At 70.7% G+C, this 107,665-nt stretch carries 115 protein-coding genes, 1 other RNA gene and 2 pseudogenes (1 of these 118 cut by a window edge); 50 read left to right on the top strand and 68 right to left on the bottom strand.

From position 1 onward, the window contains the following. The 3 genes from H7965_RS07650 to H7965_RS07640 all read right to left on the bottom strand — a co-directional run. A protein-coding gene (locus H7965_RS07650) for a SulP family inorganic anion transporter (RefSeq protein WP_186769973.1) crosses the window boundary here: on the bottom strand, positions 1 to 1,062 show its 5' portion. Its footprint begins 420 nt before the window's first position; 1,062 of the gene's 1,482 nt are visible here — the first part of the coding sequence; it begins with the start codon at positions 1,060 to 1,062; its stop codon lies beyond the left edge, outside the window. Positions 1,063 to 1,352: 290 nt separating this feature from the next. Continuing rightward, the gene (locus H7965_RS07645) at positions 1,353 to 1,685 is read right to left on the bottom strand and encodes a YdhR family protein (RefSeq protein ID WP_186769972.1); all 333 of its coding nucleotides are present in this window, start codon (positions 1,683 to 1,685) and stop codon (positions 1,353 to 1,355) included. Positions 1,686 to 1,701: 16 nt separating this feature from the next. Continuing rightward, positions 1,702 to 2,085 (bottom strand): VOC family protein, encoded by a 384-nt coding sequence (locus H7965_RS07640; RefSeq protein WP_186769971.1) that lies wholly within the window; start codon positions 2,083 to 2,085, stop codon positions 1,702 to 1,704. A 110-nt stretch (positions 2,086 to 2,195) separates the two neighbouring features. On the opposite strand from H7965_RS07640, the gene H7965_RS07635 reads away from it, so the two are divergent. From H7965_RS07635 to H7965_RS07620, 4 genes are all read left to right on the top strand, one after another. Further along, positions 2,196 to 3,158, top strand: coding sequence for a Bug family tripartite tricarboxylate transporter substrate binding protein (locus H7965_RS07635; protein ID WP_186769970.1), 963 nt, complete (start codon positions 2,196 to 2,198; stop codon positions 3,156 to 3,158). A 40-nt stretch (positions 3,159 to 3,198) separates the two neighbouring features. After that, on the top strand, positions 3,199 to 3,951 hold the full coding sequence (locus H7965_RS07630) for a DUF7168 domain-containing protein (protein ID WP_186769969.1): 753 nt from the start codon (positions 3,199 to 3,201) through the stop codon (positions 3,949 to 3,951). Next, a complete protein-coding gene (locus H7965_RS07625) occupies positions 3,948 to 4,412 on the top strand; it encodes a SprT family zinc-dependent metalloprotease (RefSeq protein WP_186769968.1) in 465 nt (154 codons plus the stop codon). Before H7965_RS07630 ends, H7965_RS07625 begins: the two co-directional genes overlap by 4 nt. A gap of 66 nt (positions 4,413 to 4,478) precedes the next feature. After that, positions 4,479 to 5,543 (top strand): ketopantoate reductase family protein, encoded by a 1,065-nt coding sequence (locus H7965_RS07620; RefSeq protein ID WP_186769967.1) that lies wholly within the window; start codon positions 4,479 to 4,481, stop codon positions 5,541 to 5,543. Between the two features lie 69 nt (positions 5,544 to 5,612). Here H7965_RS07620 and H7965_RS07615 read toward each other — a convergent pair whose 3' ends face one another. Both H7965_RS07615 and htpX read right to left on the bottom strand, forming a co-directional pair. Next, a complete protein-coding gene (locus tag H7965_RS07615; protein WP_186769966.1) occupies positions 5,613 to 5,996 on the bottom strand; it encodes a c-type cytochrome in 384 nt (127 codons plus the stop codon). Positions 5,997 to 6,124: 128 nt separating this feature from the next. Beyond that, positions 6,125 to 7,063 (bottom strand): zinc metalloprotease HtpX, encoded by a 939-nt coding sequence (htpX, locus tag H7965_RS07610; protein ID WP_186769965.1) that lies wholly within the window; start codon positions 7,061 to 7,063, stop codon positions 6,125 to 6,127. A 68-nt stretch (positions 7,064 to 7,131) separates the two neighbouring features. On the opposite strand from htpX, the gene H7965_RS31920 reads away from it, so the two are divergent. Beyond that, a complete protein-coding gene (locus tag H7965_RS31920) occupies positions 7,132 to 7,449 on the top strand; it encodes a succinate dehydrogenase assembly factor 4 (protein ID WP_390624555.1) in 318 nt (105 codons plus the stop codon). Between the two features lie 365 nt (positions 7,450 to 7,814). On the opposite strand, the gene H7965_RS07600 is transcribed toward H7965_RS31920, so the two are convergent. Together H7965_RS07600 and H7965_RS07595 are read right to left on the bottom strand one after the other, a co-directional pair. Further along, positions 7,815 to 8,480 (bottom strand): Crp/Fnr family transcriptional regulator, encoded by a 666-nt coding sequence (locus H7965_RS07600; protein ID WP_186769964.1) that lies wholly within the window; start codon positions 8,478 to 8,480, stop codon positions 7,815 to 7,817. Between the two features lie 287 nt (positions 8,481 to 8,767). Beyond that, entirely contained in the window at positions 8,768 to 10,405 is a 1,638-nt protein-coding gene (locus tag H7965_RS07595) for an acyl-CoA dehydrogenase family protein (RefSeq protein WP_186769963.1), read from the bottom strand. 46 nt (positions 10,406 to 10,451) lie between these two features. Here H7965_RS07595 and H7965_RS07590 point away from each other — a divergent pair, with 46 nt between their 5' ends. Beyond that, positions 10,452 to 11,546, top strand: a complete 1,095-nt coding sequence (locus tag H7965_RS07590; protein WP_186769962.1) for an AI-2E family transporter — start codon at positions 10,452 to 10,454, stop codon at positions 11,544 to 11,546. Positions 11,547 to 11,567: 21 nt separating this feature from the next. On the opposite strand, the gene H7965_RS07585 is transcribed toward H7965_RS07590, so the two are convergent. The 17 genes from H7965_RS07585 to H7965_RS07505 all read right to left on the bottom strand — a co-directional run bounded on the left by H7965_RS07585 (position 11,568) and on the right by H7965_RS07505 (position 28,403). Further along, positions 11,568 to 12,452, bottom strand: coding sequence for a PhzF family phenazine biosynthesis protein (locus tag H7965_RS07585; RefSeq protein WP_186769961.1), 885 nt, complete (start codon positions 12,450 to 12,452; stop codon positions 11,568 to 11,570). After that, entirely contained in the window at positions 12,449 to 13,279 is an 831-nt protein-coding gene (thiD, locus tag H7965_RS07580) for a bifunctional hydroxymethylpyrimidine kinase/phosphomethylpyrimidine kinase (RefSeq protein ID WP_186769960.1), read from the bottom strand. The genes H7965_RS07585 and thiD overlap by 4 nt, the downstream gene beginning before the upstream one ends. Continuing rightward, positions 13,276 to 14,646: a phosphoglucosamine mutase gene (gene glmM, locus H7965_RS07575; protein WP_261394106.1), complete on the bottom strand. Its 1,371-nt coding sequence runs from the start codon at positions 14,644 to 14,646 to the stop codon at positions 13,276 to 13,278. Before glmM ends, thiD begins: the two co-directional genes overlap by 4 nt. 136 nt (positions 14,647 to 14,782) lie before the next feature. Continuing rightward, positions 14,783 to 15,829 (bottom strand): dihydropteroate synthase, encoded by a 1,047-nt coding sequence (folP, locus tag H7965_RS07570; protein WP_186769958.1) that lies wholly within the window; start codon positions 15,827 to 15,829, stop codon positions 14,783 to 14,785. A gap of 13 nt (positions 15,830 to 15,842) precedes the next feature. Further along, positions 15,843 to 17,768, bottom strand: a complete 1,926-nt coding sequence (gene ftsH / locus H7965_RS07565) for an ATP-dependent zinc metalloprotease FtsH (RefSeq protein ID WP_315898681.1) — start codon at positions 17,766 to 17,768, stop codon at positions 15,843 to 15,845. 86 nt (positions 17,769 to 17,854) lie between these two features. After that, positions 17,855 to 19,156 carry a tRNA lysidine(34) synthetase TilS gene (gene tilS / locus H7965_RS07560; RefSeq protein WP_186769956.1) on the bottom strand — a complete coding sequence of 434 codons (1,302 nt, stop codon included), beginning with the start codon at positions 19,154 to 19,156 and terminating at the stop codon, positions 17,855 to 17,857. A 2-nt stretch (positions 19,157 to 19,158) separates the two neighbouring features. After that, positions 19,159 to 19,995, bottom strand: a complete 837-nt coding sequence (locus H7965_RS07555) for a tol-pal system YbgF family protein (RefSeq protein ID WP_229682509.1) — start codon at positions 19,993 to 19,995, stop codon at positions 19,159 to 19,161. A gap of 232 nt (positions 19,996 to 20,227) precedes the next feature. Then, positions 20,228 to 20,710, bottom strand: coding sequence for a peptidoglycan-associated lipoprotein Pal (gene pal / locus H7965_RS07550; RefSeq protein WP_390624557.1), 483 nt, complete (start codon positions 20,708 to 20,710; stop codon positions 20,228 to 20,230). Between the two features lie 212 nt (positions 20,711 to 20,922). Beyond that, positions 20,923 to 22,296: a Tol-Pal system beta propeller repeat protein TolB gene (tolB, locus tag H7965_RS07545; RefSeq protein WP_186769953.1), complete on the bottom strand. Its 1,374-nt coding sequence runs from the start codon at positions 22,294 to 22,296 to the stop codon at positions 20,923 to 20,925. A 41-nt stretch (positions 22,297 to 22,337) separates the two neighbouring features. Beyond that, positions 22,338 to 23,324 (bottom strand): hypothetical protein, encoded by a 987-nt coding sequence (locus tag H7965_RS07540; protein ID WP_186769952.1) that lies wholly within the window; start codon positions 23,322 to 23,324, stop codon positions 22,338 to 22,340. A gap of 42 nt (positions 23,325 to 23,366) precedes the next feature. Next, complete coding sequence (gene tolR, locus H7965_RS07535; RefSeq protein ID WP_186769951.1) at positions 23,367 to 23,903, bottom strand: protein TolR; 537 nt, start codon at positions 23,901 to 23,903, stop codon at positions 23,367 to 23,369. A 4-nt stretch (positions 23,904 to 23,907) separates the two neighbouring features. Continuing rightward, positions 23,908 to 24,663 carry a protein TolQ gene (gene tolQ / locus H7965_RS07530; RefSeq protein WP_186769950.1) on the bottom strand — a complete coding sequence of 252 codons (756 nt, stop codon included), beginning with the start codon at positions 24,661 to 24,663 and terminating at the stop codon, positions 23,908 to 23,910. 80 nt (positions 24,664 to 24,743) lie between these two features. Further along, on the bottom strand, positions 24,744 to 25,256 hold the full coding sequence (locus H7965_RS07525) for a YbgC/FadM family acyl-CoA thioesterase (RefSeq protein ID WP_186769949.1): 513 nt from the start codon (positions 25,254 to 25,256) through the stop codon (positions 24,744 to 24,746). Further along, entirely contained in the window at positions 25,253 to 26,296 is a 1,044-nt protein-coding gene (ruvB, locus tag H7965_RS07520) for a Holliday junction branch migration DNA helicase RuvB (RefSeq protein ID WP_390624554.1), read from the bottom strand. The genes H7965_RS07525 and ruvB overlap by 4 nt, the downstream gene beginning before the upstream one ends. 166 nt (positions 26,297 to 26,462) lie before the next feature. Next, complete coding sequence (gene ruvA, locus H7965_RS07515; RefSeq protein ID WP_186769947.1) at positions 26,463 to 27,074, bottom strand: Holliday junction branch migration protein RuvA; 612 nt, start codon at positions 27,072 to 27,074, stop codon at positions 26,463 to 26,465. 58 nt (positions 27,075 to 27,132) lie between these two features. Continuing rightward, positions 27,133 to 27,648: a crossover junction endodeoxyribonuclease RuvC gene (gene ruvC / locus H7965_RS07510; protein WP_268239698.1), complete on the bottom strand. Its 516-nt coding sequence runs from the start codon at positions 27,646 to 27,648 to the stop codon at positions 27,133 to 27,135. Between the two features lie 5 nt (positions 27,649 to 27,653). Continuing rightward, complete coding sequence (locus tag H7965_RS07505; RefSeq protein ID WP_186769946.1) at positions 27,654 to 28,403, bottom strand: YebC/PmpR family DNA-binding transcriptional regulator; 750 nt, start codon at positions 28,401 to 28,403, stop codon at positions 27,654 to 27,656. A gap of 118 nt (positions 28,404 to 28,521) precedes the next feature. Between H7965_RS07505 and H7965_RS07500 the strand changes: the two genes are divergently transcribed. Next, positions 28,522 to 29,151, top strand: a complete 630-nt coding sequence (locus tag H7965_RS07500) for a pyridoxamine 5'-phosphate oxidase family protein (protein ID WP_186769945.1) — start codon at positions 28,522 to 28,524, stop codon at positions 29,149 to 29,151. Positions 29,152 to 29,173: 22 nt separating this feature from the next. Here H7965_RS07500 and H7965_RS07495 read toward each other — a convergent pair whose 3' ends face one another. The 6 genes from H7965_RS07495 to H7965_RS07470 form a co-directional block, all read right to left on the bottom strand. After that, the gene (locus H7965_RS07495) at positions 29,174 to 29,398 is read right to left on the bottom strand and encodes a hypothetical protein (RefSeq protein ID WP_186769944.1); all 225 of its coding nucleotides are present in this window, start codon (positions 29,396 to 29,398) and stop codon (positions 29,174 to 29,176) included. 123 nt (positions 29,399 to 29,521) lie between these two features. Further along, the gene (locus H7965_RS07490) at positions 29,522 to 30,343 is read right to left on the bottom strand and encodes a TIGR00282 family metallophosphoesterase (protein WP_186769943.1); all 822 of its coding nucleotides are present in this window, start codon (positions 30,341 to 30,343) and stop codon (positions 29,522 to 29,524) included. A 4-nt stretch (positions 30,344 to 30,347) separates the two neighbouring features. Then, positions 30,348 to 30,962, bottom strand: a complete 615-nt coding sequence (locus tag H7965_RS07485; RefSeq protein ID WP_229682510.1) for a 5-formyltetrahydrofolate cyclo-ligase — start codon at positions 30,960 to 30,962, stop codon at positions 30,348 to 30,350. Continuing rightward, positions 30,952 to 31,106, bottom strand: a non-coding RNA gene (gene ssrS / locus H7965_RS07480) — 6S RNA. Before ssrS ends, H7965_RS07485 begins: the two co-directional genes overlap by 11 nt. Positions 31,107 to 31,276: 170 nt before the next feature. After that, positions 31,277 to 31,615 (bottom strand): cell division protein ZapA, encoded by a 339-nt coding sequence (locus H7965_RS07475; RefSeq protein ID WP_186769942.1) that lies wholly within the window; start codon positions 31,613 to 31,615, stop codon positions 31,277 to 31,279. A 3-nt stretch (positions 31,616 to 31,618) separates the two neighbouring features. Further along, on the bottom strand, positions 31,619 to 31,864 hold the full coding sequence (locus H7965_RS07470; RefSeq protein WP_186769941.1) for a hypothetical protein: 246 nt from the start codon (positions 31,862 to 31,864) through the stop codon (positions 31,619 to 31,621). Between the two features lie 139 nt (positions 31,865 to 32,003). On the opposite strand from H7965_RS07470, the gene H7965_RS07465 reads away from it, so the two are divergent. The 6 genes from H7965_RS07465 (at position 32,004) to H7965_RS07440 (ending at position 36,228) form a co-directional block, all read left to right on the top strand. Then, positions 32,004 to 32,405, top strand: a complete 402-nt coding sequence (locus tag H7965_RS07465) for a hypothetical protein (RefSeq protein WP_186769940.1) — start codon at positions 32,004 to 32,006, stop codon at positions 32,403 to 32,405. A 64-nt stretch (positions 32,406 to 32,469) separates the two neighbouring features. Continuing rightward, complete coding sequence (locus H7965_RS07460) at positions 32,470 to 33,387, top strand: class I fructose-bisphosphate aldolase (RefSeq protein ID WP_186769939.1); 918 nt, start codon at positions 32,470 to 32,472, stop codon at positions 33,385 to 33,387. Positions 33,388 to 33,496: 109 nt separating this feature from the next. Next, positions 33,497 to 34,132 carry a thiamine phosphate synthase gene (thiE, locus tag H7965_RS07455; RefSeq protein WP_186769938.1) on the top strand — a complete coding sequence of 212 codons (636 nt, stop codon included), beginning with the start codon at positions 33,497 to 33,499 and terminating at the stop codon, positions 34,130 to 34,132. A gap of 99 nt (positions 34,133 to 34,231) precedes the next feature. Beyond that, the gene (locus H7965_RS07450) at positions 34,232 to 35,029 is read left to right on the top strand and encodes a metallophosphoesterase (RefSeq protein ID WP_186769937.1); all 798 of its coding nucleotides are present in this window, start codon (positions 34,232 to 34,234) and stop codon (positions 35,027 to 35,029) included. Between the two features lie 6 nt (positions 35,030 to 35,035). Then, positions 35,036 to 35,761, top strand: a complete 726-nt coding sequence (locus H7965_RS07445) for an FkbM family methyltransferase (protein WP_186769936.1) — start codon at positions 35,036 to 35,038, stop codon at positions 35,759 to 35,761. 50 nt (positions 35,762 to 35,811) lie between these two features. Further along, positions 35,812 to 36,228, top strand: a complete 417-nt coding sequence (locus tag H7965_RS07440; protein WP_186769935.1) for a DUF2171 domain-containing protein — start codon at positions 35,812 to 35,814, stop codon at positions 36,226 to 36,228. Positions 36,229 to 36,499: 271 nt separating this feature from the next. Here H7965_RS07440 and epmA read toward each other — a convergent pair whose 3' ends face one another. Further along, positions 36,500 to 37,576 carry an EF-P lysine aminoacylase EpmA gene (epmA, locus tag H7965_RS07435; RefSeq protein WP_186769934.1) on the bottom strand — a complete coding sequence of 359 codons (1,077 nt, stop codon included), beginning with the start codon at positions 37,574 to 37,576 and terminating at the stop codon, positions 36,500 to 36,502. 37 nt (positions 37,577 to 37,613) lie between these two features. Here epmA and H7965_RS07430 point away from each other — a divergent pair, with 37 nt between their 5' ends. After that, a complete protein-coding gene (locus H7965_RS07430) occupies positions 37,614 to 38,612 on the top strand; it encodes a lysine-2,3-aminomutase-like protein (RefSeq protein ID WP_186769933.1) in 999 nt (332 codons plus the stop codon). An 89-nt stretch (positions 38,613 to 38,701) separates the two neighbouring features. On the opposite strand, the gene H7965_RS07425 is transcribed toward H7965_RS07430, so the two are convergent. After that, complete coding sequence (locus tag H7965_RS07425) at positions 38,702 to 39,289, bottom strand: Uma2 family endonuclease (protein ID WP_186769932.1); 588 nt, start codon at positions 39,287 to 39,289, stop codon at positions 38,702 to 38,704. 187 nt (positions 39,290 to 39,476) lie between these two features. Between H7965_RS07425 and efp the strand changes: the two genes are divergently transcribed. The 5 genes from efp to H7965_RS07400 all read left to right on the top strand — a co-directional run bounded on the left by efp (position 39,477) and on the right by H7965_RS07400 (position 44,582). Next, positions 39,477 to 40,043, top strand: coding sequence for an elongation factor P (gene efp, locus H7965_RS07420; RefSeq protein ID WP_186769931.1), 567 nt, complete (start codon positions 39,477 to 39,479; stop codon positions 40,041 to 40,043). A gap of 201 nt (positions 40,044 to 40,244) precedes the next feature. Beyond that, positions 40,245 to 41,096, top strand: a complete 852-nt coding sequence (locus tag H7965_RS07415; protein ID WP_186769930.1) for an inositol monophosphatase family protein — start codon at positions 40,245 to 40,247, stop codon at positions 41,094 to 41,096. Positions 41,097 to 41,204: 108 nt separating this feature from the next. Further along, the gene (locus tag H7965_RS07410) at positions 41,205 to 41,729 is read left to right on the top strand and encodes an OmpA family protein (RefSeq protein ID WP_186769929.1); all 525 of its coding nucleotides are present in this window, start codon (positions 41,205 to 41,207) and stop codon (positions 41,727 to 41,729) included. A 10-nt stretch (positions 41,730 to 41,739) separates the two neighbouring features. After that, positions 41,740 to 42,885 carry a flagellar motor protein MotA gene (locus H7965_RS07405; RefSeq protein WP_186769928.1) on the top strand — a complete coding sequence of 382 codons (1,146 nt, stop codon included), beginning with the start codon at positions 41,740 to 41,742 and terminating at the stop codon, positions 42,883 to 42,885. A 98-nt stretch (positions 42,886 to 42,983) separates the two neighbouring features. Next, positions 42,984 to 44,582: a peptidoglycan -binding protein gene (locus H7965_RS07400; protein ID WP_186769927.1), complete on the top strand. Its 1,599-nt coding sequence runs from the start codon at positions 42,984 to 42,986 to the stop codon at positions 44,580 to 44,582. Positions 44,583 to 45,097: 515 nt separating this feature from the next. Here H7965_RS07400 and H7965_RS07395 read toward each other — a convergent pair. Further along, the gene (locus tag H7965_RS07395) at positions 45,098 to 45,811 is read right to left on the bottom strand and encodes a response regulator transcription factor (protein WP_186769926.1); all 714 of its coding nucleotides are present in this window, start codon (positions 45,809 to 45,811) and stop codon (positions 45,098 to 45,100) included. Between the two features lie 180 nt (positions 45,812 to 45,991). After that, positions 45,992 to 46,324, bottom strand: coding sequence for a DUF1491 family protein (locus H7965_RS07390; RefSeq protein ID WP_186770056.1), 333 nt, complete (start codon positions 46,322 to 46,324; stop codon positions 45,992 to 45,994). 94 nt (positions 46,325 to 46,418) lie between these two features. Between H7965_RS07390 and H7965_RS07385 the strand changes: the two genes are divergently transcribed. Then, entirely contained in the window at positions 46,419 to 46,637 is a 219-nt protein-coding gene (locus tag H7965_RS07385) for a hypothetical protein (RefSeq protein WP_186769925.1), read from the top strand. Between the two features lie 67 nt (positions 46,638 to 46,704). Here the strand turns inward: H7965_RS07385 and H7965_RS07380 are convergent, their stop codons facing one another. Further along, entirely contained in the window at positions 46,705 to 47,244 is a 540-nt protein-coding gene (locus H7965_RS07380) for a cytochrome b (RefSeq protein ID WP_186769924.1), read from the bottom strand. A 55-nt stretch (positions 47,245 to 47,299) separates the two neighbouring features. Between H7965_RS07380 and H7965_RS07375 the strand changes: the two genes are divergently transcribed. Continuing rightward, the gene (locus H7965_RS07375) at positions 47,300 to 48,229 is read left to right on the top strand and encodes a hypothetical protein (RefSeq protein ID WP_186769923.1); all 930 of its coding nucleotides are present in this window, start codon (positions 47,300 to 47,302) and stop codon (positions 48,227 to 48,229) included. 151 nt (positions 48,230 to 48,380) lie between these two features. Here the strand turns inward: H7965_RS07375 and H7965_RS07370 are convergent, their stop codons facing one another. The 5 genes from H7965_RS07370 to H7965_RS07350 are packed head-to-tail and all read right to left on the bottom strand — an operon-like array spanning position 48,381 to position 53,213. Beyond that, positions 48,381 to 49,223, bottom strand: a complete 843-nt coding sequence (locus tag H7965_RS07370) for a VOC family protein (RefSeq protein ID WP_186769922.1) — start codon at positions 49,221 to 49,223, stop codon at positions 48,381 to 48,383. Next, positions 49,216 to 50,211, bottom strand: coding sequence for a ketopantoate reductase family protein (locus tag H7965_RS07365; RefSeq protein ID WP_186769921.1), 996 nt, complete (start codon positions 50,209 to 50,211; stop codon positions 49,216 to 49,218). Before H7965_RS07365 ends, H7965_RS07370 begins: the two co-directional genes overlap by 8 nt. After that, a complete protein-coding gene (locus H7965_RS07360; protein WP_186769920.1) occupies positions 50,208 to 51,200 on the bottom strand; it encodes a ketopantoate reductase family protein in 993 nt (330 codons plus the stop codon). The genes H7965_RS07365 and H7965_RS07360 overlap by 4 nt, the downstream gene beginning before the upstream one ends. A 43-nt stretch (positions 51,201 to 51,243) precedes the next feature. Next, positions 51,244 to 52,032: a creatininase family protein gene (locus H7965_RS07355; RefSeq protein WP_186769919.1), complete on the bottom strand. Its 789-nt coding sequence runs from the start codon at positions 52,030 to 52,032 to the stop codon at positions 51,244 to 51,246. Then, positions 52,029 to 53,213, bottom strand: coding sequence for a M20 metallopeptidase family protein (locus H7965_RS07350; protein ID WP_186769918.1), 1,185 nt, complete (start codon positions 53,211 to 53,213; stop codon positions 52,029 to 52,031). Before H7965_RS07350 ends, H7965_RS07355 begins: the two co-directional genes overlap by 4 nt. A 205-nt stretch (positions 53,214 to 53,418) precedes the next feature. Here H7965_RS07350 and H7965_RS07345 point away from each other — a divergent pair, with 205 nt between their 5' ends. The 8 genes from H7965_RS07345 to H7965_RS07310 all read left to right on the top strand — a co-directional run bounded on the left by H7965_RS07345 (position 53,419) and on the right by H7965_RS07310 (position 61,465). Then, positions 53,419 to 54,420, top strand: coding sequence for a Bug family tripartite tricarboxylate transporter substrate binding protein (locus H7965_RS07345; protein WP_186769917.1), 1,002 nt, complete (start codon positions 53,419 to 53,421; stop codon positions 54,418 to 54,420). A gap of 124 nt (positions 54,421 to 54,544) precedes the next feature. After that, positions 54,545 to 55,147, top strand: a complete 603-nt coding sequence (locus H7965_RS07340) for a hypothetical protein (RefSeq protein WP_186769916.1) — start codon at positions 54,545 to 54,547, stop codon at positions 55,145 to 55,147. Between the two features lie 30 nt (positions 55,148 to 55,177). Beyond that, positions 55,178 to 56,677 (top strand): tripartite tricarboxylate transporter permease, encoded by a 1,500-nt coding sequence (locus H7965_RS07335; RefSeq protein ID WP_186769915.1) that lies wholly within the window; start codon positions 55,178 to 55,180, stop codon positions 56,675 to 56,677. A gap of 104 nt (positions 56,678 to 56,781) precedes the next feature. Next, positions 56,782 to 57,540: an SDR family NAD(P)-dependent oxidoreductase gene (locus H7965_RS07330; protein WP_186769914.1), complete on the top strand. Its 759-nt coding sequence runs from the start codon at positions 56,782 to 56,784 to the stop codon at positions 57,538 to 57,540. 122 nt (positions 57,541 to 57,662) lie between these two features. Continuing rightward, positions 57,663 to 59,342, top strand: coding sequence for a hypothetical protein (locus H7965_RS07325; RefSeq protein WP_186769913.1), 1,680 nt, complete (start codon positions 57,663 to 57,665; stop codon positions 59,340 to 59,342). Beyond that, a complete protein-coding gene (locus H7965_RS07320) occupies positions 59,327 to 59,653 on the top strand; it encodes an antibiotic biosynthesis monooxygenase family protein (protein WP_186769912.1) in 327 nt (108 codons plus the stop codon). Before H7965_RS07325 ends, H7965_RS07320 begins: the two co-directional genes overlap by 16 nt. 97 nt (positions 59,654 to 59,750) lie before the next feature. Then, positions 59,751 to 61,241, top strand: coding sequence for a hypothetical protein (locus tag H7965_RS07315; RefSeq protein WP_186769911.1), 1,491 nt, complete (start codon positions 59,751 to 59,753; stop codon positions 61,239 to 61,241). Between the two features lie 71 nt (positions 61,242 to 61,312). Beyond that, a complete protein-coding gene (locus H7965_RS07310; RefSeq protein WP_186769910.1) occupies positions 61,313 to 61,465 on the top strand; it encodes a hypothetical protein in 153 nt (50 codons plus the stop codon). 38 nt (positions 61,466 to 61,503) lie between these two features. Here the strand turns inward: H7965_RS07310 and H7965_RS07305 are convergent, their stop codons facing one another. Continuing rightward, entirely contained in the window at positions 61,504 to 61,692 is a 189-nt protein-coding gene (locus H7965_RS07305; RefSeq protein ID WP_186769909.1) for a hypothetical protein, read from the bottom strand. 246 nt (positions 61,693 to 61,938) lie between these two features. On the opposite strand from H7965_RS07305, the gene H7965_RS07300 reads away from it, so the two are divergent. Continuing rightward, a complete protein-coding gene (locus tag H7965_RS07300) occupies positions 61,939 to 63,582 on the top strand; it encodes a Na+/H+ antiporter (protein ID WP_186769908.1) in 1,644 nt (547 codons plus the stop codon). Between the two features lie 200 nt (positions 63,583 to 63,782). On the opposite strand, the gene mscL is transcribed toward H7965_RS07300, so the two are convergent. Continuing rightward, on the bottom strand, positions 63,783 to 64,235 hold the full coding sequence (mscL, locus tag H7965_RS07295) for a large conductance mechanosensitive channel protein MscL (protein ID WP_186769907.1): 453 nt from the start codon (positions 64,233 to 64,235) through the stop codon (positions 63,783 to 63,785). Positions 64,236 to 64,350: 115 nt separating this feature from the next. On the opposite strand from mscL, the gene H7965_RS07290 reads away from it, so the two are divergent. Together H7965_RS07290 and H7965_RS07285 are read left to right on the top strand one after the other, a co-directional pair. Next, a complete protein-coding gene (locus H7965_RS07290) occupies positions 64,351 to 64,752 on the top strand; it encodes a VOC family protein (RefSeq protein ID WP_186769906.1) in 402 nt (133 codons plus the stop codon). Between the two features lie 228 nt (positions 64,753 to 64,980). Continuing rightward, positions 64,981 to 65,571 (top strand): hypothetical protein, encoded by a 591-nt coding sequence (locus H7965_RS07285; protein WP_186769905.1) that lies wholly within the window; start codon positions 64,981 to 64,983, stop codon positions 65,569 to 65,571. A 4-nt stretch (positions 65,572 to 65,575) separates the two neighbouring features. On the opposite strand, the gene H7965_RS07280 is transcribed toward H7965_RS07285, so the two are convergent. The 3 genes from H7965_RS07280 to H7965_RS07270 form a co-directional block, all read right to left on the bottom strand. Next, entirely contained in the window at positions 65,576 to 66,880 is a 1,305-nt protein-coding gene (locus H7965_RS07280; protein ID WP_186769904.1) for a TRAP transporter large permease, read from the bottom strand. A gap of 3 nt (positions 66,881 to 66,883) precedes the next feature. Further along, positions 66,884 to 67,417: a TRAP transporter small permease gene (locus tag H7965_RS07275; protein WP_186769903.1), complete on the bottom strand. Its 534-nt coding sequence runs from the start codon at positions 67,415 to 67,417 to the stop codon at positions 66,884 to 66,886. 96 nt (positions 67,418 to 67,513) lie between these two features. Then, the gene (locus H7965_RS07270; RefSeq protein ID WP_186769902.1) at positions 67,514 to 68,485 is read right to left on the bottom strand and encodes a TRAP transporter substrate-binding protein; all 972 of its coding nucleotides are present in this window, start codon (positions 68,483 to 68,485) and stop codon (positions 67,514 to 67,516) included. A gap of 233 nt (positions 68,486 to 68,718) precedes the next feature. On the opposite strand from H7965_RS07270, the gene H7965_RS07265 reads away from it, so the two are divergent. After that, entirely contained in the window at positions 68,719 to 70,431 is a 1,713-nt protein-coding gene (locus H7965_RS07265) for a sensor histidine kinase (protein WP_186769901.1), read from the top strand. Here the strand turns inward: H7965_RS07265 and H7965_RS07260 are convergent, their stop codons facing one another. The 4 genes from H7965_RS07260 to H7965_RS07250 form a co-directional block, all read right to left on the bottom strand. Next, a complete protein-coding gene (locus H7965_RS07260) occupies positions 70,432 to 71,409 on the bottom strand; it encodes a TRAP transporter substrate-binding protein (protein WP_186769900.1) in 978 nt (325 codons plus the stop codon). A gap of 83 nt (positions 71,410 to 71,492) precedes the next feature. Next, the gene (locus H7965_RS30785; protein ID WP_261394101.1) at positions 71,493 to 71,624 is read right to left on the bottom strand and encodes a hypothetical protein; all 132 of its coding nucleotides are present in this window, start codon (positions 71,622 to 71,624) and stop codon (positions 71,493 to 71,495) included. Positions 71,625 to 72,086: 462 nt separating this feature from the next. Further along, the gene (locus H7965_RS07255; RefSeq protein ID WP_186769899.1) at positions 72,087 to 72,524 is read right to left on the bottom strand and encodes a CBS domain-containing protein; all 438 of its coding nucleotides are present in this window, start codon (positions 72,522 to 72,524) and stop codon (positions 72,087 to 72,089) included. Between the two features lie 141 nt (positions 72,525 to 72,665). After that, the gene (locus H7965_RS07250) at positions 72,666 to 74,456 is read right to left on the bottom strand and encodes a glucan ABC transporter ATP-binding protein/ permease (RefSeq protein WP_186769898.1); all 1,791 of its coding nucleotides are present in this window, start codon (positions 74,454 to 74,456) and stop codon (positions 72,666 to 72,668) included. A 282-nt stretch (positions 74,457 to 74,738) separates the two neighbouring features. On the opposite strand from H7965_RS07250, the gene H7965_RS07245 reads away from it, so the two are divergent. The 4 genes from H7965_RS07245 (at position 74,739) to H7965_RS07230 (ending at position 78,788) form a co-directional block, all read left to right on the top strand. Further along, positions 74,739 to 75,758 (top strand): Bug family tripartite tricarboxylate transporter substrate binding protein, encoded by a 1,020-nt coding sequence (locus H7965_RS07245; protein WP_186769897.1) that lies wholly within the window; start codon positions 74,739 to 74,741, stop codon positions 75,756 to 75,758. A gap of 63 nt (positions 75,759 to 75,821) precedes the next feature. Next, positions 75,822 to 76,811 carry a Bug family tripartite tricarboxylate transporter substrate binding protein gene (locus H7965_RS07240; RefSeq protein WP_186769896.1) on the top strand — a complete coding sequence of 330 codons (990 nt, stop codon included), beginning with the start codon at positions 75,822 to 75,824 and terminating at the stop codon, positions 76,809 to 76,811. A gap of 4 nt (positions 76,812 to 76,815) precedes the next feature. Beyond that, complete coding sequence (locus tag H7965_RS07235; protein WP_186769895.1) at positions 76,816 to 77,796, top strand: Bug family tripartite tricarboxylate transporter substrate binding protein; 981 nt, start codon at positions 76,816 to 76,818, stop codon at positions 77,794 to 77,796. A 5-nt stretch (positions 77,797 to 77,801) separates the two neighbouring features. Further along, positions 77,802 to 78,788: a Bug family tripartite tricarboxylate transporter substrate binding protein gene (locus H7965_RS07230; RefSeq protein WP_186769894.1), complete on the top strand. Its 987-nt coding sequence runs from the start codon at positions 77,802 to 77,804 to the stop codon at positions 78,786 to 78,788. Positions 78,789 to 78,800: 12 nt separating this feature from the next. On the opposite strand, the gene H7965_RS07225 is transcribed toward H7965_RS07230, so the two are convergent. After that, on the bottom strand, positions 78,801 to 79,532 hold the full coding sequence (locus H7965_RS07225) for an aspartate/glutamate racemase family protein (protein WP_186769893.1): 732 nt from the start codon (positions 79,530 to 79,532) through the stop codon (positions 78,801 to 78,803). 111 nt (positions 79,533 to 79,643) lie between these two features. Continuing rightward, positions 79,644 to 80,567, bottom strand: coding sequence for a TauD/TfdA family dioxygenase (locus H7965_RS07220; RefSeq protein WP_186769892.1), 924 nt, complete (start codon positions 80,565 to 80,567; stop codon positions 79,644 to 79,646). 117 nt (positions 80,568 to 80,684) lie between these two features. Between H7965_RS07220 and H7965_RS07215 the strand changes: the two genes are divergently transcribed. Further along, positions 80,685 to 81,818 (top strand): M20/M25/M40 family metallo-hydrolase, encoded by a 1,134-nt coding sequence (locus H7965_RS07215; RefSeq protein ID WP_186769891.1) that lies wholly within the window; start codon positions 80,685 to 80,687, stop codon positions 81,816 to 81,818. A gap of 39 nt (positions 81,819 to 81,857) precedes the next feature. Here H7965_RS07215 and H7965_RS07210 read toward each other — a convergent pair whose 3' ends face one another. From H7965_RS07210 to H7965_RS07165, 10 genes are read right to left on the bottom strand one after another with little or no spacing between them, the layout of a single operon-like run. Then, positions 81,858 to 82,259 (bottom strand): hypothetical protein, encoded by a 402-nt coding sequence (locus tag H7965_RS07210; protein WP_186769890.1) that lies wholly within the window; start codon positions 82,257 to 82,259, stop codon positions 81,858 to 81,860. A 5-nt stretch (positions 82,260 to 82,264) separates the two neighbouring features. After that, the gene (locus H7965_RS07205; RefSeq protein WP_186769889.1) at positions 82,265 to 82,630 is read right to left on the bottom strand and encodes a nuclear transport factor 2 family protein; all 366 of its coding nucleotides are present in this window, start codon (positions 82,628 to 82,630) and stop codon (positions 82,265 to 82,267) included. Positions 82,631 to 82,681: 51 nt separating this feature from the next. Then, complete coding sequence (locus tag H7965_RS07200) at positions 82,682 to 83,854, bottom strand: CaiB/BaiF CoA transferase family protein (RefSeq protein ID WP_222440507.1); 1,173 nt, start codon at positions 83,852 to 83,854, stop codon at positions 82,682 to 82,684. Further along, positions 83,824 to 85,101: a fumarylacetoacetase gene (gene fahA / locus H7965_RS07195; protein WP_186769888.1), complete on the bottom strand. Its 1,278-nt coding sequence runs from the start codon at positions 85,099 to 85,101 to the stop codon at positions 83,824 to 83,826. The genes H7965_RS07200 and fahA overlap by 31 nt, the downstream gene beginning before the upstream one ends. Beyond that, on the bottom strand, positions 85,101 to 86,414 hold the full coding sequence (gene hmgA, locus H7965_RS07190) for a homogentisate 1,2-dioxygenase (protein ID WP_186769887.1): 1,314 nt from the start codon (positions 86,412 to 86,414) through the stop codon (positions 85,101 to 85,103). Before hmgA ends, fahA begins: the two co-directional genes overlap by 1 nt. 56 nt (positions 86,415 to 86,470) lie before the next feature. Then, a complete protein-coding gene (locus H7965_RS07185) occupies positions 86,471 to 87,331 on the bottom strand; it encodes an HpcH/HpaI aldolase/citrate lyase family protein (RefSeq protein WP_186769886.1) in 861 nt (286 codons plus the stop codon). Between the two features lie 11 nt (positions 87,332 to 87,342). Next, positions 87,343 to 88,554 (bottom strand): CaiB/BaiF CoA transferase family protein, encoded by a 1,212-nt coding sequence (locus tag H7965_RS07180; protein ID WP_229682511.1) that lies wholly within the window; start codon positions 88,552 to 88,554, stop codon positions 87,343 to 87,345. Positions 88,555 to 88,589: 35 nt separating this feature from the next. Then, entirely contained in the window at positions 88,590 to 89,447 is an 858-nt protein-coding gene (locus tag H7965_RS07175) for an FAS1-like dehydratase domain-containing protein (protein ID WP_229682512.1), read from the bottom strand. An 8-nt stretch (positions 89,448 to 89,455) separates the two neighbouring features. Further along, a complete protein-coding gene (locus H7965_RS07170) occupies positions 89,456 to 90,427 on the bottom strand; it encodes a Bug family tripartite tricarboxylate transporter substrate binding protein (RefSeq protein WP_186769883.1) in 972 nt (323 codons plus the stop codon). Between the two features lie 24 nt (positions 90,428 to 90,451). Beyond that, positions 90,452 to 91,585 (bottom strand): aminotransferase class V-fold PLP-dependent enzyme, encoded by a 1,134-nt coding sequence (locus H7965_RS07165; RefSeq protein WP_186769882.1) that lies wholly within the window; start codon positions 91,583 to 91,585, stop codon positions 90,452 to 90,454. A 53-nt stretch (positions 91,586 to 91,638) separates the two neighbouring features. On the opposite strand from H7965_RS07165, the gene H7965_RS07160 reads away from it, so the two are divergent. The 5 genes and pseudogenes from H7965_RS07160 (at position 91,639) to H7965_RS07145 (ending at position 93,561) form a co-directional block, all read left to right on the top strand. Further along, the gene (locus H7965_RS07160; protein WP_186769881.1) at positions 91,639 to 92,472 is read left to right on the top strand and encodes an NAD(P)-dependent oxidoreductase; all 834 of its coding nucleotides are present in this window, start codon (positions 91,639 to 91,641) and stop codon (positions 92,470 to 92,472) included. 87 nt (positions 92,473 to 92,559) lie between these two features. Then, positions 92,560 to 92,745 carry a hypothetical protein gene (locus H7965_RS07155; RefSeq protein ID WP_186769880.1) on the top strand — a complete coding sequence of 62 codons (186 nt, stop codon included), beginning with the start codon at positions 92,560 to 92,562 and terminating at the stop codon, positions 92,743 to 92,745. Continuing rightward, positions 92,742 to 92,834: pseudogene (locus H7965_RS31915) on the top strand (FAD-dependent monooxygenase); the annotation flags it as partial. The gene H7965_RS07155 and the pseudogene H7965_RS31915, both read left to right, overlap by 4 nt. Before the next feature lie 109 nt (positions 92,835 to 92,943). After that, positions 92,944 to 93,381, top strand: coding sequence for an aromatic-ring hydroxylase C-terminal domain-containing protein (locus tag H7965_RS07150; RefSeq protein WP_229682513.1), 438 nt, complete (start codon positions 92,944 to 92,946; stop codon positions 93,379 to 93,381). A gap of 3 nt (positions 93,382 to 93,384) precedes the next feature. After that, positions 93,385 to 93,561: a hypothetical protein gene (locus H7965_RS07145; protein WP_222440506.1), complete on the top strand. Its 177-nt coding sequence runs from the start codon at positions 93,385 to 93,387 to the stop codon at positions 93,559 to 93,561. A gap of 556 nt (positions 93,562 to 94,117) precedes the next feature. On the opposite strand, the gene rpmB is transcribed toward H7965_RS07145, so the two are convergent. The 3 genes from rpmB to H7965_RS07130 all read right to left on the bottom strand — a co-directional run bounded on the left by rpmB (position 94,118) and on the right by H7965_RS07130 (position 96,838). Beyond that, positions 94,118 to 94,420 (bottom strand): 50S ribosomal protein L28, encoded by a 303-nt coding sequence (rpmB, locus tag H7965_RS07140; RefSeq protein WP_186769877.1) that lies wholly within the window; start codon positions 94,418 to 94,420, stop codon positions 94,118 to 94,120. Positions 94,421 to 94,556: 136 nt separating this feature from the next. Then, on the bottom strand, positions 94,557 to 94,826 hold the full coding sequence (locus tag H7965_RS07135) for a hypothetical protein (RefSeq protein ID WP_186769876.1): 270 nt from the start codon (positions 94,824 to 94,826) through the stop codon (positions 94,557 to 94,559). A gap of 110 nt (positions 94,827 to 94,936) precedes the next feature. Further along, entirely contained in the window at positions 94,937 to 96,838 is a 1,902-nt protein-coding gene (locus H7965_RS07130) for an ABCB family ABC transporter ATP-binding protein/permease (RefSeq protein ID WP_186769875.1), read from the bottom strand. A gap of 83 nt (positions 96,839 to 96,921) precedes the next feature. Here H7965_RS07130 and H7965_RS07125 point away from each other — a divergent pair, with 83 nt between their 5' ends. Next, complete coding sequence (locus H7965_RS07125; RefSeq protein WP_186769874.1) at positions 96,922 to 97,770, top strand: NUDIX hydrolase; 849 nt, start codon at positions 96,922 to 96,924, stop codon at positions 97,768 to 97,770. Between the two features lie 15 nt (positions 97,771 to 97,785). Here the strand turns inward: H7965_RS07125 and H7965_RS07120 are convergent, their stop codons facing one another. The 3 genes from H7965_RS07120 to H7965_RS07110 form a co-directional block, all read right to left on the bottom strand. Beyond that, positions 97,786 to 98,154, bottom strand: coding sequence for a hypothetical protein (locus H7965_RS07120; protein WP_186769873.1), 369 nt, complete (start codon positions 98,152 to 98,154; stop codon positions 97,786 to 97,788). A gap of 739 nt (positions 98,155 to 98,893) precedes the next feature. Then, positions 98,894 to 99,682, bottom strand: coding sequence for an aldolase (locus H7965_RS07115; protein WP_186769872.1), 789 nt, complete (start codon positions 99,680 to 99,682; stop codon positions 98,894 to 98,896). An 83-nt stretch (positions 99,683 to 99,765) separates the two neighbouring features. Continuing rightward, positions 99,766 to 100,014: a hypothetical protein gene (locus H7965_RS07110; RefSeq protein WP_186769871.1), complete on the bottom strand. Its 249-nt coding sequence runs from the start codon at positions 100,012 to 100,014 to the stop codon at positions 99,766 to 99,768. Positions 100,015 to 100,058: 44 nt separating this feature from the next. On the opposite strand from H7965_RS07110, the gene H7965_RS07105 reads away from it, so the two are divergent. Together H7965_RS07105 and H7965_RS07100 are read left to right on the top strand one after the other, a co-directional pair. After that, entirely contained in the window at positions 100,059 to 100,496 is a 438-nt protein-coding gene (locus tag H7965_RS07105) for a VOC family protein (RefSeq protein WP_186769870.1), read from the top strand. A gap of 51 nt (positions 100,497 to 100,547) precedes the next feature. Beyond that, complete coding sequence (locus H7965_RS07100) at positions 100,548 to 101,510, top strand: Bug family tripartite tricarboxylate transporter substrate binding protein (protein ID WP_186769869.1); 963 nt, start codon at positions 100,548 to 100,550, stop codon at positions 101,508 to 101,510. Between the two features lie 259 nt (positions 101,511 to 101,769). On the opposite strand, the gene H7965_RS07095 is transcribed toward H7965_RS07100, so the two are convergent. Continuing rightward, a complete protein-coding gene (locus H7965_RS07095) occupies positions 101,770 to 102,417 on the bottom strand; it encodes a nitroreductase family protein (RefSeq protein WP_186769868.1) in 648 nt (215 codons plus the stop codon). 224 nt (positions 102,418 to 102,641) lie between these two features. On the opposite strand from H7965_RS07095, the gene H7965_RS07090 reads away from it, so the two are divergent. The 4 genes and pseudogenes from H7965_RS07090 (at position 102,642) to H7965_RS07075 (ending at position 107,233) form a co-directional block, all read left to right on the top strand. Continuing rightward, positions 102,642 to 103,139 (top strand): cupredoxin domain-containing protein, encoded by a 498-nt coding sequence (locus H7965_RS07090; protein ID WP_186769867.1) that lies wholly within the window; start codon positions 102,642 to 102,644, stop codon positions 103,137 to 103,139. Between the two features lie 100 nt (positions 103,140 to 103,239). Beyond that, entirely contained in the window at positions 103,240 to 104,484 is a 1,245-nt protein-coding gene (locus H7965_RS07085) for a Zn-dependent hydrolase (protein ID WP_186769866.1), read from the top strand. A gap of 233 nt (positions 104,485 to 104,717) precedes the next feature. After that, a pseudogene (locus H7965_RS30780) lies at positions 104,718 to 105,063 on the top strand (transposase); the annotation flags it as partial. 478 nt (positions 105,064 to 105,541) lie between these two features. After that, on the top strand, positions 105,542 to 107,233 hold the full coding sequence (locus H7965_RS07075; protein WP_186769864.1) for a capsular polysaccharide biosynthesis protein: 1,692 nt from the start codon (positions 105,542 to 105,544) through the stop codon (positions 107,231 to 107,233). Positions 107,234 to 107,665: the final 432 nt, after the last annotated feature.

The following is a 107,665-nucleotide window of genomic DNA, read 5'->3' as shown; positions in this document are numbered from 1 at the left end:
CGCCAGCATGACGATGCTGGAGCTTCTCGGGATCCGGCGCAGATCGGCAATTGACTTCCAGGAGAAGGTGCCGATCGAAACCATGATCATCACCGCCACCAGCGCGGGCATCGGGATCTGCCGCACCAGATCATCCAGCACCAGGATCAGGAACAGCAGGAAGCCGCCGGCGAAGAGGGTGGAGAGCCGGCCGCGCCCGCCGGATTTCACGTTGATGACGGATTGGCCGATCATCGCGCAGCCCGCCATGCCACCGAAGCAGCCGGCGACGATGTTGGCAATGCCCTGGCCGAGGCATTCGCGATTCTTGTCCGAGGTGGTGTCGGTCATCTCATCGACGATGGAGGCGGTCATCAGCGATTCGAGCAGGCCGACCACCGCAAGCGTCGCCGAGACCGGGAGAATGATGCCGAGGGTCTCCAAGGTCCAGGGGATCTGCGGCAGCAGGAAGGCCGGCAGGTCGGAGGGCAACTCGCCCATGTCGCCGACGGTGCGGACCTCAAGCCCGAAGCCGATGGAGAGGGCGGTCAGCACGACAATGGCGACCAGCGGCGAGGGCACCACCCGGGTCAGCCGCGGCAGCAGGTAGATGGTCGCAAGCCCCGCGGCGACCATCGCATAGGTCACCCAGGTGACGCCGATCAGCTCCGGCAGTTGCGCCAGGAAGATCAGGATCGCCAGGGCGTTGACGAAGCCGGTCATGACCGAGCGCGAGACGAAGCGCATCAGCACGCCCAGCCGCAACGCCCCGGCCCCCATCTGCAGCAACCCGGCCAGGATCGTCGCCGCCAGCAGGTACTGCAGCCCATGGTCGCGCACGAGGCCGACCATCACCAGCGCCATGGCACCGGTGGCGGCGGAGATCATCGCTGGCCGGCCGCCGGCGAAGGCGATGACGACGGCGATGCAGAAGGACGCGTAGAGGCCGACCTTCGGATCGACACCGGCGATGATGGAGAAGGCGATCGCCTCCGGGATCAGGGCCAGGGCGACCACCGTGCCGGCGAGAATATCGGCGCGGACGTTAGGAAACCATTCGGCGCGGAGCCGTGCGAGGGACATGCGGGATGGACTCCGGGCTCGGCGCCTGATCCGGTGCGGCGCACCCAGGCGGTTCGCGGGATTTATGGAATGCGTTCGGCCAGCCCGCCATGGGCGGGGCGCGCCTGCTCCGGCGCCGGCAGGCGGCGCAACGGGGCGTCGGAGCGGAGGGTTACGGCGGCGCGAACAGCATCGGGATGAAGGAGTAGCAGAGTTTTGCTGCGGCGCACAATGTAGATTCCGCCATGGAAGCAATTAACAGCAGCAAGGACCCGGCGCCTGACGTCACGCAGGCGCCGGGCCAGTGGCCGCTACTCCGCGACCAGACGGGTGACGTCGATCGGCGCGCGGGTGATCTCGCTCATCCGCTGCCGCACTTCGAAGACCCGCACCAGCACTTCGGAGTACTCCGGGTTGGCCTTCATGCGAGCGACGATCGGGCCATTGGCATAGGCCTCCGCACTGGCCCGATCGGCGAAGAGGTAGATGCCGCCGGCCAGCCGCTCGGCATCGCCGTCCAGCCAGATCTTCCACAGCAGGCCGGGCACTTGCAGGAAGGGCTTGGCGCGCTCATCGGTGTAGCGTGCCTCCCATTCGGCCTTCGCCATCTCTGGCCGGCGGTAGTTGATCTGAACGATATGCATGACGCGGGTCTCCCCGTCAGGCGGCGGTACGCTCCAGCAATTCGATGGAGATGTTCTCCGGCCCGCGGATGAAGGCGATGCGGACGCCGGGGCGGGCCTGCGTCGGCTCCATGGTGAACTCCACGCCCTTGGCCTTCAGCTCCGCCGCCGCCGCATCCAGCCCCTGCACGATCAGCCCGAAATGGTCGAGCCCCTGGTAAGGCGAGGAGGGCGCCGCCGCGACCGAGGCATCGGTCTGGGCGATGAAGATGTCCTGCCCGCCGAGCTTCAGGTCGATGCGCGGCTTGCCCTGCGGCGTGCTGCGGATGACTTCGGCACCGAGCTTGTCCTCGAACCACCGGGCGGTCGCCTCGGGGTCTGGGCTGCGCAGGTGGATGTGGTCGAAGCCGAATTTCGCCATGGAATTCTTCCTCTCCTGGACTCTCCGCCCGAGCCTAGGCCCGGAGCGGGTCGGCTGGACAGAGGGTCCTTGCCGGTCGAGAATCGCCGCCATCACCAGGGGGAAACATCATGCTCAAGATCCGCCGCCGGTTGGCCCTGGCCGGGGCCGCCGGGTTCGTCGCGACGCCGCTACGGGCGCAGACGGCACCGCTGCGCGTCATCGTCCCCTTCGCCCCGGGCGGCGCCACCGATGTCGCCGCCCGGCTGATCGCCCCCACCCTGGCGGAGGTGCTGTCCCGCCCCGTGGTGATCGAGAATCGCGGCGGCGCCGGCTCGGTCATCGGCACCGAGGCGACGGTGAACGCCGCGCCGGACGGCAGCACCATCGGCTTCTTCACCGTCACCTCCTCGGTGCTGAATGCGCTGCTCCGCCAGACTCTGCGCTTCGACACGCGGCGCGCCCTGGCGCCGGTCTCCCTGGTCGGGACCATGCCGATGCTGCTGGTGGTCGGGCCGCATGTGCCGGCGCGAACCCTGGCGGAGCTGATGGGCCTGCTGCGCAGCAGCCCGAAGCCGTTGACCTATGGCTCGGCCGGGCCAGGCTCGATCAACCATCTGGCGGGGCATCTGCTGGCGATGCGCGCCAGTGGCCAGGCGGTGCACGTGCCCTATCGCGGCGCCGGGGCGGTGATTCCCGACCTCATTGCCGGCAATGTCGATTTCCTGATCGAGGGCTTCGCCTCGCTGCATCCGCATGTCAGCAGCGGCGCGCTGCGCGGCCTTGCGGTGACCGGCGAGCAGCGCGTCGCGCAGCTGCCGGAGGTGCCGACCGCGACCGAAGCCGGCCTGCCTGATTTCCGCATCCTCAACTGGTTCGGCACCTATGCCCCGGTGGCGACCCCGGCGCCGCTGCTGGCCCGGCTGGAAGCCGGAATGAGCGCGGCGGTGCGGGCCGTACCGGTGGCGACGAAGCTGAAAGAGAACGGCATCACGCCGGTGGGCTCCTCGGCGGCGGAGCTGGAGCGCTTCTGGGACGCCGAATTCGCCCTCTGGGAGCCGGTGGTCAGGGCGGCGGCGGTGTCGCTCGACTGAGGCTTGACCAGCGGCGGCGGCGCCAGCCACCTATCGCATCATGGATCAGCAGACCGAACTCTCGAAGGTGAAGGCGCGCATCCGTGCCCTCACGGCCAAGACCGTGGAACGCGGCTGCTCCGAAGCCGAGGCACTGGCTGCCGCCGCCAAGGTCGGCGAGCTGCTGGAAGTCTATGGCCTGTCGATGTCCGAGGTGGAGCTGCGCGAGGAAGCCTGCGTGCAGCGCCGCCTTGGCGTGCCTGGCCCGCAGCGCCTCGCCTTGCGCTGGATGTTCCCGGCCCTGCTGCGCTTCTGCGAATGCCGCGGCTGGACCGACGGCCGCGCCGATTTCGTGCTCTACGGGCTGGAGCCGGATGTGCTGATGGCGGAATACCTGCTGCGCGTCATCGAAGGCGCGCTGCTGTGGGAGGAGGCGCAGTACCGCCGCAGCGCCGAATACCTCCGCAGCCGCGCCACGCCGCAGACCCGGCTGCGCAGCTTCCGCTACGGCTTCGCCGACCGGCTCGGCAAGCGTCTGGAGGCGATGGTCGAGGAGCGCCAGGCCGCCGCCGAGGCTCGCCGCGCCACCGTGGCGCCGGCCACGGCCAGCGCCTCCACCGCGCTGGTGCTGGCCAAGGAGAAGAAGGTCGAGGAAGGGCTGCGCAGCCTCGGCGTGCGGCTGCGCACGGTCTACAGCACGGCGACGGTGCGCGACCGCGGCGCCTATGGCCGCGGCGCAGCGGCTGGCGGGCGGGTCGGGCTGGACCGGCCGGTCGGCGGCGCCGCCGGGGCAAGGGCGCTACCGCGCAAATGAGCCGCGGCGACCGCGCGGCCCGCCGGCTCTACGCCTGGGAGGATGCCGAGGTGGCGCCGCGCGATGCCTCCCGCGTGCCCTTCGCCCGATTGCAGGCGCTGGTAGACCATGTCTGGGCGGCCGAGGGGCTGCGCTTCCCGCCCCGGGTCCGGCCGCTGCCGCGCCAGGCTCGCGGCACGGTGGCGCGCGCCACCCGCCTTGCCATCGAGGCGCCGGCGGAGCTGCCGAGCTGGGTGCTGCTGCATGAGCTGGCGCATGCGATGAGCAGCACCGCCGATGGCGGCAATGACGGCCACGGCCCGGGTTTCGTGGGCCTCTATCTGCAACTCCTGGTTCGCCATGCGCGAATGCCACGGGCGGCGCTCGAAGCCTCGCTGACCGCGGCGGCCATCGGCTTCGACCCGGCCGCCCGGCCGGCCTTCCTCGACCGGCCGGCGCGGGAGCCCGCCATCGGGGATTGATCCGTCCCGCGCTTCGGCCGAATCTACGCCGACGGGGCGCGTACCCCGGCCAAGGGAGAGACGGTGATGCGGCCCAGGATAGCCTTCGTCGGAGCCGGCGCGGTTGGCGGCTATGTCGGCGGGCATCTCGCCCGGCTCGGCCATGACGTGACCCTGATCGACCCCTGGCCGGAGCATGTCGAGGCGATCCGCGCCAAGGGCCTGGCGCTCTCGGGCCTGGAGCCGGAGGAGAACGTCACGGTGAAGGTGCCGGCGCTGCACCTGACCGAGGTGCAGGGGCTCTCCAAGGCGCGGCCGGTCGACATCGCCTTCGTCTCGGTGAAATCCTACGACACCGTCTGGGCGACGCATTTCATCGCGCCCTATCTCAGCGAGGGGGGCTTCGTCGTCTCGCTGCAGAATTGCATCAACGAGGAACGCATCGCCGGCGTCGTCGGCTGGGGCCGCACCGTCGGCATGATCGCCGCGACCATCTCCGTCGATCTTTACGAGCCTGGGAAGATCCGCCGCACCGTGGGCCGCGGCGGGCCGAACCGCATGGTCTTCGCGGTGGGCGAGGTGCATGGCCGCATCACCCCACGCATCGAGATGCTGCGCGACATGGTCGCCGGCATCGACAGCGTGAAGGCGACCAGCAACCTCTGGGGCGAGCGCTGGTCGAAGCTCTGCGTCAATGGCATGCGCAACGGCACCAGCGCGGCGACCGGGCTCTCGGGCAATGACTGCGACCAGAACCCGCACATCCGCCGCTTCGCGCTGCGGGTCGGGGCGGAGGCGGTGCGGGTGGGCCAGGCGCTCGGCTACAGCCTGGAAAAGATCCAGAACATGGCGCCGGAGTTGCTGGCGCTGGCCGGCGAGGGCGACCCGGCGGCGCTGGAGACCGCCGAGGCGACGTTGCTGGAGAATGGCCGCAAGGCCCAACGCAGCGACCTGCAACGTCCATCGATGGCGCAGGACATGGCCAAGGGCCGCAAGACCGAGATCGACTTCATCAACGGCTTCATCGCCGCCGAGGGCGCAAAGGCCGGCATTGCCGCGCCGGCCAATGCGGCGCTGGCTGCGGTGGTCAAGCGGGTCGAGCGCGGCGAGATCCCGGCCCGGCCGGAGAACATCATCGGCATCAACATCTGACGGCGGCGGGCTGGTGAACCAGCCCGCCGACCCATCTCGTCCAGGCAGTTCCGCTTGAAAGAAGCGGCGTCAGCCGTTGGCCTTGAGGTAGGCGATCAGGTCGTTGAGCTGCTGCTCGTTGCGCAGGCCCGGGTAGGACATGGAGCCGGTGGGCAGCACCGACTTCGGGTTGGTGATGTAGGCGCGCAGCGTCGGCTCATCCCAGGTGAGGTCCTGGCCGGCACGTTCCCGCAGATTCGCCGAATAGCGGAAGCCTTCGACGACGCCCGCCTTGCGGCCGACGACACCGTGCAGGTTGGGACCGACGCCATTGCGCCCACCGGCGTTGATGCTGTGGCAGGCGCGGCACTGATTGAATACCCGCTGCCCGGCGGCGGCATCCTGCGCCGCGGCGGGCAGGGCGAGGCCGCCGACCATGGCGACAGCAAGGGCGAGGGGTGCGACACGGGCCATGCGTTGTGCTCCGATTGCGACGCCTTGCGGCATGCGCGTCATGCCCCGGCTCGTCAAGCGCAAGCATCGGTCGTCGGTCGCGCAACGCCGCCAACCCCAAGCCCCCGCCCCCAACCCTGGGCCTGGGCTCACCCCCAAGGGTTGCGCCGCCCCGGCGCCCCCCAGTGCGAGCCAGGTGCCGCCGGCGCCCGCCACGGCCGGCCCTGGCCACCACCCGACCCCGGGGCCATCGCCAGCAGCCGCGCGACCCGTTCCTCGGTCGGCGGGTGGGTGGTGAACAGGCTGTCCAGCCGCAGCCCCGACAGCGGGTTGACGATGAACATATGGGCGCTGGCCGGATGCGCCTCGGCAGTCGGGTTCACGATGCCCTGCTTGTAGTGCTCCAGCTTCTGCAGCGCGCTTGCCAGCCAGCGCGGGTCGCCGCAGATCTCGGCGCCCATCCGGTCGGCCTCGTATTCGCGCGAGCGGCTGATCGCCATCTGCACCAGCATGGCGGCGAGGGGCCCGACGATCATCAGCAGGATGGCGCCGATCGGGCCGAAGGGACTGCGCCGCCCCTCAGCATCGCGGCCGCCGAACAGGAAGCCGAATTGCGCCAGCATGCCGATCGCCCCGGCCAGGGTGGCGGTGATGGTCATGATCAGCGTGTCGCGATGGCGGATATGCGCCAGCTCATGCGCGACGACGCCGGCGACTTCCTGCTCGGACATCAGGTTGAGCAAGCCGGTGTTGACCGCGACCGCGGCATTCTGCGGGTTGCGGCCGGTGGCGAAGGCGTTCGGCTGGTCCTCGTGAATGACGTAGAGCGCCGGCATCGGCAGCCCGGCGCGCTGCGCCAGCCCCTGCACCAGCTGGAACAGCCGCGGTGCGCTCTCGGGCGCGATGGGCTCGGCGTTGTGCATGGAGAGCACGACGCGGTCGCTGTTCCACCAGGCCCATAGATTGGTGCCGCAGGCGAAGAGGAAGGCGAGGACCATGCCCTGCTGGCCGCCCAGCGCATAGCCAATGCCGACGAACAGCGCGGTCAGCCCCGCCAGGAGCACCGCCGTGCGCAGATAACCGCCCATGCTTCCCTTCCCCGGGTTCCGCGTTGCAGGGGTAGCGCAACCCTATCCCGAGGCCCCAGATGATGCTCATGACCAAGACCCGACAAGGGGCGACCTCATTCGCCCCGGAAAACGCCCTGGCGATGTCCGATCCGCTGTCGCCGAACGACCCGCCGCCGCCGGTGCCGCCGACGCCAGTGCCGCCGCCCGGCCCTGATCTGCCGGAAGTGCCGATCGATGACCCGCCCGGCCCCGAGGCGCCGCTGCCCGGCGACCCCGGCCTGCCCCCCGCCGGCGACCCGCCCTCGGAAGCGCCGGTACGAATGAAGGAGATCGGCGGGCCGAGCGGCCCGGAGCCGACGCGCTACGGCGATTGGGAACGGAAGGGCCGGGTTTCCGATTTCTGAGGTCGCCTCGCATCGGCTGATCGCGGAGGGGCGTGAACCCCGCGGAGCGGGAATCCTCTCTGTGACCAGCAAGCTGCAGCAGCGTGGCGTTCAGACATGATCGCAACCTGCTGCAGCCGGCCGGACCGGACGCCGCGACTCGGGCAGCGGCCGATTACGCCGCTGGACCGGAGCGGGAACGGCTTTGTGCCCGGGCTGGCCGGATGGCACAAAACCTTGCGGTCCAGGGCTTTCGCCCTCGCCCGAGTCGTGTGGCGCCGATTCGTTCCAGCGACTCGGGCGAGGGGCCTGATTCCGCTGCGACTCTCCGCTGGCTTCGACGGCCCGTGTTCATACCTTGTTCAATCAAACCACCGGGGCGGCGCTCAACCGGTGATCACGGGCGGGAACAGGCCGGGTGCCAGCCGGCCGAACTCTGCCCGGACCGCGGCATGGCAGTCGCAGCTCGCCGCCTCCAGCCCGGCGCGGTCATGCAGCAGGATCCGCCCGCGACGGTGCTGGATCAGCTCGCGCTCCGCCAGCCCGGCCATGATCCGCGTAACGGTGGTGCGCCGCACGCCGAGGGATTCGGCCAACACCGCCTGGGTCAGCGGCAGCTCGGGCCGGCCGGTGCGGTCGTGCAGGGAGAGCAGCCGGCGGCAAATCCGCGCCTCCACCGGATGCAGTGCGGCGCAGGCCACCGCCTGCAGGGCCTGGCCAAGCAGCGCGGAGTGGTAGCCGTCCAGGCGTGACTTCAGCCCGGGGGCGATGCTGGCGGCCGATACCAGGCGGTTGACCTCCAGCCGCAGCGCCGGGCCGCCGACCTGAACCAGGCTGCGGAAGCTGGCGAGCGCAGCGATGTCGCCGTTCCAGCCGATCATGCCCTCGGAGCCGATCGGCACCGCTTCCACCGCGCCGCCGTCCTGGCCGGCCATCTGGATCGAAAGCACGGTCGAGGCGCAGGGGAAGACCGCCTGGGTTGCCGCCTCGCCATCCGCGTGCAGCACCGCGCCCGGCATGAGCATGACCGGCGTCAGATGAGGCTGCAGCAATGCCGCATCCGCCATGGCCAGGGTGTCGAGCAGACGATTCCCGAAGCACCGGGAAGCCGATGCCGCGCTTCCCGATTCCAGACACAATGGTGCCACGCGCCGTCCCCTGCTTGGCATCCTGCCAACGGACAAGGAAAACGCCAACAGCGTTCCCGTGTCAAAATCAATGGGCCTTAGGGCGACAAAATTCGCCCCCTGCGCGGAAATGGAACCGAAAACCCTTACCGCTGCGTGAGGCCGCGCCGCAGGACCACGCCCGTCCGGGCGAGATCCGCAGCCGGCCTGCGTCAGGCGGCCGGCAGCAGCGCCAGCAGGGCGTCGGCCGCCTCGATCTCCGCCACCCGCGCCGCCGCCCGCGGCAGCAGCCGCGCCAGGTAGAAGCCGGCAATCGGCGCGTAGCGAGCATCGGCCGCCGCGGCACGGGCCAGCATCCAGCCGCCGAGGGTCCAGCCGGCGGCATCCAAATAGGCCGCGGCGGAGGCCTCCGCCGCAGCCGGATCGCGCTGGCCGCGGTCGAGCAGCCAGGCGGTGACACGTTCCAGCGCCTCGGCGGCGGGCAGCAGGCGGGAATCGGCGGCACGGACCTCGGCCAGCAGCGCCCGCATCTCCGCCCCGCCATCACGCAGCAGCTTGCGGCTGACCAGGTCCATGGCCTGGATGCCGTTGGTGCCCTCGTAGATCGGCGCGATGCGGGCGTCGCGCAGCACCTGGGCGGCGCCGGTTTCCTCGATGAAGCCCGCGCCGCCATGCACCTGCAGACCAAGGTTGGCGCAATCCACGCCACGGTCGGTGCACCACGCCTTGACGATCGGCGTCAGCAGCGCGACCCGCGCCTCCGTCGCTCCCTGCCGCCGGGCGCGGTCCAGCGCCGCCCCCGCCTCCAGCGCCAGCAGCCGCCCGGCCAGGGTGATGCCGCGGATCTCCGCCAGCATGCGCGCCACATCCGGGTGGCGGTCGATCGGCCTTCCGCCCTGGATGCGCTGCGCGGCATAGGCCTCGGCCAGCGCCAGCGCCCGGGCGCCCTGCGCCACCCCCTCCACACCCACGCCGAGGCGAGCGGCGTTCATCATCGCGAACATGGCGTTGAGGCCGCGGTTCGGCTCGCCCACCATTTGCGCCGCGGCGCCCTCGAACAGCATGACGCAGGTCGGCGCGGCGTGGATGCCGAGCTTCTTCTCGATGCCGCCGCAGCGCAGCGCATTGCGGCTGCCGTCCAGCAGCAGCTTCGGCGCGGCGAAAAGCGAGATGCCGCGGGTACCGGGCGGCGCATCCGGCAACCGCGCCAGGATCAGGTGCAGGGTGTTCGGCGTCAGGTCATGGTCGCCGAAGGTGATGAAGATCTTCTGGCCGGTGATCCGATATCCCCCCTGCCCGTCCGGCTCCGCCTTGCTGCGCACCTGCGACAGGTCGCTGCCGGCCTGCGGCTCGGTCAGGCACATGGTGCCGGTCCATGCGCCGGAGACCAGTGGCGGCAGCCATTCCGCCTGCTGCGCCGGGGTGGCGAAGCGGGCCAGCGCCTCGATGGCGCCGGCGGTCAGCAGCGGGCAGAGGCTGAAGGCCATGTCGCCGGTGGTGACGAGTTCGGAGACCGCCATCCACAGCGCCTGCGGCAGCTCCTGCCCGCCGACGTCGATGCCATTCAGCTCAGCCGGCGCGGCGAGGCCCTGCCAGCCGCCCTCGATCCAGGCCTTGTAGGCCGCTTGGTAATGCGGCGGGGTGCGGACGACGCCATTCTCATAAACTGCGCCATGGTGGTCGGCGGCCTGGGCTTGCGGCCACAGCATTTCGCGGGAATAGCGGTCGGCCTCGCCGATGATGGCGGCGATATCCTCCGGGCCGAGGGCACCGCCGGTCAGGCCAGGCAGGTCGATGATGCGGGTCAGGCCGAAGACCAGATCCTCGGCGGGGGTAGTGGATTGGGTCATCCGGTCCTCTGCTGGGCCCTGCGTGGGTATCCTGGTAGCATATGGAATGCCCGGCCGGCAGGGCCGCCCCTGGCAGCGCGACTGTCTCGCCTGGGAACCGAATGCGCCGCTTGCGGTTCCGTCCTGCGTGACCCGCGCGCATGCCTCCGTCCTCATCCTTCTCGGCATCCTGCTTGCCCTGCTTTGGCTGGCACCGGAGGTGCCGCTGCTCGGCTTCGCGGCCGTGCTGCTCGCGGTGGCGCTGCGGGCGGGGGCTGATCCGCTGGCGCGGCGCACCGGGCTGCCGGGCTGGGCGGCGGTGCTGATCATCGCCGCGCTGGTCGCGCTGGCGATCGGTCTGGCCGGCTGGGCCGCCGCCGGGCCGCTGGCCGAGCAGGCGCGGCAGCTCTCCGCGGAATTGCCGCGGAGTCTGGAGGCGCTGCGCAACCGTATGGCCGGCACCGGCTGGGGCGACTGGCTGCTGCGCCAAGCCGAACCTGGGCAGTTGCTGAGCGGCGGCGGCGGCGCCGATGCCGCGGCCGCTGCCGCCCAGGCAGCCAGTTCCACCCTCGGTGGCCTCGGCAATCTGGTGCTGGTGGTACTGCTCGCGCTTTACCTGGCGGCGCAGCCGGAGCCCTATCTGCGCGGCCTCCGTCAGTTGTTTCATCCGGACCTCGAGCCGCCGGTGGCGGATACGCTGACGGAGGCGGGCACGGCGCTGCGCGGCTGGCTGCTGGGCCAGGCGGTCGGGATGGCCGTGGCCGGGCTATTGACCTGGCTCGGGCTGATGGCGCTCGGCGTGCCGCTGGCCGGGCTGCTGGCGACGATCATCGGGCTGCTGAATTTCATTCCCATCATCGGCCCGCTGATCGGCGCGGTACCGGCGGTGCTGCTGGCGCTGGCCCAGTCGCCGCCCCTCGCCCTCTGGGTGATCGCGCTGGTGGTCGCGGTGCAGACCATCGAGGGAAATTTCCTGACACCGATGGTGCAGTCCCGGACCGCGGACATCCCGCCGGCGCTGCTGCTGCTGGTACAGGTGCTGACCGGGGCGCTGTTCGGGCTGCTCGGCGTGGCGCTGGCGGCGCCGCTGACCGCGCTGGGGCTGGTGCTGGTGCGGCGGGGCTATGTGCAGGAGTGGCTGGGCTGGCCGAAGGAGGAGTGACCCGGACCGAGCGCCGCTGGCCTAAAGCAATGCCTCGCCGCGCAGCACCTGCACGCAGCCGCCACCAACCGTGGCGCGGATGCCCTCGGCGGTCCGCCGCGCCGTCGTCCGCAACAGGCTTGGCCGGCCCATCTCGACGCCCTGGATGATGTCGAGCGCCGCGCTCTCCGCCCCGCTCAGCCGCAGCAGGAAACCGGCCAGCGGCGTCGCCGCGCTGCCGGTCGCCGGATCCTCCCAGGTGCCGGTCAGCGGCGAGAACATCCGTGCCCGCACCGTGGCGCCGTCACGCCGGTAGAGATACAGCGAGAGGAAGCCGCGCAGCGCCGGAACCTCCGCCACCACTCGCCGGAAGGCGGCCAGATCGGGCGCCGCGGCGGCCAGCGCCTCCGCCGTCACCTCCACCAGCAGGCGCGGGTTGCCGCCATCGGCGGCAAGGGTCGGAGCGTGGCGCGCGGTGACGACGCTGGCCGAGGGGATGCTGGCGCAGGCGGCCGCCACTTCGGCCGGCAGCTCCTGCCCCACCGCAAGCGGCTGCGGCGCGGCGATGGCGGTGCCGGTGACCTGGCCGGCGGTGTCGCGCCAGACCTCCACCGTCACCAGCCCGGCGATCTGCTCCAGCCGCAAGCTGCCTGCCTGCCCAGCCTCGGCCAGGACGAAGCCGGTGCCAACACTGGGGTGGCCGGCGAAGGGCATCTCCGCCACCCGGTTGAAGATGCGGACGCGGGCGGTGTTGGCCGGGTCGGCCGGCGGCAGGACGAAGGTGGTCTCGCTGAGATTGAACTCGGCCGCCAGCGCCTGCATCTCGGCGTCGCTCATCCCGCGTGCGTCGGGGAAGACCGCCAGCTGGTTGCCGCCGAAGCGACGGTCGGTGAAGACGTCGAGGGTGACGAAGCGGTAGGCCCTCATCCCAGCGCCTCGATCCGCGCCGGATCCACCGTCACCCCATGGCCGAGCGGCCCATGCCCCTGGCCGAGGCCGGGCGCGGCCAGGATCGCCGCCCGCACATAGGCCCGCGCCCGCGCCACCGCACGCTGCAGCGGCAGGCCGCGCGCCAACCCGGCAGCGATGGCGCTGGCCAGGGTGCAGCCGGTACCATGGGTGTGGCGGGATTCGAGTTTCGCATCCTCGAAGCGGGTGATGCCATCCGGCGTCGCCAGCAGGTCGATGACGCGCGGGCCCTCCAGATGGCCACCCTTCAGCAGCACCGCGCGCACGCCCATGGCCAGCAACGCCTCGGCGGCGCGGCGCATCGCCGCCTCGTCGCGGATCTCAAGCCCGGTCAGGACCTCCGCCTCCGGCAGGTTCGGGGTGATGACGGCGGCGAGCGGCAGCAGCAGCCGCTTCAGTGCCTCCACCGCATCGGGCTGCAGCAAGGCGTGGCCGCCCTTGGCCACCATCACCGGGTCGGCCACCAGCGGCACGCCAGGCGCCTCGGCGGCCAGCGCCTCGCAGACCGCGGCGATGGTCGGGCTGTCGTGCAGCATGCCAGTCTTCAGCGCATCGGCGCCGATGTCGCGCAGCACCACGGCGATCTGCTGGCGGATGAACGCCACCGGGATCGGCAGCACGCCATGCACGCCCAGGGTATTCTGCGCGGTCAGCGCGGTGATCGCCGTCGCGGCATGGCCGCCGAGCGCGGTCACCGCCTTGATGTCGGCCTGGATGCCGGCGCCGCCGCCGGAATCCGAGCCGGCGACGATCAGCACTCGGCCGCGCGGGCCCGGGGTGCTCATGCCGCCGCCCGGATCTGCGCCCGGATCGCCTCGGCCAGCGTCTCCACCGTCTCCTTCACCAGCGCCTCATCCTCGGCCTCGGCCATCACCCGGATGACCGGCTCCGTGCCGCTGGCGCGGATCAGCACCCGGCCGCGCTCGCCGAGCCGGGCCTCATGCGCCGCGATCTCGCGCTGCACCACGGCATCCTCCAGTGGCGAGGCGCCGGCGAAGCGGATGTTCACCAGGCGCTGCGGCAGGGGCTGGAAACGACGGCAGATCTCGCTCGCCGGCCGGTTCTCCTCGACCAGCACCGCCAGCACCTGCAGGGCGCCGATCAGCCCATCCCCCGTGGTGCCGAAATCCGTCATGATGAGGTGGCCGGATTGCTCGCCGCCGAGGTTGCAGCCGGCCTCGCGCATCCGCTCCCCGACATAGCGGTCGCCGACCGCAGTGCGCAGCAGGCCGAGGCCGCGCGATTTCAGCGTGCGTTCCAGCCCCATATTGGACATGACGGTGGCCACCACCGCGCCGCCGCGCAGCCTGCCCTGGGCGTGCCAGGATTCGGCGATCAGCGCCAGGATCTGGTCGCCGTCGATGATGGTGCCCGCCTCATCCACCAGCACCACCCGGTCGGCGTCGCCATCGAGCGCGATGCCGAGGTCGGCGCGGCGTTCCCGCACCAGCTCCGCCAGCCGGGCCGGCTCAGTGGAGCCGACACCGCGATTGATGTTGAAGCCGTCCGGCGCATCGCCGATCGCCACCACCTCGGCCCCCAGCTCCCACAGCACCGTCGGCGCCACCTTGTAGGCGGCGCCATGGGCGCAATCGACGACGACGCGCAGCCCTTCCAGGGTCAGGTGGCGGGGAAAGCTCTGCTTCACCGCCTCGATGTAGCGGCCGCGGGCGTCCTCCATCCGGCTGGCGCGGCCGAGCTTCGAGGGCGCCGCGAGGCCGCTGGTCAGGTCGCCGGCCATCAGCGCCTCGATCTCCAGCTCCTGCGCGTCGGAGAGCTTGAGGCCGTCCGGGCCGAACAGCTTGATGCCATTGTCCTCGTAGAGGTTGTGGCTGGCGCTGATCATCACGCCAAGGTCGGCGCGGAGGCTGCGGGTCAGCAGGGCGATGGCCGGGGTCGGCAGCGGCCCGACCAGCACCACATCCATGCCGGTGCCGATGAAGCCGGCGGTCAGCGCCGGTTCCAGCATGTAGCCGGAGAGGCGGGTATCCTTGCCGATCACCACCCGGTGCCGGTGGGTGCCGCGGTTGAAGATGCGGCCGGCGGCCTGGCCCAGGCGCAGCGCCGTCGCCGCATCCATCGGCGCCCGGTTGGCGGTGCCGCGGATGCCATCCGTGCCGAACAGCCGGCGGCCGGTCGCCGATGTGGGCAGGGGCGTGGCCAGGGGAGTGGGCACGGATGCGGGAGCGTTCATCGGGGCGCCGCTGCGTTCATTGCCGACCGATCATCGGAGGTTGCCGGGTGGATTGAGTAGCGCCAGCGGACTGCCAGGTCCATCAACACGGCGGTCAGGCTTGCATTTTCGCAACGGAATTCGTGGTGGCCGCCAGCCAGACCCGCAGCGCCTGCACCGTCTCCGCCACGTCATGCACCCTGAGGATGGCGGCGCCGCGGGCGGTGGCGGCCAGGGCGGCGGCCAGGCTGGGGGCGAGACGCTTCCCGGCCTCCGCCACCCCGCCCAGCCGGCCGAGCGAGGCCTTGCGGGAGGCGCCGACCAGAATTGGACAACCCAGCCCGGCCAGCAGCGGCAGCCGGTCGAGCAGCATCAGGTTATGCGCCAGGGTCTTGCCGAAGCCGATGCCAGGATCCATCGCCACCCGCTCCGGCGGCAGGCCGAGCGCCTGTATTCGATCGCGCAGGAAGTATAGCACCTCCAGCGCCACATCGGCGTAGCGGGGATCGGCCTGCATGGTCCGTGGATCGGTGCCCAGCATATGCATCAGCACCACCGAAGCGCCGGCCTCGGCCACCACCCGCGGGGCGTCCGGATCATGGCGCAGCGCGGCGATGTCGTTGATGATGCTGGCACCAGCGGCCAGCGCCGCTGCCATGGTGGCGGCATTGCGGGTGTCGATGGAGACCGGTGCCAGCGGAGCCAAAGCACGCACCACCGGCAGGATGCGGCGGATCTCCTCCTCGGGCGCCACCGGCGCGGCGCCCGGGCGGGTGCTCTCGCCACCGATGTCGAGGATGTCCGCCCCGGCCTCCAACAACGCCCGGCCGCGGAGGATCGCCGCCTCCGCCTCGACCCCGTCGCCGGAGAAGCTGTCGGGCGTGACATTGACGATGCCCATGACCAGCGGCCCGCCCGGCAGGCGCGGGACGAGGCCGGCGAAGCGCGGCAGCGCGGCGGTGATGGGGGGCAGCAGCGCCTGCCATTCCGGCGGGATGGCGGTCACCGGCACCACGCCGCGATCGGCGCCGCCCTCGATCAACCGGGTCAGCAGGAAGCCGGCCGGTCCGCCCTGGAAGGGCAGCGCCTGACCGCTGCGGATGGAAGCGAAAGCCGCCGGGCCCGTCACCAGGCCCAGCGGCTCCAGAATGCGCTCCGGCATCGAAGCGGTCGGGTCAGGTCCCCGGCGCGGGCGCCGGGTTGAGCCCGCCAGGGTTCGGCCGCGGGGTGCGGCCGCTGCTCGGCACGCTGCCGCGCCCCTGCGGCACCGGCTCATCCGGCCGGTCACGCACGATCGGCTCGCCGCGGATGATCTGCCGGATCTCGTCGCCGGAGATGGTCTCGTGCTCCAGCAGCCCCTTGGCCAGCAGGTGCAGCTCGTCGATGTGCTCCGACAGCAGCTGCTTCGAGCGGGCATAGGCCTCGTCGATGATTCTCCGGATTTCGCCATCGATCTGGCGGGCGGTTTCTTCGGAAAGATTCTTCGACTGGGTGACGCTGTGGCCCAGGAAGACCTCCTGGCTGTTCTCGCCATAGGCGATCATGCCGAGCTTCTCGCTCATGCCCCATTCGGTGATCATCCGCCGGGCCTGGTCGGTCGCCATCTTGATGTCGCCCGAGGCGCCGTTGGAAACCTTGTCCGGGCCAAAGATCAGCTCCTCGGCAACCCGGCCACCCATGGCCATGGCGAGTTCGGACAGCAGCTTCGACTTGTGCTTGGAGTACCGGTCGCCTTCCGGCAGCGACATCACAAGGCCGAGGGCGCGGCCACGCGGGATGATCGTCGCCTTATGCACCGGGTCGCACTCCGGCAGCTTCATGGCGCAGAGGGCGTGGCCTGCCTCGTGATAGGCGGTCATCCGCTTCTCATCCTCGGACATGACCAGGGAGCGCCGCTCGGCGCCCATCAGCACCTTGTCCTTGGCCTGCTCGAACTCATGCATGCCGACGGTGCGGCGGCCGGTGCGGGCGGCCAGCAGCGCCGCCTCGTTCACCAGATTGGCCAGATCGGCGCCGGAGAAGCCCGGGGTGCCGCGGGCGATCACCTTCGGATCGACGTCCGAGGCCAGCGGGACCTTGCGCATGTGGACGCGCAGGATCTTCTCCCGGCCCATCACATCCGGGTTGGGCACCACCACCTGGCGGTCGAAGCGGCCGGGGCGCAGCAGCGCCGGGTCCAGCACGTCCGGCCGGTTGGTCGCGGCGATCAGAATGACGCCCTCGTTGCTCTCGAAGCCGTCCATCTCGACCAGCATCTGGTTGAGGGTCTGCTCCCGCTCGTCATTGCCGCCGCCGAGGCCGGCGCCGCGGTGGCGGCCCACCGCGTCGATCTCGTCGATGAAGATGATGCAGGGGGCATTCTTCTTGCCCTGCTCGAACATATCCCTCACCCGGGACGCGCCGACGCCGACGAACATCTCGACGAAGTCGGAGCCCGAGATGGTGAAGAAGGGCACGTTCGCCTCACCCGCAATTGCGCGGGCCAGCAGCGTCTTGCCGGTGCCCGGCGGGCCGACCAGCAGGCAGCCCTTCGGGATCTTGCCGCCAAGGCGCTGGAATTTCTGCGGGTCACGCAGGAATTCGACGATCTCCTCCAGCTCGCCCTTGGCCTCGTCGATGCCGGCCACGTCCTCGAAGGTGACGCGGCCCTGCTTCTCGGTCAGCAGCCGGGCACGGGACTTGCCGAAGCCCATGGCGCGGCCGCCGCCCGACTGCATCTGGCGCATGAAGAAGACCCAGACGCCGATCAGCAGCAGCATCGGGAACCAGCTGAGCAGGTAGTGGAACAGCGGGTTGACGTCGCTCTCCTCCGGCCGCGCCACGACGCGGACGCCCTTCTCGGTCAGCCGGCCGACCAGGTTGGGATCCTCGGGCGTATAGGTCTGGAAGGTGCGGCCATCCGAAAGTTGGCCGGTCACGATGCGCCCCTGGATCACGACATCGCGCACATGGCCCGCGCCGACCTCGTTCAGGAAGTCCGAATAGGCCACCTGCTGCGCCCCGCGCTGGCCGGAGCCACTCGGCTGGAACAGGTTGAACAGCGCCACCAGCAGCAGAGCCACGATCACCCAAAGCGCCAGGTTGCGGCCGAAATTGTTCACCGATGCATTTCCCGTTTCCGCCATGGCAGCGCCGGGCCCGTCCCGGCATGCCACGCAACTCTGGGCACGATGCCCTTTATCCTGTCCTACCCAGATAGGGATGCTGGTGGCGACAGGGAATGGTTCAGTTCGAAAGCGCGCAATTCCCGTCCGGCGGCTGCCGGAGCGAGAACGATGGCAAAGCGCGCCGAGCCCTCGGCGTCAGGATAGAACAGCGCAGGCACGGCGACCAGCGTGCCGTGCCGCCGGATGGCCGGAAGTGTCGCGAGCACCACCGCCGGCAGCCCCGGAGCCGCGTGACGGAGCCGCGCCGCCGCCGCCACGCCGAGGGCGCCCAGGCTGCATTCGGCGTCGCCCGGGCCGGTCAGCCGGAATCGCCCGTCCCAGACCGCGTTCCGCCGCGCCGGCACCGGCGGCCCCACCGCCGCGGGTTCCCGCAGCAGCCGGGCGGTGCCGCCCGCGGGCGCGGCCTGCAGCCAGGCGCCGGCCAGGGTGCCATGGCCCTGCCGCAGCAGGCCCGCGACCGCCGCGGCCGGTGGCGGAAAGCCGCGGCCGCCGATGCAGGAGAGCAGCGTTGCCAACGCAGCCAGCGCCACCCGGTCCCGGCCCAACGCCCGGAGATCGAGCTCGGCATGGCCCTCTGGCCGGAGCACCGCCGCCGCCGCCAGCCGATCGGCGACCGCCGACTCCAGCCGTCGGCGCCGGGTGGCGAAGGCGGCGGCGGCCTCGGCCAGCGCCGCGACCGCCGGACCGGTGCCGCCCGGATCCCCCAGCACCTGCCGCAGCCGCGGTCGGGCGAAGCGCGGGTCGGCATTGCTCGGGTCGCGCACCGGCGTCAGCCCGGCCGCCCGCACCACCGCCTCCAGCCGGGCCGGCGGGATGCCGAGCAGCGGCCGCAGCACCAGCGCCTCGGCGGTCGCCAGCGCCGGGGCCATGCCCGCCAGCCCGGCCGGGCCGCTGCCGCGCAACGCCCGGAACAGCAGGGTCTCCGCCTGATCGGCCCGGTGGTGGCCGAGCAGCAGCCAGGGCACCCCGGCCTCCCGGCAGGCGTCCCGCAGCGCTCCGTGGCGCGCCGCCCTGGCCCGGGCCTGCACCCCGGCGCCGGGCGGCAGGCCCAGCCACAGCAGCCTCGCCGCGATCCCGCGTCCGGCGAGTTGGGCAATGACGCCCGCAGCCTCCGCGGCGCTTTCCGGCCGCAGCCCGTGGTCCACGACCAGTGCCAGCAGGCTGCCGCCGCGCGCCCGCGCCCAACCATCCGCCAGCAGCGCCAGCGCGAGGCTGTGCGGCCCGCCGGAGACGCCGGCGGCGATGCGGGGCTGCCGGCCGAAGGGCCCGAGCGGCGCCATTAGCGCCGCGAATTCCGCCGCGGAGACCGGCTCCGCGATCATTGCTACCGGCAGCCGGCCCGGCGCCGGGCCTCGGCCACGCGATCCGCCTGGGCACCGCGCAGATTGGGGAAATTGCTCCGCAGGTCGTCCAGCGTGTCGCAGGCCTCCCGACGGTTGCCGAGGCTCTGGAAGGCACCGGCCAGGCCGAGCAGGGCCTCTGGTGCACGCGGGCCGGTGCGGCTGCGCGTGAAGGCCTCGTTATAGGCCAGGGCCGCATTGGCGAAGTCCCGCTTGCCGCTGAGCGCGTCACCCAGCAGCAGCTGCGCATCGACGGTGCGCGGGCTGCCGCGGGCCGCCAGCACCTCGCGCGCCGCCGCCTCGGCCGCGGCATAGTCGCGGCGGCCGAGCGCCGCCTGCCCATCGGCGATCGCCCGCTCCGGCGGCCGGGCGGCCGGGCGGGGTGCGGCGACAGGCGGCGGCGCCGCGGCCGGCGCGGATCGTGGCGGAGTGGCGCCCGGGCTGCCCTGGCCTTCCAGCTGCTGCAGACGGAAGTCGAGGTCGCCCTGCAGCTTCTCGACCTGCTGACCGAGCTGGCGGTTGCGGAATTCGCTCTCCTCCAGCCGGCCGCGTTGGAGGCGCACCTCCTCCTCCAGCCGCGCCACGCGGTCGAGCAGCGCGCCGACCATCTCGCCCTGCGGCCCGGCGGCACGCGGCGCCGGGGCGGGCGGCGCGACACTGCCGCCGCCGCGGCGGAGCTGATCCAGTTCCTGCCGCAGCTGAAGGATCTGGTTCTGCAGGTAGATGCCCTCGCGGCTCTCGGCCTGGGCGAAGGCGGTCCCCGGCGCGGCAAGGGCCAGCAGCAGGGGAAGAAGGCGAAGGGCGGCGGGCACGCGTCGCATCAATCGGGCTCCGATCCGGCCGGATCAGCCTGCCGCGGACCGGGATCGGCCGGGGCGTGGCGCCGGTCGCGCTTCGATAGCACCGGATCCGCCGCCGCCCCACCGGCGGGCGGCGTCGTTCCGGTCATGTGAATTGCAGCCCGGCGCCCGGCATGACCCCGGAGCGCCTGCTGCCCGGGGTTCCGCACCCCGGCCCTGCCATCCCGCGGAGGTTGCCCCCGCCGGGATGGCGTCAGCGTACCACGGTGACGGCGCGGCGGTTCTGCGCCCAGGCATCTTCGGTCGAGCCGAGCGCCGCCGGGCGGTCCTTGCCATAGGAGATGGTGGAGACGCGGGCGCTGGCGACGCCGCCGGCCACCAGCACGTCGCGTGCCGCATTGGCGCGGCGCTGGCCGAGCGCCAGGTTGTACTCGCGGGTGCCGCGCTCATCGGCGTGGCCTTCGACCTGCACGGTCACCGCCGGGTAACGCTGCATCCAAGCCACCTGCCGCTCCAGCACCGAGCGCTGGTCGGCACGAATGGTCGAGCGGTCGGTGTCGAAGAAGACGCGGTCGCTGCCGGCGGTCGCGATCAGGTCTTCCTGGCTGCCCGGGCGCGCGCCGACGCCGCCGGTCGTGGCGTTGCCGACGCCGGTATTGGCGCTATCGGTTGTCGATGATTCGCAGGCCCCCAGCAGCGCGACCACGGCGATCACGCCGAACAGCTTCGCGTTCAACATCCTCTCGATCCTTCTGTCTTGCAGCATGCGGCTGCGGAATTACGTCGCGGGCGGTACAACCCGAAGCAGAGAGGGTCAAGCAAACTGGGCAACATCGTGGCATTTCTGCACATCGTCTGTCATGGCTGGTTTGCTTGTCCGCTGCGCTGCAGCAAAACCTCGACCCTACAGGGGCTTACCGCATCAATCACGAATTCCTGCCATTCATGTCAGGCAAGTAACGGCGACCAGGCAGGGTCGGAGGCATCGGTCGGGGTGACGATCTGCCGCTCGTTGAAGCCGGCGATGTCGATGCTGGAGAGTCGCGCCGAATAGCCGTTGCCGCGAGCATCCCGCGCCGGGGTTTCCCGGTAGTACATCATGACCCTGCCGTTCGGCGCGAAGGTCGGGCCTTCCATGCCCCAGCCTTCGGACAGGATCCGCTCGCCCGAGCCATCCGGCCGCATCACCCCGATGGCGAATTGGCCGGAAGCGATGCGGGTGAAGGCAATCAAATCACCGCGCGGCGACCAGACAGGCGTGGCGTAGCGGCCGCGGCCGAAGGAGATCCGCCGCACGCCGCCGCCGCCGGCATCCATTACGTAAAGCTGCTGGTCGCCGCCGCGGTCGGAGTTGAAGACGATCTGCGAGCCGTCCGGCGAGTAGCAGGGCGACACATCCAGCCCACCGCCGGAGGTAAGCTGCCGCTCCCGCCGCGAGCCCATGTCCACCACATAAATATTCGCGTCATTGCCACGGGTGGAGGAGAGAATGACACTGCGGCCATCCGGCGAGAACCGCGGCGAGAGAGTCATGCCGCGAAAATTCCCCAGCACCTCCTGCCGTCCGCTGTCCAGGCTGAACAGATAGACCCGCGGCTCGTTACGGAAATACGACATGAAGGCGATCTGCTGCGCATTCGGATGGAAGCGCGGGGTCAGCACCTGGAAGCTGCCGTCGGTCAGGAAGCGATGGTTCTCGCCATCCTGGTCCATGATGGCAAGGCGGCGCACCCGACGGTCGCGCGGGCCGCTTTCGGCCACATAGACCACGCGGGTGTCGAAATACCCCTTCTCGCCCAGCAGCCGCTCATAGATCACATCCGAGATCAGATGGCCGATGCGCCGCCAATTGGCGGTGGAGGCGGTCAGCAGCGTGCCTTCCAGCTGGGCCTCCGGCAGCACGTCCCACAGCCGGAATTCGACCCGCAGGCTACCGCCCTGGTCCAGCACCCGGCCGGTGACCAGCGCCTGCGCGCCGATGACCCGCCAGTCCTGGAAGCGCGGCGTCTGCGCCGCGGCCTCCGCGGTCTGGATGAAGGCGGCGCGGTCGACCGGGCGGAACAGGCCCGAGTTGCGCAGGTTGTTCACGATCACCCGGGCGATGTCGCGGCCATAGCGCGCGGCATCGCCGCCGGCGGCGAAATCCGGCACCGCGATCGGGATCGGGTCGGTGCGGGCACGGGTGATGTCGACCACCGAGCTCTGCGTCTGCTGCGCCGCCGCCTGCCAGCCGCCGAGCGCCGGCAGGGTCGCGGCCATGCCACCGAACAGCGCCGCCCGGCGCGACAGCAACGCTTGCATCGCCTTGTCCCTGGAGGTCATGCGGCAGATCCTTCCTCTTTCGTCATCGGCGCAGCGCCTGGTCAGCGCAGGCCAAGGTCGCGCGGATTGAAGCGGAACACGGTGTCACGCAGCGCCGCCAGGCGTTCCCGTGGCAGCGGCAGCGGATTGCAGCGCGGGTCGAGCAAGGCGCGACGCGCCGCTTCATACACCGAACGCGCGCGTGGGTCGCTCGGCACCGCGCCGTTCGAGGTGACGTTACGCACCACGCCGCCACCATCGACCACGACGCGGAGCTCGACGACCACCTCGCGCACGCCGACACCGCCGCCGTCGACGCTCCAGCATTCGCTGATCTTGTCGGCCAGCCCGGCCTTCTCCCCGGCGGAGAGCGCGGCGGTGCCGGTCGGCGTGCCGCCGCCCTGCCGCGGCGCGCCTGCCTGCGGTGTCGGCCGGGCCCGCGGCGCCTCGGTCTGGCGCTGCGCGTTGCGCAGGTTCTCGAGCGTATTGAGCACGCTGCGGCTGCGCTCCTGCGGCCGCTGCACCGGCGGCGTCTGGCCGGTGCCGGCCTGCTGGCTCGGGGTCGGCGGCGGCGGCACCGGGGTGGGCGGCGTCGGCCGCGGCGGCTCGGGCCGGGGCGGCGCCGGGCTCGGCGGCTCGGGCCGTGGTTGCGGCTGGGCCTGCGGCTGCGGCGGCCGGGGTGGAGGCGGCGGCAATGGCAGGGGGGAGGGCTCCGGCGGCGGCGCAGGCGGGGTCGGCCGCGCCTGCGCCTGCTGCTGCGGCACCGGCGGCGGGGCCGGCGCGGGCGGCGGCGGCGGCGGGGTCGGGATCGCCTCCTGCTGCGGGGCCGGCGCCGGCGGCTCGGGCCGCGGCGGCTGCGGCGCGCTGGCCGGCGCCGGCACCGGCGCCGGCTGCTCGCCCTGGGCCTGCTCGGCCGGCGCCGCACTGACGATCTCGACCGGGACGGCCTGCTCCTCCGGCTCGCGCAGCGGGCGCGGCAGGCCGAAGATCAGGCCGAGCACCAGGGCGGCGACGTGCACCGCCGCCGACACCCCGCCCCAGAAGCGCATCCCCCGTGTCCGCATCACCGCGCCCTTGCGCGACTCCCGTTGCTAGCCGCGCGGCGCCTGGCCACGCTGTTGAGGCGGCTGCGACCTGCCGGCGGGGGAACCGGCAGGCTGCGGCTGGTTGGCCTGCGGTCCGGCCGCTCGGGGCGCGCCCGGCTGCTCCGCGAGCAGCGCCACGCGGGAGAAGCCGCCGGCGCTGATGGTGCCCATCACTTCCATGACCCGGCCATAGCTGATGGCCCGGTCGCCGCGGACGAAGATCCGCCGCTCCGGCGCGCCTTGCGGCTGATTGGCGGCAATCGCCTGCAGCTGCGCCACCAGCCCTTCCAGCGGCACCTCGGTCTCCTGCAGGAAGATGCTGCCCTCGGGGTTCACCGTGATGGTGATCGGCTCATTGTCCTGGTTGAGCGCGCTGGCCTGGGTCTTCGGCAGATCGACCGGCACGCCCACCGTCATCAGCGGCGCCGCCACCATGAAGATGATGAGCAGCACCAGCATCACATCGACCAGCGGCGTGACGTTGATCTCGGCCAGCGGCCGGTAGCGGCCGCGGGACTTGCCGTTGTTGAGGGAGGCGGCCACCCTTCTACTCCGCGATCGCCGGGCTGCGCGCCTCGGTGCCGATGACCGCGGTCTCGGTCTGCCGCGACAGGATGGCGCCGAACTCCGAGGCGAAGCCCTCCAGCCTTGCGGCGAAGCGCGCCAGGTCGGAGCTGATCTTGTTGTAGGCCAGCACCGCCGGGATGGCGGCGACCAGGCCGATGGCGGTGGCGAACAGCGCCTCGGCGATGCCCGGCGCCACCACGGCAAGGTTGGTGTTCTGCATGCCGGCGATGGCGGCGAAGCTGTTCATGATGCCCCAAACCGTGCCGAACAGCCCGATGAAGGGCGCGACCGAGCCGACCGAGGCGAGAAAGATCATCCAGCGCTCCAGCCGCTCCATCTCCCGCTGGACGGTCACCGCCATGGTCCGGTCGATGCGCTCGCGCAGCCCGTTGGCGATGAGGTCGGAGCCGGCCAGGCGCTGGGCGCTGCGGCGCCATTCGCGCATGGCGGCGACGAAGACCGCAGCCATTGGATGGGAGGGTTGGTCGCCTTCCTTGCGGTACAGCTCATCCAGGCTGCCGCCGGACCAGAAGGCATCCTCGAAGGCATCGGCGGCGCGGTTGGCGCGGCGGATGCTGCTGACCTTCTCAAAAACGATGGCCCAGACCCAGACGCTGGCGAGCAGCAGCCCGAGCATCACCAGCTTCACCACCCAGTCGGCCTGCAGGAACAGCCCCCAGAGCGAGAGGTCGTTCGCCGCATTGCCCAAAGCCGTTGCCGTCACGCTGCGGTCCACCGCTCAATCTCCTGTCCACTCTGGCCCGCGATCATGTCCGATCGAAGGCGGCCGCGCCGTCCGGCACGGGCCAACCATGCTCACACGCGCTCCCCAGGCACGCCCCCCGGCGTATCCCCGCGCGCCGCGCCAAGGGCCGACCGCCAGGGTTCCGGAATCCGCCTCGGCCGCAGCGCCTGCCGGTCCAGGCAGGCCAGCTCGACGCGCAGCGCCGCCAGCGGCGCCTCCTCGATCCTTGTCCCGTCCTGCCGCAGCACGCGCTGGTCTAGCGTCAGGGTGACGCCCTTCACGGCAATCACCCGGGTCTCGACCAGGATCGCATCATCGAGTCGGGCGGGGCGCCAATACTCCACTTCGATGCGCCGCACCACGAGTATCGAATTGTGAAGTTCGATCATCATCTGATGCGGCAAGCCAATGGCCCGCAAGGATTCCGTCCGGGCCCGCTCCGCCCAGCGCAGATAATTGGCGTGATAGGCCATGCCGCCGGCGTCGGTATCCTCGAAATAGACCCGCAGCGAGTACTGGTGCACCGGGCCGTCCGGTGCCTGGGCGAGCGGGCGCGGCCTGTTCGGGCCTCTGGGTGCGCTCATTGGTCCCGCCCCCCGTTCGAGAGCAGGTCGGGCTGGATGGCGAAGCCGGCGGGCGGGGTCATGCCCAGGTGGCGCCAGCCCGGTTCGCCCAGCACCCGGCCGCGCGGGGTGCGCATCACCAGGCCCTCCTGGATGAGGTAGGGCTCGATCACATCCTCGATGGTATCGCGCGCCTCGGCCAGCGCCGCCGCCAGGGTCTCGACGCCGACCGGGCCGCCATTGTGAAATTCGGCGATGCGGCGAAGGTAGCGGCGGTCCATGGCATCGAGGCCGAGCCGGTCCACCTCCAGCCGCGCCAGCGCGCCATCGGCCATGGCACGATCGGCCGGGACCCCGGCGACCATGGCGAAGTCGCGCACCCGGCGCAGCAGCCGGCCGGCGATGCGCGGCGTGCCGCGGGAGCGGTTGGCGATCTCCCGCGCGCCATCCTCGGCCAGTTGGAAGCCGAGCTTCTGGGCGCCGCGGCGGACGATCTGGTACAATTCCTCGGGCGTGTAGAATTGCAGGCGCAACGGGATGCCGAAGCGGTCGCGCAAGGGTGTGGCCAGCAGCCCGGCCCGGGTGGTGGCGCCGACCAGGGTGAAGGGCGGCAGGTCGATGCGCACGGTGCGCGCCGCCGGCCCCTCGCCGATGATGAGGTCGAGTTGGAAATCCTCCATCGCCGGATAGAGGGTTTCCTCAAGCGCCGGCTGCAGGCGGTGGATCTCGTCGACGAACAGCACGTCGCGCGGTTGCAGATTGGTCAGGATGGCGGCGAGGTCGCCGGCGCGCTGCAAAATCGGTCCGCTGGTGGCGCGGAACCCTACCCCGAGTTCGCGCGCGACGATTTGCGCCAGGGTGGTCTTGCCGAGGCCGGGGGGACCATGGAGCAAGACGTGATCAAGCGCCTCGCCCCGGCCGCGCGCCGCCTGGATGAAGATGGCGAGGTTTTCGCGCAGGGTCTTCTGGCCGGTGAAGTCGTCGAGGGTCTGCGGCCGGAGGGTCGCTTCCGCGGCATCCTCCTCGGTGCGGTCCGGGGCGGTGATGCGGTCGTCGGTCATGGGCATGCGGCCACAAGGGTGCGCCGGCGCCGCGGCCTAGCGTCATCCCCCAGCTCGGTCCGGGGATCAGTCGCGAGGCGCGCCTCGGGGTGGATGCCCAGGTCAAGCCCGGGCATGACGGAGCGAGCGGACAGGGCGGAGGCGGCGGGCAGGCCGGGATGGCGCCTCATCGCGCCAGCTCCTTCAGGCTGTCGCGGATCAGGCTTTCCAGCACCGCGCCCTCGCCCAGCCGCGCCTTGGCCCGGCTCACCGCCGCCTGCGCCTCGGGCCGCTTCCAGCCAAGGTTGATCAGTGCGGAGACCGCATCCGCCTCGGCCCCGGGTGGCGGCGCGGCACCCGGTGCGGCCGGCAGGGCGATGCCCGAGGCCGGCTGGATGCCGCCGGCCCAGTCGCGCAGCTCGGTCACCAGCCGGTCGGCCAGCCGGGGGCCGACGCCATTGGCCTGGCGCAGCCCGGCGCGGTCGGCGGCGCGCACCGCGCCGGCCAGCTCCTCCGGCCCGAAGGCCGAGAGGATGTCGAGCGCGACCTTCGGCCCGACCCCCTGGATCGACGTCAGCTTGGTGAAGGTGTCGCGTTCCTGCGCCGTGGCGAAGCCGAACAGCACGATGGCGTCCTGCCGCACATGCGTCTCGACCAGCACCCGGGCCGCCTGCGGGGCGTCGCGCAGCCGGTCGAGCGTCTTCGTCGAGCAGGACAGCAGGTAGCCGACGCCGTTCACGTCGAGGATGCAGCCGCCCTCATGCAGGCTGTCGAGCTTGCCGGTGAGTTTCCCGATCATGCCGCCCTCCAATGGCCGGAGGACCCGAAGGAGGCGGCGGGCTGGATCGGCGGGCCATTCATGCCGGCACGTAGCCTCGCGCAAAGGCCAGCTTCGTGCCGCGGTGATGCGCGTGGCAGATCGCCACGGCCAGCGCATCCGCCGCATCGGCGCGGCGGATCGTGGCGCCTGGCAGCAGCCGGCGGACCATTGCCTCGACCTGCGCCTTCTCGGCATGGCCGGTGCCGACCACCGCACGCTTCACCTCCATCGCCTGGTATTCGGCCACGGGGATGCCGTGCAGCGCCGGCGCCAGCAGCACCACGCCGCGCGCCTGGCCGAGCTTCAGCGCCGCGCCCGGGTTCTTGTTGACATAGGTGTGCTCCACCGCCGCCTCATCCGGCTGCCAATCCGTCAGCAGCGCCACCAGCGCGCGGTGCAGGGTGGAAAGCCGTTCAGCCAGCGGCTGGTCGGCGGCGGTGGAGATCACCCCGTCGCCCAGGTGGCGCAGCCGGCTGCCCGCACTCTCCACCATCCCCCAGCCGGTGTGCTGCAGGCCGGGATCGAGGCCGAGCAGGCGGACGGCGCCAATCACCGCGCTCAGGCCGACAGCTTCTGCGAGACGGCGTCGGAGACCTCGAAATTGGCGTAGACGTTCTGCACGTCGTCGCTCTCGTCCAGCCGGTCCAGCAGCTTTAGGACCTCGCGCGCCTTCTCCTCGTCGAGCTCGACGAGGACATTCGGCACCCATTCGATCTTGGCGCTCTCGGGGCTGCCGAACTTCGCCTCCATGGCGTCCCGCACGGCGAAGAAATCCTCCGGCGCGCAGGTCACCTCATGGCCTTCCTCGTCGCTCTCGACATCCTGCGCGCCGGCCTCGATGGCGGCCTCCAGGATCTCCTCCTCCTTGCCGGGCAGGCCGGGGAACCACAGCACGCCGCGGCGCTCGAACTGGAAGGACACGCTGTTGGTCTCGCCAAGCGCGCCGCCATGCTTGGCGAAGGCGCTGCGGATGTCGCCCGCGGTGCGGTTGCGGTTGTCGGTCAGCGCCTCGACGATGATGGCGACGCCGTTCGGGCCATAGCCTTCGTAGCGCACCTCCTGGTAGTCCTCGCCCTGGCCGGCGGTGCTGGCCCGCTTGATGGCGCGGTCGATGGTGTCCCGCGTCATATTGGCTATGAGCGCGGCCTTCACCGCGGCACGCAGCCGCGGGTTCATCGCCGGGTCGGGCAACCCCAGCTTGGCGGAGACGGTGATTTCGCGGATCAGCTTGCCGAAGGCCTGGGCCTTCTTGGCACCCTGGGCCGCCTTGCGGTGCATGATGTTCTTGGCGTGGGAATGGCCGGCCATGGCCGGTGGCTCCGGTAACTTAAGATTGCGGGTGAGGAAGGGCTTATACCCGCATGAAGGGCAGGACGCCACCGCAAGGCTTGCAGCCTCGCCCCTGGTCCTGTCAGGCTGGCCTCCCATGGACGCCCTGACCCCTGCCGATCCCTTCGCCGTCACCACCCTGGAACAGCTCGGGGCGATCTATGATCCGCCGCGGGAGCTGGTGCTGAAGAAGGTGGCGCCAAAGCTCGAGCCCAAGTCCAAGGCCTTCATCGCCGCCTCGCCCTTCGCCATACTGGCGACCTGCGGCGGCAACGGGCCGCATGCCACCCCGCGCGGCGACGCGCCCGGCTTCATCGTGCCGCTGGACGACCAGACCCTGGCCCTGCCCGACCGCCGCGGCAACAACCGGCTGGACGGGCTGCGGGACATACTGGAGAACCCGGAGGTCGCGCTGCTGTTCCTCATCCCCGGCGTCGGCGAGACGCTGCGGATCAACGGCACCGCCCGGCTGACCGCCGACCCGGCGCTGCGGGACCGCTTCCTCGCCCAGGGCAAGCCGCCCGCCACCGTGCTGCTGGTCACGGTGCGGGAGGTCTACATGCAATGCGCCAAGGCGATCATGCGATCGAAGCTATGGGGCGGACGGGAACGGCCGGCGGCGGTACCAAGCATGGGCGCGCTGCTCGCCGCCCATACCGGCGGGCTGGTCGAGGTCGCCAGCTATGACGCCGAGGCGCCGCAACGGCTGCTGGACACCATGTACTGACCCTTCGGCCTCTCCCGGGCACCTACTGCCCGGCCTGGCGGGCCTGCGGCGCCTGTCCTGCTGGCATGCCCTGTACCCGCTGCTGCTGCGGGGCCGGCGTGCCGCGGTTGCGCCCGGCCTCGCGGCGCCGGGCGGTCTCGTCACGCGCCATGGCATCGCGCATGACGCCCTCGTAGCTCAACCCGCAGGCAGCACCGCCCAGCACGGATGCGCCCGGCGGAATACGCACGGCATTTCCGCGGTACATGCGAAACTTCCCCGTCGCTGCTACCGGCGATGGTGCCCGAGCGCGCCATGACACGTGCATGAAAAAAGGCGCCGCGGCAGGGAAAGTCGCGCGGCTGTGAAGCAACCGGACGCGGGTTGCGCCTCAGCCCTCCGGCATGGCCTGGGACAGCCTCCCGCCAAGCCGCAGCGGCTCAATCCGCCTGGCCAGGCCGGTCGTGTCATCCGTTTCGACAAAAACGCCGCAGAGTGTCGCCGCCCCCTCCGCCGGGGCCAGCTTCTCGCCCGGCATCTTGCGCCAGAAGCGCAGCGCGGCGCCGCCCTTCTGCATGCCGATGACGCTGTCGTAGTCGCCACACATCCCGGCATCGGTCATGTAGGCGGTGCCGCCAGGCAGGATCTGGTGGTCGGCCGAGGGGGTATGGGTATGGGTGCCCACCACCAGGCTCACCATGCCGTCGAAGCTGTGGCCAAAGGCGTATTTCTCCGAACTGGCCTCGGCATGCACGTCGATGACGGCGGCCTGCAGGGTGCCGCCGGGGCCCATGCGGTGCTTCGCCAGCTCGGCCTGCACGGCGCGGAACGGGTCGTCCAGCGCATCCATGAACAGCCGGCCCATGACGTTGATCACCAGGGCGCGGCGGCCGCCCGCCACGGTGGCCACGAAGGCGCCATGCCCAGGGGTGCCGGGCGGGAAATTCGCCGGCCGGATCACCCGCGGCTCGGTCTCCAGATAGGGGATGATCTCCTTGCGGTCCCAGGCATGGTTGCCGAGGGTGATCACATCCGCCCCGGCGGCGAAGAAGGCCCGCGCCATGTCGGGGGCGAGGCCGAAGCCGTGCGAGGCATTCTCGCCATTCACCACGACGAGGTCGGCGGCGAGCCGGGCGCGCAGCCCGGGCAGGCCGGCGGTCAGCGCATCGCGCCCGGAACGGCCGACGACATCGCCAAGGAACAGGATTCTCACGCGCTCAGGCTCCGCACAGGATGACGCCGGCCTCGGTGGCGATGCGCGGCAGCCGATAATCCGTCGGCCCGGCCGGCACCTCCGGCATCTCCTGCGCCGTGAAGCCGCAGCCGATCGCCGTGGCGCCGGGCAGATCCGGCAGGGTCCGGTCGTAATAGCCGCCGCCATAGCCGAGCCGCCGGCCGGCGCGGTCGAAGGCGAGCAACGGCACCAGCAGCCAGTCCGGCGCAACCAACTCACCCGCCGCCGGCTGGCGCGTGCCCATGGGGCCGGCGGCCAGCGCCTCGCCGAAGCGCCAGCGGCGGAAGCTCAGTGGCTGGCCCCGCTTCGGCGTCACCGGCAGCGCCAGGGCGTGGCTGCGGCCCTCGAGCGCCTGAAGCAGGGGGCGGATGTCGATCTCGGTGCCCATCGGCCAGAAACCGGCGACCACGGCACCGGGCGGCGGCGGGCAATCCACCAGCACATGCGCGGCCAGCGCCGCGGCATCCGCCGCGCTGCGGGCCGGATCGCGGCTGGCGCGGCGGGACAGCGCGAGGCTGCGCGCCTCCGCTTTGCGCTCCCGCAGGAGCGCGGCATCGAAGGCGGCAGCATCTGGGGAAGCAGGAGAGCGCGGAACCACCACAGCCGTTGGCCTATCATCCTCCCAAGGCCTGCGTGAGCAGGTGGGCACCGGATACCCGGACCAAGATCCGGACAGCGCCAGTTCCCGGAGGATGCTTATTGGCCCTGGGGATGAATTGCCTGACGCACCGGGCAGAACCGCCAGACCCATATAGGGGCGCGGCGGACCGGCTGCCAGGGGGCGCCATGGGCCGGATGGCCCCGCGCTCGCGCCCGGCCCGGACCGCCGCAGCGGCTTCCGTTCGCCCTGGCTCACGGAAACCGGCCCGGTCTCTTGTTCGGGCGAGCGGATTACTCCGACCGGAGTTTGCCCTAGCTCCGGTCAAGGGTTTGCGCCAAGCCTTCGATCCGCTCGGCGATCCGCCCCAGCCGCTCCGCCAGCAGCGGGTCGCCGGCGGGCGACGCGGCGAGCCCGGCCGGTGCGCCGGTGCGCAGCCGGGTGGTTTCGGACCGCAGGTCGCCGACCTCATCCGCCAGCAGCAACGCCACATGCAGCAGCATGCGGGATTCGGAAAATTGCCCGCCCATGGCGCGGATCAGCTTCACCTTCTCCTCGATCTGCGCGATCAGCTCGCCGACGTGCTGCTCCTCGCCATCCTTGCAGCCGATGGTGTGCTGATAGCCGTTGACCCGGACCGTGACCTGACCCACCCGCTACTCCTCCTCGCCCGCGGCCTCGCCGCGAAGCTCATCGTGCAGCACGCCGCGCAGTCGGCCGATGGTGGCGTCCAGCCGTTCCGCCAGCGCCGCGACCTCGGCCCGCGGCACGCTATCCTCACTGCCTTGTGCACTGCCGGGCGGCCGGACCAGCGCCAGCGACAGCGCTTCCGCCAGCCGCTCCACCGCCATCTCCAGCCGCATCGCCGCCTGCACCACCGGATCCCCTGCGCCGTCGCTCATGCCGCCGTTCATGCCGCTCCTGGCCGGAAACCCAGGCTGGGGGCCGCGCTGGACGCGGGCTTTCCGGCATGCTGCAAGGCTTCGCATGCAGGGTGGGCCGGGTCAACGCTTGCCGGGAAACCAGGATACACCGCCCGCCGTGGTGGTGCACGGCCTGGCCGAGGCGGTGGCGGCGCTGGCGCTCGCCGGGCCGCGCGGCGTGGCGCTGCTCTCAGCGCGGGGCGCGGCGGGCAGCCTGGGGCCGGCCTGGTTCCTGGCGCTGGTGGCGCGGGCCACGGCGGCGCAGCCGGGCGTGCCGTACCGGGCGATCCTCGATTGCGCCGATGCGCCCGGTCAGGCGCTGGCGGCGCTGCGCGCCGGCCTCGGCTGGCTGGTGCTCGACCCCACCTGCCCCGGCTTCGCCGCGGTGGCCGCCGCGGCGGCGGAGGTCGGCGCCGTGATCCTCCCCGCCCCTCCGCCGGCGCTCGACCTCGGGCGACTGGACCTGCGCCGGGCGGGCGGGCGCAACAAGCTCGCGGGATGGCTCGCCGCCGCCCGGTGACATCGGCGCGGCCCCGCGCTACACGGCGACAACACAGAACCCGATGCCAGGAAAGGGCTCCCTGATGAAGCTGACGCCGAAGGTGCAGGAGATTCTCTCCTGGTACGAAAGCGACAACCCGGGGACCAAGGCCAACCTCGCCCGCATCCTGATGGAGGGGAAGCTGGGCGGCACCGGCCGCATGGTGATCCTGCCGGTCGACCAGGGCTTCGAGCACGGCCCGGCCCGCAGCTTCGCGCCCAACCCCGCCGCCTATGACCCGCGCTACCATTTCGAGTTGGCGATCGAGGCCGGGCTGAACGCCTATGCCGCGCCGCTCGGCATGATCGAGGCCGGCGCCGCCAGCTTCGCCGGCGCCATCCCGACCATCCTGAAGGTCAACAGCAGCAACAGCCTGTCCACCACCAAGGACCAGGCCGTGACCGGCAGCGTCAGCGACGCGCTGCGACTGGGCTGCTCGGCGATCGGCTTCACCATCTACCCGAGCAGCGAATACCAGTTCGAGATGATGGAAGAGCTGCGCGAGATGGCCGAGGAGGCCAAGGCCGCCGGCCTCGCCGTGGTGGTGTGGAGCTATCCGCGCGGCCCGATGCTGGACAAGACCGGCGAGACCGCGCTCGACATCTGCGCCTATGCCGCGCACATGGCGGCGCTGCTCGGCGCCCACATCATCAAGGTGAAGCCGCCGACCGAGGCGATCAGCCTCGACGCCGCGAAGAAGACCTATGAGAAGCAGCCGGTGGCGGGGATCGACACCCTGGCCGGCCGCATCGCCCATGTGGTCCAGGCCTGCTTCAACGGCCGCCGGCTGGTGGTGTTCTCGGGCGGCGAGGCCGGCACCACCCAAGCGATGGTCGATATGGCGAAGGGCATCCACCAGGGCGGCGGCAACGGCAGCATCATCGGCCGCAACACCTTCCAGCGGCCGAAGGCCGAGGCGCTGGCGCTGCTGGAGAGCATCATCGGCGTCTACAAGAGTTGAGATCCTGCACCGGCTGCCGCCCAAGGCGGCAGCCGGTGGCTAGGGCCGCAGCCCTGACGCCCTACGCCGACCGCTTCCCAAACCGGTCCCCAGGCGCGAGATAGCCGGCATGGAAGATCCCTGCCGCCTCTACCTCGTCACCCCGCCCGTGCTGCCGCCGGGCTTTGCCGACCACTTGGCCGCCGCGCTCGATGCCGGCGATGTCGGCTGCCTGCAACTCCGGCTGAAGGATGCGCCGCGCGACGCGGTGCAACGGGCGATCGAGGCGCTGATGCCCATCGCCCAGGCGCGCGACGTTGCCTTCCTGCTGAACGATGACGCCGCCCTGGCAGCCGAAATGGGCTGCGACGGCGCCCATCTCGGCCAGCAGGACGGTGACCATGCCGGGGCGCGCCGGCTGCTGAAGGGGCGGATCCTCGGCATCACCTGCCACGACAACCGCCACCTGGCGATGCAGGCCGGCGAGCTGGGGGCCGATTACGTCGCCTTCGGCGCCTTCTTCCCGACCACGACCAAGGAGGCGACGCATCGCGCTCCGGTCGAACTGCTGGAATGGTGGTCGGAGGTCTTCACCGTGCCGAGCGTCGCCATCGGCGGCATCACCGCCGCCAATTGCGGGCCGCTGGTGCGGGCAGGGGCGGATTTCATTGCCGTGGTGGGCGCGGTGTGGAACCACCCGGAGGGACCCGCCGCCGGGGTGCGGGCGATGAACGCCGCCATCGCAGAGGCTGCTGACGGAGCTTGAATTCGGAACCGCCGGCGGCTTCACCGCCGCCCGCTTCGGAGGCAATCCGACGGTTTGGGGTGGCATGGTGGCGGCCTGGCAAGGCAGGATCATCGCCCGATGAGCTTCACCCCCGGCCCCTGGATCACCGCCCCCACCGAAACCGCCGGCGAGACCCTCTTCGCCATCGGCGATGTCCACGGCTGCGTGAAGCAGCTTGCGCTGATGCTGGATGGCATCGCCGGGCTGGCCCGGAACACGGCGGCGCCGCGGCTGGTCTTCCTCGGCGACTTGGTGGACCGCGGGCCGGACAGCATCGGCGCGCTGCGCCGCTGGGCCGAGGACCAGCCCGCCCCCGGCATCCCCCGCGTCGACCGGCTGATGGGCAACCACGAGCAGCTCATGCTGCTGGCGGAGGACGAGGCGGTGCGGGCGCTGTGGCTCTCGCTCAGCGGCGACACCATGCTGGCGGAGCTGCGCACCGCCGCCAGCCGGCCAGCGGCGGCGCCCGACGCCACGCTGCTGCGCCAGGCGCTGGGCGAGGCGGTGATGGGCCGGCTGCAGGCGCTGCGCTCGCATCTGGCGGTGGGAAACCTGCTCTTCGTCCATGCCGGCCTCGACCCGACGCAGGATGCGGCAGCCTTCCTGACGCTGCCCTGGGACAATCTGGCGGCGCGGCCGAGGCACTGGGCCTGGATTACCGGTGGTTTCCTCGACTGGGCCGGCGGCTTCGGCGGGCGGATCGTGGTGCATGGCCACACGCCGCCGAAGAAGCAGCACGGCTTCACCGGGCTCGACGACCCGCATGTGCTGCATCAGGACCGTCTGAACCTCGATGGCGGCAGCGCCGTCACCGGCATTGTCGCCGGGGCGCAGATCGAGACCGGGCGCTACCGCGTGCTGCGGGCCACGGCCTGACGCCGCATGGACGAGCTCGGCTTCCACCGGACCCTGCACCGGCCAGGCACGCTGCTCGACGTCGGCGCGCATGACGGCGCCTTCACCCTGCCCTTCGCCACCCTCCCTGCCTCCCGCGTGCTGGCCTTCGAGCCGCTGCCGGCCGCCTTCGCCCGGCTGCGCGCGGCGGTCGGCGCGGCGCCGAACGTGACCCTGCGGCAGGAGGCGCTGGGCGACGCAACCGGCGAGATCGACCTTCGCATCCCGGTGGTGGATGGCGTGGCGAACGAGCAATGGGCGAGCACCGCCAAGGGCTACGCCGGCCATGGCCCGCGCGTCGCCGAGCGGCGCCTCGCCGTGCCGCTGCGCCGGCTGGACGAATTCGCCCTGACCGACCTCACCGCGGTGAAGCTGGACGCCGAAGGGGCGGAGTACGAGGTGCTGCGCGGCGCGGCGGAGACGCTGCGGCGCTGCCGGCCGGTGCTCTCGATCGAGATCGAGGAACGCCACCGCCCCGGCAGCACCCGCAACGTGCCGGCCTTCCTTGACGCGCTCGGCTATGACGGCTTCTGGGAATCCTGGGGCAGGTGGCGGCCGATGGCCGAGTTCGACCCGGCCACCATGCAGGTCGCCAGCCCCGACCCGACGGTCTTCGCCGCCTCCGATCCCTATGTCTTCATCTTCTACTTCCTGCCGCGGGAACAGGCGCCGGCGATGCTGGACCGGTTGCGGAAGGCCGAGGCCGGCGGCTGAACCGCCCCCCGGCCCCGCCGTTCTCCCGGGCAGAACGGTAGGAGGCTCCCATGGCCAATGCAGCAGACCTCGCCCATGGCGAGATCCCGGACCACACCCCGATCATCGGCAGCGATGGCCGCCCGGTTGGGGCGGCGGATGGCATCGAGGGCGAATACATCAAGCTGATGCGCGGCGAGGATGGTCAGCACCGCTGGCTGCCGCGCAAGCTGGTGGCAGGGCTCGAAGGCGGGCAGGTGCGCCTCTCCCTGCCCGCCGCGCAGGCGCAGGATGCGATGGTGGAGGAGGCGGAGCTGGCGCGGCGCCTGGCGCTTGACCCGGATGCCGGTGCCGCCTTCGGCCGGCCCGATGACAGCGGCCCGCATGGCAGCCGGGCCCAGGCGCATGGGCCGAAGGGCAGCCCAGAACACCTGAAGGGCGGCCAGCGCCCGGCCGCCACAGGGGGCATCAACACCCATCGCGGCTAAGGGGGAGCGCCGGCATGGCTCCCCCGCCGCGCCTGCTGTCGCGCGAACCGCGGCTCGGCACCGGCCCCGGAGAGTGCCGGGTAGGGCTTCCCGGCCTTACCGGGTGGAGACCGTGCCGGCCCTGGCACTGGTGGCGAAGACAGGGGGGTGTCCAACACGACGCTGATACCCGGCCAGGAGGAAGGGGTGGAGGACCACGCCCCCCGCGCCTGTTGCCAGGTGGCGACCTTGGCGTCCCTCGCCAGCCCCGCCCTGGCGCTGCCGGAGGCGGTCAGGGCAGCGAGGGCAGCCACAGCACGTCGCCGATGCCGCGGGCGCCGCTGGCGAGCATCGCCAGCCGGTCGAAGCCCAGGGCGATGCCGCTGCCGGCGGGCATGCCGTGTTCCAGCGCGGCGAGGAAATCCTCGTCCACATCCCAGCCTTCCGCGCCGTAGCGGGCACGGCGTTCCGCCACATCGGCGATGAAGCGGGCGCGCTGCTCGGCCGGGTCGGTCAGCTCGTCGAAGGCGTTGGCGAGTTCCAGCCCGGCGGCGAAGAGCTCGAACCGCAGCGCCGCGCGGGGGTCGGCGGGGTCGCGCCGGGCCAGCGCCGCCTGGGGTGTTGGCCAGTGGGTCAGGAAGGTGGCGCGGTCGCGGCCGAGTTGCGGCTCCACCCGTTCCAGCAGCAGGCGGAAGAACAGATCCTCCCACCCCTCGCCCTCGCGCGGCGGGGTGCCGATGGCGGCCGCTGCCCCACGCAATGCCGCACTATCGCCGGCGCCCTCCGGGGTGACGGTGCCGAGGATGTCGAGCCCGCCGCACCAGCGCGCGAAGGCCTCGGCCATGGTCAGCCGCTCGAAGGGCAGGGTCAGCGCGGTCGCGACCCCGGCATGGGCGACGACGGGCGGGCAGACGGCGCGGACGAAATCCTCCGTCTGGTCCATCAGCCCGGCCAGCCCCAGCCCGGGCGCGTACCATTCCAGCATGGTGAATTCCGGGGCATGGCGCGGGCTGGCTTCGCCATTGCGCCAGACCCGCGCCAGTTCGAACACCGGGCCGGCGCCGGCCACCAGCAGGCGCTTCAAGGCCAGTTCGGGTGAGGTCCGCAGCCACATCACCCGCCGTTCCCCGGCGCCGAGATGCGGGACGTATTCGCTGCGGAAGGCGTGCAGATGCACCTCCATGCCCGGCACCGGCACCAGGCAGGGGGTCTCCACCTCGGTGAAGCCGCGGCTGGTGAAGAAGTCGCGGGTCGCCGCGGTCAGGGCGGCGCGGCGGCGGAGGAAGGGCAGCCTTCCGGCCAGGCTTTCCGGGTGCCAGAGCGGGGTCGGCCCGGAGGAGGAACCACGAGATGAAGCGGAGGGCGGCATTGCGTCGGGCAACCTTCGGGACTAGCTCCGCCGGACCATGCCCGATGGCACCCCCCCTCGCCCACCCCTCGCCCGCACCCTCCGCAGCGCCGAAGACCTGCACGCCGCCGGGCTGCTGCCGGAAGCGGCGATGGCCGGCGTGACGGCGGTCAGCACCCGCTACAGCATCGCCGTCACCCCCGGCGTCGCCGCGCTGATCGACCCGGCCGACCCGGCCGACCCGATTGCCCGCCAATACCTGCCCCACCCGGATGAGCTGGTGACCGCGCCGCATGAGCAGGCCGACCCCACCGCCGATGCCCCCTTCACCCCGCTGCCCGGCGTGGTCCACCGCTACCCCGACCGGGCGCTGCTGAAGCCGCTGCTGGCCTGCCCGGTCTATTGCCGCTTCTGCTTCCGGCGGGAGGCGGTGGGCCCCGACGGCGGGCTGCTGACCGAGGCGCAGCTTGAGGCGGCGCTCGACTGGTTCGCCCGCACCCCCGCGGTGCGGGAGGCGATCCTGACCGGCGGCGACCCGCTGATGCTCTCCGCCCGCCGGCTCGGCACCATCCTGCAACGGCTGGCGGCGCTGCCGCATATCGAGCTGCTGCGCATCCACAGCCGGGTGCCCGTCGCCGCCCCCGGGCTGGTGACCCCGGCGCTGGCGGCGGCGCTGGAGCTGGAGAAGCCGCTGTACCTCTGCGTCCACGCCAACCATGCGCGGGAGTTCACCCCGTCGGCCCGGGCGGCGCTCGGCCGGCTGCACCGGGCCGGGGTGGTGCTGCTGGGCCAGAGCGTGCTGCTGCGCGGGGTGAATGACAGCGCCGAGGCGCTGGAGGCGCTGTTCCGCGCCATGCTGCGGGCGCGGGTGAAGCCCTATTACCTGCACCAGCTGGACCCGGCGCCGGGGACGGCGCGGTTCCATGTGCCGGTTGAGGAAGGGCTGGCGCTGCTGCGGGCGCTGCGCGGGCGGGTGAGCGGGCTGGCCTGGCCGACCTATGTGCAGGAGACGCCGGGGGGGGGCGGGAAGGTACCGTTGGGGCCGGCTCTGGGCTGACCTCCTGGGGGAGGACGCTGTCCTCCCCAAACCCCACCTACCAAGGAGCGGGCGTCCCCTGGACCGGCGTGAGTTTAGGGGCGCGGACCCTACTCCGGCAGCACCAGCCTTGGCTGTGGGCGGAAGCCAAGCCCCTCGTAAAGCTCCGCCAGCGGCAGGGTGATGCCGAGCGCCGGCAGCGCCACCTCGGTCTCCAGCCCGGCGTGCGGCGCAGAGGTCCAATGGCCATCCTCGCCCCGGGTATGGAGGCGGAGCCGAGGCTGTTCCGGGTCGATCATCAGGATGTGCCGCAGGCTCGGCACGGTGCGGTACTCCTCCAGCTTCTCGGTTTGGTCGAATTCGGCGGTGGAAGGCGACGCCACCTCCGCCACCAGGGTCGGTTCGGTCGCCGCCCGGGCGGTTTCCTCGAATCGGCCACAATCCACCGCGGCGTCCGGATAGCGGATGTTCCGATTTGGGATGCGGATGGCGGTGTCGCTGGTGCCAGTCCGGCAGGGTGAGCCGCGCAGCCTCGTGCCCAGGGCGATCAGCAGGTTGGTGACAATGCGGTCATGCCGCTGGGTGGCACCCACCATGGCGCGCGGCTGGCCGTCCACCAGCTCGTGGCGGCGGTCCTGGCGGGCGAGCCAGGCGAAGAAGTCGGCTTCGGTCCAAGGGTTGTGCGCGGGGGCGGGCATGCCGAGGCCAGGGGTTCGTATCGCCGGGTCTATATAGCATGGGTGGCCCTCGCATGCAGGGCCGCCCGCGCCGGAACGGCCTTCCCCCTTCCCTCCCGGCCCCGTCCCGCCTAAACCCCAGCCACCCGCGCCCGGCACCCCTGCCGCGGCGCCCGCTCATTCACCTCCACCCGGACAGGTCGCCCCCATGGCAAAGATGCAGGCCAATCAGATGCGTGCCGGCATGGTCATCGAATTCGAAGGCCAGCGCTACACCATCCTCAAGCAGAACATCATGATCCCGGGGAAGGGCAACGCCATCATCCAGGTGGACATGCGCAACATCAAGACGGGGTCCAAGAAGGACCAGCGTTGGCGCACCGCGGATGTGGTCGAGCGGCTGATGACCGAGGACAAGGAGTTCACCTACTCCTACGCCGACGGCGACAGCCTGGTCCTGATGGACCCCGAGACCTATGAGCAGACCACCGTCTCCAAGGATATTCTCGGCGACCGCCTGCCCTTCCTGGTGGAGAACATGACCGTCAACGTCCGCCTCATTGAAGGCGAGCCGGTGGCGATGACCCTGCCGGAACAGGTCACGCTGGAAGTGGTCGAGGCCGATCCGGTGGTGAAGGGGCAGACCGCCGCCTCCTCCTACAAGCCGGCTCTGCTCTCCAACGGCGTCAAGACCATGGTGCCGCCCTTCGTCACCACTGGTGAGCGGGTGGTGGTGAAGACCGAGGATGCCTCCTACGTCGAGCGCGCGAAGTAGCCGGCCCGAACACCGGCCGCCTCACGCCCTTCGGCGCCGGGCCGGCGCCCTGCCCCGGCGGGCGGTCCACAGGTCCGGCCCTGGCGCCTGCCATGCCGGCGCCCGGTAGACCGGCCCGGCGGATCGTGGCCGGACATCCCGCCCCGGCCCGCGCCGAGGCAGATGTACCGGCACCCGGCCATAGCCACATCACGGATCATCATGGCCCAATCCCCCCGCCTCTCCCCCGCCCTCAATGTCGTCGTCGCCGCGGTGCAGAAGGCCGGCAAGCGCCTGCTGCGCGACTTCGGCGAAGTGGAGCAGCTCCAGGTCTCGATGAAGGGCCCGGGCGATTTCGTCTCCCAGGCCGACTTCCGGGCGGAGGAGACGCTGCGCACCGACCTCTCCCGCGCCCGCCCGAACTTCGCCTTCCTGATGGAGGAAAGCGGCAGCCACGGCAGCGACGACTGGGAATGGCGCTGGGTGGTCGATCCGCTCGATGGCACCACCAACTTCCTGCACGGCATCCCGCACTGGTGCGTCAGCGTCGGCATCGAGAAGCGGATCGACGCCGAGCGGACCGAGATCATGGCCGGCGTCATCTACAACCCGGCGGCGGATGAGTTGTTCTGGGCGGAGAAGGGCGTCGGCGCCTTCCTCAACGACAAGCGGCTGCGCGTCTCCGGCCGCCGCGACATGCAGCAGGCCGTCTTCGCCACCGGCATCCCCTTCGCCGGCGTCCCCCGCAAGGCGGAGTTCAGCCAGATCCTGGCCCGGGTGATGCCACAGGTCGCCGGCGTCCGCCGCTTCGGCGCCGCCGCGCTCGACCTCGCCTGGGTCGCCGCCGGCCGCTACGACGGCTACTGGGAACTCGGCATCAAGAAGTGGGACATGGCGGCCGGGCTGATCATGGTCCGGGAGGCCGGCGGCTTCGTCACCGATCCCGAGGGCGGCGACCCCTATGCCGAGGGCAATGTCGTCGCCGGCAACCAGGCGCTGCACGGCAAGCTGCGGGACGTGGTGGTGGAGGGCATGACCACTGTCGCCTCCGCCCGCGCCCGGCCGCAGGACTGAAGCGCCTGGCAGTGCGCGCCGCCTGCCGGCGCCGCAGCGTTCCGGCCCGGCAGCGAATTTCACCGGCGGGGTGTCCAGCGCGGTGGCGTTTGCTCTAGGTTGCGCCCTGTGACCCAGCCACGCCGCCGCACCCTGCTGCTCGCCGCCCTGCTGTCGCCGCTCCCCGCGCTGGCGCAGGTGGAGGCGGTGCCGCCCGATCCGGCACCGGCGCCGCCCGAACCGGCCCGCCTGCCCGACCGGCCCGGGCCCATGCCGCCAGCCGCGCCGCCGGCCAGCGTGCCGCTTCGTCTGCCGCCTGGAATGGAGACCTTGCCCCAGGGCGGCTGGCGCCTCCGCTTCCCGCCCGGGACCGAGGCGGTGCCGGAAGCTGCGGCGGCGGCGCTGCACAAGCTCGGTCACCGCCTCGCCGCCGCGACCGAGGGACGCGTCGTCATCCTCGCCCAGGCCAGCGGGCCGGAGGATGTCTCCACCGCACGGCGGCTCAGCCTGGCGCGTGGGCTGGCGGTGAAGCAGGCGCTGGCGGAAGGCGGGCTGCCGCCCACCCGCATCGACATCCGGCCGCTGGGCCACACCGAGGATCGGCTCGACAGCGCCGATATCCAGCCGCCCGAAGCCAGCAAAGGGACAAGGTGATGGCCAGCCGATGACCCCGCCGCTCCGCTTCCTCTGGCGCATGCTGGGCTTCCTCGCCGCGGTTTTCGGCTTCGCCGTGCTGCTGGCGCCGACCCTGATGCATGCCTTCGTCAGCAACCCGATCCTCAACAGCCTCATTCTCGGGGTGATGCTGATCGGCATCGGCTGGAACCTGCGGCAGGTGCTGATCCTGCGGCCGGAGGTGGATTGGCTGGAGAATTTCCGCCAGCCGAAGCTCGGCGCCCCGGCCCAGGCGCTGCCGCGGCTGCTCGGGCCGATGGCCAGCATGTTCGCTGCCCGGCGCTCGGACCGGCTCAGCCTCTCCGCCCCGGCGATGCGCAGCGTGCTGGACGGCATCGCCTCGCGGCTCGACGAGAGCCGCGAGTTGTCGCGCTACATGACCGGGCTGCTGATCTTCCTCGGCCTGCTCGGCACCTTCTGGGGACTGCTGCTGACCATCGCCTCGGTGGCCGATGTCATCAACGACATGTCGGTCGGCTCGGGCGACGTGAACCAGCTGTTCAACCAGCTGAAGACCGGCCTCGCCCAGCCGCTGAAGGGCATGGGCACGGCCTTCTCCGCTTCCATGCTCGGCCTCGCCGGGGCGCTGGTGCTGGGCTTCCTCGACCTCACCGCCGGCCAGGCGCAGAACCGCTTCTACAACGAGCTGGAGGAATGGCTGGCGGGGATCACCCGACTCTCCTCCGGCGTGCTCGGCGATGCCGGCAGCGAGGGCGGCAGCGTCCCGGCCTATGTCCAGGCGCTGCTGGAGCAGACGGCGGAGAACCTCGAAGGCCTCCAGCGCATCCTGGCGCGCGGCGAGGAAGGCCGCGCCGCCAGTGGCCAGGCGATGATGACCTTGACCGAGAAGCTCTCGGTGCTGACCGACCAGATGCGCGCCGGCCAGTCGCTGATGCTGCGCGTCGCCGAGCAGCAGGCGGCGCTCGGCCCGGTGCTGCAGCGGCTGGCCGAGGTCCAGGCCAACCCCGCCATCGACGAGGCGACCCGTGGCCATCTGCGGAACTCCGAGATCTACCTCGCCCGGCTGCTGGAGGAGGTGACCCAGGGCCGCGCCCAGAGCACGGCGGAGCTGCGCAGCGAGATCAAGCTGGTCGCGCGGACGATCGCGGCGCTTTCCGAAGAGGCGCCGCGATGACCCGTTGCACGCCGGGCACCGCGATCCTTGGCAATGGGACACCAGCTCGCAGACAGGCCGGTGGCGCGGCGCTCTCCGAAGAGGCACCACGCTAGCCGATGGCGCGCCTCGGCAGCCGGCGGCAGCGGGGTGGTGGGCTGGATGCCTGGCCAGGCTATGTGGACGCGCTGTCCACCCTGCTCATGGTCATCATCTTCGTCCTGCTGGTCTTCGTCCTGGCCCAGGGCTTCCTCTCGGTCGCGCTCTCCTCCCGCGACCGGGCGCTGGACCGGCTGAACCGCCAGGTCGCGGAGCTCGCCGAGATGCTGGCGCTGGAGCGTGGTCAGGCCGGGGAACTGCGCAGCGCCCTCTCCCGCACCGCCGAGGAGCTGCGCAGCGCGGCGACCGCCCGCGACACCCTCGCCGCCCAATTGCGCGAGACGCGGGAGGAACGCGACCAGCTCAGCGCCGACCGCGACACGGTGCGGGCCGAGCGTGACCGGCTGACCGCCCGGCTGACCGATCTCGACCTCGCAAGCCGCGGCAGCGCGGAGCGGATGGCGACCCTAGAATCCCAATTGGCCGAGGCGCTTCGCCGGGCCGAGGCGGCCGGCGGCGATGCCGCGCAGACCGTCCGCCGGCTGACCGAGACCGGCCGCAACCTCGCCGCCGAACGCGCCGCCCGGGCCCAGGCCGAGGCGCAGCTGGCGGAAAGCCGCGGCGCGGTGGAGACGTCGCGGCGCGAACTGGAGGGCGTCAACCGCCTGCTGGCCGAGGCCCAGGCCCGGCTGACCGAGACCCAGCGCCAGCTCGCCGCCATGCGGGCGGAAGTGGCCGCGCTCGACCGCCAGGTGCAGGCGGACCGCGCCACCATCGAGGCCCGGCTCTCCGACATCGCCCGGCTGTCCGAGCAGATCCGTGCCCTCTCCGCCATGCGCGACCAGATGGAGCGCCAGGCGGCCGAGGCGGCACGCCGTGCCGGCGACGAGGCGCAGCGCCGCAGTACCGCCGAGGCCGCCGCCAGCACCGAGGCCGAACGCCGCGCCGCCGCCGAGCGCGCCGTCGGTGAGCAAACACGGCTGGCCGAAAGCGCCCGCGCCCAGGTGGCGCTGCTGACCCGGCAGATCGAGGAGCTGCGCGCCCAGATCTCCCGCGTCGCCGCCGCCCTCGACATCGCCGAGGCCAGCGGCCGCGACAAGGATGCGCAGATCTCCGCCCTCGGCACCCGGCTGAACGCGGCGCTGGCGGCACGGGTCGAGGAGCTGCAGCGCTACCGCAGCGACTTCTTCGGCCGGCTGCGCGACGTGCTGGGCGACCGGCCGGAGGTGCGGATCGTCGGTGACCGCTTCGTCTTCCAGTCCGAGGTGCTGTTCCCGCCCGGCAGCGCCGATCTGTCGGCCGCCGGCCAGAGCCAGATCCGCGAGATCGCCCGGGTGCTGCAGGAGCTGTCGGCGCGCATCCCGCGCGACGTGAACTGGCTGCTGCGGGTGGATGGCCATGCCGATCGCATCCCGATCCGCAGCGCCCGCTTCGCCAGCAACTGGGAGCTGTCGGCGGCGCGGGCCATCGCCGTGGCGCAGCTGCTGATGGCGGAAGGGCTGCCGCCCAACCGCGTGGCGGCGACCGCCTTCGGCGACAACCAGCCGTTGGATTCCGGCGACAGCCCGGAGGCGCTGGCACGGAACCGGCGGATCGAGCTCAGGCTGACCGATCGATAGGGGTGCCGAAGCCGAAGCGGGCAACGCCCTCGACCCAGGGCATCGCCTGCGCCAACGGATTGTTCGCATCCACGATGCCGCCCGCGGCCCGCATGATTGCCTTCCGCCGGACGACATGAACGGCCGTGGCGGCAAGCCCTGCCCAATGCGCCGGCGGATCCGGCCTCAGCCTCCTGGCGGTGTCAAGGTTGTGGAGCCGGTCGAAGCGGCGACAGCGCCTCGGGCGCAAGGCGCCGGCCAGCGATGGCCTCGGCCTCGGTTCCGGAATCCTGGAACCGATCCAGGAGCGGTGGCGACCCAGACATCGGCCACCCCTCTGCGCGCGGGAATCCCAGGGCAGTTTCACGCAGATTGTCTCCAGCCTGCGTGAAACTGCTCCGGACTGCCCGTCGAGATCGCAACCATGCGGACAGGGCAAGTGGCCCGCAACAGCGGGCCAGCCCGAAGCGTGGGCCACGTCGGTGGGAAGTTGTCCGCACCGGGGAGGCGGGGGAACCGCCCCGGTTCGCATCCACCTAGACCGCGGAAGTGGCCACCGGGTCCAGCTTGTAGCCACCACCCTCGGTCAGCAGCAGCCGCGCCCGCGACGGGTCCGGCTCGATCTTCTGCCGCAGGCGGTAGATGTGGGTCTCCAGCGTGTGGGTGGTGACCGCGCTGTTGTAGCCCCAGACCTCGTTCAGCAGGATCTGCCGCGGCACCGGCCTTCCGCCGGCGCGATAGAGGAACTTCAGGATGTTGCTCTCCTTGTCGGTGAGCCGCACCTTGCGGTTCCGCGCCGGCTCCAGCAGCAGCCGCGCGCTCGGGCGGAACATGTACGGCCCGACGGTGAAGACCGCGTCTTCCGAATTGTCGAACACGCGGAGCTGGGCGCGGACCCGTGCCAGCAGCTCGTTCAGCCGGAACGGCTTGGCAATGTAGTCATTGGCGCCGGCGTCAAGGCCACGCACCACATCCTGTTCGCCATCCGCCCCGGTCAGCATGATGACCGGCATCCTCATGCCGTCGCGCCGCAGCTTGGCGCACAGGTCGCGGCCGTCGCCGTCGGGCAGGCCGATGTCGAGCAGGATGGCATCGTAATGCGCATCAGCACTCGCGAGCTTCTGCACCGCCTCGCTCGCGCTTTCCGCCTCATCGGCGGTGAAGTCACCTTCGAGACAGATCTGCTCCGCGAGCGTCGCACGCAGCGCGGCATCGTCCTCGACGATCAAGATAGGACGGGGGGTTGCCATACGACCTCCGGGGACAAGAATGGGTTTGGAAAAGCAACGGGATTGAGACGTGGCACGAAGCTGAACGTTCCGAGAGCGGCGCCGGAACAATAGTGTTTGAAACCATTGCGCGAAAAAACGCACCTCACGGAAGCGTTGGATCGCATACACAATATTGCGATCTCGCTCCGACCGGCCCTGCTAGAGCAGGCGACCCTCAAATGGAGGCCTAAGATCCGGAGCCTCGAATTCAACCACCCAGAGATCAGGGTCACGCTTCACCTGGCGCTCTATGTAGGCATCGGCGGTCGGCTGGTCGACCGGCACCGCACCGCTACCACGGAGCCAAGCGGGCCGCCCTTCTGAGTCGCGAACCTGACTTAGCACCAAAAGCCCTTCGCGACCACGTAATATACACAGTATACCGCCAGAATCCGGATCCCCCCGGCGCAGCACCGCCCCGCTCCGGCCCGCGATATCGGCCAGGCGCAGTGCCATCGAGACCCAGATGCCAGCCTTCACGCGGGGTTCCATGGCGGGCATAGGTAATCGTATCACTGGCCGAGGCAAGCCCCGGCTTGCCGTCCCGCCGCGTCCCAGGCACATCAGCGGCGGCGAGGGAGTTCCCATGGATCACCGTAAGATGACCGAAGGCCAGCGCGCCTATGAGGCGAAACGCGCCAAGAAGGCGGGCATGAGCCTTGAGCGCTGGCTCGACCAGAAGGCGAAGGAGTCCGCGGCGGAACGCGCGGCGGCGGAGAAGACGCAGCGGTCGGAGCCGGCGGCGGAGAAGAAGAAGCCGGGCCTGCTTGCCCGGCTGCTGGAGAAGGCCCAGAAGCCGCTCTGACCGGCTCGCTCGCCGGGGGGGGCCGCTCCGTCCGGTGGGCGCCCATGGGCCCATCCGCCCGCCCGCCTCACACCATCCGCAGCAGCAGCCCGTCACGGCGGATCGCCTGGTGGAAGATCACGCCGCCGATGTGCAGGACCAGCAGCGCCAGTATGGACCAGCCGATGATGGTGTGGAGGTTCTGCACCACCTCGGCCAGCGCCACGTTCTTCTCCATCACCACCGGGAAGTCGATGAAGCCGAGATAGGCGGTCGCGCCCCGCAGCGGGAAGCCCCAGGCATTGGTCGCCACGAAGCCGAGGACCGGCTGCACCAGCAGCAGCGCATACAGCGAATGGTGCACCGCCGCGGCGGCCGCCCGCAGCGGCCGCGGCACGCTGGGGGGCAGTGGCGGCGCCGGGTGGCGCAGCCGCCAGAGCAGCCGGAGCAGCACCACGACGAACAGCGTCACCCCAGCCGATTCGTGGATGGCGTAGAACACCAGCTTGGTCGCGCCCTCATCCTTGTCGGTGATGTGCTGGATGACGAAGCCGACCGGCAGCGCCACTGCCATCAGCGCGACCGTGATCCAGTGGAACCACTTCGAAATGGTGTTGTAGCTTTCCATGGAGCCCTCTCCGGCCGCCGGCATCCTGACACAGCCTGCTGTGGCTGGGTGCGACTTGATCGCGGCGCATGCCGATTGGAGCATCGACCCGCGCAAGCGCTGGCTCAGCCTGGCTTGGCGCGGCGCCGGCGGCTGGGTGGCGGCGGCGCCGCGGCCGGTGGGTGAGCTCGCGGCACTGCTGCCGGGGCTGCTGGCGGCGGGGATGCCGGTCGCGCTCGGGCTCGACCTGCCGCTCGGCCTGCCACGCGCCCATGCCGCCGCCCGGCCAGAGCCGGGGTTCCGGGAATTCCTCGCCGGGCTGGCGGCAACGCCCGAGTTCTTCGCGGTGAGTGCGGGCCTGGAGACGGTCTCCCCGGCCCGGCCCTTCTACCCGCTACGCGGGATACGCGGCATGACCCGGGCGGCGCATGCCGCGGCATTGGGCTTCCCTGGGCCCGAGAGCCTCTCCCGCTGGTGCGACCGGGCGACGGCGGAGCGCCCAGCCGGGGCGCCGCTGTTCTGGACCCTCGGCGCCAACCAATCCGGCAAGGCCGCCATCGCCGCCTGGCGGGACTGGCTGGTGCCGGCCCTCGTCGGCGGTGCCCCGGTGCGGCTCTGGCCCTTTGAGGGCGGGCTGCACGCGCTGCTGACGCCCGGCGTCGCGGTGCTGGCCGAGGTCTACCCGGCCGAGGCGCTGCGCCATTGCGGGCTCAGGCTCGCCGGCAGCAAGCGGGCGGAGGCAGCCCGGCGGGCGCTGGCGCCGGCGCTGCGAGCGGTGATGGCGGCGCGCGGCGTGGCGCCGGAGCCGGCGCTGGCCACCGCCATCGAGGCTGGCTTCGGCCGCGACGCCGCCGGCGAGGATCGCTTCGATTCGCTGATCGGCCTGCTCGGGCTGATCGGCGTTCTGGACGGGGTGCGGCCGGATTTCGTGCCGGATGACCCCTGGATCCGCCGCTGGGAGGGCTGGGTGCTGGGGCAGACGGCGCTGCCACGCCAAGCTGGCTGAGGCCGCGCCGGCCCGATGGCGCCCTCCCCTTCAATGTCATGGCCGGGCTTGACCCGGCCACTCCAGGCTCCTGCTTTCGTTGGAGCGCGTCATGCGCGGGTCAAGCCCGCGCATGACGGAAGGATAGTCCGCTGGAGCGTGTTTGCCGCTCCTAGGCCATGAAATCGATGGTGGTGTTCATCGCCGCCCTGGCCGGCACCCGCACCAGCCCCGCCGAGACGGTGGCCGGCACCTTGTTGGTGCGCAGCAGCGCGGCCGTCGCACCGAGGTCCCGCACCTTCAGCCCGAGCACCGCCAGATGGTCGCCCCGCCCCGCTGGATCGGGCGCGGCGTTTCCGAGTTCCGCCGCCACCGCCGCATGCGGCGCCGCCTCCACCACCGCCGCCGCGCCGAGCCGCAGCAGGGCGCGGCCGTCATCCGTGGTGCGCACCGCCTCGGCGCCGAACATCCGGCGGAACATCGCCGCCTGGCGCTCCGGGTCGCGGACCGAGAGCAGCATCCGGGCGACGCCGAGCGCGCCGTTCGGATGCTCCTGCCATTCCTTCCGCCAGACATGCTCCGGCGTCAGGTGCTCGCACCAGTAGAGCCGGCCGTCGAAGGCGGCCGAGCGGTCCAGCCGCACCGTCTTGAATTTGGCATCCGCCTGGCTGCCATCCGGCAGGTCGGCCGGGCGGAAGAAGGCATTCGCCGGCTGCACCGGAACGCCGGCGGCCATCAGCCGCGCCTGCAACGCCTCGGAGTCGTAGCCGCGGAACACCAGCCCATTCAGCCCGACGGGAAACGGCTCCAGATCCGGCCGCAGCGCCCCGCCAGGCACGTCGGTGCCCAACAGCTCCAAGTAGTCGGTGCCGAAGATCGCCAGGTGATTGGCCGAGCCCAGGCTGTGCTTGCCCATGGGCGTGAGCTGGAAGCCGAGGCGGCGATAGATCTCCGCCCCCTCCGCGATGCGGTCGCGGACGTCGACGACGATGTGGTCGATCTGCGGTTCAGCCATCCTGTGCACTCCTCCTGTAGAGGCCGGCCGCCTCGGCCACCTGCGCCACCATCGCCACCAGCAGGCTGAGCGTCGGCGCCGGCACGCCCTTCTCCCGCGCCAGGCGCAGCGGGGCCTGGAACAGGGAGTCCACCTCCATCGGCCGCCCGGCTTCCAGGTCCTGCAGGATGGAGGGCTTATGCGCGAGCTGGGCGGACTGGTTGATGCGCTCCTCCGGCGCGCCGCCCACCGGGCGTCCCATGGCGGCGGCGATCGCCAGGCTCTCCCGCACCACCGTCACCGCCGCCTCGCGCACCACGGCATCGGCGAAGGTGTCCTGCATGTGCCGCCGGGTCAGCACGCAGACCGGCGCATTGGACAGGTTGGTGATCAGCTTGGCCCAGACATCGCTGCGGATGTCGGCGCTGACGCTGCACGGCATCCCGCCCTGCTTGAACGCCGTGGCCAGCGCCACCGTGCGGTCGGAGCGGCTGCCATCCGGCTCTCCCAGCAGCAGCTTGTTGGTGCGGCTGGTCACCTCGATCACGCCGGGCTCCGGCACGGAGCAGGCCGAATAGATCACCCCGCCGATCGCCCGCTTCGGGCCGATGCTGTCCCACACCACATCGCCGGGGTCGGCTTCCGGTACGCGCTGGCCTTCCTCGGCGCCGCCATGGGCGTGGAAGTACCACCAGGGGATGCCGTTGGTGACGAAGGTGACCGACGTCTCCGGCCCCAGCAGCGGGCCAATGGCGCGGGCGACGTCGCCAAGTGCCGGTACCTTGGTGCAGACCACCACCGCATCCTGCGGCCCGAGCGCGGCGGGGTCGGCTTCGGCGCGCGGATGGACATGGATGTCGCCATCCGCCGCCAGCACGCGCAGCCCCTTCGCCCGGATCGCGGCGAGCTGCGCGCCGCGGGCGAGGACGGACACCTCCGCGCCGCCCTTCGCCAGCCGCCCTGCGAGATGCCCGCCGATGGCGCCGGCGCCGAAGATGCAAACCTTCATGCCGCGACTCCCTTCGGGGTGTAGAGCCCGGCGGCGATGGCCGCGCGGGTGGCCAGCGCCGTCATCGTCTCCAGCATCGGCACGGCGACGCCGGCCTCCCGCGCCAGGGTCAGCGGCGCGGCGAAGAGCGCATCGATCTCCATCGCCCGCCCGGCCTCCAGATCCTGTAGGATCGAGGGCTTGTGCCGCAGCTTCGACGACCGGCCGATGCGCGCCTCCGGCGCATCGCCGGCGATCGGGCAGCCGAGCGCGGCGGCGATCGCCATCACCTCCCGCGCCATGCGGATTGCCGTCTCCCGCACCGCCGGCGACGCCAGCGTGTCCTCCATGCAGGAGCGCGAGAGGACGCAGAGCGGCCCGGTCATCAGATTGCCGAGCAGCTTGGCCCAGACCGCATTGCGGATATCGGGCACCGCGGGGGCGCCGATGCCGCCGGCGGCGATTGTGTCGCACAGCGCCTTCAGTCGCGGCGTCATCGCGCCATCCAACTCGCCGAGAACGACGCGGCTGTCAGGCGCGATGGCGTGGATGACCCCAGGCTCGGTGACGCTGGCTGCCGAATAGACCACGCCGCCGATGGTGCGGCCGACGCCGATGGCCGCGCGCAGCGCATCGCCGGGGTCCAGCTCCGGCAGGCGCCGGCCGGCCTTCGCGGTGCCGTCGAAATACCACCAGGGGATGCCGTTCATCACGAAGGCGACCGCCGTCTCCGACCCCAGCAACGGGGCGATGGCGGCGGCGACGGAAGGCAACGCCGGTGCCTTCACCGTGACGATGACGGCGTCCTGCGGGCCAAGCTCGGCAGGGTTGTCCGTCGCCCGCGGCCGGCTGTGCAGCGTGCCGTCATGCGCGACGACGGTGAGGCCGCTGGCGCGGATCGCGGAGAGGTGCGGGCCGCGGGCGACCACCGAAGTCTCGGCGCCCCCCTTGGCGAGGCGCGCGGCGATATGGCCGCCGATGGCGCCGGCGCCATAGACGCAGATCTTCATTCCCATGTCTCCAATCGATCGAGACCTGCGAGCCGCGCCCGGGTCACGAATGCTCTTTAATATGCGCCACCATGGCGGCACCGGCCAAGACGATGCGATCGGTGATGCGGGCGCCATGCCCGGCGGTGCCAGGCCGGCTGTCGGCGCAGGCAACGCCGCCGGGCGCCACCTCCTCCACCTCCATCGGCACGCTGAAGGCGACGCCTTCGACCTTCAGCGTGCCGAAATCCGCGACCGGCACACCGAGAATCGGCGGCACCGGCTGCTTTTCCCGCGCCAGCTCCGGCCGGCAGAGATCGGGGCGGAGATGCAGCGCCACCGACCAGACCGGGTCGCCACCATGGCCGAAGCTGGCGGGCGCGCCGCCCAGCTCGGCATGCAGCACGCCGGCGGCGCGCCACAGATGCAGGGTCGGGATGCGCAGGCCGTGCTTGCGGCGCAGCGCCCGCGTTGCCGCATCGGCCGGCGCGATGGAGCCGGCATGGCCGTTGATGATGAGGATGCGCCGGGTGCCGGTGCGGACGAGGTTGTCACAGACCTCCTCGATCACCGCCTGCAGGGTCGCCGGCGTGAGCACCACCCCGCCCGGCACGAATGAAAAGAAATCCTCGCCGCCGAAGGGGATCGGCGGCAGCACCAGCGCATCGGCGCCGGCCGCGGCGGCGCGAGCGGCGATGCGCGCGGCAATCGACTCGGCCAACAGATAGTCGCCCATCGGCGCTTGCGGCCCGTGAGTCTCAAGGCTGCCCATCGGCAGGATGGCGCAGGCCCCGGCGGCGAGCCGCGCGGCAACCTCGGGTGCGGTGAGCTCGGCGATGCGATGCTGCGTCACGACAGGATCTCGAGCGCGATGCGCGACAATGCCTGCACGCCGAGGCCGATGCAGCGCTCGTCCGGCTGGTAGCCGGCATTGTGCAGGTGATCGTCGCGGCCTGGCGCGCCGCTGCCAATGCGCAATTGGAACGCAGGCACCCGCTCCGCGAATTCGGCGAAATCCTCGGCGCCCATGCTGGGGCGGCCCTCGTCCACCGCCTCGCCGAATTGCGCGCGCACCGCGGCAATGGCAGGGTCAAGCACGCGGTCGCTGTTCACCAGCGGCGGCACCCCGCGGCGATAGTTCAGCTCGCAGCGCACCCGGTGCATCGCCTCCAGCCCCTGCGCCAGCCGCTTCAGCGCGCGTTCCGCGGTATCGCGCGAGACATGGTGCAGGGTGCGCACCGTGCCGCGCAGCTCGACACTTTCCGGGATGATGTTGGGCGCGGTGCCGCCATGCAGCATGCCAATGGTGACAACGGCCGGCAGCAGCGGATCGATCTCCCGGCTCACCACCGTCTGCGCGCTGCCAACGAAGGCGGCGGCGGCGACGATCGGGTCGATCGCGTCCTCGGGATGCGCCGCATGACCGCTCTGGCCATGCACCACCAGGTCGAAGCGGTCGGCGGCGGCGAGGGTCGAGCCACGGCAGTAGCCGAAGCGGCCAACCGGCATGGTCGGGTAGTTGTGGAAGCCGAGCGCCATGTCGACACCTTCCAGCACGCCGTCGGCGACCATGGCGGCGGCGCCACCCAACGCCTCCTCGGCCGGCTGGAACACCAGCACTACCCGGCCGGCGAACTGCGGCGCGAGCCCCTTCAGCACCTCGGCGGCGCCGAGCAGCGTCGTCGTGTGGATGTCGTGGCCGCAGGCGTGCATCTTGCCATCGACCGTGCTGGCGAAGTCGAGGCCGGTCTGTTCGTGGATCGGCAGCGCATCCATGTCGGCGCGGATGGCGAGCGTCGGCCCCGGCCTGCTGCCCTCGATGACACCGACGACGCCGGTGCGGCCGATTCCGGTTCGATGCACGATGCCCATGCGCGCCAGCTCGGCAGCAACAATGCCGGCGGTGCGGACCTCCTCGAAGGCCAGTTCGGGATGGGCATGGATGTCCCGCCGGATCGCCACCAGCCGAGGCTCCAATGCCTCGGTCGCGACACGGATGCGGGTCTCGGGATCATTCAGCAGCCGGCCGGTCATGGGGGATCCTGAGGGGATGGAAGCCGGAGGATTACGGGAAGCTTTCTGGCTGACAAGCGGCCCGACAGGCGACAGCCGCCCGGCGCCGCGAAAACCACGCATTCCGGCCATCCTGGCGCCGCAAGGTGCCGCGCCCCCGCTTGCCCCGTGGGACGGAGACATGCCATAGGACGCCACGCCCGAGCTGGGGAGGACAATGTCCGGGATGCTGTCGCGCCGCGCACTGCTTGCGGGCGGTGCCGCCGTGGCGGCGCTGCCGGTGGATGCTCGTGCCCAGGACTTGTCCGCCGCGGCCTCCTCAGGGGTTGCGGCATGGCCGACGCAGCCGATCCGGCTGGTGGTTCCCTTCGCCCCTGGTGGCACCACGGATCTGGTGGCACGGATGCTCGCACAAGGGTTGCAGGATCGCCTCGGACAACCTTTCATCATTGAGAACCGGCCCGGTGCCGGCGCAACCGTCGGTAGCCAGCAGGTCGCGCAGGCCGCGCCGGATTGCCATACGCTGCTGATGTCGAACATCGCCAGCCACGGCATCGCGCCGACACTCTACCGCACGCTGCGCTACGATGCGGTGAAGGATTTCACCCATGTCGCGCTGGTGGTGAGCAATCCCTCGGTGTTCGTCGCCAACCCGCGCTTCGCCGGACCGACCCTCGCCGATGTCGCCCGGCTGTCGCGCGAGGCTCCGCGCGGGATCGACATCGCCTCCTCCGGCTCCGGTTCGTCCAACCATCTTCTGATCGTGCAATTCGGCCAGGCGGCGAATGCCCGGGTGAACCATGTGCCCTATCGCGGTGCCGGTCCGGCGATGACCGACGTGATTGCCGGCGTGGTGCCGCTGATGTCGGACAGCCTGCCCTCCGCCGCTGGCCATATCCGCCAGGGCTCGGTGCGTGCCGTGGCGATGGCCTCGGCGGAACGCCACCCCGCCTTCCCCGAGGTGCCGACCTTCCGCGAACAGGGCATCGACCTCGTCAGCGACAGCTGGTTCGGCCTGTCGGGCCCGGCCGGGATGCCGCCGGCGGTGGTGCAGCGCCTGTCCCAGTCCACGCTTGCGGTGCTGGCGGAGCCGGGGCTGCGGATCCGCTTCACCGAGCTTGGCGGCACGCCCGGCGCATTATCCCCGTCGGGCTATACAGAGTTCGTCCGTGCCGAGGTCGCCCGCTGGGCGCCGGTGGTACGGGCTTCAGGGGCCGAGGTCGGATGAGATCGGCAGTGTCTTCGTTCGCAATCCCGCGCGCCACCGGCTTGACCCGGAGCGCGCGACGCGGTGTCGTTGCAGAAAATCCCGGACCGAATGGTCCGGGCTGGGAGCCGAGGAAGGGCGCAACATGAAAGTCAATTCAAAGGATATCGCCGCAAGCGCTATCCTGATTCTGTTGGCCGTGGTCGGGCTGTGGCTCAACCTGGACCATAATCTCGGCTCCGCCCGCCGGATGGGACCAGGCTACATGCCGATGCTGGTCTTCTGGACCCTGCTTGGGCTGGCCGGGCTGGTCCTGCTGGCGGCATTCTTCAGTGGGCCGGACCCTCTGCAGAAATGGACCACGCAGGAAAGCGTGAACCTGGCGCTGGCGATTGCCGTCGGCACGGCGGTCTGGTGGGTGGCGCCGAATTTCGGCACCTTCTTCAGCAGCACCTACAACGGCGTCGGCCTCGGTATGCTGGCCGGATTCCTGGTGCTGTGCTGGTCATTGGGATGGCGGCTGATCGGCTGCATCTGCGCCGCGATGTGCGTGTTCGCCCTGCTGCTGGAGCAGGGCGGGCTGATGCTGGCACTGATCGGCACCATCCTGGTTGCCTCCCTTGCCGAACCTGAGCACCGGGACCGCCCGCTCGGCGTGATGGGCATCACCATCTTTCTGCTCGCGCTCTGCTGGTGGGTGTTCATCAAGCAGCTCGACATCCGCGTCTCCGTCTGGCCGCAGTTCTAGACCAGGCGCCGGAAAAGGGACCAAACGGCCATGGATTTACTCGGCAATCTGGCGCACGGCTTCTACGTCGCGCTCAGTTTCCAGAACCTGCTCTTCGCGCTGATCGGCGCGCTGATCGGCACCGCCATCGGTGTGCTCCCGGGCATCGGCCCGGTGGCCACCATCTCGCTGCTGCTGCCGATCACCTTCGGACAGCCGGCGACCACCGCCATCATCATGCTGGCGGGCATCTACTACGGGGCGCAGTACGGCGGTTCCACCACCGCCATCCTGCTGAACCTGCCAGGTGAGATCAGCTCGGTCGTCACCACGCTCGAGGGCTACAAGATGGCTCGCAACGGGCGGGCCGGCGCGGCGCTGGCGACCTCGGCGCTGGCCTCCTTCTTCGCCGGCACGGTGGCGACCGTCGTCGTCGCCGGCTCCGGCCCGCTGCTCACCTCGGTGGCGCTGTCCTTCGGACCGGCCGACTATTTCTCGCTCATGCTGCTCGGCCTGATCATCTCGGCGGTGCTGGCGCAGGGCAGCGTGCTGAAGTCGATCTCCATGGTGGTGCTTGGCGTAGCGCTCGGCCTGGTCGGCACCGACGTGCAGACGGGGCAGCAGCGCTTCACCTTCGGCGTGCCGGAACTGTCGGACGGCATCGGCTTCGTCGCCCTCGCCATGGGCATGTTCGGCATCGCCGAGATCATCCTGAACCTGGAGCGTCCGGAAGCCCGGAGCGTGCTGAAGACCAAGGTCGGCAGCCTGTTTCTGACCCGCGAGGAGTTCCGCCGGGCGACGCCCTCGGTGCTGCGCGGAACTGCGGTTGGCACCTGCCTCGGCATCCTGCCGGGCGGCGGCGCGTCGCTCTCCTCCTTCGGCTCCTACATGATGGAGCGGAAGGTTTCGAAGAACCGGCACCTGTTCGGCACCGGCGCCATCGAGGGCGTGGCCGGGCCGGAAGCGGCCAACAACGCCGCGGCGCAGACCAGCTTCATCCCGCTGCTGACGCTCGGCATCCCGTCCAACGCGGTGATGGCGCTGATGGTCGGCGCGCTGATCATCCAGGGCATCCAGCCCGGGCCGCGCATGGTGGAGGCCCAGCCGGACCTGTTCTGGGGCCTGATCTGCAGCATGTGGATCGGCAATGTCATGCTGCTGATCATCAACCTGCCGATGATCGGTATGTGGGTGAAGCTGTTGCAGGTGCCCTACAAGTTCCTGTACCCGGCGATCCTGGTGTTCTGCTGCATCGGCTCCTACTCCATCAACAACAACGTCTTCGATGTCTACATGACGGTGTTGTTCGCGGTGTTCGGGGTGGTTTGCAGCAAGCTGAAGATGGAGCCGGCGCCATTGCTGATCGGCTTCGTGCTCGGCCCGATGATGGAGGAACACCTGCGCCGCGCCATGCTGCTGAGCCGTGGCGACCCCATGGTGTTCGTGGAGCGGCCGATCAGCGCGACCATGCTGGCCATCGCCTCTGTCGCGCTGATCGCGATGCTGCTGCCCTCCTTGCGCAAGGGCAAGGAAGCGGCGATGGCGGGCTGAACCCCGCCACCCGCGCGGACAAGGAAGCCGTCCCGGTTCGCCGGGGCGGCTTTTCTTTTGCCGCCGCGCGCCGCAGGCTGGCGTCTCCAGCCGGGAGGCCCCTCATGGATATGCAACTCACCGGGCGTGTCGCCCTGGTCACCGGCGCCTCCGCCGGTCTCGGCCGCACCATCGCCCGGATGCTGGCGGAGGAGGGCTGCCGCCTCGCCATCCTCGCCCGCCGCCGGGCGCTGCTGGAAAGCCTCGCCGCCGAGTTGCCGCAGAGCGCCGAGCCGCTGATCCTCACCGAGGACATCACCGACACGACCGCCGCGCCGCGCATCCGCGACGCCGTGCTGGGCCGCTTCGGCCGCTGCGACATCCTGGTCAACAACGCCGGCGGCAGCCGCCCGCAGCCGCCGGGCGAACTCGGCGAGGAGGCGGTCTGGCAGGAGGCGATGGAGTTGAACTTCCACGCCGCCCGCCGCATCACCCACGCCCTGGTCCCGGCGATGCAGGCGGCGGGCTTTGGCCGCATCATCAATCTCACCGGCCAGGACGAGCCGCACAACGTCAACCCGGCGAATGCGCCGAACGGGGCGACGCATATCTGGGCCAAGGCGTTGTCGCGCCAGCTCGGCCGGCACGGCATCACGGTGAACTCCATCCCGCCCGGCCGCATCCATTCGGAGCAGATCGACCTGCGGGTGATGCCCGACGAGGCCAGCCGCCGCGCCTGGGCGGAGAAGGAGGTCCCGGCCGGCTACATCGGCCAGCCGGAGGATCTCGCGGTGCTCGCGGTGTTCCTTGCTTCGCCGCTGGCGCGCTACATCACCGGCCAGGTGATCCATGTCGATGGCGGCACCCGGCGTTACAGCCACTGACCGCGGCCGACCGCTGGCTCCCTGCCTGCGACTCACAATCTCCTGATCAGCGTGCAACCAGGGGCTGCACGACAATTGCCGAAAGCGTGGCATAGCTCCCGGCCAGTCGGAGGGCGATGCGGATGTCCCGCTGGATGGCGGTCTCGCTGGTGAGCCTGGCAGTGGTGGTGGCGGCGACCTCTCCCCTGCTCGGTGTGCCGGTGACCGGCAATCTGGTGGGGCGGAAAGCCGATTATGCCCTGATGACGCTGCACCTGCTGGATGAGAGCTTCAGCCCTAACAACCCCTGGCCGCGCTGGCTCCTCGACGGGCATGGCGGGTTGGGCGCGGCCACCTTTTTCGCCGATGCGCCGGCCGCCTGGTGGGTTGCGCTGGCGGTGAAGCGGCTGCTACGGCTGAACGTCCAGGACGCGCTGACCCTGTCGCTCGCCGGCTGGCGGCTGCTTGGCCTGCTGACCACCTGGTTGTGGCTGCGCCGGCACCTGCCCTCGCGCCCGGCACTGGCCGGCGCCGCACTCGGCGCACTGCTGCCCTATGGCGCGCTGATCGATCCCTGGATGCGCTTCGCCTATGCCGATACCGCGGCGCTGGCACTGCTGCCCCTGCTGCTACTCACCCTGGAACACGCGGCGGAGCGGCCGTGGCGGCAGGGACTGCCGCCGGTCGCCCTGGCGACGGCGGCGCTCACCCTGACCAGCCTGCCATTGGCAGTGCTCGGGGCCTATTTCGGCCTGATCCATGCGTTGGCCCATGCCTTGGCGGGCAACGGGCGGCGCGGGCTGCTGCCCGGACTCGGCGGCGGGCTGGCCGGGGCGGCGCTCGCCGCCTGCTTTCTGCTGCCGGCCTATGGGCTGGCGCCGGCCATCCACGCCGCCAGCCTGTCCGCCGAGCCGTGGCGCCACGACCTGCTGTTCTACAGCCCGGCGCGCGAGCGGCTGGCGATCATCTGGTTTGTACTGCTGGTCACGCTGGTGCTTGGCTTGGCGCTGCTGCCGGTGCTGCGCCAGGCGGGCGGTCTGGCGCCGCGGCTGCGGCTGGCGCTGCCGGCAATGCTGTTCGCCAGCTTCGCCCTGGCGACCGCGGTATCCCTGCCACTCTGGCCGGTGCTGCCGGGGCTGTCGCTGGTGGCCCGGCCCTGGCGGAGCGGCGGCTTCCTCTCGCTCGCGGTCACCGGCCTCGCGGCAATGGCGCTGGCCGCCGGGCTGAGGGGGCGGGAGGCGCTGGGAACCGGCCTTGGGCTGGCAGCGCTGCCGCTGGGCTTCCTGCTGGCGCTGCTGGCCTTCGGCAACCCGCACTGGTCGCGCTTCATGCCGGCGGCGCCGCGTCTCGCCATGGCCCGGCTGCAGCCGGGTGCCTATGCGGTGGCGCATGTGCCCGCAACGGCCGCGGCGGCCGGCTGGGCGGAGAGTGCCGGCGGCCTGATCCCGCCGCATCCGAAGCCGCCGATGCCGCCAGGCACCACACGGCTGCGCGACGGCTACCTCATCGCCGCCGCCGAGGGCCGCTTCGCCCTGCCGCAGTTCTGGTTTCCGGCCTGGGCAGCCTGGGACACCCATGGCCGGGTGCCAGTCGCCGCCACGCCGGACGGCTTCGTCGAGGTGCTGCTGGACCGCCCGGCGCGGCAGTTGCACGTGCGCATTATCACCACCGGCTGGGAAAGGGCCGGCTGTGCGGTCAGCGGCGCCACGCTGCTGCTGCTGCTGTTGATCGCCGCCGATGGACGGCGGCGTGCCAGGCTGACCGGGCCGGCCGCCCGTGGTTCCGGCCTGTTCCAGGGAGACCGCCGATGTTCATCGCCATGAATCGCTTCCGCGTCGCACTCGATGCTGGGCCGGCGTTCGAGCAGCTCTGGACCACGCGCGACAGCCAGCTGCGCGCGGTGCCGGGATTCGTCGAGTTCCATCTGCTGCGCGGGCCGGAGCGGGAGGATCATCGCCTCTATGCCTCGCACACGATCTGGCGCAGCCGAGCGGATTTCGAGGCATGGACCCGATCCGAGGCGTTCCGCCAGGCGCATCGCAATGCCGGCGGCACCCGGCCGCTCTACCTCGGCCATCCGGAGTTCGAGGGGTTTGAGGCAATCCAGACCATATCCCGCGCTTCGGTTGAGTAATATGCACATTACCCAAAGCAACTAGATTACTTCGGCAACGAAAATATCCTAGTCTTCGGCGGATGGCGCGGGATGCTGCGCCAACTGGGAGGCCGGGGTGTCCAACTTCTATTCGAATTTCTACGCTGATTGGCGCGGCGCGAAGTCGGCCTTCTTCAACTCCGGGCTGACCGGCGCGGATGTGCCGCCTGATTTCGTCATGATGATCAACCGGGGCGCCGACCTCGGACCATCGCTCAAGGCCCTGGACGCCGCGACCACCTTCGAGAAACGGGCGAAAGCCCTGCCTGCCGTGATGCGGGCCCTGGATGAATACCTCCGCGAGGTCGCCAGCGCCCGCAAATCCACCGCTTCGCCGAAGGGCGACAAAGCCTTGAAGGCGCTGCAACGGGCACTGGAGGAGATCTGGCGCGGGGCGGAGCAGGCGGCGCAGCCGCCGCGGCCGACCGGCCAGATGGTGGCGGCCTATCGGCTGCGCAGCTTCAACCTCGCCGCCGGGGTGAAGCCGCAGTTCCTCAAGCTTGACCCGATCCCGGTCGAGGTCGAGGTCGAGGTGGACAAGGTCTTCAAGCAGTTGATCGACAGCGGCCAGGTCGGGCTCCGGGCCGAGCATCTCGGCAATCTCGCGAAGGACGAGCTGGACAAGCTGCGCGACGCCTTCCGCGACACCATCGCCAAGGTCGACGCCACCATCAAGAAGAACCCGACACCGGAGATCATCGAGGCCAAGTCGAAGGAAGCCAACGAAGTCCTCAAATACTACGGAAAGCTGGTCGAGGACCGGGTGAACCTGGTGGTCCAGCAGGAATGGAAGCGCTACCTGCAGAGCAAGCAGGATCTGAAGGACTTCCAGGTGAAGACCACGACCAAGGTGGTGCTCGGCACCATCGGCGTGGCCGTCGCCGTCTCCTCGGCTGCGCTCAGCTTCGGGACGGCCTGGATGAACATTCTCGCCGCGGTGAAGGGCATCGCCGACATCGGCAAGACGCTGAAGACCTACAGCGAAGATATCGACAAGACCTATGGCAAGCTGCTCGACGACCTCGCCCATGTTGACAAGCTGAACCAGCAGCGCGAGGTGGCGAAGAAGAAGGGCGAGGGTCAAAAGGCGTCCAAGGCGGCCCAAATGGGCAAGGAGGTGGTGGCCGGCATCCTGCCGATCACCAAGGACATGCTGAAGGCGACCAGCGCGATCGAAGCCCGCTGCCAGCAATTCTCCGGCCAGGTGTCCAAGCTGGAAAGCCAGGCCGATGCGCTGTCCGGCCGGATCGAGATCATCACCAAGAATCTCTCCGGCCTGCCCGACCGGATGCTGAGCACCGAGCAGATCAACCTCGGCCGCCGCATGGGCAAGACGGTGGCGACGCTGATGGAGGAGCTGGCCGAGCTTTGCCGCCGCGCGAGGAATGCCGCCGCCTTCTCGGAACGGGCGAAGAAGGCGGTCGCCAAACTGAAGCGGGAGGATAGCTGGACCGGCGGTCTGGCGGAAAGGCTCACCGGCCTCGGCACCAAAGGCGTGGCGGTCTACGGCGCGGTCAATTTCATCTATGCATGCGCCACGGCCGGCAAGGCGCTGATCGCGATCTGACCACGGCTAGCGCAAGGCGCATCGGCCCGCGTCAGGCCTGTTTGCTTCATCCTCGTTGAGGGGGCGGTGCGATGCTGGTGCGGGTGGTCCTGGTGGCGGCGGGCGCGCTGGCGGCGGTGTTCGTGGCGCGCGACGCGCCGAATTTCGGGGTGGTGGAGGCGATGGTGGGCATCGCCCTCATCGCCGACGTGGTGGCGGTGCTGGAGCTGATCAGCCGGCGCTGAGGGCTACAGCGGCGTCACGCTCCGGGGGCGTGGCGCGATCAATCCCCGGGGCGCTCGGCCGGCACCAGCCCATCCGGCGAGACCACCACGCCGGACCCCGCCCCGCCGCCATGCTTGCCGCGCACCGCGACATGCACCACCGCCGGCCCGGCCCGCTCCACCGCTGCGGTCACCGCGCGGGAGTAGGCATCCAGCAGAACCTCGTCCTCCAGGATCGTGTCGAGCATTGCAGGCGATCAGGCGGTTGGCCGCAGCACCCTGCCGCAACCCCGCCATCCGGCCGAGCGCCGGGCGCGCTTCGCCCGCTGAACACCTGGGCATGTCATGCATGGCCCTCCGGGATGCGGAAGCGGCGCCCTTCCCACCCGCCGCCCCTTCGGGAGAACCCCCTGTCGCGTCGGTGCTTGCGACAGTTCGGGCATGGCCTGCGAACAGCCGTGTACGCCCGGTCCGCGGGCGCCCTAGAAACTCGCATGGCATTCACCGAGATCGTTCTGCTGCTGATCGCCGCCTGCATCGGCTTTGCCGTCCTGGCGCGCCGGCTGGGGGTGCCCTACGCCGTCATCCTGGTGCTCGGCGGCATGGCCCTGGCGCTGGTTCCCGATGTGCCGGTGGTCCGGCTCGACCCGGAATTCGCGCTCGCCTTCTTCCTGCCGCCGCTGCTGCAGGCCAGCGCCGTCCGCACGGATTGGCGGGCCTTCCGCAGCAACCTGCGGCCGATCCTGCTGCTGGCGGTGGGCGCGGTGATCTTCACCGCCTTCTGCATCGGCGCCGTCGCCCGCTGGCTGGTGCCGGAGATGCCCTGGGCCGCCGCCCTCACCCTCGGCGCCATCGTCGCCCCGCCCGATGCGGTGGCCGCCGCGGCGGTGCTGCAGCGGCTGCGATTGCCGCGGAGGATCGTCAGCGTGCTGGAAGGCGAGAGCCTGATCAACGATGCCTCCGCCCTCGTGCTCTACAAGCTTGCGGTCGGCGCGGCCATGGCCGGCGGCACGCTGGCCGCGGGAGGTGGCGTGCTCACCTTCCTGGCGCTGGCGGCGGGCGGCGTCGCCATCGGCTGGGCGGTGGCGCAGGTCACGCTCTTCGTGCTGCACCGGCTGAATGATGTGATGCTGGAGACCACCACCGGCTTCCTTGCCGCCTATGCCGCCTACCTGGCCGGGGAGGCGGCGGGGGTCTCCGGCGTGCTGGCGGTGGTGACGGCGGGGCTGCTCTTCGGCCCGGCGCAGCACACGCTGATGTCTCCACAGGCCAGGCTCGCCGGCACTGCAGTGTGGGGCTTCGTCGAGTTCATCCTGAACAGCCTGGTCTTCGTGCTGATCGGGCTGCAGCTCAACCAGGTACTGGCGCGCATCGGCGACCGCGGCGCAGCGGAGCTGGCCTGGCTGGCAGGGGTGATTTCCGCCACGCTGATCCTCTCGCGCTTCCTCTGGGTCTTTCCGGCCAGTTGGCTGCCGCGGATCACCGCGACCAAGGACGGCGCGCTGCCGCCGACAGGGCGGGAGGCGACCATCGTCGCCTGGGCCGGCATGCGCGGCGTGGTCAGCTTGGCCACGGCCCTCGCCCTGCCGATGGATTTCCCGCAGCGGGACCTGATCGTCTTCCTTGCCTTCTGCGCCATACTGGCGACGCTGGTGCTGCAGGGCACCACCCTGGAATGGCTCATCAAAACGCTGAAGGTCGCGCTGCCGCACCATGACGGCGGGATCGACCCGACCGAAGCCGAGGCGCGCAGGGCGATGGCCCAGGCGGCGCTGGCGGAGGTCGAGAGGCGGCTGGACGATCCGCTGGAAGGCGCCATCGCCGCCGACATGGTGGCGGAGTTTCGTGACCGTGCCGGGCATCTGCACCGGACCGCCGCCAATCGCGGGGCGGCGGCGGCGGAACGCGCCGCCCGCCGCCGCATCCGGCTGGCGGCGCTGGAGGCGGCGCGCCGCAGCCTGCTGTTCCACCATGCGACCGGCGCGCTGGACAGCGAGGGGCTGGCCAGGCTGGAGCGCGCCCTCGATCTTGAGGAGCAGCGCATCCGCCAGGTGTTGGGCGATGAGCGGACCGCAGCGCAGAAGGCGGCCGACGCGATGCGGCGCCGGTCGCTGCTGCAAGTCTCCGGCCACGCCTAGAGCAGCCTCCGACCTGATGGATCACGGCGTGATCCATCAGGTCGGAGATGTGCTGCTCTAGTTGTTGTATTTTCTAGAGCAAGAGATCCGATCAGGTGACTCCACCTGATCGGATATTGCTCTAGAGAGGATCGCGGTGGGGCGTGACTCCGCCCTGCAACAACAGGCTATAGCGGATTGCCGCGGGGCGGCATCCTGCCCTACTTCGCGCGCTGCGCCTTCAGCTCGTCGCGGATCTCGGCGAGCAGCTTCTCGGTCGGCGTTGCCACCGGCGGCGCCTTGCCGAGCTCGTGCAGCCGCAGCCGCGACAGCGCCTTCACCACCCAGAAGATGGCGAAGGCCACGATCAGGAATTTGATGACGGTGTTGATGAAGCTGCCCACCGCCAGCACCGCCGCGCCGCCCTCCCGCGTCGCCGCCAGCGAGGCGCGGCGCTCGCCGTTCAACACCACGAAGACGTTGGAGAAATCCACGCCGCCGATGATGAGTCCGATGAACGGGTTGATCAGATCCTCGACCAATGAGGTGACGATGGTGGTGAAGGCGGCACCGATAACGAGTCCGACCGCAAGGTCCACCACGCTGCCGCGCATGATGAAAGCCTTGAACTCCTGCAGCCAGGCAGGCTCCCGCAAGGAGATGGGCGATGCCATGGATCGATGCCTCCGATATGGACGATTGATGGCTGCCGACCGGCCCGAATGGCGTGTGGCCGGTGCGGGGGACCCGACTCTTGTGCCCGAACCGGCGCCGGGGTGGAATCGGCAAATGACCCCACCGCCCGGCTTCGCTCAGCAGATCACCTTCCTGTATGCCGAGGATCCGGCCCCATGCCGGCGCTTCTACGCCGAGACGCTGCGACTGCCGCTGGTGCAGGACCAGGGTGGCTGCGCCATCTATGCGGTGGGCGGCAACCGCGGCTTCGTCGGCATCTGCCAGGCCCGTGGTCCGCGCGAGGTGACCGATCCGCGACGGCAGGGCGGCGTGGTGCTGACCCTGGTCAGCGAGGCGGTGGAGGAATGGCATGCCTGGCTCACGGCCCAGGGCATCGCCACAGAAGCACCGCCGGTCCGCGCCGCCATCGGCATCACCCACATCTTCTTCCGCGACCCCGCGGGCTACCTGCTGGAGATCCAGCGCTTCGAGCGGCCAGACTGGCCGCGGCCGTAACACGGGTCAGCGGACCGCGCCGACAACCCGAAGGTCGTTCCACCGAAGCGATTGCTGCGTGGTGGTTGCTACGCACGGGCATCTCCGTTTCGCGTGAAGTCGCCCCGGCCATTTTCGCTTGACTCCGCTGCGCCACTGCGAACGCAACTAAATTGGCGCGAAGGCGTTCCGGTCGCCGTGGGCAGACCCGCGGCAGCGGAGGCCCCCGAACAGACACGGAGAATGGGAATGAGCTGGAAACTGGTCGGCGCAGCTGCCATGGCCCTTGCAGTCGCCGCCTGCGGCACCAACAGCCAGGATCGGACCACCGGCGGCGCTGCGGCGGGTGCGGCAACCGGCGCGGGCATCGGTGCCCTGGGCGGGCCGGTCGGGGCTCTTGCCGGGGCGGCGATTGGCGGCGGTGCCGGCGCCGTCGCCGGCGCCACCACCTCCCCCAGCGACGTCAATCTTGGCACCCCGCCCTGGAGCAATCCGGAAGTGCGTACCCCGATGGACGACCGCCGCCGGGGTCGTGCCAGCAGCACCCGCCGCGGCCGGGAATCCGCGGAAGCCCGGCGTGAGCGCCTGTCGGAGCGGGACCGTGCCTATATGGGCGGCGGGATGGTCGGCACGCCGTCCGGCACCGGTACCGGCATGGCACCCTCCCCGAGCACCGGTACCGGCACCAGCATGGCACCGGCCCCAAGCGCCGGCAGCGGCACCGGCATGACCACCGGCAGCAGCACCGGCATGACCCCGAGCAGCCCGCCCGGCACGGTGACCAGCGGCACCGGCGGCACCACCTCCCCCGGCAGCAGCGCGCCCAGCGCGCCACGCTGACGCGTCAGCGCGACAGCAGATAATCCGGCAGCCCGGTGACAAGCGTCACCGGGAAGACGGTGCAGAGCGCCACTGCCACCACCAGCATCAGGAAGAAGGGCAACGAGGCGAAGGCGACCTCCATCTGCTCCTTGCCGGTCATGGTCTGCATGACGAACAGGTTGAAGCCGACCGGCGGGGTGATTTGCGCGAGCTCTACCAGCAGGACGATGAAGATGCCGAACCACACCAGGTCGAAGCCCGCGGCCTGCACCAGCGGGATGACGATGGAGGTGGTCAGCACGATCATCGAGACGCCGTCGAGCGCGGTGCCGAGCAGGATGTAGACCAGCGTCAGGATGGCGATCAGCCCATAGGGGCCGAGATCGAGCGCCACCACGCTCTGCGCCAGCGCCGCGGGAATGCCCGTCAACGCCATCGCCTTGGTGAGGAAGGCGGCCCCGGCGAGGATGAACATGATCATGCAGGAGGTGCGCGTCGCAGCCGTCAGGCTGTCAAGGAAGTTGCGCACCGTGAGGGTGCCGGTCAGCCCCGCCATGACCAGGCTGCCGAACACGCCGAAAGCCGCCGCCTCGGTTGCCGTCGCCAGGCCGAAGATCATGCTGCCGATGACGCCGGCGATGAGCAGCATGCAAGGGATGAGCTGGGCGCTCTGGCGCAGCTTCATGCCGAAGGACTGCCGCGGCTCCGGCGCCGGCTGCTTCGAAGGGTTGAGCAATGCCCAGACCACGATATAGGCGCTGAACAGGCCCATGACGATCGCGCCCGGAATGAAGCCGGCGATGAAGACCCGGATGATCGAGACCTCCGCCGCCACGGCATAGACCACCATGATGATCGATGGCGGGATCAGGATGCCAAGCGTGCCGGAGGTGGCGAGGCTGCCGATCGCCGTGCGCTCGTCGTAGCCGCGGCGCTTGAGCTCCGGCAGCGCGATCTTCGAGATGGTGGCGCAGGTCGCCGCCGAGGAGCCGGAGACCGCGCCGAAGATGCCACAGGCCAGGATGTTCACATGTAGCAACCGGCCGGGGATGCGGCGCATCCAGGGAGCGAGGCCGTTGAACAGCTCCTCCGACAGCCGGGTACGGAACAGGATCTCGCCCATCCAGACGAACATCGGCAGCGCCGCCAGGGTCCAGGAGCCGGTCGACTCCCAGAAGGCGGAGGCGAGGAACAGCCCCGGGCTCGGATGGACCATCACCATGGCCACGTAGCCGACGGCGGCGAGCGACATCGCGATCCAGAGGCCGGCGCCGAGCAGCAGGCAGAGCAGGACCAGCAGCAGCAGCGCGAGGGTCAGCAGATCCATCGCTCAGACCTCCGCCGAGAAGTCGCCGGCGGCGGCGCGTTCCTCGGCCGCCGCGACATAGCCGGGCTTCGCGCCGCGCAGCACCGCCACCAGCTCGTCCAGCACCGCGATCAGCAGCAGCGCTGAGCCGGCCGGCATGGCGATCTTCGGAATCCACAGCGGGATGGGCACGGTGCCCTGCGCCACCTCCTCGATCTCGTAGGAGAACAGCATGTCCTGGAAGGTCCACCAGGTGATGTAGGCCAGCAGCACCGCCGCCAGCAGCAGCACCCCGGCCTCCGCCCAGCGCCGCACGCCGGATGGCAGGCGGTTGACCAGCATGCCGACGCGGATCAGCTCGCCGCGCCTGAAGGTGGCGGCCAGGGCGAAGAAGGTGGTGGCGACGCAGAGATAGGCGCTGACGTCATCCGCCGCCGGCAACTGCATCCGCATCTCGCGCAGCACCACCTGCGCCATCATCACGCCGAAGATCGACAGCAGCGAGAGCGCCGCGAGGCCGGCCCCCGCCGCATAAAGCGCATCAAGGCAGCGACGCATGCGCTCAGCGCCCGTGGCGAGGGCGCGAGGGAAGGCCCGCAGACATCATTGATCCTACTCCTGACAGCTCGGCCCGCGGGCGCTCCTCGACACGATTCAGCCGGCGCGGTAGGCGGCGAGGGCCTTCCTGCCATCCTCGCCGGCGCGGCCGACCCATTCCTCCGCAATGGTGTTGCCCACCGTGGCCAATCCGGCAAGCAGTTCCGCCGATGGCGGCGCGATGGTCATGCCGCGGCTGCCGAGCATCGCCTGCGCTGCCGCGCCGGCCTCGTCCGCCGCCATCCAGCCGCGTGCCTCGGCCCGGGACGCCGCCTCGCGGATCGCGGCCTGCTGCGCCGCCGGCAATGCCTCCAGCGCCCGTCGCTGGATGAAGACGGTGTTCATCGTCCGGGTGAAGCCGATCGGGGTGAAGGTCTTGCAGAAGTCCCAGGCCTGGCTGTCGACGCCGGTCTGCGCGCTGGTGACCATCACATTCACCACCCCGGTGGCGAAGGCCTGCGGAATCTCGGCCGCCTGCACCAGGGTGGGGGTCGCACCCACCAGGGTGGCGAAGCGGTTGGTCATGACGTTGAAGGTGCGCATGCGGCTGCCGCGCAGCGTCTCCAGCGTCGGCACCGGCAGGTTGGTGTAGAGGCCGGAGGGCGGCCAGGGCACCTCGTACAGCACCGTCAGCCCCTGCCGGGCGAAGCGCGCCTCGACGTAGGGCTTCGCCAGGGTGCGCAGCTTGCGCGCCTGCTCCGTGCTGGTGGCGAGCTGCGGAATGCTGTCGATCTCGAAGAACGGATCCTCATTGCCATAGGCGCTGACCAGGATCTCACCGATCTGCACCTGGCCGGTCTGCACCCCGCGCTTGATCTGCGGCATCGGCAGCAGCGCGCCATTGCTGTGCAGCTGGACCTGTACGCCGGCGGCCTGGGCGACCTCATCGAGGAAGCTTCGCAGGTTGCGGGTATGGAAATTCCCGTCCGGATAGGCGCAGGCAGCCTGCCAGCGGGTCTGCGCCCGGGCTGAGGCAAAGGACGCAAGCGTGGCGGTGGCCGCGAGCGCCGCGCGCCGGGTGAAAGCCATTCGGAAGCCCCTCGTTTTGATGCTTGGCATGAACCATGCGCCGCGCGGTTTGCGCCACGCAAGGGGCGGGCGGATGCGGACTGGCGCTGCTGCCACGAGTCTGCCTGTCTTGCCGGCAGGCGGTGCCCATGCCTCGACCACCGCGGGAATGCCATGGATAATTTGTATCAGATCCCGTATCTCACTCGTCAATGACGAAGGCCGCCAGGATCAGCGGGCCAGGAGATCGCGTTATGAACCGCGCAGCAGCCCGTGTGGCGAGCGCCGCGACGGCCGGTCCACCGGCCGCCATGCCGACTCTCCGCGCCCTGCTGATCCTGCTGGCCGCCGCCGTGTCGCTGCCGCTGCTGGCGCTGGCCTCGCTCGCGATCTGGCAGGGGAACACCGCGGCGCGGGCGCGGGCCGAGGACCAATTGCAAATGCAGGCCGGCGTGCTGGCCCTGGCCGTCGACCGCGAATTCGCAGCCGCCACGGCGATCGTCCGCACTCTCGCGGGGTCCGTCGCCCTCGCGCGGGGTGAGTTCGGGCGGTTCCGCGACGAGCTCGAGGCCGCGGCGCGACAATGGCCCGGCGCGATCATCGGCCTCACCGGGCCGGACGGATTCCTGAGCATGACGACCCGGGTGCCGATGACGGTGCCGATGCCCATGCTCATGAGTACGAATACCGCCGCGCGCCAGGCGCTGACGACCGGCCGCACGGAGATCTCGGACCTCTATCAGGGGTCGGTCAGCACGATGCCGCAGGTCGCCGTCGCCGTGCCGGCGGAGGTCCGTACCGATGGCAGGGAGCCGGCGCGGCATGCGGTGAGCATCGTCCTGCCCTACCAGACCTTCGTGCCCATCCTGGCCGGCAAGGGCATGCCCCCGGGCTGGGCGGCGACATTGGTTGACCGCCAGGGCCACGTCGTCGCCCGCAGCGAAGCGGCGGAGCAGCATGTCGGGCGTACGCCGATGCGGCCTCTCCTCACCGCCATCGCACGAAGTGACGACGGCGTGCTGCGGGCCGAACGGCGCAATGGCGGCGGGCGCGTCGTGATCGCCTTCGCCCGCGCGCCGGACAGTGGCTACGTGGCCGCGGCATCGCTGCCCGAGGCCATCTTCTCGGCCTCGCTGCGCCAGGCGCTGATGCAGCTCGCGGCCTGGGGGCTGCTGCTGACCCTCATCGGGGTCGGCCTCGCGGTACTGCTCGGCGCCCGCATCGTCGCGGCGATCCGCGCGCTGTCGGCACCCGACCGGCGTGCGCCCGGCACGCCGCGGTTCCGCGAGGTGGATGAGATCGCCTCCCGCCTCGCCGAGGCGGAGCGCTGGCGCGTGCTGCTGATGGCGGAGATGAACCATCGCGTGAAGAACACGCTGATGACAGTGCAGGCGCTTGCCGCGCAGACCCTGAAGAGCACCAGCGGCCACCCCGAGCGGTTCCCGCATGAGTTTGGTGCCCGGCTGGCGGCCCTGGCCCGGGCGCATGACCTGCTGACCGCCACCGGCTGGCAGGCCACCGACATCGGCGCCGTCGTCGCGGCCGGGCTGGAGCCTTGGCTCACCGGGCCAGCCCGGCAGATTCGCGTCAGCTACGGAACCAATTTCCAGGTCGCCCCACGCCAGGCGCAGGCGCTGATCGTGGCGCTGCACGAGCTCGCCAGCAACGCCGGCAAATACGGCGCGCTGTCGGCGCCCGGCGGCTGGGTCAGCCTCCACTGCGGCGAGGCGGCGGACGGCACTGCGGCGATCGACTGGGCCGAGACCGGCGGCCCGCCGCTGGTCGGCCCACCGGCCCGGCGCGGCTTCGGCTCCCGCCTGTTGGAGCGGGCATTGCCGAACGACCTGGGGCCGGGCGCCACGGTGGCGGTGCTGCACGAGCCGGGCGGGCTGCGCGTGAGCATCCGCTTCATGCCGCTGGTGCCGCCCGCCAGCCTCGCCCCGCCGGAGCCGGCCGTGGCGGCGTGATCAGCCCGCCTTCAGCGCATTCACCAGCTTGCGGCCGTCCTCGCCGGCCTTCTGGATCCACTCCTCGGTCATCGTCGCGCTGATCCGGTTGAGCCCGGCCACGACCTCCGGCGGCAGGGTGCCGATGGTCATGCCGCGTTCGGCCAGCCGGCGCTGGGTGCTCTCCTCCGCCTCCCGCGCATAGCCCCAGCCCCGGTCCTCGGCCCGCCTGGCGGCGGCCAGCACCGACTCGCGGTCGGCGGGCGGCAGCCCCTCCAGCGCGCGGCGGGAGATCATCACGGCGTTCTTGGTCATGGAGAAGCCGGCCGGGGTGAACACGCGGGCGTAGTCCCAGGCGGAGGTGTCGACGCCGGTCTGGGCGCTGGTGACCATGGCGTTGCAGATGCCGGTTGCGAAGGCCTGGGCCAGTTCGGCCTGCTGCACCAGCACCGGACTGGCCTCGATCAGCGCAGCGAAGCGGTTGGTCATCGGGCTGAAGGTGCGGAAGCGGCTGCCCTTGAACACGTCCAGGCTGGCGACCGGCACCTGGGTGTAGAAGCCCGCCGCCGGCCAGGCGACGGTGTAGAGCAGCGAGACGCCCTGCCGGGCGAAGCGCGCCTCGATGTACGGCCGCTGCAGTCCCGCCAGGCGGCGGGCACCGGCAAGATCCGGCACCAGGAAAGGCACCGCATCGGCATCGAAGAACGGATCCTCATTGGCATAGGCGGTGAGCAGGATCTCGCCCATCTGCACCTGGCCGGTTTGCACGCCGCGCTTGATCTGCGGCATCGGCAGCAGGGAGGCATTGCTGTGCACCTGGATGGTCAGCCGCCCGCCGGTGGCCTGTTCGATGTCGGCGGTGAATTCGCGGATGTTGCGGGTGTGGAAATTGCCGTCCGGATAGGGGGTGGCCATCTGCCAGCGGGTCTGGGCCAGCGCGGCGGTGCCGGCCAGCAGCGCCGGCGCGGCGAGCAGGGCGCGGCGGGAAAGCTGCGTCATGGTGAAGCTCCCGGTCATTGTGCGTAATGAGTCATGCGCAGAACGCTGTGGCACGGCAAGAGGGGGCAAGGCCGCAGCCCACCCTACGCCGCGCGATAGGCCACGATCAGCTTGCGGCCATCCTCGCCGGCCCGGCTGATCCATTCCTTCGACATCGTCCGGCTGAGCGCGGCGAGGCCGGCCAGCAGCTCCGGCACCCGCCACCCGATCCGCATGCCGCGCCCGGCGAGGCGGGCCTCGTTCAGGCCGAAGGCAGGCCGGGAGCAGGCTCTCGCCGAGCCGCACCTGGTCCTGCTGCACGCCGCGCTTGATCTGCGGCATCGGCAACAGGCTGCCGTTGATTTGCCTCTGCACCCGGCCGGCGGCCGCCGTGGCACATCGACGATGAACTCGCGGATGTTGCGAGGCGGTAGCTGCCTCGGCAGAGGGCGCCGCCATCTGCCAGCGGCTGCGCCTGGGCGGGCGGGGGAGGAGCGGCAGGACGGCGGCACCCAGCAGGCGGCAGAAATCGAGGCGCACGGCTGTCCATCCTGGACCGATTTCGTTCCGGGCGGAACACGCATTGCACCGGGCGCCGGCCGCAAGAGGCTCCATCGCGCTGGTTCGGGCTGCCGCCCTGGCTCCGGTCGCCCGCGGAGCAGCGAGCAGGTCGCCCAGCCGAGGCCGCGCCGCGACGCCTACCCGGCCGAAACCACGTAATCCTTCAGCGCCAAGGCCTCCTGCTCCGCCTCCTCGATGCGCGCCTTCACCAGATCGCCGATCGAGACCAGGCCGATCAACTGCCCGGTGGCATTCAGCACCGGCAGGTGCCGCACCCGGTGGTTGGTCATCAACGACAGTGCCTCGGTCACCAGCGTCTCCGGCCGCACCGTCACCAGCTCATGCGTCATGAACTGCGAGGCCGGCAGGCCGGTGGTGCCGGGGCCATGCCCGGCCATGCCGCTGACGATGTCCCGCTCGCTGATGATGCCGAGCAGCGCGCCGGCCGCATCGCGCACCAGCGCCGCGCCGATGCGGTGCTGCGACAGCGTGCGGGCAACCTCGAGGACGCTTTCCTCCGGCCGCACCGATACCACCTCGCTACCTTTCCCCTTGAGGATGGAGCTGATGATCATGCGTAACCTCCCTGGGCCGGGGGCACATGGCACGGGGCGGCCAGCGAGCCGCGGCCTAGGCCGGCAGGCTGCGCCCCCGCCGTGCCGGAAAGCAAGCAAAAGCGACCGGACCGAGAAGAGTTGCGGTTGGGCCCGGCCCGGTCATTCCGCCGCCTTCACCGCCGCCGCTGCCGGCACCGCCACATCGGTGTTGAGCTGGGTCCGCACCAGCTCGGCGAAGCGGCCGCCCTCGCGCACCAGCGCGTCGAAGCTGCCGCGCTCGACGATGCGGCCGCCCTCGAACACCAGGATCTCGTCGGCGTCGCGCACGGTGGACAGCCGGTGGGCGATGATGAAGGTGGTGCGCCCGGCCATCAGCGCCTTCAGCGCCCGCTGCACCCGCGCCTCGGTGGCGGCGTCGAGCGCACTGGTCGCCTCGTCCAGGATCAGGATCGGCGGATCCTTCAGCAGGGCGCGGGCGATCGCCAGCCGCTGCCGCTGGCCGCCCGAAAGGCTGGAGCCGCGCTCCCCTACTTGGGTGTCGTAGCCGCGCGGCTGACGGATGACGAAATCATGCGCCTCGGCCATGCGGCAGGCGGACTCCAGCTCCTCCTGCGTTGCCTCCGGCCGGCCGACCAGCAGGTTGTCGCGGATGGTGCGGTTGAACAGCATGCTCTCCTGGAACACGACGCCGGTGTTGCGCCTCAGGCTTTCCAGCGTGATGTCGCGCAGGTCGTGGCCGTCGACGGTGATGCGGCCCTCCACCGGGTCCCATAGCCGTTGCAGCAGCGCCATGGCGGTGGATTTGCCGGCGCCGGTCTGGCCGACCAGGGCGATGGTGCGGCCGGGCGGCGCGACGAAATCCACATCGGTCAGGATGCGCGACCCGCCGGGGTAGGCAAAGGCCACCCGCTCGAACGCCACCGCCCCCTCGACCCGGCCGAGCGCCAGCGCGCCGGGCTTCTCCGGTACGCTGCTGGTGGCGTCCATCACCTCGAAGAATTCCTGGATGGCCGGGGCCTGGAACACCAGCCGTGAGACGAAGGCCACCGCCCCCTCCAGCTTGCCGATCAGCAGCGTGGCGAAGCCCATGAAGCTGACGATCTCGCCGACCGTCGCCTTGCCGTCCAGGTGCAGCACGGTGCCGAGGACGAAGATCGAGATGGTGGTGATGGTGCTCGCGGCCCGGGTCAGGACATTCACCACGGCCCACCAGTTCAGCACCGGGAATTGATGGTCCAGCACCTGGCGGACGATGTCGCCGAACATCCGGGCTTCGCTGCTGAGCCGGGTGAAGGACTGCACCACCATCACATTGGCCAGCGCATCCTGGGCATTTCCGGCTAGGCGGGTCTGGAACCGCTCCACCTCGCCCTGCGCCGCCTCGGTCTTCTGGATGACGAAGGCGGTGATGACGCTGAACACCACCACCAGCCCGATCAGCAGCAGCGACAGGCGCCAGTTCATTGCCAGCGTCAGCGGCAGCAGAATCAGGATGGCGACGAAGGTCGACATGTGGTCGCGGAAGAATGACAGCCACATGCTGAACAGGTTGTCGGAGCCGACCAGCATCACCTTCATCAGCCGGCCCGACTGCACATCGCCGTGGAACGACAATGGCAGCGCGATCACATGCTCGAAGAAGCGATGCATGGCGGCCAGCCGGTTGCGGTGCGCCATGCGGTCGGCCAGCAGCGAGACGGCGACATTGGCGCCGATGCCGGACAGCCCGACCGCGCCCCACAGCGCCAGCAGCGCCAGCGCCTGCTCCCACACCGTGCTGCGCGGCATGCTGAGGGAGTGCGACAGCACATCGACCACCCGGCCGAACAGCACCGGTTCCAGGAACAGCAGCCCGGCCAGCGCGGCATTGGCCGTGGCCAAACCGATGGCAACCCACCGGTCCGCCGCCAACAGCCCAAGTACCCGTCCGTAAAGCCTGGTAAAATGCATCCGGCGGTCCCTGCTTGCCTTCCGGCCCGGCGTGGGCCGGTGCCGCGACGTTGCCTGCAGCGGATTGCGCTCATGTCTGAACGCCAATCCACCGCAGCCCGCTGCTTGTAGAGCGGATTCACGCTCCGAGGTGGTCGCGCCCCTCCGCGATCCGCTCTAGCTTCCCCCGCATGCCACCGGCAAGGCTTGCCTGCCGCCCCCATGGTGCGGCAGGAATTGGGAATGATCGGCAAACGGGGGCGTGAGTTCCCCAAGGCTGGGGAGCGACCAGGAATGAGTGACATGTTCGGGCCTGCGGGCGGTGCCACGCGGCGGCAGATGCTTGCAACCGGCCTCGGCCTCATGGCGACCGCCGCCATCGTCCCGGGGGCGGCTGCCCAGGGCGGCGGCGCCACGGCGGGCGGCCCATGGCCCTCCCGGCCGATCCGAATGATCGTTCCCTTCCCGGCCGGCGGGACCACCGACCTGCTGGCGCGGATCATGGCGGATGGGCTCGGCACCCGGCTCGGCCAGCCGGTGGTGGCTGAGAACCGCGGCGGCGCCGCCGGCGTCATCGCCGCCGAACAGGCGGCGCGGGCGGAGCCGGACGGCTATACCCTGATGTTCGCCTCGATCGGCACCGTCGCCATCCTGCCGCACCTGCACGCCCGGATCAATTGGCGGCCGGAGGACCTGGTGCCCATCGTGCTGTTCGCCGATGTGCCGAACGTGGTGGTGGTGCGCGCCGACAGCCCGCTGAAGACTCTCGCCGACCTGCTGGCCGCGGCCCGCGCCCGGCCGGGGGAGCTGAGCTACGCCAGTTCCGGCATCGGCAGCAGCCTGCATCTCTCGGGCGAGATGCTGAAGGCGCAGGCCAATGTCGACATCCTGCACGTGCCCTTCCGCGGCGGCGCCGACAGCGTCAACCAGCTGCTCGGCGGGCGGATCGACCTGTCGGTCAACAACCTGCCCTCGGCCATCGCCCTGCTGCGCGGCGGCCAGGTGCGGGCGCTGGCAGTCACCAGCCCGGAACGCACCCCGGCGCTGCCGGACGTGCCGACGGTGGCCGAAAGCGGCCTGCCGGGCTTCGACGCCACCGCCTGGTTCGGGCTGCAGGCGCCGCGCGGCACGCCGCAGCCGATCATCGACCGGCTGAACGCCGAGGTGCGGAGCCTCTCGGCCGAGCCCGCGGCAAAGGCCAAGGCGGATATGGTGGGCGCCCGGCTGCGCGCCGGCAGCATCGCCGATTTCGCCGCCTTCTGCGAGGCGGAGAACGTCAAATGGGCCGAGGTCATCCGCCGGTCCGGTGCCAAGGTGGATTGACCGGGTGGACGGACCGACCCGTTAGCGTGCTAGGTTTCATCAAACCGGGGAAACTGCCACGTCATGCTGACTCGCCGCGCCGTCCTTACCGCCACCGCCACCCTGCTCGCCGCGCCTGCCGCGAAGGCCCAGTCGGACTGGCCGAACCGCACCATCCGCCTGATCGTGCCCTTCGTGCCGGCCGGCACCACCGACATCGCCGCCCGCATCCTGGCCGAACGCCTGACCCAGCGGCTCGGCCAGCAGGTGGTGGTGGAGAACCGGGCCGGCGCCGGCGGCAACGTCGGCTCCGACGTCGTGGTGAAATCCGATCCGGATGGCTACACGATGCTGATGGGCACGGTCTCCTCCGGCGCCATCAACTACAGCCTCTATGGCGCCAAGATGCCCTACAAGCCGGAGGAGCTGGCCGGCTGTGGCCTCATGCTGCAGGTGCCGAACGTGATCTTCGTCACCAACAGCCTGCCGGTCCGCACCCTGAAGGAGCTGGTGGACTACGCCAAGGCGAATCCGGGCAAGCTGAACAACGGCAGTTCCGGCGCCGGCACCTCGCTGCACCTGACCGGGGAGCTGCTGAAGACCGTCGCCGGGATCCAGATGCAGCACGTGCCCTTCCGCGGCTCGGGCCCCATGCTGCAGGAGGTGATCGCCGGGCGGATCGAGGTGGCGGTGGACAACATGCCCTCGGTCATCGGCCATCTGCGCGATGGAAGGCTGCGGCCGCTGGCGGTGACCACCAAGGCGCGCAGCCCGGCGCTGCCGGACGTGCCCACCACCGCCGAGGCCGGCTTTCCCGATGTCGAGGCGACCGCCTGGTTCGGCCTGCAGGTGCCGGCGCGCACCCCGCGGCCGATCATCGACCGGCTCGGCGCCGAGATCGACGCCATCGTGAAGGAGCCGGCGACGCGGGCGAAGATCATGGACCTCGGCGGCATGGCCCCTGGGCTGACGCCGGATGGCGGCACCACGCCCGCGGCCTTCGAGGCCTTCATCAAGGCCGAGATCGCCAAATGGGGCGAGGTGGTGCGGAAATCCGGCGCGACGGTGGAATAGCGCCATGCGCCGCCGCAGCCTGCTCGCCCTCCCCGCCCTGCTCCCGGCGGCGGCGCTTGCCCAGGCGGAGTGGCCGAACCGCCCCATCCGCCTCGTCGTTCCCTTCACCCCGGCCGGCACCACCGACCTGACCGGGCGGCTGGCCGCCGAGCTCCTGGGGAAGCGCCTCGGCCAGCCGGTGGTGGTGGAGAACCGGCCCGGCGCCGGCGGCAATGTCGGCGCCGAGTTCGTCGCCCGCGCCGAGCCCGATGGTTACACCATGCTGCTGACCACCATCGGCACCGGGGCGATCAATTTCGCCGTCTATGGCGACCGCATGCCCTACCGGCCGCAGGACCTCGCCGCCGTCGGCCTGCTGATGCGGGTGCCGAATGTGCTGATGGTGCCGCCCGGCTCCACCGCCCGCAGCATCGCCGAGCTGGTGGCGCTGTCGAAGCGCCAGCCCGGCGGGCTGAATTACGGCACCGCCGGCATCGGCTCCTCGCCACATGTCTGCGGCGAGCTGTTCAAGCTGATGACCGGGGCCGAGATGACCCATGTGACCTATCGCGGCAGCGCGCCGATGCTGACCGAGCTGATGGCCGCGCGGGTCGATGCCGGGATGGACAACATCCCCTCCGCCCTGGCCTTCATCAAGGACGGCAAGCTCCGGGCGCTGGCCACCACCGGCGCCAGGCGCAGCGCCGTGCTGCCGGATGTGCCGACCTTGGATGAGGCCGGGGTGAAGGGCTTCGAGGCGACCGCCTGGTTCGGCGTGCTGGCCCCGGCGGCAACGCCGAAGCCGGTTATCGCCCGGCTGGGGCGGGAGCTGGATGCGGTGGCGCGCGACCCGGGATTCCGCGCCCGGATGGCGGAGCTGGGCGGCGAGCTGCCGGCGCTGACGCCGGATGGCGGCACCGCCCCCGAGCCTTTCGAGCAATTCCTCGCCGCCGAGCGGATGAAATGGGCGGAGGTCGTGCGCCGCAGCGGCGCCAAGGTGGAGTAGAGCCGATGCACCGCCGTTCCCTGTTGCTGACCGGCCTCGCCACCCCGCTGGCAATGCCCGCGCTGGCGCAGGACGGCTACCCTTCGCGGCCGATCCGGCTGCTGGTCGGCTACCCGCCGGCCGGCACCACCGACATCGCCGCCCGCCTGGCGGCGGAGCGGCTGACGCCTCGGCTCGGCCAGCCGGTACTGGTGGAGAACCGGCCCGGCGCCACCGGCAACATCGCCGCCGAGATCGTCGCCCGGTCCGAGCCGGACGGCCATACGCTGCTGACCTCCAACATCGCCACCACGGCAATCAACTACAGCCTCTTCGGCGACCGCATGCCGGTGAAGCCGGAGGATTTTGCCGCCCTCGGGCTGCTCACCAAGGTGCCGAACCTGATCTTCGTGCATCCCTCGGCGCCGGTGCGGAACGTGGCGGAGCTGATCGCCCTGGCCAAGGCGCGGCCGGGGGCGCTGAACTACGGCAGCGCCGGCAGCGGCGGCAGCCCGCACATGACCATGGAGATGTTCAAGACCCGCACGGGGACGAACATCAACCACGTGCCCTTCCGCGGCGCCGGGCCCATGCTGGTCGAAGCCGTGGCCGGGCGGCTGGACTGCGGCTGCGACAACATGCCCTCGGTCATCGGCCATGTCCGGGACGGCAGGCTGCGGCCGATCGCGGTGACCAGCCGCGGGCGTGCCGCGGTGCTGCCAGAGGTGCCCTCGTTGCATGAGGCCGGGCTGACGGATTTCGAGGCGACCGCCTGGTTCGGCCTGCAGGCGCCGGCCCGCACCCCGCCGGCGGTGGTGGCGCGGCTGGGGCGGGAGATCGACGCCGTCACCCGCGATGCCGGCTACCGCGCCCGGCTCGCCGAGCTCGGCGGCGCGCCGCCGGGCCTGACCGAGGGCGGCGGCACCTCGCCGGAGAGCTACCAGCGCTTCATCACCGAGGAGATCCGCCGCTGGGCGGAGGTGGTGCAGGCCTCCGGGGCAAAGATCGACTGAAGCAAGGCGGCCTTACCCTCGCAGCAGCGCCGCCAGTGCCGGAGCCACCCCGCCGGTCTCACGTCCCCGCGCCGCGGCGAAGCTGCCCTGGCGCGGCTTCGGCAGGCGAAGGCTGACCAGCATCTCCAGCAGCCGCACCCCGCAGGCGATGCCGTCCAGCAGCGGCACCGGGCTGTCCGGCTGCAGCTTCGGCGCCATGCCGGCCAGCGCCGCGCCGCCCAGCACCACCGCATCGGCGCCCATCCCGACCAGCTCGGCGAGGCCGGCCTGCAGCTTCCGGGCGACACCCTCCGGGTCGCGCACCGCCTCCTGCGGAGTGGCGTCGACGCTGGCCAGCCCGGCCAGCCGCGCCGCCAGCCCGTGCTGGGCAATGCGCTCGCGGTAGGTTTCGGTGCTGCCGAAGGTGATCAGGCCGAAGCGCCCGCCGGCGAGACAGGCGGCGAAGCAGGCCGCCTCGGTCATCGCCACCACCGGGCAGGGCATCATCTGCCGCGCTGCCTCCAGCGCGGTGTCGTGGCTGACCGCCAGCAGCACGCCATCCACCTGGCCGGCGTGCACGGCCAGCAGCTCCAGCAGCGCATGGCCGGCGATGATGTTCTCGGCGCGGGTGGCAATCACCGCCGGACCGAAACGCGGGGTGGCGGGGATGATCTCGGTGCCGGGGCTGGCGGCCTCCCGCGCCGCCGCGGCGCAGAGCGCGGTGATCGCCTCGGTCGTATTCGCATTCGCCACCAGCAGCCGCATCGCTTCCGTCCTCGCTTGCCCTGCGCAGCTGCCGTAGCGCCGCATTGCACCGGTCGCGTGCTTCGCGCCTTCGGTTGTTCCAATCTCAGGCGATCACGCTCCGGCGGCGCCTCAGCCGCCGACCATGCCCGTGGCCACCGGCATGCCGCCACGCGGCGCGCCCGCCGCGGTCTCGCCGAACACCGGCCGGAAACTCTCCGGCAGTGCGCGCGAACCCGGCATCGCCAGCCAGAGCCGAAGCAACTGCCGTTCCGCCGCGTCGGAGGTCGCCGCCTCGCCGGCACTCACCTGCTTCCAGACGAGATGCGGGTTGTAAAACAGCAGATCGCCGGCATGCAGGGGGATGGACAGCGCCTGGCCCGGCGCCGCCGCCGTGGCGTCCAGCGCCGCCAGCGCCGCCTGCTGCGCGGCGTCGAGCGCCGGCTCCAGCATCGCGTCGCGGTCATAGCGGCCGACGAAGGCGCCGCTCGCCGTGCTGAACACCGGCAGCGACAATGGCTCCTCCGCGCCGAGGTGCGGCAGCGGCTGGTGCAAGGTGGCCAGCGCCGCGCGATCCAGCTTCATCAGCGCATTGTGCAGCGCCGGGGCGGAGACCAGCGTCACCATACCGCCCTCGCGCGGCTGCTGCAGACAGAGCAGCGCCACCGCATCGGCGGGATCGGCATGGAAGCGGGTGGGCGCCTCGGCGGCGGCGCCGGGGCCGGCGAGGCGGCCGATCAGGCTGCCGGTCGCATCCTGCGGCAGGGCGGTGCCAAGCTGCTGGCAGAGCAGCAACAGCGCCGCCCCGGCATCCGGCAGGCGGTCGAGGTTAAGGCCGCGCAGCAGCACGAAGCCGCGGCCATGCTCCAGCCGCTCGGCAACCTGGTGCAGCAGCGGCGTGAGCCGGAGCAGCCCTGCGCCATCCTCGGCGAGGGCCGCAGCCAGGTCGGCCGCGATCTCGGCGCCGACCGGCAGCATCCAGTCCGACGGGGTGAGCGCGGCACCGGTCCAGATGGCCGGCCCGGCCTGGGGGGTGAGGCGGGGGGGTGGGGTCATGGGCGACAGATTAGCAGCACCGCCCCCTCTGACGCATCAACCGCATCACCGGGGTTGTAGCCAGGTGCCGGAGGCGCGAGGCTCACCACTCGACCCGCGCCAGGAGGCACTTGCAACATGACCGCGCCCGTCCTCGATCTGCCATTCGACGCCGAGGCGATGATCCCCGGCCTGCGCCGCTGGGTGGAATGCGAAAGCCCGACCTTCGATGCCGCCGCCGTCGCCCGGATGATGGATGTCGCCGCGCGCGACCTGGCGCTGCTCGGCGCGCGGATCGGGACCATCCCCGGCCGCATGGGCTGCGGCCCCTGCGTACGCGCCAGCTTCCCGCATCCGAATTCGCAGGAACTCGGCATCTTGGTGATGGGGCACCTCGACACCGTCCATCCGATGGGCACGCTGGAGCCGCTGCCCTTCCGGCGCGAGGGCAACAAGCTCTTCGGTCCCGGGGTCTATGACATGAAGGGCGGCAACTACATTGCCGTGGAGGCGATCCGCCAGTTGCTGAAGGCCGGCATCGCCACGCGCCGGCCGGTGACGGTGCTGTTCACTTCGGATGAGGAGATCGGCAGCCCCTCCACCCGCGACCTGATCGAGGCGGAGGCGGCGCGCCATGCGGTGGTGCTGGTGCCGGAACCGGCCCGGCCGGATGGCGGCGTCGTCACCGGCCGCTACGCCATCGCCCGCTTCAACCTGCGCACCACCGGCAAGCCCAGCCATGCCGGTGCGCGGCTGGCGGATGGCCGCAGTGCGATCCGCGAGATGTGCCGCCAGGTGGTGGCGATCGAGGCGATGACCAATGAGGACGTCACCTATTCCATCGGCGTCATCCATGGCGGGCAGTGGGTGAATTGCGTCGCCACCTATTGCGATGCCGAGAGCCTCTCCATGGCCAAGCGCCAGGCCGACCTCGATGCCGCGGTGGAGCGGATGCTGTCGCTGCGCCCCACCGGCAACGACGTGCAGCTGACCGTCACCCGCGGCGTCACCCGCCCGGTATGGGAGCCGGATGAGCGGGTGATGGCGCTGTACGGCACTGCCCGCGGCATCGCCAGGAGCATCGGCTTCGACATTGCCCACCAGAGCGCCGGCGGCGGCTCGGACGGCAATTTCACCGGGGCGATGGGCATCCCGACCCTGGATGGGCTTGGGGTGCAGGGCGCCGGTGGGCATACGCTGGAGGAGCATCTGCTGATCGACAGCCTGGTGCCGCGGGCGAAGCTGCTGGCCGGGCTGTTGCAGGTGGCGTGAGCGGTCCGGGCCGGCGGTGCCGCCGCCGGCCCACCTGCCTCAAGCCGCGACCGGCGCGGAACGCCGTAGCCCGGCGTGCTCCAGCGTCGCCAGCACCCCAACCACCAGCGCTTGCGCGGTGATGAAGGCGCCGCCCAGCACATTCGGCGCCACCCAGCCCGAGGGCAGCAGCAGCAGGCTGTCCAGCGCCCAGAGCGCATTGCCGAGGATCACCGCCCAGACCAGCCAGCGCGGCACCGCCGCCCGCGTCGCCATCCACAGCAACAGGCCGGCGAAGGCCAGCAGGACGATTCCGCTCTCCCGCAGCAGCGCCGCCGGCAGGTGGAACCAGCCGGCCAGCGGCCCGGCGGCGACGGCCAGCAGCAGCCCCATGCCGAGGCAGGAGGCGGCGTCCAGCAGCAGGACGCGGCGGAGGAAGGGAGAAGGCATGATGCGTTCCATGGCACTCACCCCTGCGGCGCGAAATCGAGGAAGCCGGTGACCGAGGCCAGCCGCCCATCCGCGGCGACCACGGCGAGGTCGGTGCCGCCGGCGACCGCGGCGGCGCCCTCCGGCCCCAGCTCCCAGGCGAAGCGCAGCCGGTCGTGGTGCGCATCGGCATGGCCGCGGCGGCGGAAGCGGGCGCCGGGAAAATGCGCCTGCGCCGCGGCGATCAGCGCATCGATGCCGGCATGGCCCTCGCCTTCAAGCATCGGGTCCACATAGCGCGCGGCCTCGGTGAAGGTCTCGGCGATGAGCGCGCGGCGGCGGACCGGGTCGACCTCGTTCCAGCAGGCGATGTAGCGGTCGATGGCCGCGTCATGCGAAGCCATGGGAGGAACTCCTCGCTGCGCGGCAGGACAGGCCCCGCCGCTGCGGGGAGATCAGCCCTTTTCAGGCGGTGATTCGATTACCTCGGAGGTCATGCCGTGCTGGCCGAGCCGTGGCGCGCCATGGCGGATGCGCGGGCGTTCGCCGTCGAAGGACATCGGCATGGCGACCAGCGAGAAATCCTCGCCCGGCACCGGCTGCAGCATGGACATCGCCGCGGTCTGCGGCTCGGCCAGCACCTCGGGGATGCTGTTCACCGGGGCGCAGGGCACGCCGGCGGCGATCAGCGCCTCGGCCAGGGCGGCGCGCGGCCAGGGGCGCAGCAGCGCGGCGATCTCCGGCAGCAGCACCGATTGATGCGCGAGACGGGCGCGGTTGGTGGCGAAGCGCGGGTCCTCCGGCCAGTCGGGGCTGCCGACCACCACGCAGAATTTGCGGAACAGCCGGTCATTGCCGCAGCACACCAGCAGCGGGCCATCGGCGGTGTCGAAGGCCTGGTAGGGCACGAAATTCGGATGGCCGGAGGCGTGGCGTTCCGGCAGCTTGCCCATGTTCACATAGGCGCTGATCTTCTGCCCGGCCCACATCAGCGCCGTCTCGAACAGCGAGGTGTTGACCACGCAGCCGCGGCCGGTGCGGTGGCGCTGCTGCAGCGCCGCCAGGGCGCCGATCACCGTCCACATGCCGGTGCCCTGATCCACCACGCTGGCGCCCATGCGCACCGGCGGCCCGTCCGGCTCCCCGGTGATGGAGGAGAGGCCGCAGAAGGCCTGGAACAGCGGCTCATAGCCCGGGCGCAGGGACAACGGCCCGAGATGCCCGAAGGCGCCCATGGCGCAGTAGATCAGGCGCGGGAAGCGCGCCGTCACCACCTCGGGCCCGAGGCCCAGGGTCTCGGCGACGCCGGGGCGGAGATTGTGCACCAGGATGTCGGCGTCGGTCAGCAGGCGGAACAGCGCGTCCAGCCCCTCCGGCGTTTTCAGATCGAGGGCGACGCTCTGCTTGCCGCGGTTGAACTCGTGGAAGTTGAGCGCGTCGCCATGGCGGAAGGCGGGGCCCATCTGGCGCGCGTCGTCGCCGCCCTCGGGCTTCTCCACCTTCATCACCGTCGCGCCGAGATCGGCGAGGATGGCGCCGGCGAAGGGGCCGGACAGCACCTGGCCGAGTTCGACCACCTTGATGCCGGAGAGGATGGTCATGTCGCCGGCAGCACCGTGCCGCGGCATTCGCCGAAGCCGATCGGCACGCAGCCCTCGCGCGTCGCGCGGGCGCGGAGGATCACCGTCTCGCCGTCCTCCAGGAAACTGCGTTCCTCGCCATTCGGCAGGCGCACCGGCTTGCGGCCACCATAGGTGATCTCCAGCAGCGCGCCGTAGCCATCCTCGCTGGGGGCGGAGATGGTGCCGCTGCCGAAGAGGTCGCCTGGCGCCAGATTGCAGCCGCCAATGGTGTGGTGCGCCACCATCTGGGCAAAGGTCCAGTAGAGGTGGCTGGTATTGGCCAGCGACAGCCGGAATGGCCCGCCCTTCGGCGTCTGCAGCAGCACCTCCACCGCCAGGTCGAGCGCGCCACCCGCCTGGTCCGCCGGATCGAGCAGATACGCCATCGGCGCCGGATCGCCCTCCGGCCGCTTCGGCTGGGCGATGCGGAAGGGCTCCAGCGCTTCCGGCGTCACCACCCAGGGGCTGACCGAGGTACAGAAATTCTTCGCCAGGAAAGGGCCCAGCGGCTGCGCCTCCCAGCTTTGAATGTCGCGCGCCGACCAGTCGTTCAACAGGCTGAAGCCGGCGATGTGCCCGGCCGCTTCGGCGATGGGGATCGGCTCGCCCTGGGCATTGCCGGGGCCGATCCAGATACCGAATTCCATCTCGTAGTCGAGGTTGCGGCAGGGGCCGAAGCTCGGTGCCGCCTCGGCCGGTGGCTTGCGCTGGCCCTTCGGTCGCCGCACCGGGGTGCCGGAGGGCCGCACCGAGGAGGCCCGGCCGTGATAGGCAACGGGGACATATTTGTAGTTCGGCAGCAGCGGGTTGTCGGGGCGGAATTGCTTGCCGGCGTTGGCGGCATGATGGATGCCGGCGAAGAAATCCGTGTAGTCGCCGATCCGCGCCGGCAGGTGCAGGGTGCAGCCGGCGGCATCGTGCAGATGCGGCCGCACCTCCGCATCCTTGGCGCTGTCGGCGGCGAGCAGGGCGGAGAGCGCCGCCCGCAGCGCGCGCCGCGGCCCGGCGCCGAGGGCGAACAGCGGGTTCAGCGCATCACCGGCGGCGGCCTCCGCGGCGCGGCGCGCCTCCCCCGCCAGCAGCGGCGCGACGGCGCCGAGGTCGAGGATGCTGTCGCCGATCGCCACGCCGCCGCGCGGCTTGCCACCGGGCGGCGAGAAGATGCCGAACGGCAGGTTCTGGATCGGGAAGTCATCATGGCCATTGGCGCTGGCGACGAAGCTGGTCAGCTTCGGGTCGTGCGTGCGATCCATCAGCGGCCCCCGGTGAACATCTTCGGCAGCCCATCCCAGCATGCATCGTAGCCCGGCTGAAGCTGCGGGCATTCCATGGCGAAGCGGGTGGGGCGGATCACCTGACTGGTCTCGAACATGAAGGCCAGGGTGCCATCGATCTTGTGCGGCTTGAGATCGGCGGCGATCGCCTTTTCCGTGGTCGCCGCATCGGGGCCATGGCCGCTCATCCGCGGGTGCAGCGAGACGCCGCCGGGCAGGAAGCCCTCCGCCTTGGCATCATAGACGCCGTGCACCAGACCCATGCACTCGTTCATCACGTTGCGATGGAACCAGGGGGGCCGGAAGGTCGCCTCCGCCACCATCCAGCGCGGCGGAAAGATGACGAAATCCATGTTGGCGAGGCCGGGCGCGGTGGTCGGCGAGGTCAGCACGGTGAAGATGCTCGGGTCCGGATGGTCGAAGCTGACCGTGCCGATCGCCATGAAGCGCGTGGTGTCATATTTGTACGGCGCGTTGTTGCCGTGCCAGGCGACCACATCCAGCGGCGAATGGTCCAGCGTGGTCGCCCAGAGCGTGCCCTGGAATTTCTGCACCAGCTCGCAAGGCTCGTCGCGCTCCTCGTACCAGGCGACCGGGGAGAGGAAGTCGCGCGGATTGGCGAGGCCATTGGCGCCGATCGGGCCGAGCTCGGGCAGCCGCAGCGCCGCGCCGTGGTTCTCCGCGACATAGCCGCGCGCCGCGCCATCCGGCAGCTCGACGCGGAATTTCATGCCGCAGGGGATGACCGCGATCTCGCCCGGCCGCAGGTCCAGCCGGCCGCATTCGGTGGCCAGCCGCAGCCGTCCCTGCTGCGGCACTAGCAGCAGCTCGCCGTCGCTGTCCATGAACACCCGCTCCATGGAGCGGTTGGCAAGGTAGATGTGCACGGTAACGCCGGACAGCGCCTCGCCCGGCGCATTGGCGCCGAGGGTGGCGAGGCCGGCGACGAAATCGGTGGGTGCCTCGGGAATCGGCAGCGGGTCCCAGCGCAGCCGGTTCGGCGTTGGCTCGGCCAGCGGACCGCAGAGCAGCCCCTGGTCGATGCGGCGGAAGGCGCCATGCCCGGCGGAGGGCCGAATCCGGTACAGCCAACTCCGCCGCGCCTCGTGCCGGGGCATGGTGAAGGCGGTGCCGCTGAGCTGCTCGGCATAAAGGCCGTAGGGAACCTTCTGCGGGCTGTTGCGGCCTTCGGGCAGGGCTCCAGGCAATGCCTCGGTGGCGAACTCGTTGCCGAAACCGGAAAGGGTGGCGAGCTCCAGCCCGGCCTCGGCCGGGCGCGGGGCGATGTTCATGGCGACCTCCCTTGACGCGCCTAGCTTGCTCCCACGCCCATCCGTTTCAAGCGAAACTAACGCGCCCGCGCCAGCAGCCGCCGGGCACGCTCGACCACCGGCAGGTCGATCATCGCCCCCTCGAAGGCGACGGCGCCGAGACCCTGGGCCAGCGCATCCTCGAAGGTTGCGATCAGCCGGCGGGCGCGGTCCACCTCCTCCGGCGCCGGGCCGTATTCGGCGTTGATGATCGGCACATGCGCCGGGTGGATGCAGGCGGTGCAGGCGAAGCCAAGCTTGCGGGAGCGGCGGAGCGACTCCCGATAACCCTCCAGGTCGCGGAAATCGGCGAAGGCGCCGACGCTGCCGAGCGGCAGGATGCCGGCGCCGCGGGCCGCCGCCACCGCCATCATGCCAAAGTGATACAGCATGTCGGCGCCCGGCACGGCTTCCAGCTCGGTCGAGAGATCCTCGCTGCCGACGCCGAGCGCCGCCATGCGCGGATCGGCGCCGGCGATGGCGTAGAGATGCGGCAGCGCCTGCGGCGTCTCCACCACCCCGATGAAGCGGGTGCGGCCGATCTCAAGGCCCAGCGCCGCCTCGCGCGTCGCCACCACCTCGGACAGCAGCTTCACATGCTCCGGTCCCATCACCTTCGGCAGCATCAGCGCCGTCACCTCCGGCATGATGGCGGCGGCGATGTCCGGCACCGCCAGCTCCAGCGGCCGGTTGATGCGTACCGCGACCTCGGCGCCAGCCTGGCCGACCACCTTGGCCGCGGCCGGCAGGGCGGCGCGCGCGGCCTCCTTCTCCCCGGGCGGGATGCTGTCCTCGAGGTCGAGGATGATGACATCGGCGCCGCGGGTGTGCGCCTTGGCGATGAAGCGCTCGGCGGTGGCCGGCACGAACATCAGGGAACGCCAGTTGGGAACAGCCATGAACAGGTTCCTCATTGCGCCGCGCCGGTGGCCAGCATGGCGTCGATCTGCACCGCATCATAGCCGGCCTCGGCCAGGATCTCCCGGGTCTGCGCGCCGAGCCGCGGCGCCGGCAACACCTGTTCGCGCATGCCGCCGCGGAAGGTCACCGGCGTGCGGGTGCGGCGGATGCGGCCCTCGGTCGGGTGCTCGTCGAAATTCCAGAAGCCGACATCCTGCAGATGCGGGTCTTCGAGAAGATCATCGATGGTGTTGTATCCGGCCGCCGGCACATCGGCCTTGGCGAAAATCTCCAGCCAGGTGGCGGTGGTCTTCGTGGCCAGCGCCTCGACCTGCACGGTGAAGTAGTCGGCGGCGTTCTCGGTGCGGCGGATCGGCGTCGAGAAGCGCGGGTCCTCCTTCAGTTCCGGTCGCCCGATGGCGTCGAAGAAGGCGAAGGACTGCCGGTTGTCGTTCGGCCGCACCGTGATGTAGCCATCGAGCGTCGGCAGCGGGCGGTAGTCGGCGCTGAGCAACCGGGCGTCGCCGGTCGGCCCCTCCGGCGGGTCGAAGGTGGCGGCACCGAGATGCTCACTGGTGACGAAGCTCGCCATGGTCTCGAACATCGGCACCTCGATCGCCTCGCCGACGCCGGTTTTTTCCCGCCGATAGAGCGCGAAGCCGATCGCCTGGGCGGAGACCAGGCCGGTGATGTGGTCGGTCATCACCATCGGCACGAAGCGCGGCTCGCCGATCGCCCGGTCGAAGGTGCCGGCGACGCCGGACAGCGACTGGATGATCGGGTCATAGGCCGGGCGGTTGGCGTAGCGCCCATCCGTGCCGAAGGCGACGATGCCGCAATGGATCAGCCGCGGGTTGAGCGGCGCCAGCGAGGCATGATCGAGCCCGGCCCGCGCCAGCGCCGCCGGCCGCACGTTGGAGACGAAGACATCCGCCGCCGCGATCAGCCGCTTCAGCGCCGCCAGCCCCTCTGGCTGCTTGATGTCGAGGACAATGCTGCGCTTGTTGCGGTTGAAGTTGATGAATTTGCCGGACATCGCCGGGGTGCGCGAACCGGCGGCGAGATAGCGCAGGATGTCGCCACCCGGCGCTTCCACCTTCACCACCTCGGCACCCTGATCTGCCAGGGTGCGGGTGCAGATCGGCCCCACCACCACGGTCGTCAGATCGACGACCTTCACCCCTTCCAGTGGTCCACCCGTACCCTTGGCCGGCCGATTCACGCTTCGCGCCTCTGGCGCTCCGCGATCGGACGGCATTACGAGAACTCGCAGTCAAGCTGGGCGCAGAGGTTGCCGTTCTTGTCCTGCACCCAGGCGTTCACCTTGCCGTCCTTCGGCGCATGGCCGGCCAGGGTGATGGTGTCGCCGACGTAGATCGGCCGGGTCAGCCGCGCGGTGAAGCCGCGCAGGGTGCCGGGCGTATTCGCCACCGCCGCGTCCAGCAGCAACTGCATGGTCAGCCCGCCATTCTGCACCGTCGCCGGGTAGCCTTCCTCCTGCCGCGCGTAGTCCGCGTCGTAGTGGATGCGGTGGGCGTTCCAGGTGATGGCGGAATAGCGGAAGACCAGCGGCGAGGAGAGGTGCTTCTCCACTGTCCAGGCCGCATCGGCCGGCGCCGGCACCGGCGCGCCGGTGCCACTCTTCTCGCCCGGCTTCACCGCCTCGCGGTAGATCGCATCGAACTCGTCGACGGCGATCACCGCGCCGTTGCGGCGGATGGTGTGGCGCATGGTCAGCACGGTGATGAAGCCGGTGCGCGCCTGCTTCGGCAGGATGGCGGCGACCTCGGCGGTCTTGCTCGCCACGTCGCCGATGCGCAGCACGTCATGGATGGTGACGCGCCGCCCCGCGCCCATGCGTCGCGGCAGCGGGATGGGCGGCAGGAAGACCGCGGGCTTCGGGTGACCGTCCGGGCCGATGTCGCTCTGCCGCGCCGAATCCGCGAAGAACAGAGTGAACCAATGCGGCGGCAGCGGATCGCCATTGCGGAAACCGGCGGGGTCCAGGTCCAGCATGCCGGCGATGCGCCGCACCGCGGCCAGGCCGACATCCTCCTCCACCACGCGGGTCCGGCCGACCCAGGACTGCAATTCGGGGCTCAGCGTCTCGGACATCGGCATTCCTATTCAGCGACAAGGTTGAGGCGGCGGATGAGCGGCGCCCAACGTTCGCCCTCGGCGGCCGCCATGGCGGCGAATTGCGCCGGCGTATTGGCCGGCGCCGCATCGGCGCCAACCCGGGCATAGGCGGCGCGCACCGCCGGGTCGGCCAGCGCCTCGTTCAGCGCGACATTGATGCGGGCGACCACCTCCGGCGGCGTCTTCGCCGGCGCCGCCAGGCCGAAATAGCCGCCGCCGGTGAAGCCCGGGATGGTCTCCGCCATGATCGGCACGCCGGGCCATTCCGGGCGGCGGGCCGGCGCGGTCAGCGCCACCGGCCGGATGCTCGCCTGGTCCCTCACCGTGGCGCCTTCCGGCAGGCCGAGGCAACGGGCATGGATGCGGCCGGAGAGCATGTCGGTCATCGCCTGGGTGCTCTGCCGGTAGGGCACATGCACCATGTCGAGGCCAAGCCGCGCCCCGACATCCTCCATGATGAGGTGGGTGTTCGCGCCGACGCCGGCGGAGGCGAAGGTGAAGCGGCCGGGGTTGGCGCGGATCCAGTCCAGCACCTCGGCGAAGCTGTTGCCGGGGATGGAACGGTGTACCAGCAGCACGTTGTAGGTGGAGCAGAAATGCCCGACCGGCACGAAATCATTCCGCCAGTCGTAGCTGAGCTGGCGGTAGAGCAGCGCGTTGAGGCCGCTGTTGGTCGCGGCAGTGCCGACCAGCAGCGTGTAGCCGTCCGCGGGGCTACGCGCGACGGCCTCGGCGGCAAGGTTGCCGGCACCGCCCGGGCGATTGTCCGCCAGCACCGTCTGGCCGAGGGTGCGGGTCAGCGCCTCCGCGGTGACGCGGCTGACGATGTCGGTCTGGCCGCCGCCGCCATAGGGGATGACGAGGCGGATCGCGCGGTCCGGGAAAGCAGCGCGGGCGATGCCGGGTGCGGCAAGGCCGGCGGCAAGGATCAGGCGTCGGGTGATTTTCGGGTGCATGGGCGTCTCCTCCCGCATCCTAGCCTAGCCCCGCCATTCCGCCAGCAGCCCGGCCATGATCCGCTCCACATCGTCCATCGCGTTGTAGCCATGCAGGCTGAAGCGGATGCGACCGCGGCCGTTCCAGGCCCAGATGCCGCGGTGGTGCAGCGCCTCGGTCAGCGCCGCGGCATGCGGCGTGGCGATGCAGACGCTGGCGCCGTGCCGCCGCGGATCGGCGGGCGTGGTGCTGGCGATGCCGGCCGCGTCCAGCCGCGCCAGCAGCGCCGTGGTCAGCGCCTGCACATGCGCCTGCACCGCGCCAGGCGGAAACCGGCCGAGATACTCCAGCGCGCTGTCCAGCACGTAGAGCGCCGCATGCGCGGGATTGCCGCGGGCGAAGCGCATCGCATCCGGCAGCAGCGCCAGCCCTTCGCGGTAATCCGGCCGCGCCATGGAGGCGATGGAATGCCAGCCCGCGGTGCTCGGCATCCACTGCGGCCGCCGCGCGCGGTTCCAATAGGCGATGGCGGTGCCGGTCATCCCGAGCTGCCATTTGTAGCTGGCGGCGAAGGCGAAATCCGCCAGCCGCGGGTCGATCGGCAGATATCCCGCCGCCTGGGTGTGATCCACCAGCAGCAATGCCCCCACCCGGTCGGCGATGGTGCGCAAGGCGGCGAGGTCGTGGCGCGCCCCGGTCAGGTAGGAGACATGCGAGACGGCGATCAGCCGGGTCCGCGCATCCACCGCCGCCGCCAGCGCCGCCGGATCGCCAGCGCTCGCATGGCGCAGCGCGACGCGCGGGCGGCGCTGCAGCGCCAGTGGCGCGACCAGCGAGGGGTATTCATCCGGGTCGGTCACCGCATTGTCGCCGTCGCGCCAGTCGAGGCTCTCGACGATCATCGAGACGCCTTCGGCGACATGCGCGGTGAAGCCGATGTCGCCGCGCTCCACGCCCCAGGCGGAGGCGATCCGGTCGCGCACCCGCAGCACCACCGCATCCTGCGCGTCGCGGCCGGGCGGGCCGTTCGACTTGTCGGCGGCGTAGCGCGCCAGCGCGGCATCGTGCCGGCGCAGGAACGGCGTCTCGCCGCCGGCGCAGACATGGGTGATGCCGGCGGGGATGCGGAAATCTGCCGGGTCGAACAAGGGCCGGCCGGCCTCGGCGATTGCGGGCATGGCGGCACCTCCTCCCGGGGCTAGACTGCATTCGATCCACAGGGAAGCACAGCATGCCGACCATCGCCATCCTCGCCCAGGGCGCCATGGGCGCCGGTATCGGCCGCCGCCTGGCGCAGCGCGGCTGTACGGTCCTGACCAGCCTCGCCGGCCGCAGCGAAGCCAGCGCCCGCCGCGCCGCGGAGGCCGGGATGCGCGACGCGACACCGGCGGAGCTCGCAGGCGCCGACATCTTCCTCAGCGTGCTGCCGCCGGCCGAAGCCCAGGCCACCGCGGAATGGCTGGCGCCCGCCCTCGCCGCGGCGCCGCGCAAGGCGGTCTATGCCGACTGCAACGCCATCAGCCCGCGCACCGCGCTGCTCGTCGCCGGCATCATCGCCCCGACCGGCGCCGGCTTCGTCGACGGCGGCATCATCGGCGGCCCGCCGCGGGAGGATGGCTACACCCCGGTGCTCTATGTCTCGGGCGAGGAGGCCGGACGGCTGATGCCGCTGAACGACCACGGGCTGGAGGTGCGGCTGACGCCGGGCGGGGTCGGCGCCGCCTCGGCGCTCAAGATGTCCTATGCCGGCATCACCAAGGGGCTGGTGGCGCTGGCCTCGGCGATGATCCTCGCAGCCGGGCGCAACGGCGCGGCGGAGGGGCTGCGGGCGGAACTGGAGCGCAGCCAGCCGCAACTCCTCGCCTGGTTCGGCCGGATGGTGCCCCCGATGTACGACAAGGCCTATCGCTGGGTCGGCGAGATGGAGGAGATCGCCGATTTCACCGGCCCCGAGGCAGCGGCGATCTACCAGGCGATCGCCGGCTTCTACGCGACCATGGCGACCGACAATGCCGGGCCGAAGGAAGCCACCGCGGCGCTCTCCGCCTTCCTCCGCAAGGGCTGAGCCCATGGCGCTCGGCCCCGGCGTCTACGCCGGCCCGCCGCGCTTCGCCGCATCCCGAATCGGCGGGCCACGGCGGCGCGGCGTGGGGTGCCGGCTGCCGGGCCGGTCGGGCTGGCGGTGGTGGCGGGCCTCGCGCGGCGCGGCACGCCCTGCACGGTGATCGAGCCGCGCGACCAGGTGAGCTTCGGCAGCGGGTCACCTGCCTCTCCCGCCGCTCGCTGGAGATACCAGGAGGGATTCGGCGTCGCCGCGCCGATCCTCGCCGCAAGGTGATCTTCACCGGCGACGCTGCGCATCTGGTGCCGGTCTTCGGCAGCGGGCCGAACTTCGGCACCGACGATGCTGGCAACCTGGCCTGGGAACTGGCCGCGGCGATGGGCGGGGAGAGCCTGGCAAGCCTGCTCGACAGCTATTCCGCAGAAATCTTCCGCGCGAGAGAACATCCGCGCCGCCCGCAAGAGCACGCTGTTCATGACCCCGCCCGGCCGCGGCCATGCGCTGCTGCGGGAGGCGGCGCTGTCGCCGGTGGTGGGCGGGGAATTCACCCGCGGCCTGATCAATCCGCGGCAGAGCGGCGCCATCGTCTTCCCGGCCTCGGCGTTGCAGACATCGGCGCAGTGCGAATGGTGCGCCGGCCCGCCCGGGCAGGACCCTGCCGAGCGTCCCGCTCGGCACGGCTCATGCGCAGGTACTGGTCGGCCGCGCCCAACGCTGCTGCTGGCGCCGGGCCATGCGGGAGCGGAGGCGTGGTGCGCCGGACGCAGGTGGCTGGTCCTGGATGCGGTCGCCACCGTGCGGCTTGGCTTGGCGGCGCCGGGCGCGGGGTATCTGGTGCGACCGGATGGGCATGTCGCTTGGCGCTGGCAGGATTTCGACGCCGCGGCGCCAGCCGGGCTGATGAGGCATTGAATGATGGATGCGAACGATATTGAAGCCTTGTGGGCGGCGCTGGCCGAGGCGGTGGACCAGGCTGGGCCGGAGCGGGAGGCGCTGTTCCTCGCCAAGCTGGCCCTGTTGCTGGGGCGGGAGGTGGGTGATCTGGACCGGGTGCGGGCGCTGCTGGCGGTGGCGCTGCGGGACCTTGATTGAGCCGGATCGGTCAGGTGCCACTGACATCGCCCCGCAGCCGTAGCCGCGGGGCGGTGCAGCGCCCTCTACGTGTCGGCCCGGCGACAGGCCGGGTGCGGGATACGCCCGCACCATGCGGCAGGAACCGCTCCTGCAACGCCGGAAAGAGTGGGACGCTTCCCGGGTCGCCTGTCATGTCATCGCATGCTGAGGGGCGGGGTTCCGTGCACTCGCGCACATCCCGTCAGGGATCGGTCGTCGTCAAACCGCGGGGTTAGGCGACCGGCAGCCGAAGCCGGGCCCGGGTTCCATCCGCGGCGCCCGGGGGCAAGGTCCTCGGCCGGCAGGCCGGCGCCCTCATCCTCGATGATGATTGCCAAGCTGTCCGGCGTCGACACCGGGCGCGGGTCGATCCAATCCTCATCCCGCGTCAGGCGGGCGGCGCGGCTCCGGCGGAAGGCGTGCAGCACGAGCATCACCGCCACCAGGATGAGGCTCAGCGCTATCAGGGTACCGGGCGTCGCCCCAGCATGGGGCCGGGAGCCTAATCCGGGCTGAACGGTCAGCCCGGGGCACATCAGGCCGCGGCGGCGGCCTTCTTCGCCTGCGCCTTGGCGATGCGGCGCTTCAGGGTCAGCGCCTCATCCGGCAGGTTCCGGTTCGGGGTGCCGAGCAGGAAGGCATCGAGCCCGCCATTGTGCTCGATCGTCCGGATGCCGTTGGTCGACAGCCGCAGCTGCACCGAGGCCGCCAGCACATCGGAGAAGAACGACGTTTCCTGCAGGTTGGGCAGGAAGCGGCGCCTGGTCTTGTTATTCGCGTGGCTGACGTTGTTACCCGTCAGCACGCCCTTCCCGGTGATGCCGCAGCGGCGAGCCATGGTGCTAATCCCGAAAACAGCCATGCGCGGTCGAAGGGGCCGGAAGGGACCCTCACCGCGCAGGGGGTGGTCTGCAAGGTGGGCGGATATGCCGCGCGCCGAGGCCGGCGTCAAGCCGGCCTGGAGCCGACCGGGCTCAGGCCGCGCCGTGGCCGCCGCCGGGCAGCTGGTCGCGCATCTCCCGCAACTCGCCGGATTCGACCGAGGCGAGGGCATTGCGCAGCACCGCGGCGACGGCGCGATCATCGAGGCTGCGGGCCAGCAGCCCGAGCGCGCCGCCGAGCAGCGCCGAGGCGACCGAGATCGGCGCGATCTTCTGGTCCATCATGTATTCGATGGCCTTGTCCACCACCGACCCGGCATGGCTGAGATCATCCGGGGCCACGCCCTGGGGGTCCAATTGCATACGGCGGCCTCCTGCTTCGTCCCGAAATAGGGCCTAGGGCGGTCGGCTGAAACCCCCGGCCACAGATCGCAAACGGGCGTTACCCCAAGGCCACGCCTGCCGCCAGGATGTCAGGGCGTCGCGCCGAGGTCCTCGCCGAGCCGCGCCGTGCGCGGCCGGGCGAGGTCTGCCGCGGCCTGCGCTGCCGCCGCCGCCTCGGCCATTGCCACCGCCTCCGACTGCCGCCGCCACATCTCGGCATAGAGGCCGTCGCGGGCGATGAGGGCGGAATGATCGCCGCGCTCGGCGATGCGTCCGTCCTGCAGCACGATGATCTCATCCGCATCGACCACCGTCGACAGCCGGTGGGCGATGACCAGGGTGGTGCGCTCGGCCGAGATCTGGCGCAGCGCCGCCTGGATCTCCTGCTCGGTGCGGGTGTCGAGGGCGCTGGTCGCCTCGTCGAGGATCAGGATGCGGGGATCCTTCAGGATGGTGCGGGCGATGGCGACGCGCTGCTTCTCGCCGCCCGAAAGCTTCAGCCCGCGCTCCCCCACCATGGTGCGGTAGCCATCCGGCAGGCGGAGGACGAAGTCATGCACCTGCGCCAGGGTGGCGGCGCGCACCACCTCGGCGTCCGTCGCACCAGGCCGGCCATAGGCGATGTTGTAGCGGATGGTGTCGTTGAACAGCACGGTGTCCTGCGGCACCACGCCGATGGCGGCGCGCAGCGAATCCTGCGTCACCGTACGGACCGGCTGGCCATCGACCATGATCTGGCCGCTGGTTGCATCGTAGAAGCGGAACAGCAGGCGGGAGATGGTGGACTTCCCCGCCCCGGTCGGCCCGACGATCGCCAAGGTCCGCCCCGGCGGCACGCGGAAGGAGACACCCTTCAGGATCTCCCGGTCCGGCCGGTAGCCGAAGCGCACATCCTCGAACACCAGCTCGCCCGGGCCGGCGGCCAGCGGCACCGCATCCGGCGCATCCGCCACCTCCTGCGGCTCGCCCAGCAGGGCGAACATCTCCTCGGTGTCGGTCAGCCCCTGCTTGATCTCGCGATAGGCGAAGCCGAGGATGTTCAGCGGCATGTAGAGCTGGATCAGATAGGTGTTCACCAGCACGAAATCGCCGGTGGTCATCTGCCCCGCCACCACCCCCTGCGCGGCCAGCAGCATCACCAGTGTCAGGCCCACGGCGATGATCGTCGCCTGGCCGGCGTTCAGCATGTTGAGGCTGATCTCGGACCGCACATAGGCCCGCTCGTAGCGGGTCAGGCTTTCGTCGTAGCGGCGCGCCTCATGCGCCTCATTGCCGAAGTACTTCACCGTCTCGTAGTTCAGCAGGCTGTCGATCGCCTTGGTATTGGCATCCTGATCGGTCTGGTTCATCTCCCGCCGGAAGCGCAGCCGCCAGTTGGTGAACATCAGGGTGAAGGTGATGTAGCCGCCGATCGTCACCAGCGTCACCGCGGCGAAGGTGAAGTCGAACATCGCCCAGAGAATCATTGCGACCAGCAGGATCTCGATGATGGTCGGGATGATGTTGAACAGCATGAAGTTCAGCAGCAGCGTGATGCCGCGGGTGCCGCGCTCGATGACGCGGGACAGGCCACCGGTCTGCCGGTCCATGTGGTAGCGCATCGACAGCGCGTGCAAATGGGCGAAGACCGCAAGCCCGATGCGCCGCGCTGCCCTTGCCTGCACCTTGGCGAAGACGGCATTGCGCAACTCGGCGAAGGCGCTGCTGGCGACCCGCAGCAGCCCGTAGCCGACCACCAGCGCCACCGGCACTGCGACCAGCGCCGCCGCAGCGCCCGCCTTCGGCGCCAGCGCATCCACCGCCCTGGCATAGGCGATCGGCACCATCACATTCGCCGCCTTGGCGGCGACCAGCAGCAGCAGCGCCGCCACCACCCGGGCGCGGAGCCCCGGCTCCCCATGCGGCCAGATCCAGGGCAGGAGGGAAATAATGGTACGCAGGTGGCTTCGCTCGGCCGCCTTCTGTTGGGCCACTTCAGAAATCTCCGGCATCTGCTGCGGGACATAGGCCGGAACGCCGGGCCGGCAAACCGGCCATCTGGCCGGGACCATCGGCCCGGCGGTAAGGAAGGCGGATGAGCCCCTTCCAGCGGCATATCGACGCCTGCAACAACGCCCCCTCACCCGCCGGGCTGATCCCCTTCCGAATCGGCGCCGAGCAGGTCGGCTGGCTGGCGCCGGAGCTGGCCCGGGCGCTGACCTTCTTCCCGCGGGAGGTGCATTTCGACGCCGGCGGGGCGGCCCTCGCCGCCCGGCTGCGCAGCCCGGGCGCCCGGTCCGAGGCACTGGCGGAGATCGCCCGATCGCTTTCCGGCCGCGGCTTCTTCCGCCAGCGTGGCGAGCCCTTCGACATCCGCGCCACGGCGGAAGGCCCGGTGCTGGCGACGCTCGACCGCGGCGCCATTCCGGCCTTCGGCATCATCGCCCAGGGGGTGCATGTGAACGGGCTGGTGCGGGGCGGGGATGGGTTGCGGATCTGGGTCGGCATCCGCTCCCGCGCCAAGGCCATCGCGCCGGGCAAGCTGGACAACCTCATCGCCGGCGGCATCCCGGCCGGGCTCTCGGCGGAGGAATGCCTGGTGAAGGAGGCGGGAGAGGAGGCCAGCCTGCCGCCCGAGCTGGCCGTGGAAGCGCGCCGGGTCAGCCGGCTCTCCTACGTCATGCGCAACGAGGAGGGGCTGCGGCGCGACGTACTGCACTGCTTCGACCTGGAATTGCCCGAAAGCTTCACCCCATGCCCGAATGACGACGAGGTGGAGCGGTTCGAACTCTGGCCGGCCGGGCGGGTGCTGGCGGCGGTGCGCGACACCAATGACGTGAAGTTCAACGTCAACTTGGTGCTGATCGACCTCTTCCTGCGCGAGGGGCTGATCGATCCCGCCGAGGGCCAGGCGCTGCGCGCCGGGCTGGACCAGGGGCCCTGACCCGGCGGGCAGACGCTACCAGCCGTAGACCGGCCGGTAGGCGACCGGCGGCGGGGCGTAATACGCCGGGGGTGGGGCATAATAAGCCGGGGGCGGCGCGTAATAGGTCGGCGGCGGCGCATAGACCACCGGCGGCGGCGGGGCGTAGTAGACCGGCGGCGGCGGTGGGGCGGCATAGGCCGTGGCCGCGCCGGCCGCGAGCGCGCCCAGCGCCAACCCGCCGATGATCCCGGCGGCGATGCCGGCACTGTTCCCGCCATGATGGTGATGCCGCGGCGGGCCGCCCCAGCCATATCCGCCATGGCGGTGCCAGCCCTCCGCCTGGGCCGCCGGCGCGGCCAGGACGGTGACGACAAGGGCGGCGGCAGCGATGCGAAGCTTCATGTTCGAGACCCTCCTGGGTCGATGCTGCGCATGAAACGCCACGATCGCAGCGGCATTGTGGCTGGAAGCTGGCGGAATATGGCAGCGATCCGGGAATATGTGATCCGCGCCGGCGGATCGCCAGCTGCGGTCCCTCTACCGATACGGCCTGAACCTGCGCTCACCAGAAAGGCGAAATAGTTTTGCGCAGCCTGGGCCAGGAAGCCCAGGAATCACCCGGTTCCGCAATAATTTTTTGGAATTGGACCGATCAGCGAGAGCATTGGGATCGCATTTCCCGCCACCGCAAGTGGTTTGCCAAATTCCAGCGGAGTCATATTTCGACGTTGCTCTTTAACGGAGCAACCAAATGGTGAGATCACGATTTCCCTGTGGAATGAGCTTGGCCCTGCTGAGGATCGCCGCCTGCACTGAGCGGTCGGCCCGCCGGCGCCGGCCAATCTGGGCAGCAGCGCCGTTCAGCCGGTGGTCCCGGGCCCCGCCCGCATCATGTGCGGCATCGGCAACGCCGACATCCGGCGCCAAGGCGGCGGCCCGCCGCTGCGCTGAGCCGCCTGGCGTCAATCTTTCGTACTGGTTCATACTGGCGGCGCTGCCGATCTACCGCCCCTCAATCACCAGGCGTCGCACCAATAGGCACGACCTTGAGGTACGGCGCGACAGGACCAGTGGGCCACGTTCCGGGTGCCCATGGGCATCCCTGCAGCTTCGACATGAATGAACAGTCACGCCGCCAATATCAGGTGGCGAAGTCCGGCTCGTCCTTGGCCAGGATGCGCTTCACGCTGTCGAGGTGCAGCCTGGCGCTCTCGCGGTCGCCGATGCGCATCTGGGCATAGGTCCGCGCCGCCATCTCGGGCGGCACCGGCTTCAGCCTGCGCCCGGTCGCCATCGCCAGCCGCTGCGCCTCGCAGGCCCGCTCCAGGTAGTAGAGGTCGTCCCAGGCCTCGGCGATGCTGGGACCGACCACCATGATGCCGTGGTTCTTCATGAAGACGATGTCGGCATCGCCGATGCTGGCGGCGATCCGGTCGCCCTCGGTCTCGTCCAGCGCCAGCCCGCCGTATTCCTCGTCGACCACGGTACGGCCGTAGAATTTCAGCGCTGATTGCCCGGCCCAGACCAACGGCGGCCCCTCCAGCATCGCCAGCGCCGTGGCGTTCGGCATATGGGTGTGGAAGGCGGCCTTGGCGCGCGGGACATTCTTGTGGACCCGGGCATGGATGTAGAAGGCGGTCGCCTCCGGCACCCCCTCCCCGGCCACCACATTGCCGTGGAAGTCGCACACCAGCAGGCGGGAGGCGGTGATCTCGCTGAACGCCCAGCCATAGGGGTTCACCAGGAACAGATCGTCCCGCCCCGGCACCACGAAGCTCAGGTGGTTGCAGATGCCCTCATGCAGGCCGAGCCGTGCCGCCATGCGGAAGCAGGCGGCGAGGTCGACGCGGGCCTGCCACACCGCCTCGGCGTCGAGGTCGGAATTGCGCAGGATGGGCGGCGCGGCTGAGGTGCCGAGCTGATGGGCCATGGCGAAAGGCTCCGATGCGGATCGCACCGAGGTTCGCAGGCGCGGCCGATGCGGGCAAGCGTCGGAACCGGGGCCGTCGCGGATCAGAACGGGTGGGGCGGCCGGCGCATCCGGCGGTCGCGCTGGCGTTCCCACTGCTCGACCTGGTCGCGGGTCAGGTCGCGGCGGGCCTCGCGCGGGCCGTTCCAGAAGCGGTCGGCGGCTTCCTTCTCCCGCTGCCGCGCCCACCATTGGTCGAGCTGGCGCTGCCGCTCGGCCGGCGTTGGGGCAGGCTGCGCCACGGCCAAAGCGGGCAGCAGGCAGAAGCCGAGCAGGAAGCCGCGGCGGCGCATCGGCGTTATATCGGCATCCCCGCAGCGCAGCGCCAGGAGCCGCCATGCCCGATACCGCCCCGTCGCTCGCCGGAGTGCTGGAGACCGCGCTCTACGTCGATGACATGGCACGGGCGCGCGGCTTCTACGAATCCGCCCTCGGCCTCAAGCCGATGTTCACCGATGAGCGGCTGACCGCCTACCCGGTCGGCGGCCGCAGCGCGCTGCTGGTGTTCCTGCGCGGCAGCACGACCGACACGGTGCACCTGCCCGGTGGCACCATCCCGCCGCATGATGGCCACGGTCCGCTGCATTGCGCGCTGTCGGTCGCCGCCGCCGACCTGCCGGCCTGGGAGGCGCGGCTGGAGGCGGCCGGCGTTGCCATCGAGGGCCGCACCGAATGGCCGCCCAAGGGCGGGGTATCCAGCGTCAGCATCTACTTCCGCGACCCCGACGGGCATCTGCTGGAGCTGGCGACGCCGGGGCTCTGGCCCGTTTGGTAGCTGGCAGCGCGGGACGGCGCCCGATAGCATCCCCGGTGGGGAGGACAACCAATGCCGAAACTCGCCCGCCGTGCCCTGCTCGCCACGCCTGCCCTGCTGTCCGGGCTGGCCGCCGCCCAGCCTCGCGGCATCACCTGGATCGTGCCCTTCGCCGCCGGCGGCATCACCGACACCAGCGCCCGGGTGCTGGCACAGCGGATGACCCAGAGCCTGGGGCAGAATGTGGTGGTTGAGAACCGGCCGGGCGCCGGCGGCACCATCGGCGCCGAGGCGGTGGCGCGCAGCGCGCCGGATGGGCTGACCCTGCTCTACGGCAGCCAGGGGCCGATGGCCGCGGCACCGGCGATGTACCCGGGGCTGCGCTACGATCCGCGGCGCGACCTGGCGCCGGTGCATGGCATCGGCGCCTCGCCGCATCTCATCGTCACCGCCACGGCCCGGCCCTGGCGCAGCCTGACGGAGCTGGTGGCGGCGGCGCGCGCGCGGCCGGACGGGCTGACCTATGCTTCGGTCGGCGTCGGCACCTCGCCGCATCTGGCGGCGGAGACGCTGCAGCAGGCGACCGGGGTGCGCATGGTCCACGCGCCCTATGCCAATGGTACCCAGGGGCTAAACGACGTCATCGCCGGGCGGGTGGATGTGATGTGGGACTACCCGCTGACCAGCCTGGCGCATGTGCGGGACGGAAGGCTGCGAGCGCTGGCCGTCACCGATGCCGAGCGCGTGGTGCTGGCGCGGGAGGTGCCGACCGTCGCCGAGGCCGGGGTGACGGGGGCGGAGCTGGTGCCCTGGGCCGGGCTTTTCGTCGCCGCCCGCACCCCGCCCGAGGCGGTGGCGCGCCTCGCCATGGCGTTGCGGGAAGCGATGCTGGACCCGAAGGTGCAGGAGTTCTTCGACGGCACCGGCACCACCCTCTGGCCGCGCATGGGCGGCGAGGAGCTGCGCAGCTTCCTGGCCGAGGAGGTGCCGCGCATCGCCGGGCTGATCGCCCGCGCCGGCGCGCGGGCCGGGTGATGCGACCCTGGACAGAGCGGATAGCGGAGGGGCGCGAACGCCCCGCAGCGTGAATCCGCCCTGCAAATGAAGGCTGCGGCGAATCGCGCGGTGGATTGGCAGGCCGTTGGACATGCCGGGCAGGGCTCCCCCCGTGCCCCACCATCATGGTCGGGCATGACCGGGACACCCAGGCCAACCGGCTTGGCCGGACATATGGATGCGCGGATCAGGTCCGCGCCCGAGGGGAGGTGCGGATCCGCGCTTCTCGGCAGCTTGGCTAGCGTCCGGCCAGCGCCGGCCAGGGCTTCCCCCAATCGTCGAGGTAGACGATGTCGGCCAGCTTGCCGCGCCCGACCGGGCCGAAATTCCCCATCGGCCAACCGATCGGCAGGATGGCGTAGGAATGCACCCCGGGCGGCAGGCCGAGCGCGGCCTCGGCCTCTGCCTCGAACAGCAGGTGCCGGGTCGTCAGGGTCGAGCCGAGGCCAAGCGCGCGCGCCGCCAGCAGCATGTTCTGCACCGCCGGGTAGATCGAGGCGCCGGAGGCGCGCGTCGGCTTGGCCGCTTCCTCGAGGCAGGCGACGATCCAGACCGGCGCCTCGGCATAGTGGTCGGTCAGATACTCCACGGCGGCGTGCTGGCGGTGGTAGCGTTCGGCGGTGACGCCGGGCGGCGGCGCGCTGGCGGCGTAGCGTGGCCCGACCACCTCGTCGAAGGCCTTCTTGTACCAGCGCTGCACCGCTTCCTTCCGCGCCTTGTCCTTCAGCACCAGGAAGCGCCAGCGCTGGGTGTTGCCGCCATTGGCGGCGGCGGTGCCGGCTTCGAGGATTTTGCGGATCAGCTCATCCGGCACCGGGTCCGGCTTCAGCCGCCGCATGGCGCGGGTGGTATGCAGGATGTGGAAGATCTCGGTGTCCTCGGCCATGCGCGCAGCTCTCTCTTGCCGCGGCGAGCCTCCCACGCCCGGGCACCGGCGGGAAGCGCCCGCCGGCGGACGCCGACGATTCAACAGCCATCAGCAGTATTCACTTGTTCATTGCTTCATTTTCTTTGCTTTTGGCCATCCATGCTGGCCTTTTCCGATTTTCATTGCCACCATCTTCGAATTGGCATCTTGTTTACTGCCAAGTCATCGCAAGGACCAAGAGATTGGGACACACTAAGGCTTTCGGCCGGCGCTCGCTGGCCGGACTCGCGCTGCTCGGCGCTCCGGCCGGCACCGCCTTCGCCCAGGGCGGCGGCGATCTGTCGCGGCAGGCGCCGATCGAGGTGACGGTCACGCTCGGCACCCCGGACCACCACCGCTTCGAGCCCGCGCAGCTCCGCTTCCGCACCGGGCTGCTCTACCGGCTGGTATTGCGCAACCCCAGCCAGGTCCCGCACTACTTCACCTCGGAGGGTCTCGCCGCCAGCGTCTGGACCCGCAAGGCGCAGGTGATGGGCCACAGCGCGGCGGGGCAGCCGATGGTGCTCGCCGAGATCAAGGGCGCGCTGCGGGAGATCGAGGTCTATCCCGGCCAGACCGCGGAATGGTGGTTCGTCCCGGTCCAGGCCGGCCGCTTCACCGACCTGCGCTGTGAAATTCGCGCGGCGGACGGCAGGACCCATGCGGAGCATGGCATGCGCGGCGAGGTGGTGATCGAGTAGCGCCTGGGGCAGCCAGCGCTACGGCGGTTTCCGCCAGGCCCATAACGGCGCTAGACCCCATCCCAGGCGCGACGGCGCATGACCAGACGGGGCTTTACCGATGAGCGGCACCAACCAGCGGATCGACGGCAAGCGGCTGTGGGACAGCCTGATGTCCATGGCCGAGATCGGCGCCACGCCGAAGGGCGGCGTCAGGCGCCTGACCCTGACCGAGGTGGATCGGCGCGGCCGCGAACGCTTCACCGAGTGGTGCCAGGCGCTGGGCCTGACGGTGCGGGTCGACGCCATCGGCAACATGTTCGCCCGGCGCGAGGGGCGCGACCCCGGGCGCCTGCCGGTGCTGATGGGCAGCCACCTCGACAGCCAGCCCTCGGGCGGGAAGTTCGACGGCGCGCTGGGCGTCATCGCCGGCCTCGAGGTGATGCGCTCGCTGCACGACCTCAATATCCAGACCGAGGCGCCGATCGAGCTGGTGAACTGGACCGATGAGGAAGGCAGCCGCTTCGGCCATTCGCTGATGGGCAGCGGCGCCTGGGCCGGCATCTATCCGCTGGAGAAGGTCTATGGCCTGACCGATGTCGAGGGTGTCACCGTCGAGCAGGCGCTGACCGGCATCGGCTACAAGGGCGAGCACCCGGCGAAGCCCTTCCCAGCCGACGCCTATTTCGAGCTGCATATCGAGCAGGGCCCGATCCTGGAGAAGGAGGGCAAGCGGATCGGCATCGTCACCGGCGCCCAGGCGCAGGTCTGGTACGATGCGAAGGTGACCGGGCAGGACGCCCATGCCGGCACCACCCCACCCTCCGCCCGGCGCGACGCGCTGGTCTGCACGGCGCGGATCATCAACCTGGTGGACCGCATGATGCGGGCGCGCGGCGAGGATGGCCGCGGCACGGTAGGGCAGCTGCATGTCTTCCCCAACAGCCGCAATGTGGTGCCCGGCGAGGTCCGGTTCAGCGTCGAATTCCGCCACCCCGACTTCGCCGAGGTCGAGCGGCTGGCCGCGCAATTCCCACGCGAGGCGGGCTTCCTGGCGCGCGACTGCGGCACGCCGCTGGAGCTGACCGAGCTGTTCCGCCTGCCGGCCCAGCCCTTCGACCCGGCCTGCGTGGATTTGGTGCGCCAGGCGGCGGCGAAGCTCGGCTACCCGGCGCGGGAGATCGTCTCGGGTGCCGGGCATGACGCGGTCTACGTGGCGCGCAGCGTGCCGACGGCGATGATCTTCACCCCCTGCAAGGACGGCCTCTCCCACAATGAGGCCGAGAGCATCGAGCCGGAGGAGGCGGAGGCCGGCTGCCAGGTGCTGTTCGAGGCGGTGCTGGCGCGGGCGAACCGGGCGCTGTAGCGCCCCCCGCAGCGGGTCGCGCCCAAGGCCGGGCGCAGACCGCTGCCGGCCCTGGTCACGCCGCCCGCGATCCCGCCCGGTACTGCTCGTCGCTGATCTTCTCATCCGGTCTGCGGCCTTGCCGTCGAGCTTTTACTGCATGGCGGTATCGGTCATCGCCGTGGCGCCATGCCAGGGTTTCTCGCCCGGCGGAACCAGACCACGCCGGATCTCCTCCACCGGCCTACCCTTGCGCTGCGTCCATGGTGCTCGACGGGCCGATCAACGGCCACAGCTTTCAGGCCTATGTCGACCAGGTCCTGGCGCCTGAGTTGCGTCCCAGCGGTATCGTCATCATGGGACAATCCCGGCCACCATAAGGGCGCCGGCATCAGGCCCGCCATCGAGGCCACGGGCGCCAGCCTGCTTTACCTCCCGCCCCAAAGCCCCGACTTCAACCCGATCGAGAACGCCTTCACCAAACTCAAGGCCCGCCGGGAAGCCACCTGAACTGTCGATGCCCTCTGGAACGCCATCGGGCGCCTCATCGACCTCATCACTCCCGACGAGTGCAGCAACATGTTCGCCGCCGCCAGATAGGATCAGGACCGATCGGCTGCCGCTTTAGGCGTGTCGAAGGTCGGGCTGCTCCACCCATCCTGGCGACGGTCGTATGGGAAAGGCCCCGACGCGCAGGCATGCAATCGGCAGCCCCGTCCTGATACCCGGCGGTGCACTGCTGCCCTGCTGCCAGGCCCGTAAGGCAAGTTCCAGAAACGGGGCGAGACCGCCTGCCGATGCCCGCTGGAATGGTTCGGCTGCCATAGCCGAATGCAATTATAGATAGATTTGCATTCAAGAAATTCAACTGTTGCGCTCTCGCAAACCATTCATTAACCGATCTGCATCACAAATACGACGCCGCAAAGATCATGCGATCTCACCGTCGGATCCGCCACGCAACCCTTCTTGTTGCGATATAGGAATGGGCCAGCGCTGGCACAAAAGGCTGCGGTGAGGCGGAGTTTGATGGCGGCAACTGGCCGTCCTACCGCGCTGCCACAACTGAATCTGCATGATGAACCATTTCGTGCCTCTGGATCAGCAACCTGTCTCCGCGGTTGCCAGCAGGCATGTCGCCCCAACAGGAAGTGGCGGTGCGTCCGAGACGCTTTGGGGGCATCCCGCACCTGCCGCCTGCCCACTACAGGACAATCTACGCATCGGGCTTCTTTCGAAAAAGGTCGCCCAGATCCCCGATCTGAACGGATTCTTTCCGGCGGCATCCAAGCTTGTACTGTTCCCGTCCGACCCGGCGACCATCGATGTCGCTGCCGGATGGGGCCGGAAGATAAGCGGAACACGAGCCAAATCCTACGCGGAGAGGGTCAATAAGCCCTTGCTCCTGCTTGAGGATGGCTTCGTCCGGTCTTTCGGCCTGGGCGTACACGGAGCGCGCCCGCTGAGCATCGTGATCGATGACATAGGCATTCATTTCGACGCAACCGCGCCATCGCGCCTCGAAGCGCTGCTCCAAGACGGCGGGTGGGAGGGTCGAGAGCTCCTAAGCCGGGCCAAGGCCTGCATTGCCTCGCTACGACGCTTGCAGATCTCCAAGTACAACGTTGGCGCTGCCCCCTCGCCTGAGCTTGCGGCCAGCATCCGTGATCCCTTCGTGCTGGTTGTTGACCAGACGATGGGCGACGCATCCATCGAGCTTGGGCTGGCAGGCCCGCATAGCTTCACCGCCATGCTGCACGCCGCACGGCGCGAGAACCCCGGCAAGCGTGTGCTTGTGCGGACCCACCCTGACGTCATGTCGGGGCACAGGTCGGGCTATCTCACACAGCTCGCGGCGGAGATCGATGCGGAGCTCGTGTCGGAGCCGGTGAACCCCTGGGCCCTCGTTGAGCGGGCCGATCGCGTTTACACCGTGACAAGCCAGCTCGGCTTCGAGGCGCTGATGGCAGGCAAGTCGGTGCGCTGCTTCGGCATGCCGTTCTACGCCGGCTGGGGCGCAACCGAGGACGAGTTCCAGTGCGTCCGGCGTACCCGCAGTCGCTCCGTCGAGGAGATCTTCGCGGCAGCCTACCTGCTCTACGCGCGCTACGTCGATCCGTTCACCGGGACGGCCACGACGCTCGAGCACACCATCGACACCATCGCCCGCTGGCGATCCCTTATCGGGAATGGCCCTGCCGTTTGCCTCGGCTTCTCCGGCTGGAAGCGGGGAAATATCCGCCGCCTTCTCGGTCACGGCGGCACGCCTGTACTGTTCCGACGCTCAGCCAAGCGGGCCGTGAAAGCGGCAGCCCGTATCAACGGCCAGGTGGTGGTCTGGGCTTCGCGTGAGCCAGGGGATCTCGCCTTGCGGGCCGCTCAGGCCGCGGTTCCGGTCGCGCGGATGGAGGACGGCTTCCTCCGTTCGGTCGGACTGGGTGCTGCCTTGATACCGGCGCTCTCCTACGTGCTCGATCGCCGCGGCATGCACTATGATCCGGCTAAAACCTCCGACCTCGAGGCATTGGTACAGGCGGGAGGATTCGAGCCTGCCTTGCTTGCCCGGGCGCGCGCGCTTGCTGACACCATCATCACTGCCCGGGTCACCAAATACAATGTTGGGCCCACCGAAGTGCGGAGATTTTCGCCGATCGGTGTGCCTGCCAGGAGCATGCGGTGGAGTAGGAGGAGCCCGATGGCATCTGGCCGTTCCAGCGCGATCTGGGACTCGTCCAACATTCTCCGAGATGCGCCGCAATGCAGGTTGTAAATCGCCCTGGCCAGCGCACGGACAAGGCGCGAATGAGCGGGCAGGAAGAGGCTGGCAATGTTGTTCGCCGTGACAACTGCTTCGCAGTGCGATCGCAGCATGGCCAAGTACACGCCATCGAGGGTGAACGTGGCCCGATCGGCAACAAGGGAACCCCCGGTCGAGGCACTTCCCGCCTAAGCACCTGCCCGCTGCATCAAGGAAGTCAAGCCGATGTCCTTGAGCACCACGTCCGGATGGAGCGACATACTGATCATCCCCTTTTCGCCTCAGAGCCCATCCGAAAAGGGATTGAGTTACCTGAATCGGATGTGATTCCCTTCTCCTGCGGGCGATTTGTGGGGAAGCAGGATGGCGTGGACAGCGGAGCATCGGCGTGCGGCGGATCGGCGCGGGCTGCGCTACCCCTCCGATCTGACGGATGCCGAATGG

Source organism: Siccirubricoccus deserti (assembly GCF_014283215.1).
GTDB lineage: Bacteria > Pseudomonadota > Alphaproteobacteria > Acetobacterales > Acetobacteraceae > Siccirubricoccus > Siccirubricoccus deserti.
This window is presented reverse-complemented; position numbering and strand designations above follow the sequence as displayed.

What these genes read in the sequence shown, in the direction of transcription:
- H7965_RS07645 (WP_186769972.1), bottom strand. Translation starts at nt 1,685, where the DNA reads ATGCATATCGTTCAGATCAACTACCGCCGGCCAGAGATGGCGAAGGCC.
- H7965_RS07640 (WP_186769971.1), bottom strand. Translation starts at nt 2,085, where the DNA reads ATGGCGAAATTCGGCTTCGACCACATCCACCTGCGCAGCCCAGACCCC.
- H7965_RS07635 (WP_186769970.1), top strand. Translation starts at nt 2,196, where the DNA reads ATGCTCAAGATCCGCCGCCGGTTGGCCCTGGCCGGGGCCGCCGGGTTC.
- H7965_RS07630 (WP_186769969.1), top strand. Translation starts at nt 3,199, where the DNA reads ATGGATCAGCAGACCGAACTCTCGAAGGTGAAGGCGCGCATCCGTGCC.
- H7965_RS07625 (WP_186769968.1), top strand. Translation starts at nt 3,948, where the DNA reads ATGAGCCGCGGCGACCGCGCGGCCCGCCGGCTCTACGCCTGGGAGGAT.
- H7965_RS07620 (WP_186769967.1), top strand. Translation starts at nt 4,479, where the DNA reads ATGCGGCCCAGGATAGCCTTCGTCGGAGCCGGCGCGGTTGGCGGCTAT.
- H7965_RS07615 (WP_186769966.1), bottom strand. Translation starts at nt 5,996, where the DNA reads ATGGCCCGTGTCGCACCCCTCGCCCTTGCTGTCGCCATGGTCGGCGGC.
- htpX (WP_186769965.1), bottom strand. Translation starts at nt 7,063, where the DNA reads ATGGGCGGTTATCTGCGCACGGCGGTGCTCCTGGCGGGGCTGACCGCG.
- H7965_RS31920 (WP_390624555.1), top strand. Translation starts at nt 7,132, where the DNA reads ATGACCAAGACCCGACAAGGGGCGACCTCATTCGCCCCGGAAAACGCC.
- H7965_RS07595 (WP_186769963.1), bottom strand. Translation starts at nt 10,405, where the DNA reads ATGACCCAATCCACTACCCCCGCCGAGGATCTGGTCTTCGGCCTGACC.
- H7965_RS07590 (WP_186769962.1), top strand. Translation starts at nt 10,452, where the DNA reads ATGCCCGGCCGGCAGGGCCGCCCCTGGCAGCGCGACTGTCTCGCCTGG.
- H7965_RS07585 (WP_186769961.1), bottom strand. Translation starts at nt 12,452, where the DNA reads ATGAGGGCCTACCGCTTCGTCACCCTCGACGTCTTCACCGACCGTCGC.
- thiD (WP_186769960.1), bottom strand. Translation starts at nt 13,279, where the DNA reads ATGAGCACCCCGGGCCCGCGCGGCCGAGTGCTGATCGTCGCCGGCTCG.
- folP (WP_186769958.1), bottom strand. Translation starts at nt 15,829, where the DNA reads ATGCCGGAGCGCATTCTGGAGCCGCTGGGCCTGGTGACGGGCCCGGCG.
- tilS (WP_186769956.1), bottom strand. Translation starts at nt 19,156, where the DNA reads ATGATCGCGGAGCCGGTCTCCGCGGCGGAATTCGCGGCGCTAATGGCG.
- H7965_RS07555 (WP_229682509.1), bottom strand. Translation starts at nt 19,995, where the DNA reads ATGCGACGCGTGCCCGCCGCCCTTCGCCTTCTTCCCCTGCTGCTGGCC.
- tolB (WP_186769953.1), bottom strand. Translation starts at nt 22,296, where the DNA reads ATGACCTCCAGGGACAAGGCGATGCAAGCGTTGCTGTCGCGCCGGGCG.
- H7965_RS07540 (WP_186769952.1), bottom strand. Translation starts at nt 23,324, where the DNA reads ATGCGCTTCTGGGGCGGGGTGTCGGCGGCGGTGCACGTCGCCGCCCTG.
- H7965_RS07525 (WP_186769949.1), bottom strand. Translation starts at nt 25,256, where the DNA reads ATGAGCGCACCCAGAGGCCCGAACAGGCCGCGCCCGCTCGCCCAGGCA.
- ruvB (WP_390624554.1), bottom strand. Translation starts at nt 26,296, where the DNA reads ATGACCGACGACCGCATCACCGCCCCGGACCGCACCGAGGAGGATGCC.
- ruvA (WP_186769947.1), bottom strand. Translation starts at nt 27,074, where the DNA reads ATGATCGGGAAACTCACCGGCAAGCTCGACAGCCTGCATGAGGGCGGC.
- H7965_RS07505 (WP_186769946.1), bottom strand. Translation starts at nt 28,403, where the DNA reads ATGGCCGGCCATTCCCACGCCAAGAACATCATGCACCGCAAGGCGGCC.
- H7965_RS07500 (WP_186769945.1), top strand. Translation starts at nt 28,522, where the DNA reads ATGGACGCCCTGACCCCTGCCGATCCCTTCGCCGTCACCACCCTGGAA.
- H7965_RS07495 (WP_186769944.1), bottom strand. Translation starts at nt 29,398, where the DNA reads ATGTACCGCGGAAATGCCGTGCGTATTCCGCCGGGCGCATCCGTGCTG.
- H7965_RS07470 (WP_186769941.1), bottom strand. Translation starts at nt 31,864, where the DNA reads ATGAGCGACGGCGCAGGGGATCCGGTGGTGCAGGCGGCGATGCGGCTG.
- H7965_RS07460 (WP_186769939.1), top strand. Translation starts at nt 32,470, where the DNA reads ATGAAGCTGACGCCGAAGGTGCAGGAGATTCTCTCCTGGTACGAAAGC.
- thiE (WP_186769938.1), top strand. Translation starts at nt 33,497, where the DNA reads ATGGAAGATCCCTGCCGCCTCTACCTCGTCACCCCGCCCGTGCTGCCG.
- H7965_RS07450 (WP_186769937.1), top strand. Translation starts at nt 34,232, where the DNA reads ATGAGCTTCACCCCCGGCCCCTGGATCACCGCCCCCACCGAAACCGCC.
- H7965_RS07445 (WP_186769936.1), top strand. Translation starts at nt 35,036, where the DNA reads ATGGACGAGCTCGGCTTCCACCGGACCCTGCACCGGCCAGGCACGCTG.
- H7965_RS07440 (WP_186769935.1), top strand. Translation starts at nt 35,812, where the DNA reads ATGGCCAATGCAGCAGACCTCGCCCATGGCGAGATCCCGGACCACACC.
- epmA (WP_186769934.1), bottom strand. Translation starts at nt 37,576, where the DNA reads ATGCCGCCCTCCGCTTCATCTCGTGGTTCCTCCTCCGGGCCGACCCCG.
- H7965_RS07430 (WP_186769933.1), top strand. Translation starts at nt 37,614, where the DNA reads ATGCCCGATGGCACCCCCCCTCGCCCACCCCTCGCCCGCACCCTCCGC.
- H7965_RS07425 (WP_186769932.1), bottom strand. Translation starts at nt 39,289, where the DNA reads ATGCCCGCCCCCGCGCACAACCCTTGGACCGAAGCCGACTTCTTCGCC.
- efp (WP_186769931.1), top strand. Translation starts at nt 39,477, where the DNA reads ATGGCAAAGATGCAGGCCAATCAGATGCGTGCCGGCATGGTCATCGAA.
- H7965_RS07415 (WP_186769930.1), top strand. Translation starts at nt 40,245, where the DNA reads ATGGCCCAATCCCCCCGCCTCTCCCCCGCCCTCAATGTCGTCGTCGCC.
- H7965_RS07405 (WP_186769928.1), top strand. Translation starts at nt 41,740, where the DNA reads ATGACCCCGCCGCTCCGCTTCCTCTGGCGCATGCTGGGCTTCCTCGCC.
- H7965_RS07400 (WP_186769927.1), top strand. Translation starts at nt 42,984, where the DNA reads ATGGCGCGCCTCGGCAGCCGGCGGCAGCGGGGTGGTGGGCTGGATGCC.
- H7965_RS07395 (WP_186769926.1), bottom strand. Translation starts at nt 45,811, where the DNA reads ATGGCAACCCCCCGTCCTATCTTGATCGTCGAGGACGATGCCGCGCTG.
- H7965_RS07390 (WP_186770056.1), bottom strand. Translation starts at nt 46,324, where the DNA reads ATGGAACCCCGCGTGAAGGCTGGCATCTGGGTCTCGATGGCACTGCGC.
- H7965_RS07385 (WP_186769925.1), top strand. Translation starts at nt 46,419, where the DNA reads ATGGATCACCGTAAGATGACCGAAGGCCAGCGCGCCTATGAGGCGAAA.
- H7965_RS07380 (WP_186769924.1), bottom strand. Translation starts at nt 47,244, where the DNA reads ATGGAAAGCTACAACACCATTTCGAAGTGGTTCCACTGGATCACGGTC.
- H7965_RS07370 (WP_186769922.1), bottom strand. Translation starts at nt 49,223, where the DNA reads ATGGCTGAACCGCAGATCGACCACATCGTCGTCGACGTCCGCGACCGC.
- H7965_RS07365 (WP_186769921.1), bottom strand. Translation starts at nt 50,211, where the DNA reads ATGAAGGTTTGCATCTTCGGCGCCGGCGCCATCGGCGGGCATCTCGCA.
- H7965_RS07360 (WP_186769920.1), bottom strand. Translation starts at nt 51,200, where the DNA reads ATGAAGATCTGCGTCTATGGCGCCGGCGCCATCGGCGGCCATATCGCC.
- H7965_RS07350 (WP_186769918.1), bottom strand. Translation starts at nt 53,213, where the DNA reads ATGACCGGCCGGCTGCTGAATGATCCCGAGACCCGCATCCGTGTCGCG.
- H7965_RS07345 (WP_186769917.1), top strand. Translation starts at nt 53,419, where the DNA reads ATGCTGTCGCGCCGCGCACTGCTTGCGGGCGGTGCCGCCGTGGCGGCG.
- H7965_RS07340 (WP_186769916.1), top strand. Translation starts at nt 54,545, where the DNA reads ATGAAAGTCAATTCAAAGGATATCGCCGCAAGCGCTATCCTGATTCTG.
- H7965_RS07335 (WP_186769915.1), top strand. Translation starts at nt 55,178, where the DNA reads ATGGATTTACTCGGCAATCTGGCGCACGGCTTCTACGTCGCGCTCAGT.
- H7965_RS07330 (WP_186769914.1), top strand. Translation starts at nt 56,782, where the DNA reads ATGGATATGCAACTCACCGGGCGTGTCGCCCTGGTCACCGGCGCCTCC.
- H7965_RS07325 (WP_186769913.1), top strand. Translation starts at nt 57,663, where the DNA reads ATGTCCCGCTGGATGGCGGTCTCGCTGGTGAGCCTGGCAGTGGTGGTG.
- H7965_RS07320 (WP_186769912.1), top strand. Translation starts at nt 59,327, where the DNA reads ATGTTCATCGCCATGAATCGCTTCCGCGTCGCACTCGATGCTGGGCCG.
- H7965_RS07310 (WP_186769910.1), top strand. Translation starts at nt 61,313, where the DNA reads ATGCTGGTGCGGGTGGTCCTGGTGGCGGCGGGCGCGCTGGCGGCGGTG.
- H7965_RS07305 (WP_186769909.1), bottom strand. Translation starts at nt 61,692, where the DNA reads ATGCTCGACACGATCCTGGAGGACGAGGTTCTGCTGGATGCCTACTCC.
- H7965_RS07300 (WP_186769908.1), top strand. Translation starts at nt 61,939, where the DNA reads ATGGCATTCACCGAGATCGTTCTGCTGCTGATCGCCGCCTGCATCGGC.
- mscL (WP_186769907.1), bottom strand. Translation starts at nt 64,235, where the DNA reads ATGGCATCGCCCATCTCCTTGCGGGAGCCTGCCTGGCTGCAGGAGTTC.
- H7965_RS07290 (WP_186769906.1), top strand. Translation starts at nt 64,351, where the DNA reads ATGACCCCACCGCCCGGCTTCGCTCAGCAGATCACCTTCCTGTATGCC.
- H7965_RS07285 (WP_186769905.1), top strand. Translation starts at nt 64,981, where the DNA reads ATGAGCTGGAAACTGGTCGGCGCAGCTGCCATGGCCCTTGCAGTCGCC.
- H7965_RS07280 (WP_186769904.1), bottom strand. Translation starts at nt 66,880, where the DNA reads ATGGATCTGCTGACCCTCGCGCTGCTGCTGCTGGTCCTGCTCTGCCTG.
- H7965_RS07275 (WP_186769903.1), bottom strand. Translation starts at nt 67,417, where the DNA reads ATGCGTCGCTGCCTTGATGCGCTTTATGCGGCGGGGGCCGGCCTCGCG.
- H7965_RS07270 (WP_186769902.1), bottom strand. Translation starts at nt 68,485, where the DNA reads ATGGCTTTCACCCGGCGCGCGGCGCTCGCGGCCACCGCCACGCTTGCG.
- H7965_RS07265 (WP_186769901.1), top strand. Translation starts at nt 68,719, where the DNA reads ATGAACCGCGCAGCAGCCCGTGTGGCGAGCGCCGCGACGGCCGGTCCA.
- H7965_RS07260 (WP_186769900.1), bottom strand. Translation starts at nt 71,409, where the DNA reads ATGACGCAGCTTTCCCGCCGCGCCCTGCTCGCCGCGCCGGCGCTGCTG.
- H7965_RS30785 (WP_261394101.1), bottom strand. Translation starts at nt 71,624, where the DNA reads ATGCGGATCGGGTGGCGGGTGCCGGAGCTGCTGGCCGGCCTCGCCGCG.
- H7965_RS07255 (WP_186769899.1), bottom strand. Translation starts at nt 72,524, where the DNA reads ATGATCATCAGCTCCATCCTCAAGGGGAAAGGTAGCGAGGTGGTATCG.
- H7965_RS07250 (WP_186769898.1), bottom strand. Translation starts at nt 74,456, where the DNA reads ATGCATTTTACCAGGCTTTACGGACGGGTACTTGGGCTGTTGGCGGCG.
- H7965_RS07245 (WP_186769897.1), top strand. Translation starts at nt 74,739, where the DNA reads ATGTTCGGGCCTGCGGGCGGTGCCACGCGGCGGCAGATGCTTGCAACC.
- H7965_RS07240 (WP_186769896.1), top strand. Translation starts at nt 75,822, where the DNA reads ATGCTGACTCGCCGCGCCGTCCTTACCGCCACCGCCACCCTGCTCGCC.
- H7965_RS07235 (WP_186769895.1), top strand. Translation starts at nt 76,816, where the DNA reads ATGCGCCGCCGCAGCCTGCTCGCCCTCCCCGCCCTGCTCCCGGCGGCG.
- H7965_RS07230 (WP_186769894.1), top strand. Translation starts at nt 77,802, where the DNA reads ATGCACCGCCGTTCCCTGTTGCTGACCGGCCTCGCCACCCCGCTGGCA.
- H7965_RS07225 (WP_186769893.1), bottom strand. Translation starts at nt 79,532, where the DNA reads ATGCGGCTGCTGGTGGCGAATGCGAATACGACCGAGGCGATCACCGCG.
- H7965_RS07220 (WP_186769892.1), bottom strand. Translation starts at nt 80,567, where the DNA reads ATGACCCCACCCCCCCGCCTCACCCCCCAGGCCGGGCCGGCCATCTGG.
- H7965_RS07215 (WP_186769891.1), top strand. Translation starts at nt 80,685, where the DNA reads ATGACCGCGCCCGTCCTCGATCTGCCATTCGACGCCGAGGCGATGATC.
- H7965_RS07210 (WP_186769890.1), bottom strand. Translation starts at nt 82,259, where the DNA reads ATGGAACGCATCATGCCTTCTCCCTTCCTCCGCCGCGTCCTGCTGCTG.
- H7965_RS07205 (WP_186769889.1), bottom strand. Translation starts at nt 82,630, where the DNA reads ATGGCTTCGCATGACGCGGCCATCGACCGCTACATCGCCTGCTGGAAC.
- H7965_RS07200 (WP_222440507.1), bottom strand. Translation starts at nt 83,854, where the DNA reads ATGCCGCGGCACGGTGCTGCCGGCGACATGACCATCCTCTCCGGCATC.
- fahA (WP_186769888.1), bottom strand. Translation starts at nt 85,101, where the DNA reads ATGGATCGCACGCACGACCCGAAGCTGACCAGCTTCGTCGCCAGCGCC.
- hmgA (WP_186769887.1), bottom strand. Translation starts at nt 86,414, where the DNA reads ATGAACATCGCCCCGCGCCCGGCCGAGGCCGGGCTGGAGCTCGCCACC.
- H7965_RS07185 (WP_186769886.1), bottom strand. Translation starts at nt 87,331, where the DNA reads ATGGCTGTTCCCAACTGGCGTTCCCTGATGTTCGTGCCGGCCACCGCC.
- H7965_RS07175 (WP_229682512.1), bottom strand. Translation starts at nt 89,447, where the DNA reads ATGTCCGAGACGCTGAGCCCCGAATTGCAGTCCTGGGTCGGCCGGACC.
- H7965_RS07170 (WP_186769883.1), bottom strand. Translation starts at nt 90,427, where the DNA reads ATGCACCCGAAAATCACCCGACGCCTGATCCTTGCCGCCGGCCTTGCC.
- H7965_RS07165 (WP_186769882.1), bottom strand. Translation starts at nt 91,585, where the DNA reads ATGCCCGCAATCGCCGAGGCCGGCCGGCCCTTGTTCGACCCGGCAGAT.
- H7965_RS07160 (WP_186769881.1), top strand. Translation starts at nt 91,639, where the DNA reads ATGCCGACCATCGCCATCCTCGCCCAGGGCGCCATGGGCGCCGGTATC.
- H7965_RS07150 (WP_229682513.1), top strand. Translation starts at nt 92,944, where the DNA reads ATGACCCCGCCCGGCCGCGGCCATGCGCTGCTGCGGGAGGCGGCGCTG.
- H7965_RS07145 (WP_222440506.1), top strand. Translation starts at nt 93,385, where the DNA reads ATGGATGCGAACGATATTGAAGCCTTGTGGGCGGCGCTGGCCGAGGCG.
- rpmB (WP_186769877.1), bottom strand. Translation starts at nt 94,420, where the DNA reads ATGGCTCGCCGCTGCGGCATCACCGGGAAGGGCGTGCTGACGGGTAAC.
- H7965_RS07135 (WP_186769876.1), bottom strand. Translation starts at nt 94,826, where the DNA reads ATGCAATTGGACCCCCAGGGCGTGGCCCCGGATGATCTCAGCCATGCC.
- H7965_RS07130 (WP_186769875.1), bottom strand. Translation starts at nt 96,838, where the DNA reads ATGCCGGAGATTTCTGAAGTGGCCCAACAGAAGGCGGCCGAGCGAAGC.
- H7965_RS07125 (WP_186769874.1), top strand. Translation starts at nt 96,922, where the DNA reads ATGAGCCCCTTCCAGCGGCATATCGACGCCTGCAACAACGCCCCCTCA.
- H7965_RS07120 (WP_186769873.1), bottom strand. Translation starts at nt 98,154, where the DNA reads ATGAAGCTTCGCATCGCTGCCGCCGCCCTTGTCGTCACCGTCCTGGCC.
- H7965_RS07115 (WP_186769872.1), bottom strand. Translation starts at nt 99,682, where the DNA reads ATGGCCCATCAGCTCGGCACCTCAGCCGCGCCGCCCATCCTGCGCAAT.
- H7965_RS07110 (WP_186769871.1), bottom strand. Translation starts at nt 100,014, where the DNA reads ATGCGCCGCCGCGGCTTCCTGCTCGGCTTCTGCCTGCTGCCCGCTTTG.
- H7965_RS07105 (WP_186769870.1), top strand. Translation starts at nt 100,059, where the DNA reads ATGCCCGATACCGCCCCGTCGCTCGCCGGAGTGCTGGAGACCGCGCTC.
- H7965_RS07100 (WP_186769869.1), top strand. Translation starts at nt 100,548, where the DNA reads ATGCCGAAACTCGCCCGCCGTGCCCTGCTCGCCACGCCTGCCCTGCTG.
- H7965_RS07095 (WP_186769868.1), bottom strand. Translation starts at nt 102,417, where the DNA reads ATGGCCGAGGACACCGAGATCTTCCACATCCTGCATACCACCCGCGCC.
- H7965_RS07085 (WP_186769866.1), top strand. Translation starts at nt 103,240, where the DNA reads ATGAGCGGCACCAACCAGCGGATCGACGGCAAGCGGCTGTGGGACAGC.
- H7965_RS07075 (WP_186769864.1), top strand. Translation starts at nt 105,542, where the DNA reads ATGAACCATTTCGTGCCTCTGGATCAGCAACCTGTCTCCGCGGTTGCC.